Below are 113,569 nucleotides of genomic sequence, written 5' to 3'. Positions count from 1 at the left end.
TTCCGCCATCTGATCGTGCTCGACGACGACGGCCCGGTCGGCGTCGTCTCGGTGCGCGACATCATCCGCTGCTGGTCCCCGGCCCGCCGCCGCCCGGCCGGACTGGTCGGCTGACCGCCCCCGCGCACACGACCGGCCCGGCCCCCGGGTGCGGGGCCGGGCCGGTACGGGGCAGGCCCCCCGAGGGGACTCAGGCGCGCAGCGCCTGCACGGCCGCCTCCAGCCGCTTGCCGAAGTCCTCGTCGGCACGGCGGAAGTTACCGATCGCGCGCTCGGCGATGTCCTCGCGCGCGACCTTGGCGATGAACCCGGAGAGGTTGTCGACCAGCCGGGCCTTCTCGTCCTCGGTCAGGAGCCGGTAGAGGTTCCCGGCCTGCACGAAGTCGTCGTCCTCGGCGTGCAGCGGGGTCTCGTGGCTGCCCGTGGCGCCCGCGACGGGCACGGCGCCCCACAGCGGCCGGCCGGTCTCGGCGGGACCGCCGAAGCTGTTCGGCTCGTAGTTCTTCGCACCCTTGTGGCGGCCGTCGTACAGGTAGCCGTCCCGGCTGTTGGTCCGCGCCTCGGTGGCGTGCGGGCGGTTCACAGGCAGGTGGTCGGCGTTGATGCCGACGCGGTAGCGGTGTGCGTCGCCGTACGCGAAGAGACGGCCCTGGAGCATCTTGTCCGGGGACGGGCCGATGCCGGGCACGAAGTGCGCCGGGCTGAAGATCGACTGCTCGACCTCGGCGAAGATGTTCTCCGGGTTGCGGTTGAGCTCCAGCTTGCCGATCTCGGTCAGCGGGTAGTCCGCGTGCGGCCACACCTTGGTGAGGTCGAACGGGTTGAAGCGGTACGTCGCCGCCTCGGCCGCCGGCATGATCTGCACCTGCACCGTCCAGGACGGGAAGTCGCCGCGCTCGATGGACTCGCGCAGGTCCCGCTGGTGGCTGTCCGGGTCCACACCGGAGAGGCGGACGGCCTCATCGGTGGTGAGGTTCTTGATGCCCTGGTCGGTCTTGAAGTGGTACTTGACCCAGAAGACCTCGCCGGCCTCGTTCTGCCACTGGTAGGTGTGCGAGCCGAAGCCGTCCATGTGACGGTACGAGGCGGGGATGCCGCGGTCGCCGAAGAGCCACGTCACCTGGTGGGTGGACTCGGGCGACAGGCTCCAGAAGTCCCAGACGTTGTCCGCCTCCTGGGAGCCGGTGTACGGGTCGCGCTTCTGGGTGTGGATGAAGTCGGGGAACTTGATGGCGTCCCGGATGAAGAACACGGGGGTGTTGTTGCCGACGAGGTCGTAGTTGCCGTCCTCGGTGTAGAACTTCAGCGCGAAGCCGCGCGGGTCCCGTACGGCGTCGGCCGCGCCGAGGTTGCCCGCGACGGTGGAGAAGCGCAGGAACGTCTCGGTCTGCTTGCCGACCTCGGAGAGGAACCTCGCCCGCGTCCACTGCGACACGTCGCGGGTCAGCGTGAACGTCCCGTACGCGCCGGCGCCACGGGCGTGCACCACGCGCTCCGGAATGCGCTCGCGGTTGAAGTGCGCCAGCTTCTCCATCAGCAGCTGGTCCTGCACCAGGACCGGGCCGCCGACGCCGGCGGTCTCGCTGTTCTGGTTGTCGGCGACCGGTGCGCCGGCCTCCGTGGTGAGGGGTCCCTGCGTCACGTGCGCCTCCTTCGTCGTTTCCGCACGTCATGCCTTCATGCCGTGCACGGCGCCCGTCCTTCCTGTCCTCCGGCCGGTCGCCGTAAGCGATCCTACATTGGACAAAGTCCAAGTCAAATAGACATCCAAAGTCGCACCTATTCAAGACCTGGCTCGTGCGCTGCTAGAATGGGGCCCATGAGTGACCTGCTGGAACGACTTCGAGGACGCGGCTGGCGCATGACCGCGCAGCGGCGCGTCGTGGCCGAGGTCCTCGACGGGGACCATGTGCACCTGACCGCCGACGAGGTCCACGCCCGGGCGGTGGCCAAGCTGCCCGAGATCTCCCGCGCCACGGTCTACAACACGCTGGGCGAGATGGTGAGCCTCGGCGAGGTCATCGAGGTCTCCACCGACCGCCGCGCCAAGCGCTACGATCCCAACGCGCACCGCGCCCACCACCACCTGGTGTGCGCCCGGTGCGGCGCCATCCGCGACGTGCACCCGTCGGGCGACCCACTGGCGGACCTGCCGGCCGGCGAGCGCTTCGGCTTCACGATCTCCGGCGTCGACCTGACCTACCGGGGCATCTGCCCGGACTGCGCCGCGACGGCCTGACCGCCGAACCCGGAACCGCCCCCTCGGGGCGGTTTTCGCGTGCGCATACGACTGAGGGCCGGATCTTTGAAAAGATCCGGCCCTCAGTCTTCAGTAGCGGGGACAGGATTTGAACCTGCGACCTCTGGGTTATGAGCCCAGCGAGCTACCGAGCTGCTCCACCCCGCGTCGTTGTGTTCACAACCTTACGGGACGGCTTGGACCAGCGCAAATTCGTTTGGGGTGGGGTGGGGAGGGGGCGGCGTGGGGGGGCGCCGCGAGGCGGCTGCCGGGTGGCCCGGCGTGGGGCGTGGGCGTGCGGGGCGGCCGGCGAGGGCCCCCGGCGTACGCCGCAAGGCGCGGCCCCCGGGCGCGGCCCGGCCGGCGCGGGGCGCCGGGGCGCGCGGGGCTCCTGGCGCGGATCCGTGCGGCGCGCGCCACGAGACGCGTTCCCGGGGCGCGGCCCGGCCGGCCCGGCCGGCGCGAGGCCCCGGACGCGCGGGGCGGCCGGCGAGGGCCCCCGGCGTACGCCGCAAGGCGCGGCTCGGCCGACGCGGGGCGGCCGGCGCGGGGCGGCCGGCGCGGGGCGCGGGGCGGCCGGCGCGGGGCGCGGGGGCGCGCGGGGCTCCTGGCGCGGATCCGTGCGGCGCGCGCCACGAGACGCGTTCCCGGGGCGCGGCCCGGCCGGCGCGGCCCGGCGCGAGGCCCCGGACGCGCGGGGCGGCCGGCGAGGGCCCCCGGCGTACGCCGCAAGGCGCGGCTCGGCCGACGCGGGGCGGCCGGCGCGGGGCGGCCGGCGCGGGGCGGCCGGCGCGGGGCGGCCGGCGCGGGGCGCGGGGCGGCCGGCGCGGGGCGCGGTGGGATGGGTGGCGGCCCCGGCCGCCCACCGCGTTCTACGCCGTCAGCTCCTGGTGCAGCGCCTCGCGCAGCCGCGCCGCGCGCTCCGCGACCTCCGCGGGCCCCAGCTCGACCGCTCGCGCGCACCAGCGCTGCCCCTCGGTCAGCTCACCTCGGCGCGCGGCGAGCAGGGCGAGCCGCAGCGCCGCCCGCCCGTGCCCGTCGGCCGCGGCGCGGGTCCACCACAGGGCGGCCTCGCGCTCACTGCCCTCGCGGGCGAGGAGCAGGCCGAGGTTGAACGCCCCGTTGCGGCTGCCGGACTCGGCCGCCTCCCGGTACCAGCGGCCGGCGCTCTCCACGTCCCCGCGCGAGGCGGCGAGCATGCCGACGCGGACCTGCGCGCGGCGGTGTCCCTGCTCGGCGGCCCGCTCGTACCACTCCTCGCACTCGGTCTTCTCCGGCAGGGGCTCGCCCAGGGCGGGCGGTCCGGGCGGCGGCTGCCGGGCGTCGAGCAGCCCGGCCAGCCGGAAGGCCGCCTCCGCGCTGCCGCCGCCCGCCGCGCAGCGCAGATGCCGCTCGGCCTCCTGCTCCTCGCCGTGGTGGAGGAGCGCCATGCCGACCTGGAGCGCTGCCTCGGTGTGCCCGGCCGCCGCGGCACGCTCGTACCAGAGCAGGGCGGTGCGGTCCTCGTCGCGCCCGGCGTAGAGGATGCCGAGGTTGAAGGCGGCGTCGACGCTGCCCGCCTCGGCCGCCTTGGAGAACCAGGGCTCGGCGCCGGCCGGATCACCGGCCTGGAGGAGCAGGACGGCGAGCGCGTTGGCGGCCTCACGGTGGCCCGCGTAGGCGGCGCGGCGGTACCACTGCTCGGCCTGGGCGGTGCGGTCCTGGGCGGCGCAGAGCAGCCCGAGGTTGTACGCGCCGTTGACGTCGCCCGCGTCCATCGCCGCCCGGTACCAGCGCTCGGCGGTCTGCTGCTCGCCCCGGGCCGCGTGCAGCGCGCCGAGGGCGTTCGCGGCGTTCCCGTCGCCGTCCTGGGCGGCGCGCAGCCACCACACCGCGGCGCTTTCCCGGTCGCCCGCGTCGCGCAGCAGGAAGCCGAGCGCGCAGGCGGCCCGGGCCTCGCCGGCCTTGGCGGAGATGAGGTACCAGCGACCGGCCTCCTTGAGCTCGCCGCGCTGTTCGAGGATGGCGCCGAGGTGCAGGGCGGCGCGCCGGTGTCCGCGCGCGGCGGCCTGCCGGTACCACTGCTCGGCCTCGCCCACGCGGGAGGGCTCGGGGCCGGCGACCGGCCCATCGCCCTCGGCGGTGCGGCGGGGCGCGGCCGGCTCCGCGCCGGTGCGGGGGCCCAGGCCGGGGCGGCCGAACACCTCGTGCGCGGCGTCGGCGGCGTTGCGCTCCAGGAGGCGCGCCAGCCGGTAGGCCGCCTCGCGGTGGCCCTGCTCAGCGGCGGCGCGCAGCCAGCGCTCGGCGCCGACGTCGCTGCGGTGCTCCAGGAGGTCGGCGAGGGCGTACGCGCCCAGCGCGTGGCCCTGCTCCGCGGACTGGCGCAGCCAGTACTCCGCGGCGGGCTCGTCCCCCCGCTCGCGGAAGTGGCGGCCCAGGGCGTGCGCGGCGGCGGCGGAGCCGGCCACGGCGGCGGTGCGCCACCAGCCGGCCGCCTCGTCGGGGTAGCCGCGCTGGTGAAGCAGGACACCCAGGTTGTTGGCAGCGGCCCGGTCGCCGTCGGCGGTGGCGCCCCGCAGATAGGGCTCGGCGCCGGCGAGGTCACCCCGGCGCAGGAGCAGCGCGCCGAGCACGCTCATCGACGCCGTGTCCCCGGCGTCGGCGGCACGGCGGTGGCGCGCCTCGCTCTCGGCGCCGTCCGCGCTCGCCTCGGTCTCCGCCCCCTCGGCGTTCTCCACACCGTCGGCGGTCTCGAAGGTCTGCGCGGTCTCGGCGGTCGCGGCACTCTCCGCGGTCTCAAAGGGCTCGGCGGTCTGGGAAGTCTCGGCGGTCTGGGAAGCCTCGGCGCTCTCAATGGTGCCGTTGTACTGCGCGGCGGCAGCGCCAAACACCACATCCGCCATCTTTTCCGCCGGATGGACGTGGCCCCGTGCAAACCGCCCTGTCTTCAACAGAGTTGCCCTGTCCCCCATAAATACCATCGTCGCACCACCTGTAACCCGCGTACACCTGGTATATCGCGGTCAGTGAGGTCACTTCAGCGTTTTGTCGACATGCCCACAGGGAGACAAGTCAAACACGTCCCCGGCCAACTCGTGCCCCTCGAACCGCACTTCACGCCCACCACATGGAAAAGTCACCACGGCACGACGAAGGCCCGGATCCCCTGGAGGATCCGGGCCTTCGTCTTTCAGTAGCGGGGACAGGATTTGAACCTGCGACCTCTGGGTTATGAGCCCAGCGAGCTACCGAGCTGCTCCACCCCGCGTCGTTGTGTTCAAACCGTACCACGACGCGAGGGTGGAGCTTTACCGGGTTACTCAGCCCCCGCCCTCATCGCTCGCTTTGTCCGTAGAGCTGGATTTGTCGGCCTTGTCGGCCTTGTCGGCGCTGTCGGTCTTCTTGTCGCCAGCGTCGGACTTGCCGTCGTCGGCGGCCTTGGACTGGGCCGCGGCCGCCCGCTCCAGGGCGTCCTGGAGATCGGTCTGGGCCTTGCCGTAGGCCGCCCAGTCCTGCTTCTTCAGGGCCGCCTCGCCTTCCGTGTACGCCTTCTGCGCATCGGCGATCGCCTTCTTGAGCGCGGCGTCGCCGGTGGCCGGCGGCTGGCTGGTGTCCGGCGGCTCGGTGGTGTCGCCCGGTGGCTCGCTCGTATCGGAACCCTCGGCGCCGAAGACGGCATTGAGCGCCTCACCGAGGCTGTTCTCGAAGACGATCTTCGAGCCGTACGAGGCGGCGACCTTGCGCAGCAGCGGGTAGTTCTGCGTGCCACCGCGCGTGTAGACCGGCTCGATGTAGAGGAAGCCTCCTTCGAGCGGCACGGTCAGCAGGTTGCCGTATTCGATGTCGGAGTCGGTGCCCTTGAGGTTTCTCACGAACTCGGCGACGTCGTCGTTGCCGTTGAGCTCACTCTGTACCTGGCCGGGGCCCTTCACCGCACCGGTGACTCTCAGGAGCCTTATCGTGCCGTAGTCCTTGCTGGCCGCGTCGGCGTCCACCGCCATGAACGCCCCCAGGTCGGGCCGCCCCTTCGGGGTGAACGTCGTGGTCAGCGAGAACTTCTGAGCCGTCTGGCCCGGCATCTTTATGCTCAGGTAGTACGGCGGGACGGAGCCGGACTCCTTGTTGGTCGGGTCGTCCGGGACCTGCCAGGCGTCACTGCCGCTGTAGAACTGGGCGGGGCTCGTGACGTGGTAGCGGGTCAGCAGCTCGCGCTGGACCTTGAACAGGTCCTGCGGGTAGCGCAGGTGGTCCATCAGGTCCTGCGGGATCTCCGCCTTGGGCTTCACGGTCCCGGGGAACGCCTTGCGCCAGGTCTTGAGGACCGGGTCCTTGGTGTCCCACTCGTACAGCGTGACCGTGCCGTCGTACGCGTCGACGGTGGCCTTCACCGAGTTGCGGATGTAGTTGACCTGGTTCTGCTGGGCGACGACCGCGCGCTGGTTGGTGGTCAGGGAGTCGGCCGTGGTGTCACCGAGCGTGGTGCGCGAGGCGTACGGGTAGCCGTTGGTCGTGGTGTAGGCGTCGACGACCCACTGGATCCGCTTGTTCACCACGGCCGGGTAGGCGTCGCCGTCGATGGTGAGCCAGGGGGCCACCGCCTCGACGCGCTCCTTGGGCGTGCGGTTGTAGAGGATGCGCGAACCGTCGCCGATGGCTCCCGAGTACAGGATCTGCGGCTCGTTGAACGCCACCGCGTACGCGGCGCGGTTGAACGTGTTGGAGAGACTGATCCCGCTGTCGCCCTTGTAGCTGGTGGTCTTCTCGCCGTCCTCCTCGTAGTCGAGCTCCTTCTGGGGCCCGCCGACGATGGAGTACTGCTCGGTCTTCTCGCCGTAGTAGATCTCCTGCTTGTACGTGCCCAGGTCACCGGTGGTCGGCAGCCCGGACTCGGTGAAGTCGGGAGAGCCCTTCGGGTTCTTGCCGGTCGTGGTCCCCCGGGCGGCGATGGCGCCGTAGCCGTGGGTGTAGGTGAAGTGGTCGTTGATCCAGTTGCGCTTGGGGATGCCCTCGATGTTGAGCTCGCGCAGACCGATGACCGTGTCCTGCTCCTTGCCGGAGGCGTCCTTGTAGCGGTCGACGTCCAGCGTCTTGGGGAACTGGTAGTAGTTCCTCTTCTGCTGGAGCTGCTGGAAGGCCGGCGAGACGACGTTGGGGTCCATCACGCGGTAGCTCGCCGCGTCGTTCGCCGCCGCCCGGAGCTTGACGCCGTCGTCCTCCGTGGACTTGCCCGTGTAGTCCGAGACCTGCGCGTCGTCGATGTCGTACGCGTCGCGCGTGGCCTCGATGTTCTTCCGGATGAACGGGGCTTCCTTGGCCTGCTCGTTCGGCTGGACCTGGAACTTCTGCACGATCGCCGGGTAGAGGCCGCCGATCAGGATGGCCGAGAGGACCATGAGACCGAAGCCGATCACCGGCAGCTGCCAGGTGCGCCGCCAGAGCGTCGCGAAGAACAGCACGGCGCAGATCGCGGCGATGCAGAACAGGATCGTCTTCGCCGGGAGGTAGGCGTTGGCGTCGACGTACCGCAGCCCCGTCCAGTTGTCCGTGGCCTTGAAGTCACTGGACTTCACCGCCAGGCCGTAGCGGTCGAGCCAGTACGCCACGGCCTTCAGCGCGACGAAGACGCCGAGCAGCACCGAGAGGTGGCCGGTGGCAGCGCCCGTCGCCCGCGCGCCGGGGCTGGTGACGCGCAGCCCGCCGTACAGGTAGTGGGTCAGGGCGGCGGCGATCAGCGAGAGCACCGTGGCCGCGAAGCCGAAGCCCAGCAGGAATCGGTACCAGGGCAGGTCGAAGGCGTAGAAGGACACGTCCAGATGGAACTGGGGGTCCTTCTGGCCGAACGACACGCCGTTCACATACATCAGCCAGGTGCGCCACTGGCCCGAGGCGGAGGCGCCGGCGATCAGACCGACGAGCGCGGTGACCGCGAGCAGCACCCACTTCTTGTACGGGGCGAGGCTCATCCGGTAGCGGTCCAGGCTCTGCTGCTCCAGCGACATCGCGCTCAGCGGCGGCCGGAGCCGGTGCGCGAGCCAGATGTTCAGACCGACGGCCACGGCCATCAGCAGTCCGAAGACGAGGAACAATCCGATCTTGGTCCACAGGGTGGTGGTGAAGACGGACGAATACGCGACCGACCTGTACCAGAGCCAGTCCGTCCAGAACCCGGCGAACATGACGAACGCCATGGCGAGAATCGCCAGGACGCCGAGTGTCATGAGCAGGGTTCGGGCGCGCCGGGACGGGCGGCCGACTCTGATCCGTGGCCCGGTCGGGCCTCCGCCGCGGTCCGGCATCTGGAAAGCCAACGTGCGCACCTCGAAGTTCGCGGGTCGTGTGGAGCGGGCCCAGCGATCGTAGAGCCCATCCCTTCAACTTACTGATGCTTTACCTAGTTCCCGTTCCGGGGGCGGAAGGAGGCAGGATGTTGTCCATGTCCAATGTTTCCCCCTCAGGCCCCCCGATGGCCGCGAGCCCGCTCACCGTCGCGGTGCTCGAAATCGACGAGTACGTCTCCACCCTCGGCTGGGACCAGCCGGCCCGGCTCTTCGCCCTGGTCGACACCGCGCGGCTGCGGGTCCAGGAGCCCGGTCTCGCCGCCCAGCTCGGCCTCGACGACGACGGTGCGAAGGCCGCAGCGCTGACCCCCATCGAGCAGGAGGAGCTGCCGGCCGGTACGGCGCTGGACGAGTTCCTCGCCACGATCGCCTGGCCCGACGCGGTCGTCGGGTGCGCGATGACGGTGGAGCGGCTGATGCTGCCGCCGTCCGCCGAGGCGTCCGTGCCGGACGGGCTCGACGACAAGCGGCTGACCAAGTGGGTCGCCCAGCACCCCGACCGGCAGGAGGTGCGGATGACGGTGGCCGTCCTGCGGGACGGGGCGCGCGAGTCGGCCGTACGCCTGCGGGAGAAGGACTCGGCGAGCGAGGTGCTGACCGGGGCCGGTCTGGTGCCGGGGCTGGCCGAGGCGCTGGCCGCCACCTTCGAGTCCTGACCGTCCGCTCCGCCCTGCGGGGGCGCGGTCAGCCTGCCGAGCAGCTCGGCAGTCCGGCCGTGTCCCCCGCGCGGAGCTTGTCCAGCGACTTCTTCGCGTCGTCGATGGTCTTGACGCGGATCAGGGTGAGCCCGTCGGGGGTGTCGGACGCGGCAGCCGCGCAGTTCTCGTCGGGGGTGAGGAAGTAGCGGGCGCCGGCGTTGCGCGCGCCGACCAGCTTCATGGTGATCCCGCCGATCGGGCCGACCTTGCCGGCGTCGTCGATGGTGCCGGTGCCGGCGATGAACTTGCCGCCCGTCAGCTGACCCGGGGTCAGCTTGTCGACGATGCCCAGGGAGAACATCAGCCCCGCGCTCGGGCCGCCCACGTCGGCGAGCTTGATGTCGATGTCGAAGGGGAAGGTGTGGTCCGTCCCCGCCTGGATGCCGACGATCGCGCGGTTCTCCCCGGGGGCCTTCACAGTGGTGAGGGTGATCTTCTCGGTGCCCTCGGGCTCCTTGCCGGCCTTCTCCGCCGCCGCGGCGGTCTTGGCCGGGACGACCGTGAAGGTGACCTTCTGGCCGGGCTTGTGCCGGGTGACGAGCTTCGCGACGTCCTCGGGCTTCCCGACCGCGGTGCCGTCGACGTCCTTGATGATGTCGCCCGCGTGCAGCTTGCCCTGGGAGGGGCTGTCCTTGACGACGGTGGAGACCACGACGTGCGAGGTGACGGGGATGTCCAGCTCCTTGAGGGCCGCGACCTTGGCGCTCTCCTGCGACTGGCTGAACTCCTCGGCGTTCTCCTGCGTCGACTCCTCCTCCGTCTTGCCGTCCGGGTAGAGGGTGTCGTGCGGTACGACGACGCTGTCGTGGCCCAGCCATCCGGCGACGGCCTCGACGAGGTTCATGCTGTAGTCCGCGCCGGTGACCCGGACCGTCGTCATGTTGAGGTTGCCCGACGTCTTGTACGTCTTGTGGCCGGTGATCCGCAGGACCGCGTCGCCCTCGACGTCGCCGAGCGTGTTCACGGTCGGGCCGGGAGACATCTCCGCGTACGGCACTTTGATCAGCACGCCTGCGCAGAGCAGCGCGATGAGGATCAGCGTGGAGGCGAGCATCGTCGCGGTGCGGCGTGGCATGGAACGACAGTACGGGAAGGGTCTGTCAGTGCACCGCCGGGGCCGGTCCGTACGGGGCCCGGGACGGGGGCGCGGAGGGAGGCGGAAGCGGCCTCAGACGTTCGATATCTGCTCGACCGGCTCGGAACCGGAGTGGGACTTCTCCATGGCTTCGCGGAACCGCGCGTACCCGGCGAGTTCGGTGACGTCCCCGGCCGTGCGGTTGCGGGCGGCCCAGCCTCCCCATATCGCAGCGCCGAACGCGGCGAAAACCGGAATCAACAACCAGGCGAGCGCTGCCATGCCGACCTCCCTACCCCCTGAGCGGTCGTGTCCGACCGATCAGCAGATTAACCATCTGGAAAAACAACGCTCGTGGCAGGGGTGCGGTTACGCAAATCGGGGCGGATGACCGCCGTTCCGGTTTGCGGTCAGCAGGCTCCGACCCATTCCTCGGTGCCGTCCGAGAAGCGCTGGTGCTTCCAGATCGGAACCTCGTGCTTGAGGTCGTCGATGAGCTTGCGGCTGGCCGCGAAGGCCTCCGCGCGGTGGGGGCAGGAGACCGCCACGACCACGGCGATGTCGCCCACCCGTAGTTCACCCACCCGGTGGACGGCGGCCAGCGCCCGGACCGGGAAATCGGCGACGACCTTCTCCGCCACCCGGCGCAGCTCGTCGGCGGCCGACGGGTGGCACGAGTAGCCGAGGCCGTCGACGTCCTGCCCGCCGTCGTGGTCGCGCACGGTGCCTACGAAGAGCGTGGTGCCGCCCGCGGCGTCGTCGCCGGCCGCCCGGAGGACCTCGTCCACCGACAGCGGCGTGTCACGGATGTCCAGCAGCCGGATCGGGTCCTGCGCCGTCTGCTCGCCGGGGTGGTCGTACGTGAGTGCCATGACCCCCATCGTGCCGTACCGCGCCGACAGGACGGAATTGCCGATTCGCCCGGCGGGCCGCGCCCCGCCTTGGAGCCTCCTACAGCCCTGACCGCCCGCCGGGGTGCTCAGATGCGGCGGCGGGCCTTGCGGGCGCGGCGCACCAGGGCCGCGGTGCCGAGGAGGGCGACGGTCGCGCCGGCGGCACCGGCCGCGGTGGCGTCCTTGCGGCCGAGGCGGCGGCCGGCGACGGTGTGCCGCCCCTCCACCTCCTCCAGGAGCGCGGCGAGCACCTCCTCGTTGGTCCAGCCCGGGCGCCAGCCCGCGTCGTGCAGCCGGCTCACGCTGACCACCCACGGGTGCATGGTGTACGCGAGGTCGCCCGCGGGCGAGGGGGTCAGGCCGATCCGGTGCAGCCGGGCCGCGGCGCCGAGCGCGACGGCGGAGGGCAGCTCCATCCGGCGCACCCCGCTCAGCTCCTCGACCTCCTCCTGTTCCAGCCAGCCGTCGCAGCCGACCGCGAACTCCCCGTCGATCTTCTCCAGGGCGGCGTACTCCAGCGCCGTGACCAGGTCCTCGACGTGGCAGAACTGCCAGGCGGGCCGGGAACCGGCGACCACGAGCAGCCGGGGCGACTCGAAGTAGCGGGTCAGCGCGGTGTCCGTGCCGCCGACGAGCACGGCGGGGCGCACGACGGTGACCTGCAGCCCGGGGTGGGCGCGTGGTGCGCGGCGGCCGAGCCGTTCGATCTCCAGCAGGTCGCCGACGCCGGTGGCCTCGGCGGTGGCCCGGAGCTCGGCGTCCTCGGCGAGCGGGAGGTCGTTGTCGGGCAGCGCGCCGTAGACCATGGCGGAGGTGCACAGGACGACGCGGTGGACACCGGCGGCCGCGGCGGCGGTCAGCACGGTCTGGGTGCCGCGCACGTTGTAGGCGGTGCGCGCGGCCGGGTCGGTCTCCAGGTCGAGGTCGAGCGCCAGGTGGACCACGACGTCTGCGCCGCGCAGCTTCTCGGCGATGGCGGGGTCACGGACGTCGAGCAGGTGCCAGGTCGCGTCGGAGACCTCACCCCGGCGTTCGTCGATGGCGATGACCTGCTTGATCTCCTCGGAGGCCGCGAGGCGTGCGGTGAGCAGCTCACCGATGCCCTTCGCGGCTCCGGTGACGGCCACGACAGGGCCGCGGCTTCTGGGGCGGCCGGGGACGGACTTCTTCTCGGGTGACGGGTCGGCCAGGTTTCGCGCTGCGCGAACCTGCGGATCCGGGGAACTCACCGGGCGCCTCCAGCGGTTGTCTTCAGTACGTACCCGCGTGACACGTACGTACCAGGTGGCGTCCATCCTGCCGCAGGCCCGGAGCAGGCGGAGCACTGAGGCCCTGAGCGGACTTGGTGTCTACGCTGGATGGTGATGTCGGGCAGTCGCCGTCGGTTCCCACCGGCGGCCCTACGAGCCGAGGAAACCCGTGAGTGACACCCCATTCGGATTCGGCCTTCCGCCGGAGGAGCCGGACGACGGCGACCAGGGCAAGAAGAACGACCCCACCGGAGGTGGGCAGGGTTCGGGCGGTCCGGCGAACCCGTTCGGCTTCGGCCCCGGCGCGGGCGGTGACAACCCCTTCGCCGCCATGTTCGGCTCGATGAACCCGAACGATCTGGGCGCAGCGTTCCAGCAGCTCGGCCAGATGCTGAGCTACGAGGGCGGTCCCGTCAACTGGGACATGGCCAAGCAGATCGCCCGCCAGACCGTGTCGCAGGGCACGCCGGACGGCTCGAAGGACGCGAGCGTGGGCCCGGCCGAGCGCGGCGCGGTCGACGAGGCGCTGCGGCTTGCCGACCTCTGGCTGGACGGGGTGACGTCGATGCCCTCCGGTGCCATCTCCAGCGTGGCGTGGAGCCGTGCGGAGTGGGTGGAGGCGACGCTCCCGGCCTGGCAGCAGCTGGTGGACCCGGTGGCCGAGCGTGTCGGCCTCGCCATGGGCGATGTGCTGCCCGAGGAGATGCAGGCCATGGCCGGCCCGCTGATCGGCATGATGCGGTCGATGGGCGGCGCGATGTTCGGCCAGCAGATCGGGCAGGCCGTCGGCGTGCTGGCGGGCGAGGTGGTCGGCTCGACCGACATCGGGCTGCCGCTGGGCCCGGCGGGCCGCGCGGCGCTCCTCCCGCTGAACGTGGAGCGGTTCGGCAAGGACCTGAGCGTCCCGCAGGACGAGGTGCGGCTGTATCTGGCCCTGCGCGAGGCCGCCCACCAGCGGCTCTTCGCCCATGTGCCGTGGCTCCGCTCGCATCTCTTCGGTGCCGTCGAGGGCTACGCGCGCGGCATCAAGGTCGACACCAGCAAGCTGGAGGACGTGGTCGGCCAGTTCGATCCCTCGCAGCCCGAGCAGCTGCAGGAGGCCCTTCAGCAGGGCATGTTCCAGCCGGAGGAGACCCCGGAGCAGAAGGCGGCCCTGGCCCGCCTGGAGACGGCCCTCGCGCTGGTCGAGGGCTGGGTCGACGCGGTGGTGCACGCGGCCGCGAAGTCCCGGCTGACCTCGGCCGACGCACTGCGCGAGACGATGCGCAGGCGGCGCGCCTCCGGTGGCCCCGCCGAGCAGACCTTCGCCACGCTGATCGGCCTCCAGCTGCGTCCGCGCCGGCTGCGGGACGCCTCGCGGCTGTGGGCCTCGCTCACGGACGCCCGCGGGCTCGAGGGGCGCGACGCGCTCTGGGAGCACCCCGACATGCTCCCGACCGCTCACGACCTGGACGACCCGGACGGCTTCGTCCACCACGAGCAGCTGGACTTCTCCGAGCTGGACAAGATGCTCGGCGAGGCGGCGAACGGCCCCCAGAAGCCCGCCCCCGGGGCGGACGCCGCGGACGACGGCACCGAGGACAGGGGCGACGGCAAGGACGACACCGACAAGTGAGCCTGCACGACGACGCCGCCCTCGTACTGAAGGGTTTCGGGGCCGGGGCCGGCCCCGCCCAGGAGGAGCTGCGCGACACGTATCTGGAGCACCTGGCGCTCCGCCCGGACGGCATGTGGAAGTCCTGCGAGGCCGGGCATCTGACGGCGAGCGCCCTGGTCGTGGACCCGGCGCGCGGCCGGGTGCTGCTCACCCTGCACCGAAAGCTGCGGATGTGGCTGCAGATGGGCGGCCACTGCGAGCCCGGTGACGCCACGCTGGCGGCCGCCGCGCTGCGGGAGGCGACGGAGGAGTCCGGTATCGCCGGGCTGACCCTGCTGGCGGGCGGGCCGGTGGTCCTGGACCGGCACCGGATTCCCGCGCCGTGCCACTGGCACCTGGACGTGCAGTACGCGGCACTGGCCCCGGCGGGCGCGACGGAGAACATCAGCGAGGAGTCCCTCGACCTGCGGTGGTTCGCGTACGACGAAGTTGCCGAGGTCGCCGACGCCTCCGTGATCCGGCTGGTGGAACGCACGCGCGCGGTGCTGGAGGCCGGCCGGTAGCCGCCCGTGCGACCACAGCGGTAAGGGGCGGCCTCCTGGGAGGCCGCCCCTTACCGTCTGCCGTCGTGTCGCGGCTCAGTTCCAGGCGTTGTTCTGGTTCTGGGCGTGCGCGCCGTGCTGGCCCATGCCGTACTGGGCGGCGAGGCCCTGTCCGATCTGGGCGTTCTGCGGCGGCATCAGCTCGCTCGGCTGCACCAGGGCGAAGCCCTGTCCGAGGAAGCTGAGCTCCCAGCCCTCGCCGGTGTTGCCGCGTCGGCGGAAGACACCCGAGGAGTGCGTCTGGGCCTGCATCTGCACCCGCAGCGAGCTGGACCAGGCGACGATGGCGTCGGCGTCCGCGCTGACGTACTTGTCAGGCGTGACCTGCATCATCAGCGGCTGGCCGGAGGTCATCAGGGCGACCTTGCCGGTGCCGGAGATGTTGAGCTGGTACTTGCCGCTGCCCGAGATGCCGTACTGGCTGTCCACGGCGATGACCTCGGTGTTCAGCGTGGAGTCGAGCGCCAGGACGTAGGAGCTGTCCACCGTCAGGCCGTCGCGGTCGACGTCCACGACGTGGATGTACTGCGCCAGGTTGGCGAGGTAGACGGTGCCCTGCCCGGAGCAGCGCATCAGGTCCAGGCCCTCACCGGTGTGGGCGCGGGAGCGGCGCTGGGCGTTCGACTGGTACTCGCCGTCGAACTCCATCAGCCCCTGGTACGCGACCATGGCGCCCTTGCGGGCGAGGACGTCGTCGTGGCCGGTCAGCGCGACCCGCAGGAGCTGCGGGTTCTGGATCGCGTAGCGCTCCTGGGACTGCTGTTCCGTGAGGCCGAAAAGCGAACTCTGCATGATGTGTTCTCCCTCCCCGTCAGTGCCGGACGCGCAGCCGGTCGGTGCTGTCCTCGCTGGGCTGGACGACGACGATCCCCTGGCCGGAGAAGGCCATCTGGAACGCCTCGCCGCTGCCCCGCCCGATGAGCGAGGACGCCTTGAAGCTGCGCTTGCCCTTCACCTTGAGGTTCGGGGACCAGGCGACCAGCGCGTCCGGGTCGACGTACGTCTCGTCCTCGCCGCGTCCGCAGTCGACGACGATCGGCGTGCCGCGCGAGGTGATCGCGACCCAGCCGGTGCCGGAGATGCAGACGTTCCACAGGCCCTGGCCGGCGAACTTGGCCAGGCCCTTGACCCGCTCGACGCCCCAGGTGAGGTGGCCGTCGAAGGCGAGGACGTTGGTGCCGTTGACCGAGAGGGAGTCGTTGTTGAGGTTGACGACGACGACGTCGGCACCGTAGTCGGCGAGGTAGAGCAGCCCGTCGCCGGTGCACTTCATCAGCGGCGCGCCCTCGCCGGTGATCCACTGCGAGGCGATCTGGCGGACGGCCGGCGGGTTGGGTTCGTACTGGATGAAGCCCTCGTACGCGACCATCGATCCGGTGCGCGCGTAGAGGTCCTGGCCGGTCGCCATGGCGACCTTCAGCATGGAGTGGCCGTGGTTCTCCATCCGTGCCGTGACGGGGGTCGGGGCGTAGCCCGCGAGTTGCTGGTTCATGACGGGCTCCCTCAGACCTCGTAGGGCTGGACGACGATGAAGTTGCCGGGTGCGCCCCGGAACTGGAGGTTCACGGTCTCGCCGCTGTGTCCGGGGTAGGCGTTGCGGCGCAGCCGGACCTGGCTGGAGATGATCACCTGGGACGCGGACGACCACGCCACCACGGCGTTGCAGTCTGCGAAGGTGGTCGGGGTGACCGGCAGGACGACCGGGACGCCGTGCGTCTTGACGACGATGGTGCCGGTGCCCTGGAACTGCATGGTGAACAGGGCGCCGCCGGGGATGCCGTGGCCCTCGATCCGGCGGACCTCGTACTGGAGGCTCTCGTCGAAGGCGAGCACGTTCTCCGCGGAGACGCAGATGCCGTCGCCCTGGAGTTCGATGGCGTGCAGATGCGAGCCTTCCTCGGCGAGGAAGACCTGCCCGCGGCCGGTACAGCGCATCAGCTGCATCTCCTGGCCGGTGGCGTTGCCCACCATGCGGCCGGCGAAACCCGCGCCCTTGTAACCGAAGTCGACCTTGCCCTGGTACATCACCATGCTGCCCTGCCGGGCCAGCACGCCCGTGCCGCCCATGGTGAGGTCGACGCGCATGAGCTGCTGGTTCTGCGGGGTCCAGCGCTGGCCGGTCGCGGTCTCCTTGTACGGCTGGAGTGCGGCCTGCAGCCCTGCGCCGGCGGCCTGGGGTGCGCCGCCCGGCATGCCCTGTCCGCCCGGTGGCATGCCCGGAGGCTGCTGGCCGTACGGGGACGGCGGCTGCTGTCCGTAGGGTGCGGGCGCCTGCCCGGGGACCTGCCCGAACTGCGGCTGCTGGGGCTGGTGCGGCTGCTGCCCGAACTGCGGCTGCGGCTGCTGCTGGCCGGGCTGCCCGTACGGGGCCGGAGCGGGCGGCGGGGGCACGGTGCCGCCGGGCGGGGCCATCGGCGCGATGATCGTCGGCGCGGCGTGCATCTGCTGCTGCGGGGCCGGGGCGGGGGCCGGCGGCGGGGTCCCGAAGGACGGCGCGGGCCGCGGGGCCTGGGGCGCCTGCGGTGCCTGAGGCGCGGCCGGGGCGCCGAACGACGGGGCCGGGGCGGGCTGGGCGGGCGGGGCGAACGACGGGGCGGCGCCCTGCGGCGGCGCGGCGGCCGGCGTCTCCTCGGCGACCTCGCCGCCGAAGTTCTTCAGCAGCGCGTCCAGGCCGCCGTCGAAGCCCTGGCCCACCGCGGCGAAGCGCCAGACGTCCTTGAGGTAGAAGTCACCCAGCATGACCGCGCGCTCGGTGCTGAACTCCGAACCGTTGAACGCGTACCTGACGACTTCCTCGCCGCCCGCCACGATGCGGATGTACCCGGGCCCGACCTGCGACATCTGTCCGGCACCGTCGACCGTCGCGGTGAACGAGAGCTTGTGGATGTTCGCCGGAATGCGGTCCAGGGTGACGCGGAACGACTCGGTGTCGCCGCTCTGGGCGCCGAGGAGCTGAATGGACTCCTCGGGGGATTTCGGCTGATTGAAGAAGATGAAATACCGGTCGTCGGAGAGCTGCTCATTGGCATCGAGCCCGAAGCAGCTGATGTCAAAGCTCAGCCCCGGGCCGGCGATCTGCACACCTACGTACAGGTCCGTCCCCGGCGTGAGATCGCTGATCTTGGCCTTGTGGCCGCGTTGGAATTCCCTGGCCATGCGTAACGACCGTCCCCCATCCGGAAGGTGAATGCGTCGCGTCAGGCTATCCGCAAACTCCGGCCTCGGGCGAAGCCGGTACAGACCCGGTACAGAAACACCGGACCCCGCTCACTCGGCGCCACCACGTGTCACTCGCCGCGCGCGGCCGGCAGGTGCGGCAGCCGGTCGGCCGCCACCACCCCCTCCAGGTATCCGCGGGCCCGCTCGGTACGGGGGTAGGCGTCCAGCAGCCGCCAGAACCGCGGCCCGTGCCCGGGCACCAGGAGATGCGCCAGCTCGTGGACGAGCACGTAGTCCACGACGTATTCCGGCATGCCCTGCAGCCGGTGCGACAGCCGGATGCTGCCCTCGGCCGGGGTGCAGGAGCCCCACCGGGTGTTCTGGTTGGTCACCCACCGCACCGAGGCGGGCCTGGCCCGGCCCTCGAAGTACTGGGCGGACAGACGCTCCGCCCGCTCGGCGAGCTCGGTGTCACCGAGGACGCGCTTGCTCTCCTGGGCGGCGAGCTTGTCGAGCATCACACCCACCCAGCGCTGTTCCTCGGCCTCGGACATCCGGGCGGGGATCAGCACGATGGTGCGGTCGCCCTCGCGGTAGGCGGAGACCGTTCTGCTGCGGCGGGCGCTCCTGCGGACCTCGACGGCGCTCGTCGCCGGGGCGCGGCGGGCAGGGCTCGCATCGCGCCGGCGGGATCCGGCGCCGGGCACGGCAGGCTCCCCGGCGAGGCCGGGCGACTGGTCGGCGGGCACGCCACGACGTTACCCGCTGCGCCTAGGGGAAGTCCCGCCCCCGGGACGGTTCTCCATGATCGGCTCCACGCCTTGCACCATTTGAACGACTAATGCCCACGCCTGTGGATAACTTTCCGCACGCCTCGCCGTCCCGCTGCATTCTGGCAAAGGAACTCGCACAGCAGTCACAGCCACACAGACCGGGGGAAGCCGTGCATCCGATGTTGAAGCCCGCACTGCGCCGCGCATGGCGAGGTGGGGACACCGTGCAATTCGGAGTGACACCCGCGCATGCGGTGAAGGTCGGTCCGATGGATATCGCGACGGGTTGTTTCCTGGAACTGCTCGACGGCACCAGAGGCATGCCCCTGCTGCGTCAAGAGGCCCGGGCGCTGGACCTGAGCGAGCGTCATGTGGACGCGTTGGTGATGCGCTTGATGGACGCCGGGCTGGTCGACGACGTACGGGCGGGCGGCCCGGAGGCCGACGCCTTGCGCGACCGGGCGGACACCCTGGAGCGCCACCGCCCCGACCTGGCGTCGCTCTCCGTGGTGCATCCCGAGCCCGGCGGAGGGATGCGCAGACTCGCGGCCCGGCGCTCGATGCGGGTGCAGGTCCGGGGCGCCGGGCGGGTCGGTGCGGTCGTCGCGGCGGTGCTCTCCGGAGCCGGGGTGGGGCGGGTCGAGGTGCTGGACGGCGGATGCACGGAGCCGGGTGATGTGGCGCCCGGCGGGCTCCCCGCCTCGGCCGTCGGGGAGCGCAGGGACATGGCGGCCCGGCAGCTGGTCCGCCGTTCCGCCCCCGGACCGGGACCGCGCACGCCCGGGGCGGCGGGCGGTGGTCCGGCCGGACGGGAGCCGGGTCTGTCGCTGATCGTGGTCGCCCCGCGCGACGGCTTCTCCGGGTACGTTCCCGATCCGGGCACCGCCGAGCCGTGGATCTCCTCGGGCACCCCCCATCTGTACGCGGGCGTGATGGAGGCCACCGGGTTCGTCGGGCCCCTGGTCCTGCCCGGGGGGACTGCGTGCGCCGGCTGTCTGCACCTGAACCGGCGGGACCGGGATCCGCAGTGGCCGCGGATGCTGGCGCAGTGGCAGTCCGGGCGGCGCGGTGCCGTGCAGGCGTGCGACCTGGGCCTGGCCACGGCGGTGGCGGGTCTCGCGGCGGCGCACGCGCTGGCCTTCCTCGACGGCGAGCTGCCCGCCGGCACCGGTGCCCGGTGGGAGGTGGCACTGCCGCTGTTGGACTGGAGGTCGGAGCGGATCGAGGCTCACCTCGACTGTTCCTGTGGGGCCGCGGGTCACACTGAGGGGGTCCGCGCCTCCGGGGCCGGCGCGGTGCACGACACAATGGCCGGGTAACCGTCGCACGCAGCGCGGCAGTCTGGGAATTGGAGGGGCATATGTCTGATCTTCCCCGGAAGGCGGTCACCCGTACCGCCAAGCTGGCCGCGCTGCCTTTGGGGTTCGCCGGTCGCGCCACCTGGGGCCTGGGAAAGCGCATCGGCGGGAAGTCGGCGGAGCTGGTGGCGCGCGAGGTGCAACAGCGCACGGCCGACCAGCTCTTCAAGGTCCTCGGGGAGCTGAAGGGCGGGGCGATGAAGCTCGGCCAGGCCCTGTCCGTCTTCGAGTCCGCGCTGCCCGAGGAGGTCGCGGGTCCCTACCGTGCCGCCCTCACCAAGCTCCAGGAGGCCGCCCCGCCCATGCCGAGCGGCACGGTGCACGCGGTGCTGGCGGAGCGGCTCGGCGAGGACTGGCGGGAGCTGTTCCTGACGTTCGACGACAAGCCGTCGGCCGCCGCGTCCATCGGCCAGGTGCACCGGGCGGTGTGGCACGACGGCCGGGACGTGGCCGTGAAGGTGCAGTACCCGGGCGCGGGCCAGGCGCTGCTCTCGGACCTGACCCAGCTCAGCCGGTTCGCCCGGCTGCTGGGTCCGCTGGTCCCGGGCATGGACATCAAGCCGCTCATCACGGAACTGCGCGACCGGGTGTCGGAGGAGCTGGACTACGAGCAGGAGGCCTCGTCCCAGCGGACGCACGCCGAGGAGTTCGCGGACGATCCCGATGTCGTCGTCCCCGGGGTGGTCCACCAGTCGGCGCAGGTGCTGGTCACCGAGTGGATCGACGGTGTCCCGCTGGCCGATGTGATCGCCGACGGCACGGACGGGCAGCGCGACCGGGCCGGCCAGCTCCTCGCCCGGTTCCTCTTCTCGGGCCCGGCGCGCACGGGGCTGCTGCACGCCGACCCGCACCCGGGCAACTTCCGCTTGCTGCCCCCGGCCCCGGAGTCGGGTGCGTCCGGCGAGGAGGGCGACGATGGTGCGGAGGCGGCCCAATGGCGTCTCGGCGTCCTGGACTTCGGGACGGTGGACCGGCTGCCGGGCGGGCTGCCGCAGACCATCGGGGACGCGTTGCGGCTGACGCTGGGGGGCGACGCCGACGCGGTCTACGAGATGCTGCGGGCGGAGGGGTTCGTCAAGGACTCGATCGACCTGGAGCCGGACGCGGTGCTGGACTACCTGCTGCCCATCATCGAGCCGGCCGAGGTGGAGGAGTTCACGTTCAGCCGGAGCTGGATGCGCCATCAGGCCGCCCGGATAGCCGATCCTCGCTCCCCCGCCCACCAGTTGGGCAAACAGTTGAACCTGCCGCCCTCCTATCTGCTGATACACCGGGTGACGCTCAGCACGATCGGGGTGCTGTGCCAGCTGGGCGCCACGGTCCGGCTGCGCGACGAGCTCGAGTCCTGGCTCCCCGGGTTCCTGCCGCCGGAGGAGACGGAGCAACCGGAGGAGACGGAGGCCCTGGAAGAGTCCGGGGCGCGGGAGATCCTGCCGGAGCAGCAGGGGGCCGGTGCGGAGGACTCGGCCGCCGAGACGGTCGACGCCGGCTGACCGACGAATCGGTCGACGCAGGGTAGCCGACCACCAGGCCCGCCCGCCCGCATGCCCCGGCGCCCGTGCCCCGACCCCGAGGCCCGCACGACCCGGGCCCGGGGCCCGCCCCGCAACGACCCCGGGGCCGGTCCGTCGGTCGGACCGGCCCCGGGGTAGGAATTCTGCTGTTCGGTTCGTGCTGCGCGGGTGCTGCTGGAAGCGCGGCCCGCCGGGCGCAGAGAGCGGCTGCGCCCGGGCGGAGGCTTCCGTGGCCGGCCGGTGGCTCAGTGCATGACGGCCATGGCCAGCGCGCGGCGGGCGCGCATCGAGGCGCGCTCGGCCCGGCGCTGCATCCGCCGGGCGGAGATCAGGCGCACGGCCTGACGCTCCGCTTCGGCCTCGCGCAGGCGGTCGTGCATATGCGCACGCGCCAGGGCTTCTGGGATGAGTTGCATTTCGCGGGTCCTGTTCTGACGCGAGTCGTTCGCGCCGATGATGGTGACGTCCGGGGTCGCGGAGCCGGCGGGCTCGGCCGTGGGGATGGTCATTGGAGCCTGGTTTCGGGGGTCGTGGGTCAGGGGACGGTCGATGGTTCCGATGCGCTTCATGGGCTTGGGGGCCGGGACCCCCAGGTCGGCGGTCACGCCGCGACCGGGTTCTTGCGCGGACGGCCACGGGGCCGCTTCCGGGCGACGACGACGCCCTGGATGAAGAGCTCGCCACCCCAGACACCCCACGGCTCGCGGCGCTCCTTGGCGCCGGCGAGACAGGCCTCGACGAGCGGGCAGGTGCGGCAGAGGGACTTGGCGTACTCGACGTCGGCCGGCGACTCGGCGAAGAAGACCTCGGGGTCGTAGGCGCGGCAGGGGACGGGCACACCGAGGTTCTCGATGGCGTCGTCGAGCGCGGTGAGCGCGGTGAGGGGGGTCAAGGTGGAGTCCTCCGTGAGGCCGGGCGGGGAGATCGTGTCGGAAGGCGGTACGGACGGGGCGTGCGCTTCGAGTTGCACGGTGGTGGTGTCCTCGTCTGGTCGTTTCCGGCCTGTTGGCCGGGGGGCGGCTGGTACCAGGTCCTGCTTGTCCCGAGGCTCCTTCGTGCTGTCTCGTCCGTTGGGACAAAACAAAAGGGCCGCGGATCCCGAGTGGGGTTCCGCGGCCCTGAAGGCGCCGGCCTGATGCTGGATCAGGCTGGATCACTCCAGGGTTCAGGCCCACGGAAGGCCCACATCGTGTGGTGGTGCTTCGTCTGCTCGGTGACGCCGGCTTCCGCTCCCGCACCGACGGCCGCAAAGGCATAGGCCTGGGCCTGTCCCTTCGCTACTGCTGCCACCGGTGCCTGGGTCGGTCGCTCATTGCGCTCCCGCACGGGAAGGCCGGCCAGGGACATCGGAATGACGGCGGAGACGCCGGACACACCGGTGGCGCGCAGGGAGGACTTCGAGGAGCGGGCGAGAAGGCCGAGCGAGCAGGCGGAGACGACCGAGAGATCGGTCATTTTGTTGGTCTCGATGATGCTGATCACTTCAATCGCCTCCTCTCGGCGTCTCGGGGGGACCGGCGGGCCGGTCCTGCGTATTCGGATAAGTACAGCACGGAACCAGGGCTTCAGAGAAGCCGCTGTTTCCGTGGTTAAGAACCTATGGTGACGACTGGGGCGGGCGCAAACTATTTTTTCGACGAGTTTTTCTCACACCTCGTCGGTGGCCTCCGTCTCGGCCTCACGCCCGTCCCCACCTGCGCAGATGTCCAGAACGGCGGCGCCGAAGCGGCCCAGCTTCCGCGCGCCGACCCCGGGGATCCCGGCCAGTTCCCCCTCCGTGGCGGGCACCGCCTCCGCGATGGCCGTCAGCGTCCGGTCGGTGAAGACGCAGTAGGCGGGCTGGCCGATCTCCCGGGCGCGGACCGCCCGCCAGTCGTGGAGCCGCTCGTACAGCGCCTCGTCCATGTCGGAGGGGCAGTCGTCGCAGCGCATCAGCTTCATCTCGCCGGCGTCCGTCAGGGTCCTGCCGCAGACCCGGCACCGGGCGGGCCCCCGGGACTTGCGACGGGCCACCACCGGCCGCCCGTCGCCCCCGGCGCCCCTCGCACCGCCGCCACCGCTCCAGACGCCCGCGCCTCCCGGGCCGCCCGCCGCGCTCCGGCCGCCGGGCGCCGTGGAGCCCGGGCGGAGCCCGTTCAGGAAGCGGGTCGGCCGGCGTCCGGGCCGGCTGCCGGGCGACCGGGACAGCGACCACGACAGCGCGAGGTGGAGACGGGCCCGGGTGACGCCGACGTACAGCAGCCGGCGCTCCTCCTCGATCTGCTCGTCCGTCTTGGCGTAGGTGATCGGCATCATGCCCTCGGTCAGCCCGACCAGGAACACCGCGTCCCACTCCAGGCCCTTCGCCGAGTGCAGCGACGCCAGGGTGACGCCCTGGACCGTGGGGGCGTGCTGGGCGGCGGCCCGCTCGTCCAGCTCGGCGACCAGGTCGGAGAGGGTTGCCCCCGGCTTGGCCCGCTCGAAGTCCTCCGCGAGCCGGACCAGGGCGGCCAGGGATTCCCAGCGGTCGCGCACCGCGCCGGAGCCGGCCGGCGGCTCGCCGCGCCAGCCCTTCGTCGAGAGCACCGCCCGCACCTCGGCGGGCAGCCCGTCCGTGTGGTCCAGGAGCGGGTCGTTGCCCCCCGCCCGGGCCGCGCCGCGCAGGGCGACGCCCGCCTCCCGTACCTCCGGGCGCTCGAAGAACCGCTCGGCGCCCCGGAGCTGGTAGGGCACGCCCGCGTCCGCGAGGGCCTGTTCGTAGACCTCGGACTGGGCGTTGATCCGGTAGAGCACCGCGATCTCGCCGGCCGGGACGCCTGCGGCGATCAGGTCGCGGATGCGGCGGGCGGTGCCCTCGGCCTCGGCGGGCTCGTCCGCGTACTCCACGTAGGCGGGCTCGGGGCCGCTCTCCCGCTGCGAGACCAGGTCGAGGCGGTGCTCGGCGGCCCGGCCGGTGGCCTGGGCGAGCAGTCCGTTGGCCAGGTGGACCACCTGCGGGGTGGAGCGGTAGTCGCGGACGAGCTTGACGACGGTGGCGCCCGGGTGGCGGGTGCGGAAGTTGAGCAGGTGGTCGGGGGTGGCGCCGGTGAAGGAGTAGATCGTCTGGCCCACGTCACCGACGACGCAGAGGCTGTCCCGGTCGCCCAGCCAGAGGTCGAGGAGCCGCTGCTGGAGCGGGCTCACGTCCTGGTACTCGTCGACCACGAAGTGCTGGTACTGGCGGCGGACGTGGTCGGCGATGTCGTGCCGGTCCTGGAGGATGCCGACGGTCAGGAGCAGCACGTCCTCGAAGTCGATCACCGTGCGCTCGCGCTTCAGCTCCTCGTAGGTCTCGTAGACCTTGGCGACCTCCGCCGGGTCGCGCGGGGCGTCCCGCTGGGCCTTGGCGACCACGGCCGGGTAGTCGGCGGGGACGGTCTGGGTGACCTTGGCCCACTCGATCTCGCTCGTGACGTCGCGCAGCTCGTTGCGGTCGAGGCGCAGGCCGCAGCGGGCCGCCGCCTCGGCCACCAGCTGGACCTTGCGCTCCAGGAGCCGGGGCAGGTCGCCACCGACTGCTTTCGGCCAGAAGTACTGGAGCTGTCGCAGCGCCGCGGAGTGGAACGTCCGCGCCTGCACGCCTCCGGCGCCCAGCTGGCGCAGCCGCCCGCGCATCTCACCCGCGGCCCGGTTGGTGAACGTGACGGCCAGGACGCTCGACGGCTGGAGTATGCCCGCGCGCACCCCGTAGGCGATGCGGTGCGTGATGGCGCGCGTCTTGCCCGTACCGGCTCCGGCCAGCACGCACACCGGTCCCCGCAGGGCCGTCGCGACCTCGCGCTGCTCGGGGTCGAGCCCGTCGAGGACGGCGTCCGCGGTGTCCGGGACCCGGGGGAAGAGGGTGGAGTGCGTTGCTGAGGTCACCCCGCCATGCTGCCAGGTCGCGCGGGGCGGGTGCGGCGGTTGTCCACAGGGGTGACGTATCCGTCGTACTAATGCCGGGGCCCCGTCCTGAGCGCACGGGAGCGGCCCCCGGCGCCGGGAATGGCGGCCGGACCCCGTACGTTCACCTGACGTGCGGCACCGCGCGCCCCGCCCCCGTGTGACACACGAGACGTGACACAGGGAGCGGCCGGGCGTGACGGAACTGCCGGGACCGATGAGACAGAGGAGCGCGAAGACATGCCGGGCACTGTGACGATGTACAGCACCACGTGGTGCGGCTACTGCCGTCGGCTGAAGGGTCAGATGGACCGCGAGGGCATCGCCTACAGCGAGATCAACATCGAGCAGGACCCCGAGTCGGCGGCCTTCGTCGAGAAGGCCAATGGCGGAAACCAGACGGTCCCGACCGTGCTGGTGGCCCCCGCCGGCGGCGGCGAGGACGTCGTCATGACGAACCCGAGCCTCGCCCAGGTGAAGCAGGCCCTCGGGGTCTGATCCGCAGGCTTCCCGCACCCCCCGCCCCCTCCGGTCAGCGCACCGGTGGGGGCGGTGCCGTGTCCGGGGCCGGTCAGATCCCCGCGCGGACCGGCTTCGGGAGGGGCTTGCCGTACCAGAGCTCGATCAGGCGGGAGGCGATCGAGATGCCGAACGGGGGCAGGATCTCCCCCGACTCGAAGGCGGCGGTCAGCTCCTCGCGGGAGAACCAGCGCGCCTCCTCGATCTCCTCGCCGTCCACGTTGATGTCGAACGTCGTGGCACGGGCCATGAAGCCCAGCATCAGGCTGGACGGGAACGGCCAGGGCTGGCTGGCGACGTACTCCACCTCGCCGACCGTGATGCCCGCCTCCTCGAGGACCTCGCGGGCCACGGACTGCTCGATCGACTCGCCTGGCTCGACGAATCCGGCGAGCGTGGAGAAGCGGCCCTCGGGCCAGTGGACCTGGCGGCCGAGCAGGGCCCGGTCCTGGTCGTCGGTGACGAGCATGATGACCGCCGGGTCGGTGCGCGGGTAGTGCTCGGCGCCGCAGGCCTGGCAGCGGCGGATGTGGCCGGCCGCCGCGATGACCGTGCGTTCGCCGCAGCGCGAGCAGAAGCGGTGCAGCCGCTGCCAGTTCTCCAAGGCCACCGCGTGCACCATCAGGCCGGCGTCGCGGGGGCCGAGCAGCAGCCCCGCCTCGCGCAGCCCCGCCGGGCGGGCCGACTGGTCCATGCGGCCCGGCAGCGAGTCCTTCTGGAGCGCGAAGTAGCTGACGCCGTCCGCGTCCGTGCCGAGGAAGTAGCGGTGGGTCTCGGTGACGGGGGCCTCGAATGCGGGCGTCATCACGAGTTCGGTGCCGTCGTCGGTGTCGTCGATCAGCACCTGGCCCCCGGAGACCACGAAGACCCGGGTCGTCGGGTGGCTCCACGCGGCGGACAGCCATGCCTCGTCGAGGCGGTGGTGCGCCGCGCGGTCGATGCCGCTCGGCGCGGTCAGACCGATGGGCCGGTCTGTGGTGGCGTTGTCGAAGGTGCTCACAGGTGCTTCCTACTCCCCCGGGATGGTTCGGGCGTTCAGAGAGTTCAGCGGAGGGCGGCCGCCAGGTCGCTCCAGAGATGGGCGGCGGTCTCGACGCCCTTGAACAGCAGGTCCAGCTCGACCTTCTCGTCGGGGGCGTGCCAGCCGTCGGACGGTACGGAGATGCCGAGGAAGAGGACGGGGGCGCCGAGCACGTCCTGGAGGTCGGCGGCGGGTCCCGAGCCTCCTTCCCGGGTGAAGAGGACCTTCTTGCCGAACGCCCGGCCCATGGCCCGGACCACGGCCTGGAGCGCCGGATGGTCCAGGGGCGTCAGACAGGGCCGGGTGGCAGGGAGGAAGGTGATCCGGTGGCTGATTCCGGCCGGGACCCGGGCCTCGGCCCAGGCCCGTACGACCCGCTGGACGTGGTCGGGGTCCTGGCCGGCCACCAGCCGGAAGCTGATCTTGGCGCGGGCGGACGACGGGATGATCGTCTTGCTGCCGGCGCCCTGGTAGCCGCCGCCGATGCCGTTGACCTCGGCGGTCGGGCGGGCCCAGATCCGCTCCAGCGTGGAGTACCCCGCCTCGCCGGAGGCGGCCCCGGACTTGGCGGTGCGCAGCCACTCGGCCTCGTCGAACGGCAGCTCGGCGAAGAGGGCGCGTTCGGTGTCGGTGAGTTCGGCCACGCCGTCGTAGAAGCCGGGGACCGCGACCCGCCCGTCCGCGTCGTGGAGCGCGGCGACGAGTCGGGCGATCTCGGTGGCGGGGTTGCGGACGGCGCCGCCGAACGAGCCCGAGTGGATGTCCTGGCCCGGTCCGCGCAGCTCGATCTCGCACTCGGCGAGGCCGCGCATCCCGGTGCAGACGGTCGGTGTGGTCTCGTTCCACATGCCGGTGTCGGAGACGATCACCGCGTCGGCGGCGAGCCGGTCGGCGCGCCGCTCGACCAGGTCGCGGAAGTGCGGGGAGCCCGACTCCTCCTCGCCCTCCACGATCAGCTTCAGGTGGACGGCGGGGGCGGTGCGGCCGGTGGCGGCGAGGTGGGCCCGGACGCCGAGGGTGTGGAAGAACACCTGCCCCTTGTCGTCGGCCGCGCCGCGTCCGTACATCCGGCCCTCGCGGATCACCGGCTCGAACGGCTCGGTGCTCCAGCCGTCCTCACGGGCGGCGGGCTGCACGTCGTGGTGTCCGTACACGAGGACCGTGGGGGCCGCCGGGTCGTCGGAGGGCCACTCGGCGAAGACGGCGGGCGCGCCGTCCGTCTCCCAGATCTCGGTGACCGGGAAACCGGTCTCCTTCAGTTTGGCCGACAGCCACTCGGCGCTGCGCCGTACGTCGCCCTCGTGCTCCGGCTGAGCGGATACGGAGGGGATCCGCAGCCACTCGGCGAGGTCGTCGAGGAAGGCCGTGCGGTGCTGCTCGGTATACGTACGGACGGCGCTGTCCGGGGTGTCGCTCATGACCTTCAGCTTATCCGTCCGACGGAAGTGGCTCGTCCAGGAGGATGCGCTCCAGCTCCGGACGGCCGGGGAGGGAGGCCGGGCGCACGGCCTCGCCGCTGCGGACGAAGAGGAAGGTGGCGGTGACGTCGCCGAGCGGCAGCCCGTGCAGTTCGGCCCAGGCCAGCCGGTAGACGGCGAGCTGGAGCGGGTCCGCGGTGTGGGTGCGGCTGGTCTTCCAGTCGACGATCTCGTACGTGTCCCCCGTGCGGTAGACCGCGTCGATTCGGCCCCGGATCAGCCGGCCGGCCAGGGTGATCTGGAACGGCGTCTCGACGCGGTACGGGGTGCGGCGGGCGTACGGGGTCCGTTCGAAGGCCTCCTTCAGCTCGGCGAGGTCGCGCTCGTCGGCGATGTCGGCGTCGCTCTCGTCGCCGCCGGGCAGCTCGTCGGGGCCGAGCATGGGCAGCGGCAGTTCCTCGAAGCGGGACTCCACCCAGGCGTGGAAGCGGGTGCCCCGGCGGGCGGCCGGCTGCGGCGGGCGGGGCATGGGCCGGGCCAGCTCCCGGGCGAAGGCGTCGGGGTCGTCGGCGAGGCGCAGCAGCTGGGTCGCGGAGAGCGAGGCGGGGACGAGCACGTCGCGCACGGTGGCGCGGGCCCGGCGCAGCTCCCCGGCGAGGGCGTCCAGGTCCCGGTCCCAGGAGGCGAGGGTGCGCGTCTCCTCGGGGGTGAGGCGGGCGGGGGTGCGGGGGGCCGGAACCTCCGGTGCGTCCGCCGGGTCCTCCGGGGGCTCCGGCCGGGCCAGCAGACCCATGACGGTGTCCGCGGCGGCCCTGCGGCGGGCCAGCGCGTCGGGGTCCAGCGGGAGCGGCCAGGCGTGGTCGGCGGAGGCATCGGCCAGGGCCGGGTTCTCGTCGGTCTCGGCGGGCTCGTCCGCCCAGGCCTCGATCTCGCCGTACCCGGCGGCGCAGTGCTCGTACAGCGCGTGCAGGAAGGCGGACGGGCCGCGCGGCTTCTTCTGGGTGGGGCCCCACCAGTGGCCGGAGCCGAGGAGCAGCGTGCGGGGGCGCGTGAAGGTGACGTAGCCGAGGCGCAGCTCCTCCGTGTGCTGGTGCTCCTTCATCTCCTCCTTGAAGCCCTTGAGGCCCTTGGCGTCGTAGCTGTGGAGGGCGGGCAGCGTGGCCTTGTCACCGCGCAGGGCGTGCGGGAGGACCTTGGCCTGGGAGGTCCAGGCGTCCCGGGACTGGCCGCTCGGGAACTGGCCGCCGACCAGGCCGGGCACGGCGACGACGTCCCATTCCAGGCCCTTGGACTTGTGGGCGGTGAGGACCTTGACGGTGTTCTCGCCGCCGGGCAGCGCGTTGTCCAGGCCCTTCTCGTACTGGACGGCGGTGTGCAGGAAGCCGAGGAAGGCGAGCAGTGTGGCCTCGCCGTCGACGGCGGCGAAGCGGGCGGCGACGTCGAGGAAGTTGCCCAGGGTCTCGCGGCGGCGGGCGGCGAGCGCCTGCGGGGACGCGGAGAGCTCGACCTCCAGGCCGGTGGTGGCCAGGACCCGGTGCAGGACGTCCATCAGGGGGTCGGCGAGCGAGCGGCGCAGCTCGCGCAGTTCGGCGGCGAGGCGGGCGAAGCGGATCCGGGCCTCGGCGGAGAACGGGAGCCGGTCGTCCTCCTCGCCGCCCGCGTCCAGGAAGGTGTCCAGGGCGTCGGCGAGGGAGATGACCTCGGCCGGGTCGACGCCTTCGACGGCCTCGGCGAGCCTGCGGTCGGGGTCGGAGTCCTCGTCGTCGCCGTGGTCGGCGCGGTGGACGAGGAGGCGGGCCCGGCGGCCGAGGAGGGCCAGGTCGCGGGGGCCGATCCGCCAGCGGGGGCCGGTGAGCAGGCGGACCAGGGCGGCGTTGGCCCCGGGGTCCTGGAGGACCTCGCAGACGGCGACCAGATCGGCGACCTCGGGGAGGTGGAGCAGCCCGGCGAGGCCGACGACCTCGACCGGGATGTCGCGGGCGACCAGGGCGGCCTGGATCTCCGGGAAGTCGCCGGCGGTGCGGCACAGGACGGCGATCTCGCCGGGGGCCTTGCCGGTGCGCACGAGGTGGGCGATCGAGTCCGCGAGCCAGGCGATCTCCTCGGTGTGGGTGGGCAGCAGGGCGCAGCGGACGAGGCCGTCGCGTTCGGCGCCGGGGGCGGGGCGCAGCGCCTCGACGCCCTCGTGCATGGCGCGCAGGGGCGCGGCGAGCCCGTTGGCGAGGTGGAGGAGGCGGCCGCCGCTGCGGCGGTTCTCGCTCAGCGCGTAGCGGGTGGCGGGGGTGCCGTCGGCGTGCGGGAAGTGGCTCGGGAAGTCGTCGAGGTTGGCGACGGAGGCGCCGCGCCAGCCGTAGATGGCCTGGCAGGGGTCGCCGACGGCGGTGACGGCGTGCCCGGTCGGTTCGGCGCCGGGGCCGCCGCCGAAGAGGGCGGAGAGCAGGAGGCGCTGGGCGACGGAGGTGTCCTGGTATTCGTCGAGCAGGACGACCCGGTATTCGTCGCGCAGGATCGCGCCGACCTCGGGGCGGGTGAGGGCGAGCTCGGCGGAGAGGGCGATCTGGTCGCCGAAGTCGAGGAGGTCGCGGCTCCGCTTCGCCTCGCGGTAGCGCCGGGTCAGCGCGAGCAGTTCGCGGCGGGCCTCGGCGGTCTCGGGGATCTTGCGCAGTTCGGCGTTGCTGAGCCGGGCCGTCTCCAGCGTGCGGAGCAGTTCGGTGTCGTACGCGTCGAGCTGTTCGGGGCGTACGAGGTGTTCGGCCAGCTCGGCGTCGAGGGCGAGCAGGTCGCTGACGAGGGTGGGGAAGGACCTGGTCAGGGCGGGGTAGGGGCCGGGGGCCTCGCGCAGCACGCGGGCCGCGAGCTGGTAGCGGGTGGCGTCGGCGAGGAGGCGGGTGCCCGGTTCGAGCCCGATGCGCAGCCCGTGCTCGGTCAGCAGCCGCCCGGCGAAGGCGTGGTACGTGGAGATGCCGGGCTCGCCCGGGGGGTTGTCCGGGTCGATCACGTCCGGGTCGGTGACTCCGGCGGCGACGAGTGCCTTGCGTACGCGCTCCGCGAGCTCGCCGGCCGCCTTGTTGGTGAAGGTGAGCCCGAGGACCTGTTCGGGGGCGACCCGGCCGGTGCCGACCAGCCACACCACGCGGGCGGCCATCACCGTGGTCTTCCCCGACCCGGCTCCGGCCACGATCACCTGCGGGGCGGGCGGCGCGGTGATGCAGGCCGTCTGCTCCGGGGTGAAGGGGATGCCGAGGAGCTTCTTGAGCTGCTCGGGATCGGTGAGGCGCGGGGACACTCCACAGAGGCTAACCGGCGCCACCGACAACCCACGAAGCCGTGCGAAGCCGGGTGCCCTCGACAACCCACGAAGCCGTGCGAAGCCGTGCACCCGCCGGCAGCGCGGAGTCCCCGCCGGCTCCCCGCCCAGCTCCCCCGCCCGGCCCCGGCCACAGGGCCGCCCGGAGAGTCCGAGAAGTGCCTCCCGCCGCCGGGACGAGCGGTCTAGGTTGTCAATGATCGTTCCGGACCACCGCCGATCACATCCGACGCCTTTCTGCACGCATCGCCCCGGCACGCCGTCTCACACAGCGCCGAAGCACGCCGACCGCGCGCATCGCCCATCCCGACGAGGACGCCCCTATGAACGCCGACGCCCCCGGTCCCGCGGACCTGGACACCACCGCCGAGCTCCGTAAGCGCATCGACACGACGAAGGCGCACCCCGCACGGGTCTACGACGTCTTCCTCGGCGGCAAGGACAACTACCCGGCCGACCGCGAGGCCGCCGCGCTGGCGGCGAAGGCCAACCCCCGCGGGCACCTCGACGTCCGGCACAACCGGGACTTCATCCGGCGCGCGGTGACCGCGCTGACGGGCGAGACGGGCATCCGGCAGTTCCTCGACATCGGAACCGGGCTGCCGACCCGGCAGAACGTGCACCAGATCGCGCAGGGCATCACCCCGGACGCGCGGATCGTCTACGTCGACAACGACCCGATCGTCCTCGTCCACGCGCAGGCCCTGCTCACCAGCAGCCCCGAGGGCCGCACCGACTACATCGAGGCGGACCTCCGCGATCCGGCCAAGATCCTCGAAGCGGCCCGCCGCACCCTCGACTTCGACCGCCCGGTCGGCCTCGTCCTCGCCGCCATCCTCCACTTCATCGAGGACGACGAGGCCCGTCCCGTCGTTGCTCAGCTCCTGGACGCGCTGCCGTCCGGCAGTCACCTCGTCCTGAGCCACCTCAGCGCCGACATGAACCCGGTACCGATCAACAAGGTGGCCGAGACGTTCCGCAAGCGGGGGTTCTCCTTCGTGCTGCGCCGGCGCGAGGAGATCGAGCGCTTCGTGACCGACAACGGCCTGGAACTGCTCGACCCCGGCATCGTCGCGTCGCGGCACTGGCGGCCGGACCACGCGGCCGACGCGACCGAGGCGCCGGGTCCGGCGCCGGAACAACTCGACCACCTGGACCAGGGGCGGTACGTCAGCATCTCCGAGGCGACCGACGAGGACGTCAACATCTACGTCCTGGTGGCACGCAAGCCGTGAAAGACCGTCTAAATTAACTGCTTGTCGCATCAACAGCCTTACGAGGACGGTCATATGAGCGCCGACGCACCCGCCCCTGACGCCACCGAGCTCAGGAAGCGCATCGACACGACAAAGGCGCACCCCGCACGGGTCTACGACGTCTTCCTCGGCGGCAAGGACAACTACCCGGCCGACCGCGAGGCCGCGGCCATGGCCCTGGCCGCCAATCCGCGCGGCTACCTCACCGTGCGGCACAACCGGGACTTCATGCGGCGCGCGGTGACCCTCGCGGCGAACGACGGCATCCGGCAGTTCCTGGACGTCGGCACCGGGCTGCCGACGCAAGCGAACGTGCACCAGATCGCACAGGGCATCGCGCCCGAGTCGCGCGTGGTCTACGTCGACAACGACCCGGTGGTCCTCGTGCACGCGCAGGCCCTGCTCACCAGCGGTCCCGAGGGCCGCACCGACTACATCGAGGCGGACCTGCGGGACCCGGACCGCATCCTGGAGGCCGCCCGCCGCACCCTCGACCTCGACCGCCCGGTCACCCTGGTCCTGGCGGCCGTGACCCACTTCATCGAGGACGAGACGGCCTATCCGGTCGTGAAGAAGCTCGTGGACGCGCTCGCCCCCGGCAGCGTCCTCGTCCTGAGCAACGTCAGCTCGGACCTCAACCCGGAGCAGGTCGGCAACATCACGAAGGGCTTCAAGGAGCGCGGCTTCGCCATGGTGCGCCGGTCGTACGCCCAGATGGAGCACTTCGTCACCGACAACGGCCTGGAACTGCTCGAACCCGGCATCGTCCCCGTGCACCGCTGGCGCCCCGAGCGGGTCGTCGACCTGCCGGAGGCCACGGACCCCGACGCCGAGTTCGTGGCGGGCCTGGACGAGCTGGACCGTACGCGCTACCAGGACATCAACGACGTCACCGACGCCGATGTCAGTGTCTACGGCCTGGTGGCCCGCAAGCGCTGACCCGCCGTCCTACTCCAGGACGTGCCGCCCCTCCGGCTGCGCGCTGCACGACGCCTTGAAAGCACAGTGCCCGCAGTGCTGGCCGGTCGTGGGGGTGAACCGCTCGTCCAGGACGCGGCCCGCGGCGGTCGCCAGCAGGTCGGAGACCCACTCGGAGTCCGGCGGCGCCTGCGCCTGCACCTTGGGCGCGGCGTCGCCGCCCTCCTTCTTGGGCGCGGCCTGGCGCAGCTGTACGAGTTCGGCGCCGCCCGGCTCGGGCCGCGTACCGCCGAAGGCGTCGTCGACCGCGCCTTCCCGGACCGCCAGCTGGTAAACGGCGAGCTGGGGGTGGTGCTGGACCTCGTCCTTCGTGGGGGCCTGTTTGCCTGTCTTGAAGTCGACGACATAGGCCCGGTCCTCGGCGTCCCGCTCGACGCGGTCCATGGAGCCCCGGATGCGCACCTCGTACTCCCCCGCCTCCAGCGTCACGTCGAAGTCGTGCTCACTGGCGACGGGCGTGCGGCCGGCCCGGTCCATGACGTGCCAGCGCAGGAAGCGTTCGAGGGCGGCGCGCGCCTGCTCCTTCTCCTGGTGCGATTTCCAGGGAGCGTCGAAGACGAGCCCGTCCCAGACCGAGTCGAGGCGCTCCATGAGGACGGCCAGATCGGCGGGCGTACGGCCGGAGGCGACCTCGTCGGCCAGGACGTGGACGACGTTGCCGAAGCCCTGGGCGGCGGTCGCGGGCTCGTCGGCCTTCACCTCGCGCCCCAGGAACCACTGGAGCGCGCAGGTGTTGGCGAGCTGGTCGAGCGCGCTGCCGGAGAGGGTGACGGGCTGGTCCCGGTCGCGCAGCGGTACGGCCGAACGGGTCGGCTCGTACAGGCCCCACCAGCGGTACGGGTGGGCGGAGGGCACGAGTGGCCGGTCGTCCTCGTCGCTGAGCGCCGCCAGCCGGGCCAGGCGGCGGGCGGCCTCCTCGCGCAACGCGTCCGACGCGGCGGGGTCCACGGTGGTCGCCCGCAGCTCGGCGACGAGCGCGGCGACGGACAACGGGCGGCGCGGGCGGCCGGTGACGTCCCGGGGCTCGACGCCCAGCTCGGCGAGGAAGCGGGAGGGCTGGTCGCCGTCGTCGGCGGGGGCCTTGACCGCGGTGACGACCAGGCGCTCGCGGGCGCGGGTCGCCGCCACGTAGAACAGCCGCCGCTCCTCCGCGAGGAGTGCGCCGGGCGTCAGGGGTTCGGCGAGGCCGTCGCGGCCGATCCGGTCCGCTTCGAGCAGGGAGCCGCGGCGGCGCAGGTCCGGCCAGAGCCCTTCCTGCACGCCCGCGACGACGACCATCCGCCACTCCAGGCCCTTGGAGCGGTGGGCGGTCATCAGCCGGACGGCGTCGGGGCGGACCGCGCGGCGGGAGAGGGTGTCGGCCGCGATGTCCTGGGCGTCGACCTCCTCCAGGAAGTTCAGCGCGCCCCGGCCGCCGGTGCGTTCCTCGGCGCGGGCGGCGGTGTCGAACAGGGCGCAGACCGCGTCGAGGTCGCGGTCCGCGTTGCGCCCGGCGGCGCCCCCGCGCAGCGCCGCGCGCTCCAGCCGGTCCGGCCACGGGGTGCCGGACCACAGCGCCCACAGGGCCTCCTCGGCGGTGCCGCCGGCCTCCAGCAGTTCGCGCGCGGTACGCAGCAGCGCGCCCAGGCGCTGGGCGCCCCGGGCGTACGACGGGTCGTGCGTCACCAGCCGCTCCGGTTCGGCGAGCGCCCGGGCCAGCAGCTCGCCGGAGGGCGCGGGCACGCGGTTGCCGGCGGCGCGCTCCTCGTCCCGCAGGGCGCGGCCGAGGCGGCGCAGATCGGCGGCGTCCATGGCCCCGAGGGGCGAGGAGAGCAGGGTGAGCGCGGTCTCGGTACCGAGCCAGGACGCTTCCTCCTCGTCGGCCGCACCGCCGCGCAGCGCCGCCGTCGCCACCGCGCGCAGCGCCGTCAGGAGCGGGCCGACCGCCGGTTCGTGGCGCAGGGCGAGGTCGTCGCCGTCCACCTCCAGCGGGACGCCCGCCGAGGTCAGGGCCCGGCGCAGGGAGGGCAGCGTGCGGCCGCCGGCCCGGACGAGCACCGCCATCTCGGACCACGGCACCCCGTCCTCCAGGTGCGCCCGGCGCAGCAGGTCCGCGATGTTGTCCAGCTCCGTGGAGGCGGTCGGGTAGGTGTACGCCTCCACGCTGCCGCCCTCGCGGACCGCGGCCAGTTCGCGGTGGGCGCGGACCTTCGCCGACGGCAGCCGGGTGAGCGGCATCCGCCGGGTCAGCAGCCGGGTGGCGGCGAGCAGCCGGTCGCCGGAACGGCGCGAGGTGGTGAGGACGCCGACCGGGGCCGGGTCCCCGTCCGCGCGCCGGAACGTCTCGGGGAAGTCGAGGATGCCGTTCACATCGGCGCCGCGGAACGCGTAGATCGACTGGTCCGGGTCGCCGAAGGCGATCAGATCGCGTCCGCCGCCGCCTCCCGGTGCGCTCCCCCGGTTGCCGGCCAGCGCGTGCAGCAGCCGCACCTGGGCCGGGTCGGTGTCCTGGTACTCGTCGACGAGGACCGCGTCGTACTTCTCCGCCAGCAGCGCCGACACCTCGGGGCGCTCCGCGAGCAGCACCGCGCGGTGGACCAGCTCCGCGTAGTCGAGCACGCCCTGGGCGTCCAGTACGTCGAGGTACTCGGCGAGGAAGCGGGCGGCGGCGCCCCAGTCGGGCCGGCCGGTGCGCCGCGCGAAGTCGGCGAGGGCGGCCGGGCCGAGGCCCAGCTCACGGCTGCGGGCGAGCACCGCGCGTACCTCGTCGGCGAAGCCGCGCGTGGTCAGGCAGGCGCGCAGCTCGTCGGGCCAGCGGATGTGCGGGCGCCCCTCCTTCTCCAGGTCGAGCTGGCCGGCCAGCAGGTCGCGGACGGTCACGTCCTGCTCCGGGCCGGAGAGCAGCCGCAACGGGTCCGCGAAGAGGTCGGCGTCCTGGTGGGCGCGGACGAGTGCGTAACAGAAGGAGTGGAAGGTGGTGGCCTGCGGTCCCCGGGCGGCGCCGAGCCGGGCCGCCATCCGGTCCCGCAGTTCGACGGCGGCCTTGCGGCTGAAGGTGAGGACCAGCACACGGGCCGGGTCGGTGCCCTTGGCGATGCGCGCGGCGACGGCCTCGACGAGCGTGGTCGTCTTGCCCGTACCGGGACCGGCGAGGACCAGGAGCGGGCCGCCGGGGTGGTCAACCACCGCGCGCTGCGCCGCGTCCAGGAGAGGGGGCTCCACCGAACCCGGCAGGGTGCGCACCAGCCGGTACGGGCCCGTGGTCCCCGGCCGTACGTGACGGTGGGGGCTGTGCCGGGTGGTGGAGGAGGTGCTCACGTGGGATCGCCGGTCCTGAGGGGGGTACGGGTGGTGAGGGCGCGCTGTCGCCCGCGAACTGAAGACGCTACTCCGGCACGCCCCCGGAATGCGCCGGGACGGCTGCGGAGCGCGTCACGTTCTGCGGGGCCCGGGGCTCCGGCCGCCCCGGCGACGCCCCCGGACCTGCCGCCCCCCGCAGCCCGTCGGCGCCCGCGCCGACCCGGCTCCGCCCGATCCGTCGTCCGATGGCCGAAGCTGTCAGGTGTGAGCTCCCCCACCGCCGCCGGACGCCTCCGCCGGGCCGCCCGTCACGCCGTCCCACCGCGCGCGCCGCATGTCCAGGCGCGGGAGGTGGCCCTCCGCGCTCGCGGGTGCCTCGCGCAGCGGGGTGCTCTCCGCGCGGTAGTGGTCCAGGGCGCGCAGCTCGTGGCCGGGCAGCAGCCTGCCGTCGGAGCGCACGACGCGCCACCACGGCACCGCGCTCCCGTACAGCGCCATGACCCGGCCGACCTGGCGCGGACCGCCCTCCTCCAGCCACTCCGCGACATCGCCGTACGTCATGACGCGGCCGGGCGGGATCAGTTCGGCGACGTCGAGCACGCGCTCCGCGTACTCCGGCAGCGCGTCGCCCGTCGGGTGTTCGCTCATCCGCCCCATCCTGCCCCACACCACCGACAGTCCCGGCCGGGCCGTATCCGTCCGCATACGCAGCGTGCGCACGGCGGGAAAGTTGCGTATCTTGCGCTTCGCACGCCCCCGCATCGCACCCTGATGCCCCCTTGCGCCCGTCGGCCGTGCCACCATCATGCGGGCGGTGACCGGTGATACGAGAACACGAAGACCAATCAGAGGCGACGAAGGAGCAGGGCGTGCAGCCACCGAAGGCGGCCGACGACGCCTCCGATGCCGAGCCGCGTCCGGACAGCGACCGGCGGCAGCCGGAGACGGACGCGGAGTACCCGGCAGGTTCGACGCTCGCCACCTCCGACGAGGTCCTGACCGAGCGGGTCTCGGGGGACGAACCCCTGCTGCCCGCCCGTGTGCACCGCCCCTCCGACCTGATGCGCCTCCTCATCGGGGTGCTGGCGGTCGTCGTGCTGTTCTCCGTCGCCGCCTTCGCCCACGGCACGACCACCGGCCTCGAACAGGACATCAACAAGGGCACCGGCCAAGCCCCCGACCTGCTGATCAAGCTGGCCGGGCTGGTCTCCAGCATCGCCGTGCTGCTCGTCCCCGTCGCCTTCGCCATCGAGCGGCTGATCAAACGCGACGGGCTGCGCATCGCGGACGGGGTGCTGGCCGCGGTCCTGGCGCACGGCGTGACGCTCGCCACGGACCTGTGGGTCGCCAAGTCCGCGTCCGGCACGTTGCAGGACGCGCTGACCCAGCCGCAGCCCGGTGACGTGGTCACCGATCCCGTACACGGCTACCTCGCCCCCGTGATCGCGTACATGACGGCCGTCGGCATGGCGAGACGGCCGCGCTGGCGGGTCGTGCTGTGGGTGGTGCTGCTGCTCGACGCCTTCGCGATGCTGGTCGGCGGCTACACGACCCCGTTCTCCATCGTGCTGACGGTGCTCATCGGCTGGACGGTGGCGTACGGCACGCTGTACGCGGTCGGCTCGCCGAACGTCCGCCCGACCGGCCAGCACCTGATGGCGGGCCTGCGGCACGTCGGCTTCCGGCCGGTCACCGCGATGCGGGCCGAGGAGACGCCCGAGGCCGGCGACCAGAGCGACCGGGGGCGCCGCTATCTGGTCTCCCTGGAGGACGGGCCACCGCTCGACGTGACCGTCGTCGACCGCGAGCAGCAGGCCCAGGGCTTCTTCTACCGGGTGTGGCGACGGCTCACCCTGCGCAGCATCACCCAGCGGCGGTCCATCCAGTCGCTGCGCCAGGCTCTGGAGCAGGAGGCGCTGCTCGCGTACGCGGCCATCGCGGCCGGCGCCAACGCGCCCAAGCTGATCGCCACCTCCGAGCTGGGCCCGGACGCCGTGATGCTGGTCTACGAGCACATCGGCGGCCGGTCCCTGGACGCCCTGGAGGACTCCGAGATCACCGACGACGTGGTGCGCGGTGCCTGGCAGCAGGTGAAGGCCCTCCAGTCGCGTCGGATCGCGCACCGCAGGCTCACGGGCGACGCCATCCTGGTGGATCGTTTCGGCAAGGTGTTCGTCACCGATCTGCGCGGCGGCGAGATCGCGGCCGGTGACCTGGTGCTGCGGATGGACGTCGCGCAGCTGCTCACCACGACCGGTCTGCGGGTGGGCCCCGAGCGGGCCGTGGCCGCCGCGCTCGCCGTGCTCGGCCCCGACGCGGTCGCCGACTGCCTGCCGCTGCTCCAGCCGATCGCGCTCAGCCGCTCCACCCGGGCGCACCTGCGCCGGCTCGCCCGGGAACGGTCGCAGCGCGAGCGCGAGGCCGTCCTGGAGGCCTCCGACGCGGCCAAGCGCGCCAGGGCCGAGGACGCCGAGCTGTCCAGGGACGACCGCAAGACCGCCCGCAAGTCGCTGCGCACCGAGAAGCAGGCCGAGAAGCGGGCCATGGACGACGCGCTCGAAGAGGCGCGCGAGGAGGACCTGCTCTCCCAGATCCGCCGGGAGGTCCTGCTGATCCGGCCGCAGGCCCCGGTCGAGCCGGTCCGCCTGGAACGCATCAAGCCGCGCACCCTGTTCAGCTTCATCGCCGGTGCCATCGCCGCGTACTTCCTGATCTCACAGGTCACCGAGGCCGACTTCGGGGCGGTCGTGGAGCAGGCGGAGTGGGGCTGGGTGGCCGCCGCGCTCGGCTTCTCGGCGCTCAGTTATGTGGCCGCCGCGATGAGCCTGCTGGGCTTCGTGCCCGAGCGGGTGCCGTTCGGCAAGACGGTCCTCGCCCAGGTCGCCGGGTCGTTCGTGAAGATCGTGGCGCCTGCGGCGGTCGGCGGGGTCGCGCTGAACACCCGGTTCCTCCAGCGTTCCGGCGTCCGGCCCGGCCTCGCGGTGGCCAGTGTGGGCGCCTCGCAGCTGTTCGGTCTGGGCTGCCACATCCTGCTGCTGGGCGCCTTCGGCTATCTGACCGGCACCGAGAAGACCCCGTCGTCGCTCACCCCGTCCAGGACCGTGATCGCCGGGCTGCTGACGGTCGCCGTGCTGGTGCTCGTGGTCACCGCGATCCCGTTCCTGCGGAAGTTCGTGGTGACCCGGGTGCGGTCGCTGTTCGCCGGGGTCGTCCCCCGCATGCTCGACGTGGTGCAGCGGCCGCAGAAGCTGCTCACCGGCATCGGCGGGATGCTGCTCCTGACGGGCCTGTTCGTGATGTGCCTGGACGCCTCTGTGCGGGCGTTCAGCGGACCGGACACCCCGCACCTCAGCTACGCGAGCATCGCTGTGGTCTTCCTCGCCGGCAACGCCCTCGGCTCGGCCGCGCCGACACCGGGCGGGATGGGCGCCGTCGAGGGCGCGCTGACGCTGGGTCTGATCGCGGTCGGGCTGCCGAAGGAGGTCGCCGCCCCGGCGGTGCTGCTTTTCCGTCTGATGACCCTGTGGCTGCCGGTCCTTCCCGGCTGGCTGTGCTTCAACCACCTCACGCGCAAGGGCGAGCTCTGAAGGGTGCGGCTGCCCGCGGGCGGCACTGGCTGCACCGGCCACCCACTTGGACCGGCACCCCGTGCACCCGGCCCGGCGCCACCGCAGCATGGAGCGATGAGGACCTCCCCTGCCCTGCGCGCCGCGGCCCTCGCCGCCACCGTGACCGTGCTGTTCCCGCTCGCCGGCTGTGCGGACGGCGGTGACAAGGAAGCGGCCGACCGCCCGACGAACGCGCCGCGCGCGGCGAACGCCGCCACCGGCACCCCGTCCGGCCTCGCCTCCCAGAAGCTGACGTGGAAGAAGTGCCCCGCCCCTTCCCAGGCGCAGGGGGGAGGCAAACCGCCGTCGCCGCTGCCGGGCGGGGCGAACTGGGAGTGCGCCTCCATGAAGGCCCCCCTCGACTACGCGAAGCCCGACGGCGACACCATCGAGCTGGCGCTGATCCGCGCCAAGGCCATCAACGCGAAGAAGCGGATCGGATCGCTGATCTTCAACTTCGGCGGCCCCGGCGGCTCCGGCGTCGCCACCCTGCCCGCGTTCGGCAGCGAGTACGACAAGCTGCGCACCCGTTACGACCTGGTGAGCTTCGACCCGCGCGGAGTGGGGAACAGCGACGGCGTCGAGTGCGAGACCGACAAGCAGCTGGACGCGCGCTACCAGGAGGACGGCACCCCGGACGACGCGGCGGAGCAGAAGGCGTTCGTCCAGGACACCAAGGAGTTCGCCGCCGCCTGCGAGAAGCGGTCCGGCGAACAGCTGCCCTTCGTCGGCACCACCAACGCCGCCCGCGACATGGACCTGATGCGCCAGGTGCTCGGTGACGAGAAGCTGTACTACTTCGGCATCTCGTACGGCACCGAGCTGGGCGGTGTCTACGCGCACCTGTTTCCCGAGAACGTGGGCCGGTCGGTCCTGGACGCGGTCGTCGACCCGACCCAGAACGCAGAGGAGTCCTCGCTCGGCCAGGCCAAGGGCTTCCAGCTCGCCCTGGACAACTTCGCGAAGGCCTGCGCGGACCGGGGCGACGCCTGCAAGCTGCCCGGGTCCGACGCGAAGGAGATCGAGCAGGGCATCTCCGGACTGCTGGACCGGCTGGAGAAGAAGCCCATCCAGGGCATCGGCGCCCGCAAGCTGACGGAGACCCAGGCCACCACCGGTATCGCGGCGGCCCTCTACTCCAAGGAGACCTGGCCCCTCCTGGAACAGGGTGTGGACGAGGCCGACGGCGGGAACGGCGCCCTGCTCCTGGCGCTCGCCGACTCCCTCAACGGCCGCTCCGAGGACGGCCGCTACGACAACTCGGCCGCCGCCTACACCGCGATCAGCTGCGCCGACTCGCGCGAGCGGTTCACCGTGGAGCAGACCGAGGCGAAGCTCCCCGAATTCCGCGACGCCTCGCCCGTCTTCGGGAACTACCTGGGCTGGGGCCTGATGGGCTGCACCGACTGGCCGGTCAAGGGCACCTGGAAGACCCCCGACGTCAGCGCCCCCGGCTCCGCCCCCATCCTCGTCATCGGCAACACCGGTGACCCGGCGACCCCGTACGAGGGCGCCAAGGCGATGGCCGATGAGCTGGGTGAGGGCGTCGGCGTGCAGATGACGTACAAGGGCCAGGGGCACGGCGCGTACAACAGCGGCGACGCCTGCGTGCAGAAGGCGGTCGGCGGCTACCTGCTCGACGGCAAGGTCCCGGAGGCCGGTACGGTCTGCGGCTGAGCTCCTGCGGCGCTCCCCCTACGATGGGCGAACTGCCGGACGGGCAGGGCTCGACGGGGAGGGAACGCACGTGGTGGCACACGCACGGGCCGGGGCGCTGGCCGCCGCCGCACTGCTGCTGACAGGAGTGCTCGCGGGCTGCGAGGACGGTACGGACGACAAGCCGGCCAAGCGGGCGGACGGCGGCACGGCCTCGTCGCCCGCCGCCGCCTCCTCGTCGCCGGAAGCGGACGGGCTGCCCGCCTCACTCACCTCCCAGCGCCTGGACTGGACCCGCTGCAAGGCGCCCGAGGGCGGTGAGGCGCCGGGCTCCGAGTGGCGCTGCGCCACGGTGAAGGTGCCGCTGGACTACGCGAAACCCGAGGGCGGCACGATCGGCATCGCCCTGATCCGCAAGGAGGCGACGGACCGGGGCAAGCGCCTGGGCTCGATGCTGTTCAACTTCGGCGGGCCCGGCGGCTCGGGCGTCTCGATACTGCCGCGCGCCGGGGCCGCGTACACAAGCCTCAACGCCCGTTACGACCTGGTGGGCTTCGACCCGCGCGGGGTGGAGCGGAGCGCCGGGGTGCGGTGCCGCGGCGACGAGGCGCAGGAGAAGGCGTACCAGGACGTCGACATGACCCCGGACACGGCGGCCGAGGAGGCGGCGTTCATGAAGGACGGCGCCGACTTCGGGGCCGGCTGCGCACGCCTCTCCGGCAAGGTCCTCCCGTATGTCGGTACGACGAACGCCGCCCGCGACATGGACCTCATCCGTGGGGTGCTCGGAGACAGGAAGCTGACGTACTTCGGGATGTCCTACGGCACCGAGCTGGGCGGCACGTACGCCCACCTCTTCCCGGAGAACGTGGGGCGTACGGTCTTCGACGCGGTCGTCGACCCGACCGCGGACTCCACCGGGCACGCGCGCAACCAGGCGACCGGCTTCCAGCGGGCCCTGGACAACTACCTCAAGGACCGCGGCCAGGACCCGAAGGCGGGGACCCGGCGCATCACCGCCCTGCTGAAGCGGATCGACGCGAAGCCGCTGCCGACCGGCACGGACCGCGAGCTCAACGAGTCGCTGGCGATCACCGGCATCGTGCTGCCCCTCTACTCCCAGGACAACTGGCCGGCCCTCACCCGGGCCCTGGACGAGGCGGAGAACGGCAGCGGCGCCATGCTGCTCCAGCTCGCCGACTCGTACAACGGCCGGGACGCGGGCGGCCACTACGACACCCAGAACCACTCGCAGCGGGCCATCTCCTGCGCGGACGGCAAGGCCAGGCCCACGGCCGCCGAGGCGAAGGCGCTGCTGCCCGAGTTCGAGAAGCTGTCCCCGGTCTTCGGCCCGTTCCTGGCGTGGGACACGGCGGGCTGGTGCTCCGGCTGGCCGGTGGAGGGCGAGCACGACAATCCGGAGGCGAGCGCTCCGGGCGCCGGTCCGATCCTGGTCGTCGGGACGACGGGCGACCCGGCGACGCCGTACGAGGGTGCCCGCAGGATGGCGGACGAGCTGGGCAAGGGCGTCGGTGTGCTGCTCTCCAACAAGGGCGAGGGACACGGCGCGTACGGCGTGAGCAGCTGTGTGACGTCGACCGTGGACGCGTACTTCCTGGACGGGAAGGTGCCGGCGGACGGCAAGACCTGCTCGTGACGGCGCGGCACATGCCGAAGGGGCCGGCCCGCGCGACGCGGACCGGCCCCTTCGAGACGTTCTAGTACACCGGCTTCTCGGGCTCGATCTGGTTGACCCAGCCGATCACGCCGCCGCCCAGGTGGACCGCGTCGGCGAAGCCCGCCGACTTGAGGACCGCGAGGACTTCCGCACTGCGGACACCCGTCTTGCAGTTCAGGACGATGCGACGGTCCTGCGGGAGGTCCTGGAGGGCGTTGCCCATCAGGAACTCGTTCTTCGGGACCAGCCGGGAGCCCGGGATCGACACGATCTCGTACTCGTTCGGCTCGCGGACGTCGATGATCTCGATCTTCTCGTCGGCGTCGATCCACTCCTTGAGCTGCTTCGGAGTGATCGTCGAACCGGCCGCCGCCTCCTGGGCCTCCTCGGACACGACGCCGCAGAAGGCCTCGTAGTCGATGAGCTCGGTGACGGTGGGGTTCTCGCCGCAGACCGCGCAGTCGGGGTCCTTGCGGACCTTGACCTGGCGGTACTGCATCTCCAGGGCGTCGTAGATCATCAGCCGGCCGACCAGCGGGTCGCCGATGCCGGCGAGCAGCTTGATGGCCTCGTTGACCTGGATGGAGCCGATGGAGGCGCAGAGCACGCCGAGAACGCCGCCCTCGGCGCAGGACGGAACCATGCCCGGCGGGGGCGGCTCCGGGTAGAGGCAGCGGTAGCAGGGGCCGTGCTCGGACCAGAACACGGACGCCTGGCCGTCGAAGCGGTAGATCGAACCCCAGACGTAGGGCTTGTTCAGCAGGACCGCGGCGTCGTTGACGAGATAGCGGGTGGCGAAGTTGTCCGTGCCGTCCACGATCAGGTCGTACTGGGAGAAGATGTCCATCACGTTGTCGGCTTCGAGCCGCTCCTCGTGAAGGACCACGTTGACCAGGGGGTTGATGCCCTGGACGGTCTCCTTGGCCGACAGGGCCTTGGACTTGCCGATGTCGCCCTGGCTGTGGATGACCTGGCGCTGCAGGTTCGACTCGTCGACCTCGTCGAACTCCACGATGCCGAGCGTGCCGACACCGGCGGCGGCCATGTACATCAGGGCCGGCGAGCCGAGGCCGCCGGCGCCGACACAGAGCACCTTCGCGTTCTTCAGCCGCTTCTGCCCGTCCATCCCGACATCCGGGATGATCAGGTGGCGGGAGTACCTGCGGACCTCGTCGACGGTGAGCTCAGCAGCTGGCTCGACCAGGGGTGGCAGCGACACAGGAACCTCAACAATGCAGGTGGTCGGTTTCTACGTACTTCGACTACGTACGGTTGTTCTTGCCGTAACACTGCCACGCCCCCTCTCATTCCGAGATACCAGGTCCGATCCGCGAGACGATTTCGTCCCAGTACCTGGGCAGTGCCGCGAATGGGTCACTTTGTCCGGGGCCGTTCCCCGGACCCGACCGCCCGCCGCGATCGGTGAAGAAGATCGTCCCCGCGCCCTGCCAACGGGCGATGCGCATCGCCTCCTCCAGATGCGTGCGCGGGACGCCGTGCACGAAGTGCGCGAACCGGCCGGGCGGGTAGTCGGCGGTCCACTCCGCCACCTGCGACCAGCGGTAGTCGCTCCACGCGCCCCGGTACGTGACGAGCTGGTCCCCCGTCTCGGCGTAGCCGGGGTACGGGTGGGTGTCGTGGCCCAGCACGAGGTGACCGCCGTCCCCCCCGAGGAACGCGCGCAGGGTGCCGGTGAGCCGCCGGACGCCGGGCAGTCCGGCGCGGTCGGCCGGACAGCGGTCCAGGTAGAAGCCGTCCACCCGGTACCAGTCCAGGAAGGACCGGGCGTCGGCGAGCAGTTCCCCGAAGGGCCGGACGCCGTGGGCGAGGTCGAGCTGCCCGAGGAGCCTGCCGCCCGCCGCCCGCACGGTGTCGATGGGCTCCCCGTCGCGCAGCGCGCGGGCGCGGGCGTTCCGCAGCCGGCCCGCCGCCTCCAGGCAGTGCGGGTCGGGCCTGCTGCCGGGGCCGTTGTCGATGTTGAGGACCGCCCAGTGCAGCGGGGTGCCGGGCCGGGTCAGCTCGGCCCACTCGGCGGGCGCGAGCAGGGGGTGGGCGTAGCCGGGGACGCCGAAGCCGAGCCGGTCGGCGCCGCTGGTGCGGCGGGCGGTGCCGGTACTGGTCAGATACGGCACGCCGCCTCCATCCAGATGTCGGCGAGGGACTCCTCCAGGTTGATCCGGGGCCGCCAGCCGAGCCGGTCGCGGGCGGTGCGGACGTCGGCCTGCTGCCAGGCGCCGCAGCCGTCGGGATACGGGGACGGGGTGGCCGAGAGGTGCTCGATGACCGACTCCGAGGAGGCGCGGGGGGCGCCGATGGGGAGGCGCGCGGGGGGCGTGTCCAGCTCGTGGAGCGCACCCGCGTATCCGGCGACCTTGGCGAGGACGGCCGCCGCGTCGCGCAGCCGGACGGCCCGGCCGGTGCCGATGTTGACGACGCCCTGCGCGGCGGAGAGCGAGGCGGCGTGCACGGCCCGCGCCACATCGCGTACGTCGACGAAGTCCCGCTGCACGCCGAGGCCGCTGAGCTTCAGTTCGCCGTCGCCGGACTGCATCGTGCGGCGCATGGCCTCGGCGAGCCGGCCGAGCGGGGAGCCGGCCGGGGTGCCGGGGCCGACCGGCGAGAAGACCCGCAGCACGACCGCGTCGAGGCCGGAGCCGAGGACGAGCTCGGTGGCGGCGAGCTTGCTGACGCCGTACGGGCCGCCGGGGCGCGGGATGGCGTCCTCGGCGGTGGAGGACCCGGGCTGGGACGGCCCGTACTCCGAGGCGCAGCCGACCTGGACGAGGCGGGCGGTGCAGCGGCTGCGCCGCATGGCCTCGCAGACGGTGGCGACGGCGACGGTGTTGTGCCGGGTGAGGTCGCGGGCGCCGCCCCGGGTCGCGCCGGCGCAGTTGACGACGACGCCCGGGTGGACGGCGTCCAGGAAGCGGGTGAGCGCTCCGGGGCTGCCGTTCGCGAGGTCGAACCGTACGTCGGCGTCGTCGCCGCGGCCGAGTGCGGTGAGGTGGACGGCGGGGTCGGCGAGCAGCCGGTCGGCCACGAACCGGCCGATGAATCCGTTGGCTCCGAGCAGCAGCACCCTCATCGCGCACCGCCTTGGGGCCGACGGCGGGCTGCCGGTGCGGGGGGTTGCGGGGTCATGTCGGTGTCTCCTTGGGGAAGTTTCGTACGGTTCGGGTGGTGACGGCCCGCGGCGTCGGCTCCGCGGGTTGGCTCTGGGTCCGCCTCAGGAGGCGGCGTGGGCGGACGCCCTGGAGAGGGCGAGGGTGGCGGTGATCAGCAGGCCGAGGGCGGCCGCGCCGCAGGCGAGCGCGGGAACGGCCCCGGTGCCCGCCGCTTCGATGAGGGCGTCGACCGGGCGGGCGACGGGATGGAGTCCGGGCAGCCGGCCGGCCAGGAGCAGGGCGGGGGCGGCGGCCTCGACCGCGCAGGCGGCGGCGAGTCCGGTGGCGGCGGGTTCGGGAAAGCCGTGGACGGCCAGGAGCCTGGCCAGCAGGAGCAGCAGCCCGAGGGCGGCGGCCCCGGCCGGCGCGCCGCCGCTGTCGAGCCCGAGGCGGGCCAGATACAGCAGTACGGCGAGGACGCAGAGGAAGAGCGCGACGACGCCGAAGAGCAGGGGGCGGGCGCCGGCCGCGAACTCCTCCAGCGCGTGGCTGCCGTGCAGCCTGCGGTGCGCGGACAGGGCGAAGAGGTGGGCGCACCACGCGGCGGGCGCCACCGCGACGGCGAGCCCCAGCAAGGGTGCCGGGCTCAGCGTCCAGGGGCCTTCAGGGCCGCCGCTGAGGACCTGGCGCAGCAGGGCGTCGCCGTACAGCACATAGCCGAGCAGCCAGCAGACACAGAGGGCGGCGGTGCCGGAGAAGCGGGGCTCGGCGCGCAGCGGGCCGGTGCGCACGGCGAGGACCAGCGCGATGAGTGTGAGCAGGGCCCCGCCGCAGCCGATGGCGAGCCGTGCGTCGCCGCCGAGCAGCCCGTCGGTGAGCCGGAGCGCGCCGAACGTCGTCAGGCAGGCGGCGCCCGGCAGCAGCGCCCGCAGCGTCCAGGCGGCGCGCGTGGCGACGTCGCGCGCCGGGGCGGGCCCGGTCGCGGCGGGCTCCCCCACGACCGCGGGCACCCGGGCGAAGAGCTCCTCGGCGAGCGAGAACACGTCCCGGTGCCGGTAGCGGGCGGCGGTCCGGTCGGTGACCCCGTGCGCCTCAAGGCCGGCGGCGATCTCCAACGGGTCGACGGCCCGCTCGCACAGTTCCCGGTGCCGGTGCATGAGCGCCCGCACCGGATCGGCGGTCCCCCGGCGCCCGGCGGCGGCCTTGCGCCCAGCGACGTCACGGGCGGCGTGCGGGTGAGCGGCGTGCGCGACCTCTGCGGGGCGAACGGGGGCGTGCGCGGGCGCGTCCCCCGGCGTGAGCACCGGTCCTCCCGGCGCGCCCCCCACCGCCGCCTCGGCGCCCTCAAGGGCGTCCTCGTGGCCCTCGCGGCTCATCGTCGTTCCTCCGTGCTGCTGTTCGGCCGGGCCCGTCGGCCCGTGGTCACGCATCGCTGCCCCCGGCGCCCGCCCAGCTCGGGGTGCGGTCGGCACGTTCGCCCTCGGCCGGGACCGGCCAGTGGTCCCGGACGTGGGCCTCCGGCGGGGTGGCGAAGGGGCGCGGGGTGTCGTCGGTGGCCGGCAGGGGCCTCTCGCGTGCCGGGGCCCGTGCGATCAGGTCCAGGTAGATACCGCGGAAGGCGGCGAGATTCTGCTCGACCGTGAAGAGTTCGAGCGCCCGGGCGCGCGCCGCCGCACCCAGGCGTGCACGGCGCTCCGGATCACGCAGGAGCGCGACGCACGCGTCCGCGAGCGCCTGGGGGTTGCGCGGCGGGACCACGAGCCCCGTGCCGCCGATGACCTCGACGACCGCGCCGACGTCCGCCGACACCGTGGCCCGGCCGCAGAACATCGCCTCGACCAGGCTGATCGGGAAGCCCTCGACGACGCTGGAGAGCACCACGACACCGCCGGCCCCGTACGCCCGGGCCAGGTCGGGGACCTCGGCTCCGCCGATCTCCTCGAAGGTGACCGGGCCCTCCCCGTCGCCCGCGGTCCCGTCGGAGGGGAGGAGCTGGGCGGCCAGGGCGCGGCAGCGCGCCAGGTAGGCGGCGCCCGCCGGACCCGGGGCCGGGGCACCGATGATCCGCAGCCGGGCGTCCGGCTCGGCGAGGCGCACCTCGGCGAAGGCGTGCAGGAGGGTGATCAGGTCCTTGGCGGGCTCGATGCGGCCGACCCAGACGAGGGTGTCGGGGCCGCCGGCGTCCTCGCTCTCGCCGAGCGCCGCGAACCGGGCGGACTCCATGCCGGGGTAGACGGTCCGCACCTTCGCGGGGTCGGCTCCGCACCGCTCCTGCCAGCGGCGGGCGTGGGTGTTGCCGGGGGTGATGAGCGCGGCCTGCCGGTAGACCTCGGTGGCGAGCAGTCCGTGGAAGTTGGCGAGGAGCGCGCGCACCGGCGCACCGGCCGGCGCGCCGCCGGACGCGAGGTAGTGCGCCCGGACCCGCACGGCGTGCTCGGTGACCAGCAGCGGGACACCGAAGAAGCGTTTGGCCAGCAGACCCGGGAGGGCGGCGACACCGCCCGCCGTCGCGTGGCAGAGGTCGACGGCACCGAGGCCGTCCTCGTCGTACCAGTCGAGGGAGAGGGGGCGCAGCGCCCGGTCCAGTTCGGCGGTGAAGGCGAGGAGGTCGGCGACGGAGGCGGTCTGGACGGTGCGTCCGGTGCCGGGCGCCCGGCAGCCGGCCTCCAGGATGCGCACGGCCGTCTCGGAGCGCAGGGCGGCGGGCAGTCCGCCGTGCTCGAAGGCGAGTTCGGCGAGGCCGTAGAGGCCGCGCGTGAACCGCTCGTCCGCGAGCCGGCGCCCGGTCCCGGACGCGTCGGCCCCGGCTTCCGTCTCCGCCCGTTCGCGGTCCGCCGCACCGCAGACCGCGGCCGCCAGGTCCGTGAGGTGGGTGGTGAAGAGGCGTCGTTCGCGCCGGGCGTAGGTCCGCGCGCCCCCTCCGGTGAACAGCCGGGCGAGCGGTCCGCGGGGGGCGCGCAGGCCGAGGGCCTCCTCGCCGGTGGTCCACAGGGGCGCCGTCCGCACTCCGGCGACCTGGGCCGGGAGCCGGACCCAGCCCTGCGCCTCCTGTTCGGCGGAGCGGCTGAGCGCGAAGAGGTCGAACTCGTGCTGGGCGAGCCCGCGTACCAGACGGTCGCACCAGAGTCTGGACTCACCGGTCGCGTACGGGTAGCCACCGTCGGTGAGCAGTCCGATCCGCACGAGCGCACCCCCGATCTCCCTTGTGAGCGGCCACCGTTGAATCGGCGACTCGCGGCGGGACGACCGTAAGCGGATACGCCGGTGGCGCGACGGACGGTTGTCCATCGCGCCACCGAAAGGGGTGAACCGGCGTAACTTTCCCACTCCCGTAGCGTTCTGTCGCGCTATAGAGGCGGAGGGTCACCGGAAGGGCGGCTCACAAAGGCCGCTTGATACCCGCTCAGTCCTCGGGATACACCCAGGGGTTGGGGCGGCATTTGACGTTGTTGAGGTTCAGCGTCTTGGTCTGCTGCTGCATGACCGGCGCGAGGGCGCCCTTCGTCCGGCAGCTCGCATGGTTGTGGCCGAGCCGGTGGCCGACCTCGTGATTGATCAGCATCTGCCGGTACGAGAACAGCTTGTCCGGACCGAAGGTCGCCGAACCCTGGGCCCAGCGATAGGCGTTGATCATCACGCGCTCGGTGGCGGCCGAGTCGCAGGAGACGTTGTCCTCCATGGTGTCCAGGCCCGACTTCTCGCACCACTTCCCGGTCGTGCCGGGGCTGGCCAGGGTGATGACGAAGTCAGGATCGCCCTCGGAGATCCGTTCGAAGGTCATGTCGCCGTCGTGTGCCCAGCTCCGGTCGTCGTTGAGCGTCTTCTGGACGGCCTGGGCGAAGAGTTGCGCGTCGAGCCCGAGCCCCTTCTCGACGTCGATCCGGTAGCGGTGCTTCGCCCCCTTGCCCGGCGCCTTCGCGGTGCCGGGCACGGTCTCGAACTTCCCCGAGCCGGTCAGCGCCGGAGACAGCGGATAGGGCTTGGCCATTTTCTGTTCGTACGTAAGGGGCTTGACGGCCGCCGCCTCGGGCGAGGGGGTCGTACGGCTGTCGGAACGGGAGGCGTCGTCCTGCTCGTCCCGGTCGACGCCCGCGGCCTGTGCGGCGCCGCTCCCGGAGGTGCGGTCGTGGGCGACCTGACCGGCCACGACGACCGCGAGCACGGTGGTCACCGCGGCGGCGGCGATGCCGGTGAACGTACGCCCCTTGCCGCCCCTGGGGTCCTTAACCGGGGCCGGGTGCGGTTCCTCGACGCGCGGGGACTCCGCCTCGCGCGCGTCCCAGTCGGTGACGGAGCGGTACGGGTCCTCGGGCGCCGCGCTCCGCCGGCGCGGGGCGGGCGGTGCGGACTGCGCGGGCTGTTCGGGCGACGGGGCGTCGAACGCCTCGACGAAATCGCGCCGCGGGCCCGGTATGAACGGCCGGGCGCCGGTGGACTGCTGCTGGTCCGCGGGGTGCGGGACGCCGGGCCGGGCGCCGGGTGCGCGCATCGGGCCCGTGCCCCAGCCGCCGCCGGGTTCACGCTGTTCGGGGTGGCCGCCGCGCACCTCGGGCGCCCCCGGGAAGGGGCCGGGGGCGGCCGGTCCCGCCTGCCGTCTGCGCCGGCCGGTGCCGGCGGCGGGCCGGGCGGCCTCGCGCCCCGCCTCGTTCGCCTCGGTCTGCCCGGTCCCGGGCGCGCTGGGCCCAGGGCCCTTCCGGCTGTGTCGTCCCACGCCCTGGATCAGCTCCCGCCGCATTCGTCGAGCAATTCCCGGAACGCCTGGGCGACCGCCTCCGGGTACTCCATCATCGCCACGTGCCCGGCGTCGGGCAGTGTCAGCAGGCGCGCGTCGCGGAAGGCCGCGGACGCCCTGCGGGCCATCCGGAACGAGACGAGCTGGTCTCGTCCGCCGTACACCAGCTGGGTCGGCGCGAGCACCCGCTCGGCCTGGCGCCACAGCCCGTGCTGTCCGCCCAGCGTGTACGCGTCGACGATGCCACGGGCGGAACGCGCCATGGCGTCCCAGAAGTACGGCAGTTCCAGCCGGCGCTCCATTTCGGCCACCGCGTCGCGGAGGCCCGAATCGGAGACCCGTGCCGGATCGCCGTAACAGAGTGCCATGACTCCGCGGGTGCGGTCCTCCGCGGTCCAGTCCCGGGTCAGCCGGGCGAACAGGGAGGCGACGCCCGGGAGTGCGAGCAGGGCGGTCGGGGCGGCCGAGCGCTGGACCCGGATCTCGGGGAGCGCGGGCGAGACGAGGGTGAGCGTACGCACCAGGTCGGGGCGGACCGCGGCGACCCGGGTGGCCACCGCGCCGCCCAGCGAGTTGCCGAACAGGTGGACGGGGCCGCGTTGCTGGGCGTCCAGGAGACGGATGACCGCGCGGGCGTGCCCGGTGACCGAGTAGTTGCCGTCGTCCGGGGGCGGCGAGTCGCCGAAACCGGGCAGGTCGACGGCCTCGCAGTCGGCCAGTTCCTCCAGCAGCGGCATCAGGGCCGTCCAGTTCTGCGAGGAGCCGCCGAGGCCGTGCACGAAGAGGGCGGGCGGCAGTCCGGGCCCCCGGGACGGCCGCGAACGGAGGGTGAGCGTCAGGCCGGGCAGCTCGACGGAGCGCAGCCGCTCCCCCTCCGCGACCCTGACGGTGCTCACCGTGGGGGACACCGCCGCGGCGACGGCGCGGACTCCCGGCAGCTCGGTCGAAGACATGCGGCAATGTTACGAGATGATCACACCGGGGTTTATGTGTTCGCCGTCACACGATCGCATAGCGGCTTTACGGGGTACCTCATAGGCTCGAACCGACGAAGGGAGTCACCATGACGGTCGACCCGAGGGACCCTGAGACCTTCGAGGACGTCCAGCCGGACGAGCCCGACCAGGAGACGCCCGAGGCGGACGCCGCCGAACAGCACGCGGACCTGCGTCCGGAGAGCGACGAACCGCTCACCGGTCTCGACCGCGGCGGTGCCAGCGAGGCGGATGCGGCGGACCAGGCCCGCACCGTTCCCCAGGATGAGGACGATTACCGCTGATACGTCCCGCTCTGCGCCCCGGGCCGGACAACCTGCGGCTACCGCAGCCGTCCGGTCCGTGAAATTCTGCGTCCGCGCCGCGCATACCGGGGTTACCCAAAAGTACGATGTCGGTATGGCGCGGCACGTACGGAACCGCTGTGTCGGACCACGAATTTGGGAGGCGGCGTGACAGCCATCGAGCAGACCGAGGCGGCGCGCCCGCGGGGCACTCGCCTGCCCCGCCGCGCCCGACGCAACCAATTGCTGGGAGCCGCGCAGGAGGTCTTCGTCGCGCAGGGCTATCACTCCGCGGCGATGGACGACATCGCGGAGCGCGCCGGAGTGAGCAAGCCGGTGCTCTACCAGCACTTCCCGGGCAAGCTGGAGCTCTATCTGGCCCTTCTCGACCAGCACTGCGAGTCGCTGCTCCAGGCGGTGCGCACGGCGCTGGCGTCGACCACCGACAACAAACTGCGCGTGGCCGCGACGATGGACGCGTACTTCGCGTACGTGGAGGACGAGGGCGGCGCCTTCCGGCTGGTCTTCGAGTCCGACCTGACCAACGAGCCCGCCGTGCGCGAACGCGTGGACCGGGTCTCGCTCCAGTGCGCCGAGGCGATCTCCGACGTGATCGCGGGCGACACGGGCCTGTCCAAGGACGAGTCCATGCTCCTCGCGGTGGGCCTCGGCGGGGTGTCCCAGGTGGTCGCCCGGTACTGGCTGTCCAGCCAGTCGGCCATTCCGCGCGACACGGCGGTCCAGCTGCTCACCTCGCTGGCCTGGCGGGGCATCGCCGGCTTCCCGCTGCACGGCATCGACCAGCACTGACCGCCCGGCGGCCGCCCGTGTTCGCTGCGGGCGTGCCCCGGGGAGCCCTGACGAGTCCCCTCAGCGGGCTAATGTGTGCTGCGTACGGCGCGGTTCACCGCGCAGGGACTGACCGTCGGAGGGACATAGCCGTGGAGGTCAAGATCGGGGTGCAGCACTCGCCCCGGGAGATCGTTCTGGAGAGCGGGCTTTCCGCCGAAGAGGTCGAGAGCGCGGTGTCCGAGGCTCTCGCCGGCAAGGCGCAGCTGCTCAGCCTCACGGACGAGAAGGGCCGCAAGGTCCTCGTGCCGGCCGACCGGATCGCCTACGTGGAGATCGGCGAGCCCAGCACTCGACGGGTCGGGTTCGGCACGCTCTGAGGCGTACGGACGCGGAGACCGCGGAAGCGGCCCGGCGGGGATTCCCCCGCCGGGCCGCTTCTCGTCGTTTCGCCGCCGGTGCCGTGCCCCAGCTGTGCGTCGGCTGGGCGAAGCCTGTGCGCCGAAGGGTTGTGACCGGCCGCTCACGGGTAGTACGAGCAGGACAGAAGCGCCCGTTCCGTATACCTGCGAGGTGATCGTCCGTGATCGTTGAAGCGTTGAGCGCCGTCGTGCTCGGAGCAGTCCTCTCCTGGGTGGCACTGCGCTCATTGCCGGGCCGTCTCCCCGCCCGGCGGACCGTGTTCGGTACGGGGGCGCTGGGGGCCGTCTTCGGCGCGTCCCTGATGCACTCGGTGCTGGGGAAGGACCACGCGGCGGCCACCGTGGTCGGCGCCGTGCTGATCGCCGCCGTCACGGTGTCCCTGCTGATCCGGCCGCGCAGCCGCCGGCTGAGCCGGTCGGCCGCCGCCTGACACCGGCTCTCCTACGCGGCCAGCCCCAGGGCGGCCATGCGCTTGGTGTGCGCCTCGGTGATCCGCGAGAACATCCGGCCGACCTCCGCCAGGTCGAAGCCGTCCGCGACCCCGCCGACCAGCATCGTCGACAGCGCGTCCCGGTCCGCGACCACGCGCTGCGCCTGCGAGAGCGCCTCGCCCATCAGCCGCCGCGCCCACAGCGCCAGCCGGCCGCCGAGCCGCGGGTCCGCCTCGATCGCCGCGCGCACCTTCTCGACGGCGAAGTTGCCGTGACCCGTGTCGTCGAGCACGGCGAGGACCAGGGAGCGGGTGTCGGAATCGAGCCGGACCGCGACCTCCCGGTAGAAGTCGCTGGCGATCGAGTCGCCGACGTACGCCTTGACCAGGCCCTCCAGCCAGTCGGAGGGAGCGGTCTGGCGGTGGAAGTCGTCGAGCGCCCGGGCGAACGGCTCCATGGCGGCGGTCGGCTCCACCTCGACGGCCGTGAGCCGCTGGGTGAGCTGCTCGAAGTGGTGGAACTCGGCGGACGCCATCTTCGCCAGCTCTGCCTTGTCGCCCAGGGTCGGCGCGAGCTTGGCGTCCTCGGCGAGCCGCTCGAAGGCCGCGAGCTCCCCGTAGGCGAGTGCGCCCAGCAGATCGACGACGGCGGCCCGGTACTGCGGCTGCGTGGACGCGGTGGCCCAGTCCTGGTCGGCGATTCTGGTCGTCGCGGGGGTTTCAGTGGCGTTGTCAGGCGTCTCCATGCAGCGCAGAATAGCCCGCCCGAGCGGGAGCCGAAGGGCCCGGCCGTCGACCCACATCACACCGATCCGACGAATTCACCCGACACAGATGCGCGGATCCGGGGTACAGTGGTAATGCGCTTACTGAGCACTTTGCATCTGCTCGTGGCGCGAAACTGAATGAGGATGCCCGGTCGGTGGCCCGATCGGCTCCGACCCGACAGCCCTCCACGCGGTGCGTGCACACGTACGACCGCAGATGAGGGGCCCCCTCAGCGGCACGAGCGCTCGAGCGACGGCAGTGGTCCCGCGCCACCCGGCACATCCGCCGGATGACCAACCCCGGCACGGTACGACCCCCTTCGTTCGCCTCGGACCGCGTCTCACAGAAGAGGCAGCACCCTGACTACGTTCCGAGACCTCGGGATTCTTTCCGAGACGGCCGAGGCCCTTGAGGCCGTCGGCATCACGTCCCCCTTCCCCATCCAGGAGCTCACGCTCCCCGTCGCCCTCTCCGGCTCCGACGTCATCGGCCAGGCCAAGACCGGCACCGGCAAGACGCTCGGCTTCGGGCTTCCGCTGCTGGAGCGCGTCACCGTCCTCGCCGACGTCGAGGCGGGCCGCGCGAAGCCGGAGGAGCTCACCGACTCCCCGCAGGCCCTGATCGTCGTCCCCACCCGCGAGCTGTGCCAGCAGGTCACGAACGACCTGCTCACCGCCGGCAAGGTGCGCAACGTCCGGGTCCTCGCGATCTACGGCGGCCGCGCCTACGAGCCCCAGGTCGAGGCCCTCAAGAAGGGCGTCGACGTGATCGTCGGCACCCCCGGCCGGCTGCTCGACCTCGCGGGCCAGCGCAAGGTGGACCTCTCCAAGGTCCGCGCGCTCGTCCTCGACGAGGCCGACGAGATGCTGGACCTGGGCTTCCTGCCCGATGTCGAGCGCATCATCACGATGCTGCCGGCCAAGCGCCAGACCATGCTGTTCTCGGCCACCATGCCGGGCGCGGTCATCTCGCTCGCCCGCCGCTACATGTCGCAGCCGACGCACATCAACGCCACCTCGCCCGACGACGAGGGCACGACCGTCAAGAACACGGCGCAGTACGTCTACCGCGCCCACTCGATGGACAAGCCCGAGATGGTCTCGCGCATCCTCCAGGCCGAGGGCCGCGGGCTCGCGATGATCTTCTGCCGCACCAAGCGCACCGCGGCCGACATCGCGGAGCAGCTGGAGCGGCGCGGCTTCGCCTCCGGCGCGGTCCACGGCGACCTCGGCCAGGGCGCCCGCGAGCAGGCGCTGCGCGCCTTCCGCAACGGCAAGGTCGACGTGCTGGTCTGCACCGACGTCGCCGCCCGCGGTATCGACGTCGAGGGCGTGACCCACGTCATCAACTACCAGTCGCCCGAGGACGAGAAGACCTACCTGCACCGCATCGGCCGGACCGGCCGCGCGGGCGCCAAGGGCATCGCGATCACGCTGGTCGACTGGGACGACATCCCGCGCTGGCAGCTGATCAACAAGGCCCTGGACCTGAAGTTCCCGGACCCGGTCGAGACGTACTCGACCTCCCCGCACCTGTACGAGGACCTCGACATCCCGGCCGGCACCAAGGGTGTCCTGCCGCGTGCCGAGCGCACCCGCGCCGGTCTCGGGGCCGAGGAGATCGAGGACCTCGGCGAGACGGGCGGCCGCGGCCGCAAGTCCGCCGCGCCGGCCCCCGCCGCCCGTGAGGAGCGCGCCCCGCGCACGCCGCGTCAGCGCCGTCGTACCCGTGGGGGTTCCTCGGTCGACGAGGGCGCGGTCACCGTGCCCGCGCCGGCCGCCGAAGCCGACGCCGAGACGGCCGACGCCCCGCGCACCCCGCGCCGCCGCCGGCGCACCCGGGTCGGTGCGGCGGAGGTCGCCGCCGAGGCCGCGGTCGCCGTGGCCGAGGCCCCCGTGGCCGTGGAGTCCGAGCCGGAGGCCGAGCCGAAGAAGCGCACCCGGACCCGGGCCGCCAAGCCCAGGACGGAGGCCGTGGCCGCCGAGGTCGTCGCGGAGACCACGTCCGCCGAGGCCGAGGTCGAGGCCAAGCCGCGTCGCCGCCGCGCCCGCGCCGCCAAGCCGGTGGCCGATGAGGCCGCCTTCCAGGCCGCACCGGTCGCCGAGCCGGAGGCGCCCGCCGTCACCCGGCCGCGCCGTCGCCGGGTGATCAAGCCGGTCGAGGACGAGGTCGACTTCCAGATCGCGCCGATCTCCGAGCCCGAGCCGGTGCGCCGCCGCACGCGTACGGCCGCCAAGCCGAAGACGGAGGCCGTGGCGGAGACCGCGACCGCCGAGGGCGAGGCCAAGCCGCGCCGGCGCCGCGCACCGCGCGCCACCGCGAAGGCCGAGGGCTGAGCGGACCAGGCACCACCTGACGGGCGGCCCCGGGGATCCTTCCCCGGGGCCGCCCGTCGTTCGCGCACCGGACCGGTGCGGTCCTCCAGGCATCCCCGAGCGCCGTCCCGCGCGCCACGAATTAACCTCGTCCCATGAGCAGGCCACCCACCTTCATCCCGCCCTCCTGTGCCCGGGCCCGTGCGCTGCCCACCGCGCGCGGGGAGTTCGCCGTGCTGGACGCGGCCCCCTCCGGCACCCCGCGCGGCACCGCGCTCCTCGTGCCCGGGTACACCGGCAGCAAGGAGGACTTCATCGCCCTGCTGGAACCGCTCGCGGAGGCCGGATACCGCGCCGTCGCCGTGGACGGGCGCGGGCAGTACGAGAGCGCCGGGTCGGACGACCCCCGGGTGTACGCGCAGGACGAGCTGGCCCGTGACGTGCTCGCGCAGGCCGCCGCGCTCGACCGGGGTGCGGTGCACCTGGTGGGGCACTCGCTGGGCGGGCAGATCGGCCGCGCCGCCGTCCTGCTCGACGCCACGCCGTTCCGCTCGCTGACCCTGATGTCCTCGGGGCCCGCCGAGGTCGTGGAGGCGCAGCAGGTCAAGCTGAAGATCCTCGGTGACGCGCTGGCGACCATGACCATGGACGACGTCTGGGCCGCGATGCGCGCGTTCGACCCGCCGGCCGAGGCGGACACGGACGGCGAGGACCTGCGGCGGCGCTGGCTGCGCCACCACCCGGCCCAGCTGATCGCCACGGGCCGTCAGCTGGCCACCGAACCGGACCGGGTGGCCGAGGTGGCCGCGGCGGGGCTGCCGGTGCACGTCGTGTCCGGTGAGGCCGACGACGTCTGGCCGGTGCCGGTGATCGACGAGATGGCCGTACGTATGGGGGCGCACCGGACCCGGATCGAGGGCGCCGAGCACTCCCCCAACACGGACCGGCCGCAGGAGACCGCCGCGGCGCTCGTCGCCTTCTGGGATGGCCTGTAGCGGTTCCTCGTACGCCCTCTTCGGCGCTGCCCTCAGTACTGCGCCTGGAGGTGCTGCCAGAAGCCGTCGCGCAGGGCCCGCCGCAGTGGTGGGTGGCCGCGCAGGGAGCGCTGGAGGAGGCGTTCGGCCTCGTGCAGCAGGTCCTGGTCGACCGAGCCGGGCAGGAAGGGGTGGCCGGGCAGCAGGTCGGCCAGCGATTCCCGGCCGCGCGCGGCGAGCCAGGCCGCCGCGATCTGCGCGCCGACGAACTGGACGTCCTCCCGGGAGGGCGCGGGGGCGTCCTCCTCGTACGTGGTGACGGCGCGTCTGGTCACGTACGGGCGGCAGAAGTCCAGGTCGAAGGTGCGCTGGCTGTCCACCTCCCAGAGCAGCGGCTCCGCCTGGTTGCGCCCCTCGCCCGCTTCGATGCCCCACAGGTGGACCCGGGCGCCGTAGCCCTGCGCGGCCTCGACGGCGGACACCAGGTCCTCGTCGCCGCCGACGAGCGCGGCGTCGCTGATGGCCCGGTGGCGGGCGAGCGACTCCAGGTCGGTGCGGATGAGGGAGTCGACGCCCTTCTGCTGGTTGTTGGCGTTGAGGTTGCCGAGCCTGACCTTGACGTCGGGGAGTTCGGCGATGGTCTGCTGCTCGGTGGTGTGGATGCGGCGCCTGGCCCCGTCGTACCAGTACACGCGCAGCAGTCTGCTGTCCGCGAAGATGGTGCGGGCCTTGTCGATGAACGCCTCGATCAGCCCTTCGGCGTCGAGGTCGAAGGAGCGCCGGTCCTCGGTGCCGGTGACGAGCAGCCCGGCGGCGGCGTACACATAGCCCGCGTCCACGAAGATCGCGTGGGTGGAAGGGGTCTTCGAGACCTCGGCGAGGACGCGTTCGAGCAGGGCGTTGGTGCGGTCGAGGCGCTCGCCGATCTCCGCGACGTTCATGCGGGTCCCGTCGCGCTGCCGGTCGACACCCGTTGGATTACCAGCTGGTAGTTAGACATCCAAAAAATTTCCTTAGCGTAGGGAATGTTTGCAGGGGGCAAGCCGTTGTAACCACCGTGGGGCGCTCGACACGTATGCCTGGCGCTCCTCATCCTTGCGGACGGGACACCGTCCGCCCAGTAGTTCTCCAGCAGGAGGATCAGACGAAGGGAAGCCCTATGCGCTTCGAGATCATGCGACTCGACGACGTCGACGGTACCGCCGTGGACAGCACCGTCGTGGACGCCGCCTCCGTCAACCGGATCGTGCAGCAGGCCGCCGCCACGGGCCAGCGCATCTATATCCGACCGGCCGAAAGTCCGGCTTCATAACACCTTGCCGATGTGAGTTGTCGACGTAACGAAGACGAAGCGCCCCCGTACGGAACGTCCGTGCGGGGGCGCTGCTGCGTCCGGCGTCGTCAGGTGCCCTGGATGACCTGGGTGACGCCGTTGATGATCTGCTGCACGGCGATGGCGGACAGCATCATGCCCGCCAGCCTGGTGACGAGGACGACGCCGCCGTCCTTGATGACGCGGATGATCAGCAGCGAGTAGCGCATGGTCAGCCAGAGCACGATGTGCATGGCGAGGATCGCCGTCCAGACGGAGACCTGGCTCGCCGCGCTGTCGGCGTGCTGCACGGCGAGGATCACGGAGACGATCGCGCCGGGCCCGGCCAGCAGCGGCATGCCGAGCGGTACGAGGGCGACGTTGACGTCCTTGGTCTGCGTCGGCTCGTCGGTCTTGCCGGTCAGCAGGTCGAGTGCGATGAGCAGCAGGAGCAGACCGCCGGCGATCATCAGCGCGGGCACGGAGACGTGGAGATAGTCCAGGATCTGCTGGCCGAGCACGCCGAAGACGGCGATGACGCCGAAGGCGACGGCGACGGCCTGGAGCGCCATCCGGCGCTGCACCTTGGCGGGGCGGCCCGCGGTGAGGGCGAGGAAGATCGGAGTGATTCCGGGCGGATCCATAATCACGAAAAGCGTGAGAAAAAGGGATCCGAAGACAGCGACGTCGAACACGGGTGAGCCTTGCGGGGAGAGAGCGGGCATGCGGTGGGTGGCCGCGGGGAAGGGGCGCACCGAACCGCCGCCCGGACGTGCCGGACGGCGGCGGGGTGTACTGGGAAACGAGCGGGTAAGGACCCGGTGGCCGTTACGCGGCGGCGGGTCCGCCGGTGCCCGGCACCGGGAAGGCTCCCGTGGCGCGCCGGGTGATCTCGCCGTAGATCTCGGGGTCGGTGGTGTACGCGCCGAGCTCCACTGTCTTGCGGCTGCCGTGGTAGTCGCTGGAGCCGGTCGTCAGCAGCCCGAGCTCGCGGGCGAGCGCGCGCAGCCGGGCCCTGGCCGGGTCGTCGTGGTCCATGTGGTCGACCTCGATGCCGTCGAGCCCGGCGGCGGCCAGCTCGGCGATCCGCGCCTCCGGGACCGTGCGGCCGCGTTTGACGGCGGCCGGGTGGGCGAAGACGGTGACGCCGCCCGCGGCCTTGACGAGCCGGATCGCGTCGAAGGGGTCCAGCTCGTGCTTCTCCGCGTACGCGCGTCCGCCGTCGCCGAGCCACTCGGGCGTGAAGGCGTCCGACACGGTCGGGACGAGGCCCAGCTCGACGAGGGCGGTGGCGACGTGCGGCCGGCCGACCGAGCCGTCGCCTGCGATGCGGGCGACCTGCTCCCAGGTGACGGGCACGCCCAGCTCCTGGAGCTTGCGGACCATGGTCCGGGCGCGCGGCACCCGGTCGTCGCGCACCAGTTCGCGCTCGCGGGCGAACTCGGGCTCGTCCGGGTCGAAGAGGTACGCCAGCATGTGCAGGCCCACGCCGTCGAGGCGGCAGGAGAGCTCGGCGCCCGTGACGAGGGTGAGCCCTTCCGGCAGGGCGGCGACGGCCTCGGCGTGCCCGCGCACGGTGTCGTGGTCGGTGAGGGCGACGACGTCGAGGCCCGCGGCAGCGGCATTGCGCACCAGCTCGGCGGGGCTGTCCGTGCCGTCCGACGCGGTGGAGTGGGTGTGCAGGTCGATGCGCACGACTCGGACTCCAGTGCTCGCGGCGGTCGGGGGGACACCCCAGGATAACCGGCGCGCGGGATCGGTCCGGCCGCCGCCGAGGTCCGGTCAGGGGCCAGTCAGCAGGCGGGGTGTCAGCGCGCCGCAGGGCACCAGGTCGACCTCTCCCCCGGCGTCCCGCAGGTCCGTCAGCACCAGCTCGTCGTACATGAGCAGCCCGGACTGCTCGGGCCACACGATGGCCCAGAGCCACAGGCCGCACGCCTCGCCGGCGAAGACGGCCCGGTCCGGGGGCGCGTCCTTGACGTGCCAGAGCGGGGTGGGGTGGCCGGCGGCGAGCACCTTGGAGTCCGGGGGGCCGTCCACCCGCAGCGAGGGCCCGGGGTCGGGGCCGTCGATGCCCGCGTACCGCGCGCCGAGCCCGACGCCCAGCTCCTCCGCGACGAGCAGCAGCTCGCCCATGCCGCCGAGCGGCCCGGGTCCGGAGCAGGCGACGGCGGTGGCGCGGCCGCCGGTGCGGTCGTCGCCTGCGCAGGCCACGCCCGTGAACAGCCAGCCCACCGGGAGCGGCCAGGGCATCCACACGGGCACCTGGGCCCGGTGCACCACCACACCGAGCGCCTCGACGCTCGGCGGGACGACCGGCTGGAGCGGATGGACGCTGCCGTGGACATCGCACTGCCAGGTGTCGGCGAAGAGCCCGGGCGCCCTGACCCGGCCTCCGCACTTCGGGCAACTTGGTTCGCCCCTCATACCGTCCAACGGTCCTCTCCGGCCGTCGCCGCGTCAAGGACGATCACCCTCGCGCGGCGCGTACGAAGGACTCTCTACCCCGGTACCGTCCGGCCACCGGGCCCCCACCGGCCAATCTAGATGTAACTTGCATTCATTAGGTTCTCTAACTTATTCTGTGCATAACACATCGCTCCAGTGGAGAGGGAGAGGTCCCATGCCGTCAGAGGCAGCACCGGGAGAGGATCCGTTCAACCAGGAGCCGGTCAGCATCCTGCGCCAGCCGAAGGCCGTCTGGGCCACGGCGGGCGCTTCCGTCGTCGCGTTCATGGGCATCGGCCTGGTGGACCCGATCCTGCCGTCCATCGCCAAGGGCCTGGACGCGACGCCGAGCCAGGTGTCGCTGCTCTTCACCTCGTACTTCCTGATCACCGCCGTCGCGATGCTGGTGACCGGCTTCGTCTCCAGCCGCATCGGCGGCCGCAAGACGCTGCTGGCCGGGCTGGCGCTCGTGGTGGTCTTCGCGGCGCTCTCCGGGACCTCCTCGTCCGTCGCCGAACTGGTCGGCTTCCGGGCCGGCTGGGGTCTGGGCAACGCGCTGTTCGTCTCGACCGCGCTCGCGGTGATCGTCGGGGCGGCGGCCGGCGGCAGCTCGGCGGCGATCCTGCTGTACGAGTCGGCGCTCGGGCTCGGCATGGCGTGCGGGCCGCTGCTCGGCGCCCTGCTCGGTGACGCCAGCTGGCGCTACCCGTTCTTCGGGACGGCCGCGCTGATGGCGATCGGCTTCGTCTGCATCACGGCGTTCCTGAAGGAGCAGCCGAGGCCCGCCCGCAAGACGTCGCTGCTCGATCCCGTCAAGGCGCTCGGCCACGGCGGGCTCGCCTCCGTCGCGGCCTCCGCGTTCTTCTACAACTACGCGTTCTTCACGATCCTGGCGTTCACCCCGTTCGTGCTGAACATGACGCCGTACAAGTCCGGCGCCGTCTTCTTCGCCTGGGGCCTGCTGCTCGCGGTGTTCTCGGTGCTCGTCGCGCCCCGGCTGCAGCAGCGGTTCGGCTCGCTCAAGGTGCTCGGCGCCTCGCTCGTGCTGCTCGCCGCCGACCTGGTCGTCCTGGGCTACGGCAGCCACACGACGGCCGTCGTCTGCACGATCGTGTCCGGTGCGCTGATCGGCATGAACAACACCGTGTACACGGAGCTGGCCCTCGGCGTCTCGGACGCGCCGCGCCCGGTGGCCAGCGCGGGTTACAACTTCGTCCGCTGGTTCGCCGCCGCCGCGGCGCCCTACCTGGCCCCGAAGATCGAGGAGTGGAGCAACATCCACATCCCGTTCGTGGTCGCCGCCGCCGCCTCGGTCCTGGGCGCGGTCGTCGTCTGGGTACGGCGCTCCGCGCTGACCCACGAGGCGGAGGAACTGGAGCCGAAGCACGCCACGGAAGACGGCGTCACGGTCTTCGCCAACCAGTAACTCAGTCCAGCACCACGGAATGCCGCAGGGGATCGCGCAGGTCGGTCCCCTGCGACAGCCATTTCTCCTGCAGTTCCTGCGCCCCCCGGACCCGCTTCCAGGCGGCCTCGTTGTGCGTCATCGGCAGCAGCGGCAGGAAACGCACCGGTTCCAGCGTCCCGCCCGTCTCCCGACCGCCACCCCCCGCGGAGCCGCTGCGCGGCACAGCTTCATCCAGCTCCAGGTCCTCGACCAGTCCCCCGCTCTCCGCGACCAGCACCGAGGTGAAGGGCGCGCCCGGCCAGAGCGGCTCGCCCACGTCCAGCGACGCGCCCGGCGCCACGATCAGCCCCTCCACCTGCGGCGAGGCCGCGAGCACCGCGAGCTTGCGCAGCACCTGGTCGGTGTCGGCGAGCCCGCCCCGTACCGAGAGCACGAGTTCGGCGCGCGGGCCCTTCACCGGGTCGGCCAGGACGGCGGTCGGGTCGGACATCGGCTGGGCGGACATGCCGAGCGTGGCGTACCGCACGATGTCGCCGTCGATGAACCGGAGCACCTCGATCCGGTCCGTCCCGAGAAACGTCACCGCTGCGCGCGCGTCCGGTTCGCCCAGGGCCGTCCGCAGACGCGCCTCGACCAGAGCAAGAATTTCTGCCATGCCGTGAGCATAGGTCGCGTATCGAACGGGCAAAGTAAGGGATTGGGCCTGTACCGGCTGCTAGCCTGGGGTGTCGGCCGGGACAGCACGCAGAAGCGTTGCTCTCAAGTCCCGGGCGCTACGTCGTCCCCCACGGGGGACCGGCTGGAGGAGGTGGGGCTGCGGTGGATCCGAGTCGATCGTGCAGTACCAACCGCTCTTCCGCCGAGCGCCTCTCCGCGTGATCTGACACCCGGTCGGGGCCATGGCATGTCGCACAGCGGAAGAGCACGCCTTTTTGCCTGTCTGTAGCGAACGCCGTCATCGTGCCGCCGCGGTGCCGCCCGCTTTGCGGATGTGAGTCCACGTCCCCATTCCGGGCTGTTCCAGGCCCCCGACGACGGCCCTCCGTGAAGGAGCCAGCCATGTCGATGATCCGTGACCTGCGCGCCGCCGTGCGCCCCTCCCTGCGCAAGCCCGCCCCCCTGCACAACAGCTACGACACCACCCGCGACCCGTCCGCCTCCAGCGCGGTCGTCGACTGCGCGGTCTACCGCGACGGCCGCCGCATCCCCGAGGCGGACGGCACGTGCCGCACCCCGCACGAGGCGATGCTCCAGGTCCGCGAGGACGGCGGCTTCGCCTGGATCGGCCTGCACGAGCCGACCGAGGAGGAGTTCGCCGGCATCGCCCGGGAGTTCGGGCTGCACCCGCTGGCCGTGGAGGACGCGGTCCACGCCCATCAGCGCCCGAAGCTGGAGCGGTACGACGACACGCTGTTCACCGTCTTCAAGACCATCCACTACATCGAACACGCCGAACTGACCGCGACCAGCGAGGTCGTGGAGACCGGCGAGGTCATGTGCTTCACCGGCCGGGACTTCGTCATCACCGTCCGGCACGGCGGGCACGGCTCGCTGCGCGCCCTGCGCCACCGCCTGGAGGACGACCCCGAGCTGCTCGCCAAGGGCCCGTCCGCGGTGCTGCACTCCATCGCGGACCACGTCGTCGACGGGTACATCGCGGTGGCGGGCGCGGTGCAGGACGACATCGACGAGGTGGAGATCGAGGTCTTCTCCACGCCGGACAAGGGCAGTTCGCGCGGATCGGACGCCGGACGGATCTACCAGCTCAAGCGCGAGGTACTGGAGTTCAAGCGGGCCGTCTCCCCGCTGCTGCGCCCGATGCAGCTGCTGAGCGAGCGCCCGATGCGGCTCATCGACCCGGACATCCAGAAGTACTTCCGGGACGTCGCCGACCACCTGGTGCGCGTCCAGGAAGAGGTCATCGGCTTCGACGAGCTGCTGAACTCCATCCTTCAGGCCAACCTGGCGCAGGCGACCGTCGCGCAGAACGAGGACATGCGCAAGATCACGTCCTGGGCGGCGATCATCGCCGTACCGACGATGATCTGCGGGGTCTACGGCATGAACTTCCACCACATGCCGGAGCTGCGCTGGAAGTACGGCTATCCGATGGTGATGGGCGTCATCGGCGTGGTCTGCTTCTCCATCCACCGCATGCTCAAGCGCAACGGCTGGCTCTAAGCTCTGCCTCATGACTGCTGCTGACACGCTGCTCGGGCCGGCCCTCGTCGAGGAGGCCACGAAGAAGTCGGGCCTCATCTGGGTGCGCTCCACCGGTCCGGCGCGGGCGCTGTGGCACGTATGGCACGAGGGCGCCGCCCACCTCGTCGGCGACGGCCCCGGCGAGCAGCCGCTGCCCGCCGGTCTCACCGAGGGCGCCACCGCCGAGGTGACCGTCCGCAGCAAGGACAAGGGCGGCCGCCTCGTCGCCTGGTCGGCCGCGGTCACCGTGCTCGCCCCGCACTCCGAGGAGTGGGAGGCCGCCGTGGCCGAGCTGAAGGGCAAGCGGCTCAACGCGCCGGACGCGGAACGGATGCCCGAGCGCTGGGCGCGCGAGTGCCGGGTCGTACGGCTCACGCCCCTCGACGCGCGCACCGAGCTGCCGCAGACCTCCGGGGCGGCCGCGCCGCTGCCGACGACTGCGACGACCCGGCTGCCGGTCCCGGCGGGCCTGCCGCGCCTGCTGAAGCGCTCGCTGCGCAAGTAGCGGGTGGCGGGTGGCCGCCTAGGACGACGTCTTGGGGAGCTGCTTGCCGTAGTCGACGGTCTCGTCCTCGGCGGGGGCCTTCAGCGTGAAGTCCTTGCCCCAGTCGGCGAGCGTGACCACGCCTCCGCCCCCGCCCCGGGCGAAGCGCAGCGGATACGGCTTGCCCTCCAGCGACACGTCGAGCGCGCCGCCCGAGCCCTCGCCGCCCGTGATCCGTACCGTGCGCACCCCGCCGGCCTCGCCGCGGTCGCCCTTGGCGAGCTTGCCGTGCAGCGTGAGCATCCCGTCGAGCAGCACCTTCTTGTCGGTGAAGCCGCTGAGCTGCTTGTACGTGGGGTCGTCCTCGGGGACCTTGACGTACTTGTCCTCCAGCTTGTCCGCCGCGGCCGCGCCGCCGGTGCCGGCCCCGCCGGCCTCGTCATGGCTCCAGAAGCCGGCGTCGGCCTTGAGGTAGAGCTCGTCACCGATCCGCAGCAGCGTGAAGGCGCTGTTCTTCGAGGTGACGGAACCCGCGCCGCCCTTGTTCTTGAGCCGCATGTCGATCTTGTACGTACCGCCCTTGCTGACCAGCGTCCCGGCGAGGTGCACCGCGTCGGCGGAGTCCGCCGCGGCCTGCGCCTTCTTCTCGATCTCCGGCGCGGACAGCTTGCCCACGCCGTTGGTCCCCTTGTCCGGGTCCTCGCCCCCGCACGCGGTCAGGGCCGCGGTCAGCCCCGCGCAGAGCACGACGGCGAGGGACGCGGTCCGGCGGCGGGCGCGGACGGCCGGGGCGGAAGAGGTCACAGGGCGCACTGCCTCTCGTCTCCATGGTGGGGGGTGGCAGACGGCAGCGTACCCGGGTGGCCTACGCCAATGGGCCCAGAGCCGTACGGACGGTCCGCCGGGGCGGTCCGCGAGGGTACGGGCTAGCCTGATCACGTCATAACAGTGCAATAACTGTCGGAAGCGGGCGGCCGGGCGCGGTCCGGAACCGGTCCGGAACCAACGAGGAGGCGCAGGGATGACACCGGTCACGCCCCGGGTCTTCGTCTCGCACCTGTCGGGTGTGCCCGTCTTCGACCCCAACGGCGACCAGGTGGGGCGCGTGCGCGACCTGGTCGCGATGCTGCGCGTCGGCGGCCGTCCGCCCCGGCTGCTCGGCATGGTCGTCGAGGTGGTGAGCCGGCGGCGGATCTTCCTGCCGATGACCCGGGTGACGGGGGTGGAGTCGGGGCAGGTGATCACCACCGGCGTGGTCAACATGCGGCGTTTCGAGCAACGGCCCACCGAACGCCTGGTGCTCGGCGAGTTCCTCGACCGCCGGGTGCGCCTGGTGGAGACGGACGAGGAGGTCACCATCCTGGACGTGGCGATCCAGCAGCTGCCGGCCCGCCGGGACTGGGAGATCGACAAGTACTTCGTCCGCAAGGGCCGGGGCGGAGCGCTGCGCCGCAAGGGCGAGACGCTGACCGTCGAGTGGTCGGCCGTGAAGGGCTTCTCGCTGGAGGAGCACGGGCAGGGCGCCGAGTCCCTGGTGGCGACCTTCGAGAAGCTGCGCCCCGCCGACGTCGCCAACGCCCTGCACCACCTGACCCCCAAGCGCCGGGCGGAGGTCGCGGCCGCGCTGGACGACGACCGCCTCGCCGACGTCCTGGAGGAGCTGCCCGAGGACGACCAGGTCGAGATCATCGGCAAGCTCCAGGAGGAGCGCGCGGCGGACGTCCTGGAGGCGATGGACCCGGACGACGCGGCCGACCTGCTCTCCGAGCTGCCCGAGGAGGACAAGGAACGGCTGCTGACGCTGATGCGCCCCGGCGACGCGGCGGACGTGCGGCGGCTGATGTCGTACGAGGAGCGCACCGCGGGCGGCCTGATGACGACGGAGCCGGTCATCCTGCGCCCGGACGCCACGGTCGCCGACGCGCTCGCCCGGGTCCGCCAGTCGGACCTGTCACCGGCGCTCGCCGCGCAGGTGTACGTGTGCCGGTCGCCGGACGAGACGCCGACGGGCAAGTACCTGGGCACGGTGCACTTCCAGCGGCTGCTGCGCGATCCGCCGTTCACCCTGGTCAGCTCGCTCCTCGACAGCGACCTGGTGCCGCTGCCGCCGGACACCCCGCTGTCGGTGGTGACCAGCTATCTGGCCGCGTACAACCTGGTCTCGGTGCCGGTGGTGGACGAGAGCGGCTCGCTGCTCGGCGCGGTGACCGTCGACGACGTGCTGGACCACCTGCTGCCGGACGACTGGCGGGAGACCGACTTCCACGGTGGGGAGGGGGTGCTCCGTGGCAGGTGAGGACCGCTCCAGGGCGTCGAACGGCTCGACTGCGCTGATCCGCACGCCGCGCAACCGGCTCGACCAGCCGAAGGCGCCGCGCCGCAGGCTGCTGCCGGAGTACGACCCCGAGGCGTTCGGCCGGTTCTCGGAGCGCATCGCGCGCTTCCTGGGCACCGGCCGGTTCATCGTCTGGATGACGCTGATCATCATCGTGTGGGTGGCGTGGAACATCTTCGCGCCGCCGGACGTGCGGTTCGACGAGTACCCGTTCATCTTCCTGACCCTGATGCTCTCGCTCCAGGCGTCGTACGCCGCCCCGCTGATCCTGCTCGCGCAGAACCGGCAGGACGACCGGGACCGGGTCACGCACGAGCAGGACCGCAAGCAGAACGAGCGCTCCATCGCCGACACCGAGTACCTGACCAGGGAGATCGCGGCGCTGCGGATGGGGCTCGGCGAGGTCGCCACCCGGGACTGGATCCGCTCCGAGCTGGAGGACCTGGTGAAGGACCTGGACGACCGCCGGGCACTGCTGTCGGCCGAGAGTGACGAAGACCGCTGACGGGGCTACCCACGCGTAGCGCCGAGCGCCGTAACATCGTCGGTATGGCTACGGAAGACGCGGTGCTTGAGGCACTGGCGACAGTGAACGACCCGGAGATCCACCGTCCGATCACCGAGCTGGGCATGGTGAAATCGGTCGACATCGATCCTGACGGTGTGGTCGCTGTCACGGTGTACCTCACCGTCTCCGGCTGTCCGATGCGCGAGACGATCACCCGGAACGTGACCGACGCGGTGGCCCGCGTCGAGGGCGTCTCGCGGGTCGACGTCACCCTCGACGTGATGAGCGACGAGCAGCGCAAGGACCTCGCGACCTCGCTGCGCGGCGGTACGGCGGAGCGCGAGGTGCCCTTCGCGAAGCCCGGCTCGCTGACCCGGGTGTACGCGGTCGCCTCCGGCAAGGGCGGCGTCGGCAAGTCGTCGGTGACGGTGAACCTGGCCGCGGCGATGGCGGCCGACGGGCTCAAGGTCGGCGTCGTGGACGCGGACATCTACGGCCACAGCGTGCCCCGGATGCTCGGTGTGGACGGCAAGCCCACCCAGGTCGAGAACATGATCATGCCGCCGTCCTCGCACGGCGTGAAGGTCATCTCGATCGGCATGTTCACCCCGGGCAACGCCCCGGTGGTGTGGCGCGGCCCGATGCTGCACCGCGCCCTCCAGCAGTTCCTGGCCGACGTGTTCTGGGGCGACCTGGACGTCCTGCTGCTCGACCTGCCGCCGGGCACCGGTGACATCGCGATCTCGGTGGCGCAGCTCGTGCCGAACGCGGAGATCCTGGTCGTCACGACCCCGCAGCAGGCTGCCGCCGAGGTGGCCGAGCGGGCCGGCTCGATCGCCGTCCAGACCCACCAGAAGATCGTCGGCGTCGTCGAGAACATGTCCGGCATGCCGTGCCCGCACTGCGACGAGATGGTCGACGTCTTCGGCTCGGGCGGCGGCGCGAAGGTCGCCGAGGGGCTGACGAAGACGGTCGGCGCCGAGGTGCCTGTGCTGGGCGCCATCCCGATCGACGTCCGGCTGCGCGAGGGCGGCGACGAGGGCAAGCCCGTCGTGCTGTCCGACCCCGACTCCCCCGCCGGCAAGGCACTGCGCACGATCGCGGGCAAGCTGAGCGGCCGTCAGCGCGGCCTGTCGGGCATGTCGCTGGGCATCACCCCGCGCAACAAGTTCTGACCTCCGCACGCGACAACGGGGAAGGCCGGGGCCCGAGCGGCCCCGGCCTTCCCCGTATCCGCATGCGTTACGCGTACGCCTCGATGTCCTTGACCACCGAGAAGCCCAGCCCGTACGCGCTCAGCCCGCGCCCGTAGGCACCGATGTGCACCCCGCCGGGCGCGGAGCCGGCCAGCACCCAGCCGAACTCGGACTCCCGGTAGTGGAAGGGCACCGGCACGCCGTCGACCGGCAGGGACAGCGCCGACCAGGCGGAGCCCTCCAGATCGTCGGCGAGCTCGAACGCCGTCTCCGTCTGCTGGTCAAGCCAGTCGTCGCGCAGGGTGTGGTCGAGCTGCGGCGGCCAGGTGCAGGACAGCAGCCCGGAACCGGCCAGCCAGGCAGCGGAGGAGACCGTCGTCGCCTCCAGCACCCCGGTGCCGTCACCGCTGCGCCGTACGGGGCTGCTGGCGACGGTGACCACGACCGCGAACCGCTGCTTGTCGGCCCCGGAGTCGCCCCGTACCACCGGCTCGTCGCCGTGGCCGATGGAACCGTGCTGCACCTCGCCGTCGGCGGCGGTGCCCAGCGGCATCAGCCGGCGCGGCCCGGTGAACGCCTCGTCCAGCGCGTACCAGGGGAAAGGGGCCCGCAGATAGCCGTCCACCATGAGCCGGGCCGCCGGGACCGCCTCCGTGACCGTGTCCGGCGCGTCCTGTGCGCCCACCCGACTCGTTGTCTCCATCAGCCCGGCCGCCTCCTCGATCCGTAGGGTCCGGAGCGGCCCGCCTCCCGCGGGCGTACTCACAACCGAACAGATGGAGAATAGCCATACTGCCCGGACGACCCGGGATTGGCAGCCCTCAGGTGGCGTCCGCGTCGAACGGCGGCGGGGTCTCCTTCGGCGGCTGCCCGCCCTTCTTGAGCAGGTCGGGAGCGCCCTTCGAGCCGTTCGCGGCGGTGACCGCGGCCGCGCCCGACACGCCGGTCTTCGCCTCCACGGACGCGGTGCCGCGCCCGTTCACCGCGTCGGTGATGTCGGTGACTTCCTTGCGCAGGTCGAAGCTCTCGCGGATCTCCTTCAGCCCCAGGTCGTCGTTGCCGTCCATCAGCTGCTTGCGCACGAACGTCTTCGGGTTGAGGTCCTCGAACTCGAAGTCCTTGAACTCCGGGCCGAGCTCCGTGCGGATGTCCTCCTTGGCGCTCTCCGAGAACTCGCGGATCTTGCGGATGAACCGGGAGACGTCCTGGATGACCTTGGGCAGCTTGTCCGGGCCGAAGACGAGCACGCCGAGAATCGCGAGCGTCAGCAGCTCCAGTGCGCCTATGTCGTTGAACACCTTGCGGCTCCTCGTATTCTCCGCGACCAGCTCGGATGAGGTCCGGACATCGACCACGGTACCCGGCGAATCTGTCCGGACGGTAGCTTCCCGTGGCCGTCACGTGCCGGTTGCCGAGCCCAGCGTCAAAGTTATGGACAGGTCTTTACCACCGCGGGCCACGGTCAGCTCAAGGCGGTCTCCGGGCCGGTGCGAGCGGATCTTGACGATCAGCTCCTCGCCGCTGTGCACCCGCTTCCCGTCCACCTCGGTGATGATGTCGTCCGGTTCGATGCCGGCCTTGTCCGCCGGGCCGTCCGCCGTGACGGGCGAGGCGCCCCGGGCGGTCGCCCCGACCTTTGCACCGTCGCCGGTGTACTTCATGTCGAGGGTGACACCGATCACGGGGTGGGTCGCCTTGCCGGTGTTGATCAGCTCCTCGGCGACGAACTTGCCCTGGTTGATCGGGATGGCGAAGCCGAGCCCGATGGACCCTGCCTGTCCGCCCTCACCGGCCGAGCCGCTGTCGGCGGCGCGGATGGCGCTGTTGATGCCGATGACATGGGCGTCGGTGTCCACCAGCGGACCGCCGGAGTTGCCCGGGTTGATCGGGGCATCGGTCTGCAGCGCGTTGACGTAACTGACGTCGCTGCCGTCGCCCTTCTCGCCGCCCGCGGTGATCGGCCGGTCCTTGGCGCTGATGATGCCGGAGGTGACGGTGTTGGACAGGTCGAACGGAGCGCCGATGGCCACGACCGGGTCGCCGACCTGCACGTTGTCGGAGTTGCCCAGCGGCAGCGGCTTCAGCCCGGAGACACCGCTGACCTTCACCACGGCCAGGTCGTAGCCGCTGTCCTTGCCGACGACCTCGGCGGTCGCGGTCTCGCCCCCGCTGAAGGTGACGGTGATCTCGCCGGACGAACCGGCCGGGGCGACCACGTGGTTGTTGGTGAGGATGTGGCCCCGGTCGTCGAGGACGAAGCCGGTGCCGGTGCCCGACTCGGTGGCGCCGCTGACGTGCAGGGTGACCACGCTGGGCAGGGCGCTGGCCGCGATGCCGGCCACGCTGTCGGGGGCACGGCCGCCGCCGTCCCGCTCGTCCTGGGCCAGTTCGACGCTGGTGAGGCCGCCGTTGCGCTCCATGTACGCGCCTATCCCGCCGCCGATACCGCCCGCGACCAGGGCCAGGAGCAGGGCGCCGACCAGCATCGTCCCGCGCCGGTTCTTGCGCCGGCCGTCCGGGAGCGGGGGGCCGGGCTGCGTGACGAGCGGCTGCCGGGGCGCGCCCCAGGGGTCGTAGCTCTGCCACTGCGGGGCCGGCGGGTGCGCGTCCTGCGGCTGCGGAGCCGGCGGGGGTACGACGGACACCCCCGCGCCGTCCGTCCCCGCGTACGGCGGGGGCACGGGGGTGCCGTGCGCGGGCGTCGGCCGCTGTACGGGCGGAGCGGGCGCCCAGGGACCGGGTCCGCCGTAGGGCGGGGTGCCGTACGGGTCCGGCTCGTGCAGCGGCTTGGTCGCGGGGACGCCGTGGGGCGCGTCGAGCACCGCGGGGGCGCCGTGGGGCGCGTCGAGCACCGCGGGGGCGTCATGGGGTGCGGGGGCGCCGTGAGGTGCGGGGGCGTCATGGCCACTGGGTGTCACGGCTGCGTCGCGGGCACCGGGGCCGTCGGGTGTCACGGCTGCGTCGCGGGCTCCGGGCGTCATGGCTGCGTCATGGGGATCGGGTGCTCCGGGCGTTGCCGGGGGCTCGGTCGGCATGGGCGCCTCAGCCGACACCGGCGCCTGGGCCGGCACAGCCGGCGGCGCGGGCGCGGGCTCTGGGGCCTCGCCGGCCGTGGCCGGCCCCGCTGTGGGCCGGCTCCACCACTTCGCCTTCGGCCCGGTCGGCTTCCCGTCGTCCATGTTCTCCCCGCAACTGCCGCAACCGGCCCTCCGCACGCCCCCGCAGGGGCGTCCCTCCCGAAATCCTGCCGGAATTCAACCAGGTTTGAGCCGGACCTGCGCAGCCCGTGCGGGGTGCTGGATCAGCGACGGGGGGAGAGCGGCAGCCCGTGGTCGGCGGAAGCCGGTTTCGCGGCGGCCGAGGTGGATGGCAGGGAGGGCTTCGGGGCGGGGGCGGGCGGGACCGTGTCGAGCCCGCTGCCCAGGGTGTGGGCGAGCAGGGCCTCGGCCCCACCGGGGCGTATCAGCGAGGACGCGCCGGAACGGAGGGACAGGCCGTACGGATTCCTGGTGAGCCGGCCGGTGCCCAGCAGCGACGGTGCCGGGGCGAAACCCGCCGGCGCCGTGTTCACCGCCAGGGAGACCGGGCTGTTTCCCTGGCCGGACGCGGCGCGGGTGCCTTTTCCCGGACCGTTACGACGGCCGGCCGCGGCACCGCCGCCGGTACGGGAGTCGGAGCCGACCGGGGTCACGTTGTTGCCCGAGCCGGACGCGCGGTTGGGCCCGTCGGAGCCGGCGCTCGTCGGCAGGGCGCCGCCGAGCGCGATGGCGGCCAGCGAGACGGCACTGGCCGCGGCGAAGGCGAACCTGCGGCCCCGCCAGGGCGAGCGGTCGGCCTCGCGCCCCACGTCGTGGATGCGGAAGCCCGAGCGGGCTGGAGCGGCGGGCAGCGCCGTCGCCCCGCCGTGGACGGTGGGAAGGTAGCCGAAGCCGTCGAGGGGGCCGGGGCCGGTGGTGAGGTCCGCCCGGCCGCCCGGGGGGCGCGTCCCGGGGAACAGTCCGTCACCGAACCGTCCGGAGCCGCCCACGGGTCTTCCCTGCCGGTCGTCGTCACCCCCCGGCGGTCCGCCCGGAAGCCCCTGGAGGCGGGCCAGGAAGCCTTCGGAGGGCGAGGGAGGGGCAGCCGTCGCGAACACGTTCTTCAGGCGGCGCTGGGCGGCAGCCTCGGCCGCGCACCTGGTACAGGTCGCGAGATGGGCGAGCACTCGGTCGCGGGCGTCGTGCTTCAGCTCGCCGTCGACGAGCGCGGCGAGGCGGTCCCCCAGGTGTTGTTCCGCGGGGGTCGGATCCGTTCGGCTCACGCCGTGCCGCCCTCCCCTGCCAGGAGGGCGCCCGCCAGCGAGCGCTGCTCGGCACGCGCCTCGGGCGAGCGGTGCCGCAGCGCCTTGCGCAGGTGGGAGCGCCCGCGGTGGATGCGGCTGCGCACCGTACCGAGCTTCACGCCGAGCGTCGCGGCGATTTCCTCGTACGAGAGGCCCTCGATGTCGCAGAGCACGACCGCGGCCCGGAATTCGGGCGCGAGGGTGTCCAGCGCCTGCTGGACGTCCGCGTCGAAGTGGGTGTCGTTGAAGACCTGCTGGGGCGACGGCTCGCGACTGGGCAGCCGCTCGGCGGCGTCGTCCCCGAGGGAGTCGAAGCGGATGCGCTGCTTGCGGCGGACCATGTCCAGGAAGAGGTTGGTCGTGATGCGGTGCAGCCAGCCCTCGAAGGTGCCGGGCGTGTAGGTCGACAGCGAACGGAAGACACGGACGAAGACCTCCTGCGTGAGGTCCTCCGCGTCGTGCTGGTTTCCCGTCAGCCGGTAGGCGAGGCGGTAGACGCGGCCGCTGTGCGTGCTGACGATCTCTTCCCATGTGGGCGGGGTCCACGCCTGGGATTCCGCATCTGAGGCGAAGGTCGCGGTCGGTGCGGAGTCATTGGAAGAACGGTCAGCAATGTCGGTCACGGATTTCGGCTCACCCGATGACCTGAGAAGACGCCGGAGCAGTCCTCCCCGATCCACAGGCTCAGCCGCACCTCCCCTATCGGCTCTGGTGGTGTCCAGTGGAGCCCCTACCATAACCACCTCGCCCGTTAGCTCCGGATAAGCCTTTTTCCTGCTGGGGCCGGGGATCTCCCCGGAAGCTCACCCGTGCCACGGGCCCGATCGGCGGGCCTCGTTACCGGGCTACTCCCCACCTTTGGACAACGCCCGGTCCCATCTGCGGGTTCCCGGGTCCAGCGGATACAGTCACCGTTGCGCCAACTAAGGGGACAGGAGAGGGTCATCACCGCCAACCGGCAGACGAGCTGGGCGTTCGCCGACGCCTTTGTCGCCGAGGACGAAGCACTGCGCTGGGCCCGGGACCGGGCCCGCGAGGCAGGGCTCCGCTCGGTGTCTCCAGGCACCGGCGCAGCGCTGCGCCTGCTCGCTGCCACCACGGACGCCAAGGCCGTGGCGGAAATCGGCACCGGCACCGGCGTGTCCGGCATCTATCTGCTGCACGGCATGCGGCCGGACGGGGTGCTGACCACGGTCGACCCGGAGCCCGAGCGCCAGCAGTTCGCCCGTGAGGCCTTCCGGGCAGCCGGCTTCGCGGCCAACCGGTCCCGCTTCATCCCCGGGCGCGCGCTCGACGTGCTCCCCCGGCTCGCCGACGGCGGCTACGACCTCGTGTTCTGCGACGGCGACCGGATGGAGAGCCTGGACTGTCTCGCTGAATCGTTGCGTCTGCTGCGGCCCGGGGGCCTCGTCTGCTTCGAGGGCGTCTTCGCGGACGGCCGTACGGTCGACTCGGCGGCCCAGCCGGCGGAGGTGCTGCGGCTGCGGGAGCTGCTGCGCGCGGTCCGCGAGAGCCAGGAGCTGATGGCGACGCTGCTGCCGGTGGGCGACGGGCTGCTCTGCGCGGTGCGGCGCGGCTGAGGCGTACGCGTACCGGCCCCTCGCCCGTAACGGCCCCCGGACGCACCGCTGCCCCGGCACGGGAACCATGCCGGGGCAGCGGTGAAGTCGTGAGCGCCTCTGCTCAGCCGACGACCTGCTTGAGGGCGTCGCCGAGTGCATCGGCCTCGTCGGGCGTCAGCTCAACGACAAGCCGACCGCCGCCTTCGAGCGGAACTCGCATGACGATGCCCCGCCCCTCCTTTGTCACCTCGAGCGGGCCGTCGCCCGTCCGCGGCTTCATGGCCGCCATGCTCGTTCCCCTTCCTGAAACCAGCTCATCGCAACCGGCGGCCCCATGACAGGCGCTGCCTCACCGGCATCGAACACAGTGCTTCCACGTCATTATCCCGCATCACCGACCCCGATGACCAACATCGCTCTGCATCGCTTGGGCAACGCGCTCACTCAAAACCACCCAATTCGGGGGCCGCACTGGGATACTCCCGCCCCTTCGGCCCCTCCGCGGCACAGAAATGTTTGACGCAGGTCACATGTCCGCCTGCGGCGAAATCGGCCATGCTTGCGTGGACAGGGCTGGTGAACGACACGCAAAGGGGACCATTCATGGCCGATCACGACGACGCGGTGCTCTACGACATCAGCGACGGGCTCGCGACGATCACGATCAACCGCCCCGACGCGATGAACGCCATGAACACCGCGGCCAAGGTCGGGCTCCGCGACGCCCTGAGTTCGGCCGCCGCCGACAGCGGCGTACGGGCGGTGCTGCTCACCGCGGCCGGCGGGCGCGCGTTCTGTGTCGGCCAGGACCTCAAGGAGCACCTGGGGAAGCTCGCCGAGGCCCAGGGGCAGGAGGGGGGCAACGCGCTGAGCACCGTGCAGGAGCACTACAACCCGATCGTGCGGGCGCTCGCCGAGATGCCGAAGCCGGTCGTGGCCGGGATCAACGGCGCCGCCGCCGGCGCGGGCTTCGGCTTCGCGCTCGCCTGCGACTACCGGGTGGCCGCCGACACCGCTTCCTTCAACACCTCGTTCGCCGGGGTCGCGCTCACCGCCGACTCGGGCGTCTCCTGGACGCTGCCCCGGCTCATCGGCCAGAGCCGCGCAGCCGACCTGCTGCTCTTCCCGCGCTCCGTCTCCGCGCAGGACGCCCATGAGCTGGGCATCGTCAACAAGCTGGTGCCCGCCGCCGGCCTCGCCGCCGAAGCGGCCGCCGTGGCCCGCGCCCTGGCCGACGGGCCCACGGTGGCCTACGCGGCGCTCAAGGCGTCCCTGGCCTTCGGGGCCGGGCACACCCTGGCCGAGGCCCTGGAGAAGGAGGACGAGCTCCAGACCAGGGCCGGCGCGTCCGAGGACCACGGGATCGCGGTGCGGGCCTTCCTCGCCAAGGAGAAGCCGAAGTACCTCGGACGGTAGGGACCTCGCCCTAGACCGGGGTGGGGCGCGAGACGCAGTCGGCGAGGTGGTCGTCGACCAGGCCGCACGCCTGCATCAGGGCGTAGGCCGTGGTCGGTCCGATGAACCGCAGCCCCCGCTTCTTCAGGTCCTTCGACAGGGCCGTGGACTCGGGGGTGACCGCCGGCACGTCCCCGAGGGCCTTCGGGGCCGGGCGGCCCAGCGGATCGGGGGCGTACGACCAGATCAGCTCGTCCAGCTCACCAGCCCCCCAGCCGGCCAGCACCCGGGCGTTGGCCATGGTCGCGTCGACCTTCGCGCGGTTGCGGATGATGCCCTCGTCGGCCAGCAGCCGCTCCCGGTCCGCCTCCGTGAACTCCGCCACCGCCGGGATGCTGAACCCCGCGAAGGCGCTGCGGAAGCCCTCGCGGCGGCGCAGGATCGTCAGCCAGGACAGCCCCGACTGGAACGCCTCCAGGCACAGCCGCTCGAACAGGGCGTCGTCGCCGTGGACCGGACGGCCCCACTCCGTGTCGTGGTACCAGAGGTAGTCCTCGGTGGACAGGCCCCACGGGCAGCGCAGTCCGCCGTCCGCCGCCGCCACGGCGTCGCCGCTCATCGGCCCGTCTCCTCGTCATGAGCCGCCCGCGCCCCATCGGCCGGTCCGCCGCTCTCCCGCGGCGGCTGCCAGGGCCTGGGCGGCTGGTCCTGCCCCTCCTTGAGCAGGTCGGGGCCGCCGGTCCTGGCCGCCTGCGCACCGGCGAGCGCCGCCTCCAGCTCCGCGATCCGCGCGTCCCGCTCGGCGAGCTCGGCGCCGAGCCGGCTCAGCGCGTCGTCCACCTCGGGCATCCGGTAGCCCCGGGGGCCCACGGGCAGCCGCAGCGCGTCGACGTCCGCCCGGCCGACCGGCCGCGAGGCGGGCAGCGGGTCCGCGAGCACTTCTGGCGCCACGTCCTGCAGGACGGCGCTCCTGCCTCCACCGACCACCGCGAGGGTGACCGCGGCAACCACCACCACCATCGCCAGCAGCAAGAACAAGAACACGCGTATCTCCCCTGGAGCGGAATTCGTCCGGGTCCGATCGTGCCATGCGGCGCTGACAGCTAGGGTCGGCTGTTGGCCGCCGGTTGGTGATCCACCGGCGGATTCACAGGAAGGGACACGGATGGCGAGCGGGGTGCTCCGGCTGGGGCGGCGCGAATTCGGGGCGCACGAACAGGTGATCATGGCGATCGTGAACCGCACCCCGGACTCCTTCTACGACCGGGGCGCCACCTTCCAGGACGAGCCGGCGCTCGCCCGGGTCGAGCGGGCCGTGGCCGACGGCGCGGCGATCATCGACATCGGCGGCGTCAAGGCCGGTCCCGGCGAGGAGGTCACCGCCGAGGAGGAGGCCCGCCGCACGGTCGGGTTCGTCGCCGAGGTGCGCCGCCGTCACCCGGACGTGGTGATCAGCGTCGACACCTGGCGCCACGAGGTCGGCGAGGCCGTCTGCGAGGCGGGGGCGGATCTGCTGAACGACGCGTGGGGCGGGGTGGACCCGGAGCTGGCGGAGGTGGCCGCGCGGTACGGGGCGGGGCTGGTCTGCACCCATGCCGGAGGCGCGGAGCCGCGGACCCGGCCGCACCGGGTGGGGTACGAGGACGTGATGGCCGACATCCTGCGGGTGACCGTGGGGCTGGCCGAGCGGGCGGTGTCCCTGGGGGTCCGGCCGGACGGGATCATGATCGACCCCGGTCACGACTTCGGGAAGAACACCCGGCACTCGCTGGAGGCGACGCGCCGGCTCGGCGAGATGGCGGAGACGGGGTGGCCGGTGCTGGTCTCGCTCTCCAACAAGGACTTCGTGGGCGAGACGCTGGACCGGCCGGTGAAGGAGCGGCTGCTCGGGACGCTGGCGACGACGGCGGTGTCGGCGTGGCTGGGCGCGCGGGTGTACCGGGTGCACGAGGTGGCCGAGACGCGGGATGTCCTGGACATGGTGGCGTCCATCGCGGGGTGGCGGTCGCCTGCGGTGGCGCGGCGGGGGCTGGCGTAGGGACGCGGCCCGAAACAGGGGCTCTGCCCCGGACCCCGCGCCTCAAACGCCGGCGAGGCTGAGACCGGCCGCACCAGAATCAAGCCCCTCCGGCGATTGAGGAGCGGGGGCACGGGGGCGGCGCCCCCGCAAAGCTCAGCGCCCCACTTCCTTCGTCACCAGCGCCACCGCCTCGTCCACGTCGTCCGTGACGTGGAACAGCAGGAGGTCCTTCGCCGAGGCCTTGCCCTGGGCGACCACCGTGTCGCGGAGCCAGTCGACCAGGCCGCCCCAGTACTCCGTGCCGAAGAGGACGATCGGGAAGCGGGTGACCTTGCCGGTCTGGACGAGGGTCAGCGCCTCGAAGAGTTCGTCCAGCGTGCCGAGACCGCCGGGCAGGACGACGAAGCCCTGGGCGTACTTCACGAACATCGTCTTGCGGACGAAGAAGTAGCGGAAGTTGACGCCGATGTCGACGTGCGGGTTGAGGCCCGACTCGAAGGGCAGCTCGATGCCGAGGCCGACCGAGACTCCCTTCGCCTCGCGCGCCCCCCGGTTCGCCGCCTCCATCGCACCCGGCCCGCCCCCGGTGATGACCGCGAAGCCCGCGTCGACGAGCGCCCGGCCGATTCGTACACCGGCCTCGTACTCCGGCGCCCCGGCGGGCGTACGGGCCGAGCCGAAGACGCTGATGGCGCTCGGCAGTTCGGCCAGTGCGCCGAAGCCCTCGACGAACTCCGACTGGATGCGCATCACCCGCCAGGGGTCGGTGTGCACCCACTCCGAGTCGTCCTCGGAGTCCAGCAGCCGCTGATCGGTCGTGCCGGGCTGTACCTGGTCCCTGCGGCGCAGCACGGGTCCGAGGCGCTGTTCCTCGGGTCGTACCGCGCCTTCCGGGATCTCCGCACCTTCGGGGATGCGCGCGTCCTCGCGGTTGCCCATGACCTGCTCCCTCCGCCGACGTCGGAGGCGTCCTGCGACGCCCCCGTCTCACGCCAGCGTAGATCGCCACGGGTTAAGGACAGGGGAAGACGGAAGGTCGGACCCGGGTCAGGTGGTGAGCCAGGAGCGCAGCCGCTCCTCGCAGTGGGTGATGCGCTCGACCTTGACGTGCTCGTCGCGCTTGTGGGCGAGGACCGGGTCGCCGGGGCCGTAGTTGACCGCGGGGACGCCGAGCGGGCCGAAGCGGGCCACGTCCGTCCAGCCGAACTTGGGCCGGGCGACGCCGCCGACCGCGTCCATGAACGCCTTCGCCGCCGGGTGCGAGAGACCGGGCATGGCCGCGCCGGAGTGGTCGTCCACCGTGAACTCCGCGACGCCGCAGTCCGCGAAGACCTCGCGGACGTGGGCCAGGGCCTCTTCCTGGCCGAGGTCGGGGGCGTAGCGGTAGTTGACGACGACCGTGCAGGCGTCGGGGATGACGTTGTTGGCGACGCCTCCCTCGATGCGTACGGCGTTGAGGCCCTCGTGGTACTCCAGGCCGTCGATCACGGGCCGCCGCGGCTCGTACGCGGCGAGGCGGGTGAGGACCGGGGCGGCGGCGTGGATGGCGTTGGACCCCATCCAGCTGCGCGCGGAGTGCGCCCGTTCGCCCTCCAGGTGGAGGAAGACGCGCAGGGTGCCCTGACAGCCGCCCTCGACCTCACCGTTGGAGCCCTCCAGCAGGATGGCGAAGTCGCCCTTCAGCCAGTCGGGGTGGGCCTCCGCGATACGGCCGAGGCCGTTGAGGTGGGCGGCGACCTCCTCGTTGTCGTAGAAGACGAACGTGAGGTCGCGGTTGGGCTCGGGCACGGTGGCGGCGATGCGCAGCTGGACGGCGACGCCGGACTTCATGTCGGAGGTGCCGCAGCCCCAGAGCAGGCCGTCCGCGTCGAGCCGGGAGGGCACGTTGTCGGCGATCGGCACGGTGTCGATGTGCCCGGCCAGGATGACGCGTTCGGAACGGCCGAGATCCGTCCTGGCCACGACGTTGTTCCCGTACCGCTCGACGGCCAGGTGCGGCAGCGCGCGCAGCGCCGACTCGATGGCGTCGGCGAGGTCCTTCTCCTCCCCGCTGACCGAGGGGAAGTCGACGAGCGCGGCAGTGAGGGCGGGCCCGTCAAGGGTGAGGTCAAGCGTGCTTTCGGCCATGGCTGGGAGCCTAGTGCCTGTCGTACGGTGGCCCCGTGCCCGAGACCGCTTCCGCTGCCCCCACACGTCCCGGCCGCAGTCGTCGGCTGCGCATCGTGGCGGCCGTCGGCGTGCTCGCCGCGGTGGCCGGTTATCTGACCGTTCAGTACGTTTCGGGCGGGCGCGGATCCGACCAGTGCACGGTGCGGTCGGCGGACGGCTCGTACCGGCTGACGCCCGAGCAGGCCGCGAACGCCGCGACGATCTCCGCGGTCGGCACCACGCGCGGGATGCCGGAGCGCGCGGTGACCATCGCGCTGGCCACGGCGTTGCAGGAGTCCGCGCTGCGCAACCTCGACCACGGCGACCGGGATTCGCTGGGGCTGTTCCAGCAGCGGCCCTCGCAGGGCTGGGGCACCGAGCGGCAGATCATGGACCCCGTCTACTCGGCCGGGAAGTTCTACGAGCACCTGGCGAAGGTGCCCGGCTATTCGCGCCTGCCGCTCACCGAGGCCGCGCAGCGCGTCCAGCGCAGCGGTTTCCCGCAGGCGTACGCGAAGCACGAGCCGGACGCGGCGCTGCTGGCCGCCGCGCTGACCGGGCGCACGCCGGGCGCGCTGGACTGCGAGCCGCCCCGGACCACGGCGGGCACGGGCGACGCCACGAAGGTGCGGGCCGCACTGGTGAGCGCCTTCGGCAAGGACGTACGGCCGGCCGCTGTGGCTCCCTCGGCGGGCGCGGCGGCCTCGGGCTCGCTCGCGGTCCCGGTACGCGCGGACCGCCGCACCGGCCGGGAGGGCGTGCCGCAGCGGGGCTGGGAGCTGGCGCACTGGGCGGTGGCCCAGTCGGAGGCGCTGGGCATCGACGAAGTCGCGTACGGGGGCCGGACCTGGGCGGCCGGCTCGGGCTGGCACACGGAACGCGAGGCGTCGAAGCGCGAGAAGTCCGACACGGACGAGGTACGGCTCCGCCTCGTGCGGTAGGAGCCCGGCAGCCTCGTGCGTACGTGCGAGTCCTCGCCCGTACGGGCGTACCGTCGTGCGCCCCCGGCGCCCCCCGGACGGCTGGTCGGGGGCCACCCGCACGCCTCTCGCAACCCTTGCCGCGCAAGGGGAGTGACGGTTCGGCGGGCGGCCGTGGCGCGCACCGTTTGCCCGGGTTCCTCCGCTGAGGATTATCCGACGCATTGCTCAGTCTTTACGTCACCGCACCGCAACCTCACCCGCCCCCACGACGGTTGTCATGGCGTCCGACCCACGGACAGCCCGAATTCCTCTCCCGTCGAAGGAGCATCATGTCCCTCCCCCTGACCCGTCGGATCGCCCGTACCGCGCTGCTGATCGCGGCGGGTGCGGCCCCCGTGGTCGGTGCGGCCGGTGCCGCCGGTGCCGCGGAGCTCCCGCAGACCCCGGACCTCGGCGGCCTCACCAGCGTCGAGGGTTCCGGTCTCGGCAAGACGGTCGAAGGCACCGCCAAGCCGGCCTCCGACGCCGCGGGCAAGACCGGCGGCAAGGTCGTCGGCACCACGCTGCCGATGGCGGGCAAGACGCTCAGCGACGTCGGCGGCAAGGCCGCCCCCGCGGCGAAGAAGGTCTCCGGCACGGCCAAGGGCGCGACCAAGGGCGGCGACGCCACCGGCGCCCTCACCGGTGCGGCCAAGGGCGGCCTGCCCACCGACGCCCTCACCCAGGGCCTGCCGCTCGGCTGACACGTACACGTGCGAGGGCCCCGGGAGTGCGCACTCCCGGGGCCCTCGCACGTATGCCGGTGCTCAGCCCAGGCGCTTGACCGCCGCCGCCACGCGCTCGTCGGTGGCCGTGAACGCCACGCGGACGAAGCGGTCGCCGGCCGGTCCGTAGAAGTCGCCGGGCGCCACCAGGATGCCCAGCTCCGCCAGGTACGCCACGGTGTCCCAGCACGGCTCGTCGCGGGTGGCCCAGAGGTAGAGGCTCGCCTCGCTGTGCTCGATGCGGAAGCCGTGGGCCTCCAGGGCGGTGCGCAGGGCGGCGCGCCGGCCGGCGTAACGGGTGCGCTGTTCGGCCACGTGCGTGTCGTCGCCGAGCGCGGCGACGGTCGCGGCCTGGACGGGCGCGGCCGTCATCATCCCGCCGTGCTTGCGGATCTGGAGCAGCTCGCCGAGCACGGCCGCGTCGCCCGCGATGAACGCGGCGCGGTAGCCCGCGAGGTTGGACCGCTTGGACAGCGAGTGGACGGCGACGATGCCCTCGTACGTGCCACCGCAAACGTCCGGGTGGAGCACGGAGACCGGATCGGCTTCCCAGCCCAGCTCCAGGTAACACTCGTCGCTGAAGACCAGTACGCCGTGCTCGCGCGCCCAGGCGACGATCCGGACCAGCTCTTCCTTGGCGAGGACCCGGCCGGTCGGGTTGGACGGGGAGTTGAGCCAGAGCAGCTTGAGGCCGGCCGGGTCGAGCTCCGTCGGGTCGTCGTAGACCACCGGCTCGGCGCCGCAGAGCCGCGCGCCGACCTCGTACGTCGGGTAGGCGAGCCGCGGGTAGGCGACCTTGTCGCCGGCCCCGAGGCCGAGCTGGGTCGGCAGCCAGGCCACCAGCTCCTTGGAGCCGACGACGGGCAGCACGTTCTCGTGGGCCACCGAGACCGCGCCGAGGCGCCGTTCCACCCAGCCGGTGAGCGCGTCGCGCAGCGCGGCGGTCCCCCACACCGTCGGATAGCCGGGGCTGTCCGCCGCCGCGACGAGCGCCTGCCGGATCAGCTCGGGCACCGGGTCGACGGGCGTGCCGACGGACAGGTCCACGATCCCGTCCGGGTGGGCCCCGGCCGTCGACTTGTAGGGCGCCAGCTTGTCCCAGGGGAAGACCGGGAGGCGGGAGGAGACTGCGGACACGGCTCTCTGCTTTCTCGTACGGGATTCACGCGGGCGGCCCGGAAGGACCGCCGGAAACACCGCGGTCCCGCACGGCGGCGAGCCGTACGGGACCGGGGCGGCGCACGTGCCGGGGCGCTGTTACTGGTTCTGCGGCGGCAGCGCGGCGATGAACGCGTGGTCGCGCTCGATCAGGCCCAGCTTGGAGGCACCACCCGGCGACCCGAGGTCGTCGAAGAACTCGACGTTCGCCTTGTAGTAGTCCTTCCACTCGTCCGGAGTGTCGTCCTCGTAGAAGATCGCCTCCACCGGGCAGACCGGCTCGCAGGCTCCACAGTCGACGCACTCGTCCGGGTGGATGTACAAGGACCGCTGGCCCTCGTAGATGCAGTCGACGGGGCACTCTTCGATGCAGGCCTTGTCCTTTACGTCGACACAAGGCTGCGCGATGACGTAGGTCACGCTGTCGTTCCTCCTCGGTAGGGCGTTGGCTCTCGCGCGGGAGCGCGGCGTCGTCGATGCCCGCCCCTAGTATCTCCGTTCGCGGGCACGAACCGAACAGGAGGGGCGGACAGAGCTGTGGAATTCACCATCGGCGGACGACTAGAGGTCCGAATTGCCCCGGCTGACGTGGGCAAACGGGTATCAGTCCGGCGTAAGACCGGAGACGGTCCGGGAAGGCCGGAATTCACCGACACGGTCGGCGTTCTCACATCGTGGGACGCCGGTGTGCTGTCCATCACACCCAGGAACGGCGAGTCCGTCCGCATCGCGGAGTCCTCACTGGTCGCGGGCAAGGTCGTGCCCTCCGCCCCGGCCCGGCGGCGCGGCCCCGCCGCCTCGTACGGGGAACTCGCCCGCGCGTACGCGCGCGCCTGGCAGCCCGTGGAGAGCGAGCCGCTGGGCGACTGGCTGCTGCGCGCCGCCGGCGGGTTCACCCGGCGCGCCAACTCGGTGCTGCCGCTCGGCGACCCGGGCCTGCCGCTCGGTGCGGCGCTCGGGCGTGTCCGCGAGTGGTACGCGGAGCGGGGGCTGCCCCCGTACGTGCAGACGGCGACCGGTGCGGAGGACGCGCAGGAGGAGCTGTGCGCGGCGCTGGAGGGGCACGGCTGGCGGCGCGAGGTGACGGCGGAGGTGCGGATCGCCGCGCTCGCCCCCATCGGTGACCTGCCGGCCGAGGTGTCCCGGGTCCGGCTGGAGCGTACGGCCGACGCGGCGTGGCTCGCCCGCTACCAGCGGGTCGGGACGCCGGGCCCGGAGGTGACGTCGGTGCTGCACAGCGGGCCGTCGGTGTGGTTCGCGACCGTGCCGGGCGAGGCCGGGGACGAGGCGCCCGCCGCGATCGGGCGGTGTGTGGTGGACGGGCGGTGGGCCGGGTTCATGACCGTCGAGGTGGCTCCCGAGCACCGCCGCCGGGGCCTCGCGACGACCGTGATGGCCGCGCTGGCCCGGCAGGCGACGGACGAGGGCGCGTCCGCCGCCTGGCTCCAGGTGGAGGCGGACAACGAGGGCGCCCGTGCCCTGTACGACGGGATGGGCTTCGCGACGCACCACCTCTACCACCACTTCCGGCCGGTGTGACCGGTGGCGGCCGAGAGGAACGACCGCGAGGAGCTGCGCCGCCGGTTCGCGGAGGAGGCGAGGGCCGAGCGGCCCGACCTGGCGCTGCTGTGCCTGCTGGTGGCGGCGGAGGCGGACCCGGAGCTGGACGCGCGGGGCATCGACGAAGCCCAGATCGAGCTGGACCGGCTGGCCGGACTGCTCCCGTACGGGTTGCGCGGCGGCCACGCCTGGGCGTCGGCGCTGGCCGAACTCCTGGGTGAGCGGTACGGGTTCGAGGGGTCGACGGCGGACTACCAGCGCCTGGAGTCGTCCCTGCTGCACGAGGTGCTGCGGCGGCGGCGCGGGCTGCCGATCCTGCTTTCGGTGGTGTGGATCGAGGTCGCCCGGCGGGCGGGCGCGCCGGTGTACGGGGTGGCGCTGCCGGGTCATTTCGTCGTCGGCTTCGGCGATCCGGGCGAGCGGGTGCTCGCCGATCCGTTCGCCGGGGGACGGCCGCTGACGGACCAGGACGCGGAGCTGCTGGTGACGAGCGCGACCGGGGAGCGGTGGGAGCCGTCGGCGCTGGAGCCCGCGCAGCCGCTCGAAGTGGTGCTGCGGGTGCTGAACAACATCCGGGCCTGGGCGGCGGCCCGCCCGGAGCAGACGCCCGTGGCGCTGTGGGCGGTGGAGCTGTCCCTGCTGCTGCCCTCGCACCCGGCCCGGCTGCGCTACGAGCGCGCCCAGCTGCTGGTGCGGGCCGGGGAGTTCCTGCGCGGGGCGGCCGAGATGGAGGAGTACGCGCGGGTCGTCGAGGACGTGGAGCCGGCCGTGGCGGACGCGGTGCGGCACAGTGCGCGGGCGGCGCGGGCGCTGCTGAACTGACGAACCGGGAGGCGGGGCCGTCGCCCAAACCTTCCGGGGGTCCGCCATGCCGTCCAACGGGTGATTATCCGTTCTTCGCCACTCGATGGGCCCACGCCGTAGCCCCAATGCGGCGCTCTCCGATGGCGCGCTCCCGGGTTCGGACTGACGGTGGATCACGTAGCCGTTGCGTCACCAGGGGTCGACAGGGCGTCACTCCTCGCAGGGGCGACGAAAGGAAATGTGTACAGATGCGCTCTGCCCGCACGCTGTTCGCTTCGGCCGCCGTCACGGCGGTCCTCACCATCACCGCACCCTCGGCCTACGCGATGACCGTCGCCGCCGACCAGGACCACGGCGGTTCGTCCGCCTCCGAGCACGACGAGCACGGCAAGTCCGACAAGGACTGGAAGAAGGACAAGCCGCACGGCGGCATGCACACCGGCGGCGGCGCGCTGTCGATGACGGTCACCGAGGAGTGGCAGCCGGGCGACGAGGGCGGCAAGTACAAGAAGGACGACGCCGACAAGCCCCACGGCGGCATGCACACCGGCGGCGGCGCCCTCGCCAAGACGGTCGCGAAGGAGTGGCAGCCCGGCGACGAAGGCGGCAAGTACAAGAAGGACGACGCCGACAAGCCCCACGGCGGCATGCACACCGGCGGCGGCGCCCTCGCGAACACGGTCGCGAAGGAGTGGCAGCCCGGCGACGAAGGCGGCAAGTACAAGAAGGACGACGAGGACAAGCCGCACGGCGGTGTCCACACCGGCGGCGGCGCCCTCGCGCAGACCGTCACGGAGTGGGAGCCCGGTGACGAGGGCGGTAAGTACAAGGAGGAGGACAAGCCGCACGGCGGCATGCACACCGGCGGCGGCGCGATGGCGATGACCGGCAGCGGTCTGGCGGCCGGTTCGCTGCTGCTGCTCGGCGGCGCCGGTGTGGCCGCGTACCGGCTGCGTCGCCGCCAGGCGTCCGGCGGTGCGATGGCCTGACCGGCCCCGCGGGCCCTCTGTCGTCGCGGTCGCCGTCCCTTCGGGGCGGCGGCCGCGGCGCCCGCGTTTCCCCGGTCCTCCCCACTCGTACCGCCCCCGTACGGACGAAAGGCACGTTCCCCATGGCCGCCCCGCAGACCACCGACTCCCCCTCCCCCGGGGCCGCGGCCCCCACCCGCTCGCTGGGCCGGGCCCTGCTCTGGCCCCTCGCGACGGCCGGGCTCGGCATGACCCTGATCTACCACTCCATCGGCTCGCCGGCCGACGACAAGGCGCCCGCACCGCCCGCGGCCGCCGTGTCCGCCGCCGCATCGCCGTCGGCCGCGGCCTCCGCGAAGGCCACCCCGAGCGCGTCGCCCTCGCTGCCGCGCTCGGTGCCGACGCGGCTGCGGATCCCGGCGATCGCGGTGGACGCGCCGTTCACCCCGCTGTCGATCGGCGCCTCCGGGCGGCTGGACGCGCCGCCGCCGAACGACAAGAACCTGGTCGGCTGGTTCAAGGACGGTGCGACGCCCGGCGAACGGGGGGCGTCGATCGTGGCGGGCCACGTGGACACCACGACCGGCCCGGCCGTCTTCCTCCAGCTGAGCTTCCTGAAACCCGGGGCGACCGTCGACATCACCCGCGCCGACGGCACGGTGGCCACGTTCGCCGTGGACACCGTGGAGACGTTCAGCAAGGCGGACTTCCCGGACGACAAGGTGTACGCCGACACGCCGGACGCGCAGCTGCGGCTGATCACCTGCGGCGGCAACTACGACCGGAAGGCCAAGGACTACGAGGACAACGTCGTGGTCTTCGCGCACCTGGACTCGGTGAAGAAGGGGTGAGCGGCGGCCTTCCCCCGCGCACGGGCGGGAAAACCGGATGCGGGCCGGCGAGGGGCGCTGTTAGCGTCGGAACCATGCAGCGTGCCGCCATGAACACGACGACGCCGGAGAGTGTCCCGGCGCGCTGACTGATGACCAGTCCGAAAGCCCCGGGGCGAGTGCCCCGGGGCTTTCGCGTGGGGTCGCTCGCCCTTCCCACGCGAGGAGACCGCCATGCACGACCACCGCAGACTCGGCCGCGAGCTGGAGCTGTTCGACACCGACCCGCTGATCGGCGCGGGCCTGCCCTACTGGCTGCCGGACGGGGCGGAGCTGCGGCACACCCTGGAGGAGTACATCCGGGGCGCCGAACGGCGGGCGGGCTACCGCCATGTGTACTCGCCGGTGCTCGGCAAACGGGAGCTGTACGAACGCTCGGGGCACTGGGCGCACTACAGCGACGACATGTTCCCGCCGATGGAGCTGGGCGAGGGACAGCAACTGGTGCTGCGGCCCAGCCTGTGCCCGCACCACGCGGTGATCTACCGCTCCCGGGCGCACAGCTACCGCGAACTGCCGCTGCGGATGGCGGAGCTGGGCGGGATGTACCGCGCGGAGCTGTCCGGGGTGCTCGGCGGGCTGACCCGGGTGCGCTCCATCCAGCTGAACGACGCGCACATCTTCTGCACCGTGGAGCAGGTCGCCGACGAGGCGCGCGGCGCGCTCGACATGATCCTCGGGGCGTACGAGGCACTGGGCGTCCGCGCGGCCCGGTTCCGGCTCTCGCTGCCGGGGCCGGGCGGCAAGTACGTCGCCGCCCCGGAGCTGTGGCGGCGCTCCACCGCGCTGCTGACCGAGGTGCTGGAGGCGTCGGGGCTGCCGTACGAGGCGGCGGAGGGCGAGGCCGCGTTCTACGGGCCGAAGATCGACGTCCAGGTCGAGGACGCGGCGGGCCGCGAGTTCACCCTGTCCACCGTGCAGGTCGACTTCCACCAGCCGGAACGCTTCGACCTCCACTACATCGGGGCCGACGGGGCGAAGCACCGCCCGGTCATGGTGCACCGCAGCATCATCGGCAGCGTCGAGCGGGCCGTCGCCCACCTCATCGAGCAGCACGGCGGCGCCTTCCCGGCCTGGCTCGCCCCGAAACAGCTGGCGGTCCTGCCGGTGTCCGACGCCGAACTCCCGGACGCCGAGGCGCTGGCCGGGCGGTGCGCCGAGCTGGGGCTGCGCGCGGAGATCAGCGGCCGTGAGCGCGGCAGCCTGGGCGCCCGGATCCGCGAAGCCAGGCTGGTGCCGTACCAGGTGGTGATCGGCCCGGCGGAGGCGGCCGACGGGCTCGTCGCACTCCGCCTGCGCGACGGCCGCCGGCTCGACCCCGTGCCGGCCGGGGACGCGCTGTCCCGGATCGCCGCGCTGACCGCCGCGCACAGCACCGCGCTGTGGGACGAGGAGGCGGACGCGTAAAGGGTCTGGCGCTCAAGGCGCGACCGGCGCCGCCTGCGTCCCGGTCGCGTCGCTCTCGCGGCCGGGGCCCAGCGCCCCGGCCAGCAGCGCCGCCACGGCCACCAGCGCCAGGACCACGGTCATCGTGAGCCGCAGGCCGATGTGGTCGGCGAGGAAGCCGAGCGCGGGCGGGCCGACCAGGAAGGCGCCGTACCCCGCCGTGGAGACCGCGGCCACCCGCGCGGCGGCGTCCGTCGGGTGGTCGCCGGCGGCGGACACCGTGACCGGGAAGCCGAGCGAGGCGCCGAGCCCCCACAGCACCGTGGCGGCGCCCGCCATCACGGGGCTCGGCGCGACGATCACCACGGCCACGCCCAGCGCGGCCGTCAGGCCGCTGATCCGGACGACCTTCGTCCGGCCGAACCGCTCCAGGAAGGGGCCGCCGGCCAGCCGGCCCAGCGTCATCGAGGCGGCGAAGACCAGGAAGGTCAGCGAGCCCGCCGTGGGGCTCACGTCGTACCCGTCGACCATGAGCAGCGGCAGCCAGTCGTTGGCGGCACCCTCCGCGAAGGCCATCGCCAGCACGATCACGCCGATGAGGACGAGCTGCCGGTCGCGCCACACGTGCAGCTGGCCGCGCAGGCCGCCCTGCCCGGACCCGGCGGCGGGGGCGTCGTCCTTGCCCGTGCCGTGCGGGATGGCGAGGACCGCCCGCGTACCGGCGGCGGCTATCAGCCCCGCGACGAGTGTCAGGTGCCAGCCGACGGGGAACGCGGCCGCCGTCAACGCCATGCCGAGGAGGGCCCCGACGACCGTCCCCAGGCTGAAGCAGCCGTGCAGCACGGGCAGGACGGGCCGTCCGATGGCGCTCTCGACGGCGGCGCCCTCGATGTTGAACGCCACCTCGCTCATCCCCATCCCGCCGCCGAACAGGGCCAGCCCGCCGAAGACCACGACCGCGAGCGACAGAGCGGTGCCGGCGGCGACGACGAGCAGCCCGGCGACGATCAGGACGACGCCGCCGAGGATCGTCGTCCGGCCGCCGTTGCGCCGTACCAGCGGCCCGGACGCCATGACGCCGGCCATCGAACCGGTGGACAGCCCGAACAGCACCAGGCCCATCGCGCCGGTGGACACGTCGAGCCCGTCCCGGACGGCCGGGGTGCGCGCGACCCAGGAGGCCATGCCCGTACCTGCGGCGAGCATGAAGAGGAACAGGGCGGCACGCCAGCGGCGTGTGACGGCATCCATGCAGCGGGGCCTCGTCTGACGGTCGGAAAGATGGCGGACGCAAGGGGGGCGGACGGAAAGACGGCGCCACGAGCGTACGATCGTACGCCTGGAGTGTACGCTCGTACCCATGACGGACCACTTCGCGGGCGACCCGCGTACGAACCACGAGCGGATGCTCGCCGGAGACCTGTACATCGCGGACGACCCGCAGATCGTCGAGGCCCAGAAGCGGGCCGTGCGGCTGGCCGCCCGCTATCTCGCCGCCTACACCGAGGATCCGGACGCGGCGCAGCCGGTCGTCGCCGAACTCCTCGGCGGGCTGGGCGCGGGGGCGCACATCCGACCGCCGCTGTACGTCGACTACGGCTCGTACATCACGGTCGGCGAGGGCACGTTCATCAACTACAACCTCACCGCGCTGGACGTCGCCCCGATCACCATCGGCCGCGACTGCCAGATCGGGCCGAACGTCCAGCTGCTCACGCCCACCCACCCGGTGGAGCCGGAACCGCGCCGGGACAAGCTGGAGGCGGCACGGCCCATCACGATCGGCGACAATGTCTGGCTCGGCGGCGGGGCGATCGTGCTGGCCGGGGTGACCATCGGGGACAACAGCGTCATCGGCGCGGGAGCCGTCGTCACGAAGGACATCCCCGCCAACGTGGTCGCCGTGGGCAATCCGGCCCGGGTGATCCGCTCGATCTAGGGACGGCGAGGGACAGAGCGTGGCGACCGGACAGAACGACCCCGAGCGGCGGGAGCGCATCATCACCGCCGCGCTCGACCTGATCGCGGCCGAGGGGGTCGCCGGGACCTCGCACCGCAAGGTCGCCGCCCGCGCCGGGGTGCCGCTCGGCTCGATGACGTACCACTTCGCCGGCATGGACGAACTGCTGCGGGAGGCGTTCACGCGCTTCTCCAGCGGCATCGTCGCCGTCTTCGAGGAGCGTCTGGGCGCCGCCACCACGCAGGACGAGGCCCGGGAGGCGGTCGCCGACCTGGTCCACCACCTGTCCGGCGGCAACCAGCGCGAACTGGTCCTCACACACGAGCTGTACACCCTCGCCGCCCGCAAGCCCGCCTACCGCGAGCTGACCCGGGAGTGGATGCGCCGCAGCAGGGTCGCCCTGGAGTGGCACTTCGACCCGGCGACGGCCCGTCAGCTGGACGCGCTGATCGAGGGCCTTTCCATCCACCGCGCCCTCGAAACCGAGCCGCACGACCGCGCCCTGACCGTCGAGGCCATCGCCCGCATCACGCGCGCCTGACGCGCGCCCCCAGCTCCTGGCCGGCACCCCACCTGACCAAGGTGCCGGCCAGGTTCAGACCGGAGTGGAGGCGGCCCGGGCCAGCAGGCACACCTGGGGCCACCTCGCGCCGGGCGTGGTCAGCCGGGCGGTGACGGCGAAGCCCGCCCCCTCCAGCTGCCGGCCGACCTCGTCGGGCGCGAGCAGATGGATGGCGTACGCGAACCCCCCGGCGCGCTTCCGCGAGGTGTAGGGCTCCCCGTTCCCGGCATGGAAGCCGAGCAGCAGCCGGCCGCCGGGGGCCAGCACACGGCGGAACTCCGCGAAGAGGCCCGGGAGCCGGTCGGGCGGGGTGTGCAGGATCGACCACCAGGCGACGATCCCGCCGAGCCCGCCGTCCGGCAGGGCGAGCGCGTCCATCTCCCCGGTCTCGAAGCGGACTTCCGGGTGGCGGCGCCGGGCGGTCTCCACCATCCGCGACGAGGCGTCCACGCCGTGGGCGTCGAGTCCGAGGCCGGCCAGATGGGCCGTCACATGCCCTGGTCCGCAGCCGAGATCGGCGACGGGCAGCCCGCCGTCCGTGCGCACCTCCTCCGCGAACGCGCCGATCAGCGCACGTCCCGGCACGTCCTCGGCGAAGAGCGGGGGGACGCGGGCGGCGTAGTCCTCGGCGACGGTGTCGTAATAGGCGCGGGTGGCGGCGATTTCGGTCACCCGTACGAGCCTACGGCCGTGCCCGCCGGACGCGGCCCGGCACTCCGATACGCGGCGCCCGGCACCGTCAGATCCTGAACTCAGGAGTGCCGCCAACTGACAGCAGAACGGACAATTGCCGCCCTGCCGACATTATTTGTTGCGCTCAGCCGGGTTCCCGCGAGGCTCCTGTCGCACACCTCTTGACGTGTACAGGGTGACGACGGAACCATCAACACCCACCGGAGAGCGCTCTCTGAGCGTGCGCCGGACAGCTCGTCGTGTCACCCGTACCACGACCCAGGAGACGTACGTCCATGCATCTTCCCCCCACGGAAGCCCCCACAACACCCCCCACAGCAACCCCCACCGCACCATCCCGCCGCAGGCGCCGGGGCAGGGCCCTCGGGTTCGCCGCGTTCGCCGTTTCGCTCCTCATGGCCGTCCCCACGGCGCAGACCGCCTTCGGGCAGGACGCGCAGGCCGTCGAGGGCGGCGGCGACCTCGGCCCCAACGTCATGGTGTTCGACCCGTCGACGCCCGACATCCAGGCCAAGGTCGACGAGGTGTTCAAGAAGCAGGAGTCGGCGCAGTTCGGCGACGGCCGCTACGCGCTGCTGTTCAAGCCGGGCACGTACGACAACATCAACGCGCAGATCGGCTTCTACACCTCGATCGCCGGCCTCGGGCTGAACCCGGACGACACCACGTTCAACGGCGATGTCACCGTCGACGCGGGCTGGTTCAACGGCAACGCGACGCAGAACTTCTGGCGTTCGGCCGAGAACCTGGCCCTCAACCCGGTCAGCGGCACCGACCGCTGGGCCGTGTCCCAGGCCGCGCCGTTCCGCCGGATGCACGTCAAGGGCGGCCTCAACCTCGCCCCGAACGGCTACGGCTGGGCGAGCGGCGGGTACATCGCCGACAGCAAGATCGACGGCCAGGTCGGCCCGTACTCGCAGCAGCAGTGGTACACCCGCGACAGCTCCATCGGCAGCTGGGGCAACGGCGTCTGGAACATGACGTTCTCGGGCGTCGAGGGCGCGCCGGCGCAGAGCTTCCCCGAACCGCCGTACACCACACTCGAGAACACCCCGGTCTCGCGTGAGAAGCCGTTCCTCTACCTGGACGGTGACGCCTACAAGGTGTTCGTCCCGGCCAAGCGCACCAACGCGCGCGGTGTCTCCTGGGGCAACGGCACACCGCAGGGCGAGTCGATCCCCCTGGACCAGTTCTACGTGGTGAAGCCGGGCGCGAGCGCGGAGACGATCAACGCGGCCGTCCAGCAGGGTCTGCACCTGCTGTTCACGCCCGGGATCTACCACGTGGACCAGACGATCAACATCGACCGGGCGGACACGGTCGTGCTGGGTCTCGGCCTGGCGACGATCATCCCCGACAACGGGGTCACCGCCCTCAAGGTCGGTGACGTGGACGGCGTGAAGCTCGCCGGGCTGCTGGTCGACGCGGGCACCACCAACTCCGAGTCGCTGATCGAGGTCGGCCCCGAGGGGGCCTCCGCGAGCCACGCCGACAACCCCACCTCGCTCCAGGACGTGTTCGTCCGGGTCGGCGGCGCCGGTGCCGGCAAGGCCACCACGGGCATGGTGATCAACAGCAACGACACGATCATCGACCACACCTGGCTGTGGCGCGCCGACCACGGCGAGGGCATCGGCTGGGACACCAACCGCTCCGACTACGGCCTCCAGGTCAACGGAGACAACGTCCTGGCCACCGGCCTGTTCGTCGAACACTTCAACAAGTACGACGTCCGCTGGTCCGGCGAGAACGGCAAGACGATCTTCTTCCAGAACGAGAAGGCCTACGACGCCCCCAACCAGGACGCCGTCCAGAACGGTGACATCAAGGGCTACGCCGCCTACAAGGTCGACGACTCGGTCACCACCCACGAGGGCTGGGGACTCGGCAGCTACTGCTACTACAACGTCGCCCCGGGCATCCGCCAGGACCACGGCTTCGAGGCCCCGGTGAAGCCGGGCGTGAAGTTCCACGACCTGCTCGTCGTCTCACTCGGCGGCCAGGGCCAGTACAACCACGTCATCAACGACACGGGTTCGCCGACCTCGGGGACGGACACCGTGCCGTCGCAGGTGGTGTCGTTCCCGTAGACGGTTAGCAGGTACGGGATTCCGGACGCCCGGAGTCCTTCACCGAGACCGCCCGTCCCGTCATTGCCGACGGGGCGGGCGTCGCCGTGTCAGGGCCGGCCGCCCGCCATCAGGGACTCGAGTCCGGCGAGCCCCTCCAGGACGAACGCGCCCAAGCCGCGCTCCCCGACGGCGTCGATCCAGCGCTCGAAGGCGACCTTGAAGACGGCGATCCCCGCCTCGGCCGCCAGGCTCGCCGCCGGTTCACCGACACCGCGCGCCCGCAGGGCCTCCCGCATCGCCGCGGCGAGCGAGGCGAGCTTCACCAGCTCACGCTCCTGGAGTTCCGCGTTGGCCGTGATGACCCGCTGCCGCTGCCGGGCCTGCTCGCGCCGCTCGTCGAACACGGCCGCGGCCGCCCGGAGCGCCTCCGCCACCGCGTCGATCGGGGGCGCGGACGGGGGAGCCCCGTCCAGGCCGCTCACCAGGCGCTCCCGGAGCAGGGCGGAGCCCGCGAACAGCACCTCGCGCTTGTCGGCGTAGTGCCGGAAGAACGTGCGTTCCGTGAGCCCGGCCCGCTTGGCGATCTCGGTCACGGTCGTCTGCTCGTACCCCCGCTCGCCGTACAGCTCCATGGCGGCCTGCTCCAGCCTGCCGCGCGCGTTCGGCTCCCATCGACCCATACGGCGATTCTATGGGATGACAGTCACTGTCATCGAGAGTACGCTGATGACAGTTGCTGACATCAGGAGTGGCTTGATGTCAGTCGCCGACATCGTGGACCGGCCGCGTTCCCCGCAGGCCGGATCGTCGGCCTGTTCCAGGAGGTTTCCTCATGCGTGTATTCATCACCGGCGCGTCCGGGTGGATCGGTTCCGCCGTCGTTCCCGAGCTCATCGGGGCGGGTCACCAGGTCGTCGGGCTCGCCCGCTCGGAGGCGTCGGCCGAGGCGCTGGCCGCCGCGGGGGCCGAGGTGCGGCGCGGGTCGTTGGACGACCTGGACGTACTGCGCGAGGCGGCCGCCGAGGCGGACGGGGTGCTCCACCTCGCGTTCAAGCACGACATCGCGTTCTCCGGGGACTTCCAGGGCGCCACCGACGCGGACCGTCGGGCCATCGACGCCTTCGGGGACGCGCTCGCCGGCTCCGGCAAGCCGTTCGTCATCGCGTCCGGGCTGCTCGGGCTCGCCCCCGGCCGGGTCGCGACCGAGGAGGACGGGCAGAGCGCCGGCCCGGACGCGCCCGCCGAGGGCCCGGGCGGCCGCCAGGACAACGCGCTGGCGACGATCGCCCTCGCCTCGCGCAACGTCCGCTCGTCCGTCGTACGGCTCCCCCCGACGGTCCACGGCGACGGGGACCAGGGCTTCGTCGCCTCCCTGATCGCCAACGCCCGCGAGAAGGGCGTCTCCGGCTACGTCGGAGACGGCTCCCGGCGCTGGCCGGCCGTGCACCGCTCGGACGCCGCCCACCTGTTCCGGCTGGCCCTGGAGAACGCCCCGGCCGGCACCACGCTGCACGCGGCGGCCGAGGAGGGCGTCGCGCTGCGGTCCGTGGCCGAGACCATCGGCCGCCACCTCGGCGTCCCCGTGGTCTCCGTCGCGCCCGAGGACGCGGCCGGGCACTTCGGCTGGCTGAGCGCCATGGTGAGCCTCGACTCGCCGGCCTCCAGCACGCAGACCCGCGAACGGTTCGACTGGAAGCCGGCCGGGCCGGGGCTGGTCGAGGACCTCGACCAGGGGCACTACTTCGGCGCGCCGGAGGCGTAACCGCGCCGCCCTCACTGGTCGCGGCGGTGCACCGCGCACACCGCCACGGCCCCCGCGACCAGTGCCCACAGGGCGTAGACGGTCCAGGCCCCCGCCTCCGACCACGGGTAGAGCTCGGGCGGGGGCTGCGGCAGGGCGCCGGCCGTGAGGCGGTCCCAGGCGCTGAACGGCAGGGTGTGCCGGAGCACCGCCGTCAGGTGGCGGCGGTCGCTCGGGACCATCGGCAGCAGGAGCAGCACCACCACGCACGCCACGATCGACGCCCCCGTGTGCCGGATCACCGTGCCGAGAGCCAGCCCGGCGAGCGCGGCGACCGGGGCGAGCAGCGCGGAGGCTGCGAGGACCTGAAGCACTCCGGGGTCACCGAGGGAGACCGAGGCGCCGCGCCCGGACAGGATCGCCCGGGTCGAGGCGAAGGAGGCTGCGGCGACGAGCACACCGAAGACCGTGGTGACGGCGGCGAGGACGACGGCCCTGGCGGCCATCACCGAGCGCCGCGCGGGGACGGCGGTGAACGTCGTGTGAACGGGAGCGGGAGGTGCTGGTGCTGGTGCTGGTCGGCAGCGGGCTGTCCAACGCGGAGATCGCGGAGCGCCTGGTGATCAGTGTGGCCACGGCGAAGACCTATCTGACCCGGCTGCTCGCCAAGCTGGGGGCGCGGGACCGGGTGCAGCTGGTCATCATCGCGTACGAGGCGGGGTTGGTGTCCGCGGGGCGGTGATGCCGGAGGCGGCTGCGCCCGGACCGCGATGACCCGGCCGGGGCGCCTCCTACAGCCAGCCCTTCTCCCGGGCCATGCGGACGGCCTCGGCGCGGTTGCGGGCCGCCATCTTCTGGATGGCCATGGAGAGGTAGTTGCGGACGGTGCCCTGGGAGAGGTGCAGCGCGGCGGCGATCTCCGCGTTGGTCGAGCCGTCGGCCGCGGTGCGCAGCACCTCGCGCTCGCGTTCGGTCAGCGGGCTCGCCCCGTCGGCGAGGGCGGCGGCCGCGAGGCCGGGGTCGATGACGCGTTCCCCGGCGAGCACCTTGCGTACCGCTTCGGCGAGCTGGGACGCCGGTGCGTCCTTGACCAGGAAGGCGTCCGCGCCCGACTCCATGGCGCGGCGCAGGTAGCCGGGCCGGCCGAAGGTGGTGACGACGACGACCTTGACGTCCGGCAGGGCTTCGCGCAACTGGGCCGTCGCGTCGATGCCCGTCATGCCGGGCATCTCGATGTCCAGGAGGGCGACGTCGATGCCGTGTTCCTCGGCCGCCGCCAGGACCTCGTCGCCGCGGGCGACCTGGGCGACCACCTCGATGTCGGGTTCCAGGCCGAGGAGCGCCGCGAGTGCCTCGCGCACCATGGACTGGTCCTCCGCGAGGAGAAGTCTGATCATGCTCATTCCGCGGATCCTAGGCCGGATTCGAACGGAACGCTGAGGACCATGGTGAAGCCTTTGCCCGAGCGGGCGTGGGTGGCCCGGGTGCTGAGGGTGCCGCCCACGGTGGCGAGGCGCTCGGTGAGGCCGGTGAGGCCGTTGCCCGGCGGGGTGCCGGCGGCGCCGCGGCCGTCGTCGGCGACGGTGAGTTCGAGGACCCGTCCGTCGAGCGTCTGGCGCGGGGCGAGCGTGACCGTGCAGCGGTGCGCGCCACTGTGGCGTACGACGTTGGTGACGGCTTCCCGCAGCCCCCAGGCGAGCACCTCCTCCGCCTTCTCGGGCAGGCCGTCCGGGACGTCGGCGGGCACATCGGCGGTGACCCCGGCGGCGGCCAGCGCGGTGCGGGCCCCGGCCAGTTCGCCGGGGAGGGTCGGCCGGCGGTACCCGGTGACGGCGCTGCGTACGTCCACCAGGGCCTGGCGGCTGACCTGTTCGATGTCGGCGACCTGGGCGGCGGCGCGCTCGGGCTGGTCGGGGAGCATCCGCCCGGCCAGCTCGCTCTTGAGGGTGATCAGGGAGAGGGAGTGGCCGAGCAGGTCGTGCAGGTCGCGGGCGAGGCGCAGGCGCTCCTCGTTGGCGGCGAGCTGGGCGACCGTGGCCCGGGCCTCGCGCAGTTCGATCGTGGTGCGGATCATCTGCCGTACGCCGGTCATCGCGAAGCCCCCGAGCAGGGCGGGGAAGACCAGGGCGGTGATGGTCTCGCGCGGGTCCTCCAGGGTCGCGCCGACGCCCACCAGGACGGCGGTGACGACGGGAATCAGCCAGCGCGCGGTCCGTAGCGGCAGCGTGGCCCCGACCGAGACGGACACGTACACGAAGAGGACCAGCCAGGGCGTGCCGAACGTCAGCGACAGCAGGACGGCGAGGGCTCCGAGGAAGGCGAGGGAGGCGCGGACCCGGAGGGGGTCCAGCGCCTTCGACGTGTGCCGGAAGACGAGCACCAGATAGGCGCCGACGAAGACCAGCAGCCCCAGGACGCCGAGCGCGGTCGCCCACCGGGTGTGGTTGCCGTCGGCCAGGTCCTTGACCGGCGCGCTCATGAAGGCGAGCCAGATGCCGATCCACAGCAGCTTGACCCCCGCCTGGCGGGCACTCGCGGGCGGCCGCCCAAGACCCACCGACATCTCGTCCTCGTTCACGCCTTCAGAGTGTCCTTCCGGTAGAGCCAGGCCGCGCCGCCCGCGAAGAGCAGGAAGTACACGCAGAGGACGGCGACGTCCCTGGCGTGCGGCGCGCCGCCCATCTCGACGGCCTGGCCGAGTGCAGCGTACGCGTGCGTGGGAAGCCACTCGGACACGTTCTGCAGCCACTGCGGGAAGGTGGCGCTGGGCATCCACAGGCCGCCGAGGATGGAGAGCCCGAAGTAGATGATCATCGTGACGGGGCGGACCGCGTCGCCGCTGGTCAGGTAGCCGATGGCGACGCCGAGCGCGGCGAAGACCAGCGAGCCGGCCCAGATGACGCCGGTCAGCGCGAACCACTGCCACAGGTCGAAGCGGACGTGTTTGACCGAGGCGGCGACGAGGAAGACCACGACGATGCAGGGCAGGGTCACCATGGCGGCGCTGGCGATCTTAGCGAGGACGTAACCGCGTCCGGGCAGCGCGGTCAGCCGCAGCTGACGCACCCAGCCCTTCTCGCGCTCCTTGGCGATGCGCTCGCTGTTGCCCATGAGGACGGCGGTCAGCGCGCCGAACGAGGCCATGGAGACCATGAAGAAGGACTGGAGTGTCAGATCGGTGTGCGGGATCTTGTCGGTGTCGTTCTGGGTGCCGGAGATCAGCAGGTAGATCACCGACGGGTAGATGACCGAGAAGAACATGAACTTCTTGTTCCGCAGGGTGCGGGTCACTTCGAGCCTGATCAACATGTTCATGCGGTCCTGGCCTCCTCGGCCTCGGTGATGGCGACGAAGGCCTGCTCCAGGCCGAGTCCGGCGACTTCCAGCTCGCGCGGGTAGAGGCCGAGGCCGTAGACGGCGTGGACGGTCGCGTCGGCGTTGTGCGACTGGATGCGCACCCGGCGGCCGCTGACGTCGAGCGCGGAGAGGAACGGCAGTGCGCTCAGGGCCGTTTCGTCGATCGCGCCCTCCAGCTCGAAGGAGATCCGGCGGGCCCCGGCCTTCGCCTTGATCTCGGCGGCGGTGCCGTCGGCGAGGAGACGGCCCTTGTGCAGGACCAGGACGCGGTCGGCGATCGCGTCGGCCTCTTCGAGGTAGTGGGTGGCGAACAGGACGGTACGGCCCTGCTCGGCCTGCTCGCGCATGGTGGCCCAGAACGCCTGGCGGGCGGTGACGTCCATGCCGGTGGTCGGCTCGTCGAGCACGATGAGGTCGTTGGCTCCGGCGGTGGCCAGCGCGAACCGTACGCGCTGCTCCTGGCCGCCCGAGAGCTTGTTGACCATCCGGCCGGCGATCGACGCGATGCCCGCCCGGGCCAGCACCTCGCTCACCGGGTAGGGGCGCGGGTGCAGGTCGCACACCAGCCGGACCAGTTCCTCGACGGTGACGTCCTCCATCAGCCCGCCGCTCTGCAGCATGGCGCCGACCCGGCCGGCCGCGATGGCCTCCCGCGGGGAGGTCCCGAAGAGGCGGACGGTGCCGGAGTCGGCGGGGCGCAGGCCGAGGAGGAGGTCGAGGGTGGAGGACTTGCCGGCGCCGTTCGGGCCGAGCAGCGCCACGGTCTCGCCGGGGTGCAGGTCCAGGGTGAGCCCGTCGACGGCGCGTACGTCCCCGTAGGCCTTGGTCACCTGGTCGAAGGCGACCACGGCGGTCCTCGCCGCGGTCGTTTCGGTGGCTGTCGTTGTCATGCGTCCAGCGTGGCCGACCGGGGGGTGCGCGCGGCAGGGTCAGCGGTCGTGGATCCGGGATGACAGATGTCATGCGCCGGGGGTGACGGGTGTGCGGTGCCGGGGTCCTGAAACGCCGCCGCCCCCGGCCGGGGGTCCGGTCGGGGGCGGGTGACGCGTGGTGCGGGCGGGTCAGCCGTTGCCGTCGAGGTCGATCGTGACCGTGCGCTCGTCGGGGGTCTTCCCCAGCAGGGCGCCCTTCATGGCATAGGCCACGTCGTCCGCGCTGAGCTGGTGCTTCTTGCCGTCGCCCTTGGTGATCATGATGCCGTCGAAGACACCCGCGCAGAGCCGGTCGATGGCCTCCTTGTCGTAGACGTCGACCAGCTTCCCGTCGACCGCCTTCATCGACAGGATCTGCGGCAGCGACTTGGTCGGGCCGAACGGGATCTCCTTGCCGCCCGCCCTGATGCGCACGAGCCCGGACATCGCCGGCTCCGCGAACTCCTTCATCGCCCGGTCCAGTTCGGCCTGGGTGATGGTGGGTTGCTTGGTGGCGACGGGCAGTTCGACGCGCTTCGTGAGCCCGGTCTCGACCTGGGCGCGGTAGGCGTCCCGGACGGAGACCATCGACTTGTTCACGTCGAGCGACTTGCCGGCCTTGCCCGGTACGACGACGGCCTTGCCGGGCTCGAACTTGATCGTGCCGTCCTGCGCGGTGCCCGAGGCGCCGGCCAGGTCCTGGAGCGCGACGCCGAGCTTCTCCTCGTCGACCGGGAGCACCGGGTCGACGGTCCGCTCGCCGCCGAAGAGCGAGCCGATGACGGAGACCGGGTTGTAGTCACTGCCGGCCGCGGAGCGCACGGTGGCCTGGCTGTCCAGGGAGAGCCCGGCCTTGTCCGGGGCGAGCTGCGTCTCCTTGCCGTCCACGGTCAGCTTGAGCGGGGTCGCGGCGCGCTTGGCGAGCGCGGCGTCCAGCTTCTCGACGCCGTCCTCCTTCGTGCCGCCGCCGATGTCCACACCGAGGACGGTGGTGCCCTTGGGCACGTCGGAGTGGTTCATCAGCAGGCCTGCGCCGTACGCGACACCGAGCAGGCAGACGGCCGCGACGCCGAGCAGGACCAGCTTCGAGCGGCCCTTCTTGGCGGGCGCCGGCTTGGGCGCGGGACGGGCCGCCGGAGCGGGCGCGGGCGGCGTCGGCGTGACGCCACCGGGGCCCCCCGGGCCGCCGGGTCCCCCCGGTCCGGTACCCATCGGGTCGCGCGGGGCGTTCCGGTCGCCGGGCACGACGGGGATGCCGCTGTTCAGCGTGTCACCCGAGACGTTGCCACCCGGGCCGCCCGGGGGCGGCGCGAACTGCGGGGTGAGGACGGCGGTGTCGTCGGACATGCGCGGCACTCCGCCGGGCCCGGGGCCGACCGGGTTCTGCGGGCCCATGCCGGGCGGGTAGGGGCCGGGGCCGTCGAGGTTCGGGGTGAGGGGCGAGGTGCCGGCGGCCGGGCCCGTGGTGGGGCCGGCCGGGCCCGGGGTGCGGACGCCGAGGTCGGGCGTGGAGCGCGGGCCGCCGGGGCCCTCCGGGAAGTCGCGCTGCGGTCCGTCCGAGAAGTACGGCAGGTCGGTACGGGGCCCCGAGGGCGGGGAGACCCGGCCGGCGTCGGGGCCACCGGGCACGGGACCGCCGGGCCGGAAGCCGGGACCGCCGGGCGCACCCGCACCGCCGGGCGCACGCACACCGCCGGGCGCACCCGCACCACCGGCACCACCCGCACCGCCCGGCGCACCCGCACCACCCGCACCACCAGCACCACCCGCACCGCCAGGCCCACCCGCACCGCCCGGCGTCGGGAAGCCCGCGCCGTCCGTGTCGCCGGGACGGCCCTCCGTCGAGGGCTTCGCGGCAGCCGGGGGCTTGCGCGGGGCGAACCAGTCGCTGCCGCCGCTCTTCTCCTTGGCCGGGGTCTCGCCGGGTTCCGCCACCGGGGCCGCGTCCTCACCGGACTCGGCGGCCGAGGACTCGGGCGTCTGCGGGGCGCCGCCCTGCGCCGGGGCTCCCGGACGCGGGGTCGAGCCGGTGCGCTCGCCGCCGCCGTCCGCGTCACTCATCGGCGTACGCATGACAACCGGCGGGATGGGGCGCGAGCCGGGGATGTTGATCCGGATACGCGTCGTCAGGGTCGTCTCGGTCTTCGGCTCTTCGGGCCGGTCCGGACCGGCAGGTTCCGGGGACCCCTCCGGGGCGTCCTGCGACGGGTGCAGCGACGGATACTGGCGGGATCCGTACGGCGGCGTACCCGAGGGGTACGCGGCTCCTCCGCGACCCTGGGGCCCGGAGGACGAACTGTCAGTTTCACGACTCAAAGCAGGTTCTCCCGATTGGCTCCGCCGCCCGTACCTTCCCCCGTGCCGCAGCCCGGGCGCGCGAACCACCATACTGGCCGCCGCCGGCACACACCCCGCGACCGGGGGAAACGACTGCGCACCCCCCGGACGGGCAGGGGGCATTACGGGACCGGACAGAGCACATTACTTGGCGGGTCGGCCGCTGTCGGCCCGCTGCCGGGGCGATCGCGACATGGTGGCACAGATCACAGCGATGGCCATTCCGCCCAGCATGAAGAGCCCGAGGCCGAGCGCGTCACCGAAGACATAGTCACCTTCGGGCCGTCCACTGAGCAGAACAACGATGGAAATCAGCCACCCCGCCGCGGGTGCGGCCGCCCCCGGCTGGGTACCCGTCAGCGTGCGGCCGCCGTGGAAGAGGCCGGCCGCCGCCGCCAGGGCGAGCAGCAGCCCGCCGGGGAACCAGGCGGCCTGCACGAGCGTCCCGGCGATGCCCACGACGGCACCGAGGACCGCGAGACCGAACAGGGCCGCGATCCGGGCGGGGTTGACGGGCGCGGCCAGGCCGATGGCCGGAATGTCCTTCTTCTGGGCATCGGTCCGGCTGCCGCCGGCACGCGCCCGGCTGCTGCCGCTCATCGGCCGGCTCCCGGCACACCCGCGAAGAGGTCGTGTTCGCGTTCCCCCGCAGGGGCCCCCGGCGTACCGGCGGTCAACTCGTAGCACTCGGTGGTGAACACGGGCTGCCCCAGGTCGTTCGACAGGGCGAAGTACCGCCCCTGAAGGGCGATCTGGGTGACGTGTGCCCGCATCGCCGCGGTCTTGGCGTCCTCGTACCCGGTGCCGTCGATCACGGTGGTGACCTTCGCCTCGTCCACCACACCCGGTACGTCGCCGATCTCGGCGATCCCCGGGAAGGCGTCGGGGGCCTCGGCCCGCAGCGCGGCGAACCCCTCCTCGGCGACCGAGCGCGGGACGCGGTTCCAGTAGACCTTGGCGATGGTGTGCGGAGCGCCGGCGCCGGGGCGGTACGCGGCGTCGGCGGCCAGCTCCGCGGCGCGCGTGGCGACGCGGTGGGCCTGGATGTGGTCGGGGTGGCCGTAGCCCCCGTCGGGGTCGTACGTGACCAGGACCTGGGGGCGCACCTCGCGGATGACGTCGACGAGGTGGCCGGCCGCCTCGTCCGGGTCGGCCGACCAGAAGGCGCCGGGGCGGTGGTTCTGCTCGGCGCCCATCATCCCGGAGTCCCGGTAGCGGCCGGCGCCGCCGAGGAAGCGGTGGTCGGTGACGCCCAGCTCCCGCATGGCCGCCGCGAGTTCGCCGCGGCGGTGGGGGCCCAGGGTGTCGTCCCGGTCCGCGGCGAGATGGGCGAGCGCGGGCGGGATGACCTCGCCCTCCTCGCCGAGCGTGCAGGTCACCAGCGTGACCAGGGCGCCCTCGGCCGCGTACCTGGCCATGGTGGCGCCGTTGTTGATCGACTCGTCGTCCGGGTGCGCGTGCACCAGGAGCAGCCGCCGGGCGGGAAGGTCCGTCATGGGGACCAGCCTAGGGCCTGTCGTTTGGACCAGGCCGGATCAGGGAGCGGGGTCCGGTGCCGTGCATCGCAAGGCGGAGGATTGAATCAGATGGGGTCTCCCCCTGTTCGAGCGGAGCCGGGAACCTGGGGAAGGAGCGTTGGTGATTGACGACAACGCCGCGAGGTGCGGTGCCGGAGCCCGCGAGCCCGGCCTGGTCCGAACGACAGGCCCAAGCCGACGGCCTCCCCGGCCGACGGCGGCCCGGCGACGGGCACCCGATGGAGCGACGGGTGACAGGGTCAGAACTTCATGTCTCCGATCATGCCGGCCACGTTCGTGGTCAGCTCGGAGATGGTGGGTGCGATGGTCGAGTCGGCGAGATAGAAGCCGAGCAGCGCGCAGACGACCGCATGTCCTCCCTTCAGTCCGGACTTCCGGATCAGCAGGAAGACGATGATCGCCAGCAGCACCACCGCCGAAATCGAGAGCGCCACAGCGGTTCACCTCCATCGGTACGGTCGGGGACGGGCAGCACGCGTGGAGCCAGCAGGTTCATACCCACCGAGCGCTACGGATCATAACTATCCGTGGCACCGCATTGTTCGGGGCACAGCAGCACGAGGGGCGCACGGACGGGCGCGGCCGATAGGTTCGGCGCATGACTTCGTCAGAGATCACGTTTCCGCTCCAGTTGGCCCGGACCATGAGATTCACCCTCGGGGCGCCGCGCGCGTTCACGGTGTCACCCGACGGTGGACGCGTGGTCTACCTGCGCTCGGGTTCCGGCACCGACCGTACGGGCCGGCTCTGGGTGCTGGACCTGGACGGGGACGGCGCCCCGCAGGAGCGCCTGGTGGCCGATCCGGGGGCGCTGCTGGGCGGTTCGCAGGAGCGTCTGTCGGCGCAGGAGCGCGCCCGGCGGGAGCGCAGCCGCGAGGGCTCGGCGGGCATCGTGGGCTACGCGGTGGACGCGGCGGCCGAGCTGGCCGCGTTCGCGCTGTCGGGGAAGGCGTACGTCGCCGGCCTGCGCGGGGGAACGGCGCGTGCGCTGCCCGTGCCGGGACCGGTGATCGACCCGCGCCCCTCCCCGGACGGGCGACACGTCGCTTATGTGTCCAAGGGTGCACTGCGCGTCGTCTCCACCGACGGCGAGGCGGACCGGGCGCTCGCCGAGCCGGAGGGCGACCATGTCACGTACGGGCTCGCGGAGTTCATCGCGGCCGAGGAGATGCACCGCTTCCAGGGCTTCTGGTGGTCGCCGGACTCGGACCGGCTGCTCGTGACCCGGGTCGACGACAGCCCCGTCCAGCGGTGGTGGATCGCGGACCCCGCGCACCCCGGCCGCAAGCCGGCGGAAGTCGCCTACCCGGCCGCCGGGACGCCCAACGCCGTGGTGGGGCTGCACGTCGTGGGCCTGGACGGCAAGCGCACCGAAGTGGAGTGGGATTGGGCCCGGTTCCCCTATCTGGCGCGGGTGCACTGGTCCTCGTACGGGGCTCCGCTGCTCCTCGTCCAGGCCCGGGACCAGCAGAGCCAGCTGTGCCTGGCGGTGGACCCGGAGACCGGGGCGACCCGGACCGTGCACGCGGACGAGGACCCGGAGTGGCTGGAGCTGTTCCCCGGGGTGCCCGCCTGGGCGCCGGACGGGCGGCTGGTGCGGATCGCGGACGAGGGCGGGGCGCGGGTCCTCGCGGTCGGTGACCGGCCGCTGACCGGGGCGCAGTTGCACCTCCGAACGGTGCTTGACATCGGGGACTCGGACGTCCTGGTGGCGGCGTCGGCGGGCGAGGAGGCGGTCGCGCCGGAGATCGGCGAGACCCATGTGTACCGGGTCAACGAGCTGGGCGTGGAGCGGGTCTCGGAGGGCGCCGGTGTGCACACGGCGGTCCGGTCCGGCCGGGTGACGGTGCTGGTCTCGGCGACGCCGGAGCGGCCCGGGGCGACGGCGCGGGTGCTGCGGGACGGCAAGGAGATCGCCGTCGTCGCGAGCCACTCCGAGCCGCCGGTGCTGTCGGCGCGGCCGGTGCTCACCGAAGGGGGCGCACGACGGATTCCGTGCGCCGTGCTGCTCCCCACCGGGTACTCGGAGTCGGACGGTCCGCTTCCGGTCCTCATGGACCCGTACGGCGGGCCGCACGGAGGACGCGTCATCGCCGCCCACAATCCGCACCTCACCTCGCAGTGGTTCGCGGACCAGGGCTTCGCCGTGGTCGTCGCGGACGGGCGCGGCACACCCGGCCGCTCACCGGCCTGGGAGAAGGCGGTGAAGAACAATCTGGCGCTCAGCCTCGACGACCAGGTGGAGGCCCTGCACGCGCTCGCGGAGCGCTTCCCGCTGGACCTGGGCCGGGTGGCCATCCGGGGCTGGTCGTTCGGCGGCTTCCTGGCGGGCCTGGCCGCGCTCCGGCGGCCCGACGTCTTCCACGCGGCGGTCGTCGGCGCCCCGGTGACCGACCAGCGGCTCTACGACACCCACTACACCGAGCGCTACCTGGGCGACCCGGCGGAGCAGCCCGAGGTGTACGCGTACAACTCGCTGCTCACCGACGAGGGACTGTCGCACGCGGCCGAGCAGGTCCGGCCGATGATGATCATCCACGGTCTGGCGGACGACAACGTGGTCGTCGCGCACAGCCTGCGGTTCTCCTCGGCGCTGCTGGCCGCCGGCCGCCCGCACGAGGTGCTTCCGCTGAGCGGGGTGACCCACATGACCCCGCAGGAGAAGGTGGCCGAGAACCTGCTGCTGCTCCAGGTGAACTTCCTGAAGCGGTCGTTGGGGCTCTGACTCACCAGCCCGGCGGCGGCTGGGAGGGCGGCGGGGGCGGGCCGAAGCCGCCGCCGCCCTGCGGGTAGCCGTAACCGGGCGGCTGCTGCGCGGGGTACGGGGGCGTCGCCGGTGCGGGGCCCCGGCCGGGGCCGCCGCCCCACGGGTCCGGGCCGGGGGCGCGGACCGGGGCGGGTACGGAGAGGGCGATCAGCGCGGTGAGGGCGGCGAGGAGCTGGAAGATCCAGCTGAGCAGGTTGAGCTGCAGCTCGCCCCCCAGTTCGCCGAAGTGGTCCAGCAGGTCGTAGTGCGCGATCCGGACCATCCCGAACACCCCGCCGGGCAGCAGCAGCGCGGCGGCCACCAGGCCGAACGGGCGCGCGTGCGGGGCCCGGACCACGGCGCTGAAACCGGCGAACACGCAGAGCAGGAACAGCGTTGCGGTGGCCCAGCCCGGCGGCGGACCGGTCAGGTACTGCGCGACCCGGTCGGAGCCCACGTACCAGTCGGGGAAGATCTCCGGGTACCGCACGGCCTGGCGGATGTCCCAGGCCATCAGCACGGACCCCGCCGCGCACAGCGTCAGGAACGACAGCACGCCCGCGCCCCGCCCGGGCCCGGCCGGCGTCCGCTCGTAGGAGTCGGCGGGCGGCCGGCGGCCCGCCCCGGCGGTGATGATCATCGCGGCAGCCGCGGCGAGGGCGACGAAGGAGCAGATCAGGGCCCGGGAGCGCAGGTCGTCGGAGTACGCGGACTCCATCCGGTGGTTGTCGATGGTCCAGAGTCCGGGGAGCCGCACGGCGATGGTGACCACCCCGGTGACGACGAGCGCGGACGCGGCGGCCGTGGTGCGCAGCACGGCCACGGCGACGGCCACGTACACCACGAACAGGACGAAGTCGGTGGCCGAGGTCGCGGGCGTGGCCGTCGGCCGGGCGTCCAGGAGCGTCGCCCAGACCCGCCACACTTGGCCGAAATTCGCCGCCTGCACGTCCCGTATCAGCCAGCCCGCGACGATCACCGCGAGCACGGCGGACAGGACGGCTCCGGTGACTCTTGCTCCGCGGGTGAGTATCACCCCGTCGATACTTCCCTGCCCCCACCCTCCGGACAAGAGGGCCTACGGCGGGCGGTCGTACGGCGACCGGCCGGGGGGCGTCACACCACCACCGGCCGGTCCACGGCACCCGCACGGCCGTACGCTGTTCATGATGCCGCGTCCGTATATCGGGGAAGTTGCCCGCGTGTTAACGCCGCGTCAGCTCACCCGGCTGCTCCCGGAGGGCGGGTCCTCCTCGCCCCCTGCCCGGGTCCCGGAAGGCGCTTCGGGAGACGCGTCGGAAGCAGCCTCGGGAGCCGTCCCGGGAGGCGCCTCGGCCGCCCTCTCCGCCGCCCGGTCCGCCGCCTCGTCCTGGCCGCCCTCCCCCGGCACCGACTCCAGCGTGCCCTCCGGCGGGACCACCCGCTTCTCCTCCGCGAAGTGGCAGGCGGAGGCGTGCCGGGCCGGGCTGTCCGTGTCCCGGAAGGCGGCCGGGACGGCCAGCAGCGGCACCTCCAGCTCGCACCGCTCCTGCGCCTTCCAGCAGCGGGTTCGGAATCGGCAGCCTGAGGGCGGGTTGGCGGGCGAGGGCACGTCGCCGTGCAGGATGATCCGCTCGCGGTACTCCCGCGCCATCGGGTCCGGCACCGGCACCGCGGAGAGCAGGGCCTGCGTGTAGGGGTGCGTGGGGTGGTCGTAGATCTCCGCGTCCGTGCCGATCTCGACGAACCGGCCCAGGTACATGACGCCGACCCGGTCCGAGATGTGCCGGACGATCGACAGGTCGTGCGCGATGAAGACGTAGCTCAGGTTGAACTCCGCCTGGAGCCGGTCCAGCAGGTTGACGACCTGCGCCTGGACGGAGACGTCGAGCGCGGAGACCGGTTCGTCGGCGACGATGATCTCCGGGTTGAGCGCGAGGCCGCGGGCGATGCCGATGCGCTGGCGCTGCCCGCCGGAGAACTGGTGCGGGTAGCGGTTGATGTACTCCGGGTTGAGGCCCACCACGTCCAGCAGGTCCTGCACCTTGCGCCGCCGGTCGCCCTTAGGGGCCACCTCCGGGTGGATCTCGTACGGCTCCCCGATGATGTCGCCGACCGTCATGCGCGGGTTCAGCGAGGTGTACGGGTCCTGGAACACCATCTGGATGTTGCGGCGCACGGCCTTCAGCGCGCGGCCGGACAGCTTGGTGATGTCCTCGCCCTTGTACCGGATGGTGCCGGCCGTCGGCCGCTCCAGGTGGACGAGGAGCCGGGCGACCGTCGACTTGCCGCAGCCGGACTCCCCCACCACGCCGAGCGTCTCGCCGGCCCCGAGGTCGAAGGTGACCCCGTCGACCGCCTTGACCGCGCCGACCTGCTTCTTGATGAGGATGCCCTGGGTCAGCGGGTAGTGCTTGACGAGGTCGCGCACCTCCAGGATCGGTTCGCCGCCCGCGTACGCGCTCTCCTGGCGCGACTTGGACAGCAGGGTGCGGGCCGTCTCGCCCTCCTCACGCGCTTCCCTGCGCCCCGAGTGGTCAGCGTGCATCGAGCGTCTCCTTCCAGAAGTGGCAGGCGCTCTGTCGGTGCTCGGCCACGTCGTACAGCGGCGGCACGTCGGTGCGGCAGACGTCCTGGGCCATCGGGCAGCGCGGGTTGAAGGCGCAGCCGGGCGGGATGTGCAGCAGGTTGGGCGGCAGGCCCTTGATCGCGTACAGCTCCTGGCCCTTCTGGTCCAGGCGCGGAATCGAGGCCAGCAGCCCCTTGGTGTACGGGTGAGCGGGTGCCTTGTAGATGTCGTGCACGGGCGAGGTCTCGACGATCCGGCCCGCGTACATCACGGCGATCTTGTCGGCGACGTCCGCCACCACCCCGAGGTCGTGGGTGATGAGGATCAGGCCCATGTTCAGCTCGCGCTGGAGCTCCGCGAGGAGGTCCATGACCTGGGCCTGGACGGTCACGTCGAGGGCGGTGGTCGGCTCGTCCGCGATGATCAGGGAGGGTTCGAGGGCCAGCGCCATCGCGATCATGATGCGCTGGCGCATGCCGCCGGAGAACTGGTGCGGGTAGTTGCCGACCCGTTCCCTGGCGGCCGGGATGCGGACCCGGTCCATCAGCTCGATGGCCTTGGCCTTCGCGTCCTTGCGGGACATGCCGCGGTGCACGACGTACATCTCGCCGAGCTGCTCGCCCACGGTCAGGACGGGGTTGAGGGAGGAGAGCGCGTCCTGGAAGATCATGGCCATCTCCTGGCCGCGGATCTTCCGGCGCTCCTCCTTCTTCATCGTCAGCAGGTCGCGGTCCTTGAACAGGATCTCGCCCTGCGGGATCTTCCCCGGGGGCATGTCGAGGATGCCCATGACCGCCTGCGCGGTGACCGACTTGCCGGAGCCCGATTCGCCGAGCACCGCCAGCGTCTCGCCCTCGGCCACCGAGTAGTTGACCCCGTTGACGGCCTTCACGACCCCGTCCCGGGTGTGGAACTCCACGTGCAGATCGCGCACTTCGAGCAACATGGCAGCGGACTCCTCAGCGCAGCTTGGGGTCGAGGGCGTCGCGCACCGCGTCGCCGAGCATGATGAAGGCGAGCACCGTGACGGCCAGCGCGCCGGCGGGCCAGAGGAGCATGTGCGGGGCGTTGCGGATGTACTGGGACGCGGCGGAGATGTCGATGCCCCAGGAGACGGCGGGCGGCTTGAGGCCCACGCCGAGGAACGACAGGGTCGCCTCCAGGGAGATGTACGTGCCCAGCGCGATGGTCGCGACGACGATGACCGGGGCGACGGCGTTCGGCGCGATGTGCCGCAGCATCATCCGCCCGTTGGAGGCACCGAGGGCCCGGGCGGCCTGGACGTAGTCGTTGTGCTTGGCGGTGATGACGGAGCCGCGGGCGATACGGGCGATCTGCGGCCAGCCGAGCAGCACGATGAAGCCGATCACCGGCCAGACCGTGGAGCTGGTCACCACGGAGAGGAAGACCAGGCCGCCGAGGACGACGGGGATGCCGAAGAAGATATCGGTGAGGCGGGAGAGGATCGCGTCCCACCAGCCCCCGAAGAACCCCGCGAGGGCGCCGAGGACGCTGCCGATCAGGGCGACGCCGAGGGTGGAACAGATGCCGACGGTGACGGAGTTGCGGGCGCCGTAGACGACGCGGGTGTAGACGTCGCAGCCCTGTCCGTCGTAGCCGAAGGGGTGGCCTGACTGGGAGCCCTGCTGGGCCTTGCCGAGGTCGCAGTCGAGGGGGTCGCCGGACGCGATGAGCTGCGGCCAGATCGAGATGACCACCAGGAACAGGATGATCAGGGCCGAGATGATGAAGACCGGGTTGCGGCGCAGGTCGCGCCAGGCGTCGGACCACAGGCTCTGCGGCTTGGTGTCGGGGCCGGTGCCGTCGGGGCCGCCGGGCGTCTTCTCCAGGCTGTCGCCCTCCGCGAGCGCGAGGTCCGTCGGTCCGCCGGCCCCGGCGGCCGAGATCGCCTCGTCCGGTGTCTGCTCAGGCATAGCGGATCCTCGGGTCGAGTACGGCGTAGAGGAGGTCGACGATCAGGTTGGCCGCCAGGAAGACCAGCACCAGGACGGTGACGAACCCGACCACGGTCTGCGAGTTCTGGCGCAGGATGCCCTGGTAGAGCTGGTATCCGACGCCGTGGATGTTGAAGATCCGCTCGGTGACGATCGCCCCGCCCATCAGGGCGCCCACGTCCGTACCGATGAAGGTGACGACGGGGATCAGCGAGTTGCGCAGCAGGTGCCGGATGACCACGCGGCGCCGGGGCAGGCCCTTGGCGGTCGCGGTGCGGACGTAGTCGGCGCGGGAGTTCTCGGCGATCGAGGTCCGGGTGAGCCGGGTGACGTACGCCAGCGAGACGGAGGCGACCACCAGGCCCGGGATGATCAGCTCGTTGAGCGGGGCCTCGGGCGAGACGGACGGCTTGATGACGCCCCACTCGACGCCCAGCAGCAGCTGGAG

Annotated in this window: 103 protein-coding genes, 2 tRNA genes and 2 pseudogenes (2 of these 107 running past the window's edge); 42 read left to right on the top strand and 65 right to left on the bottom strand. The window is 72.5% G+C overall.

What is annotated here, in order from left to right; all coding sequences use genetic code 11:
- Positions 1-114, top strand: the 3' portion of a protein-coding gene (locus tag OG242_RS22080) for a cyclic nucleotide-binding/CBS domain-containing protein (RefSeq protein ID WP_405899798.1). It extends 288 nt beyond the left edge of the window; only the last 114 of its 402 coding nucleotides appear in the window; the start codon falls outside the window, past its left edge; its stop codon occupies positions 112-114.
- 76 nt (positions 115-190) lie between these two features.
- On the opposite strand, the gene OG242_RS22075 is transcribed toward OG242_RS22080, so the two are convergent.
- The gene (locus tag OG242_RS22075; protein WP_405899797.1) at positions 191-1,642 is read right to left on the bottom strand and encodes a catalase; all 1,452 of its coding nucleotides are present in this window, start codon (positions 1,640-1,642) and stop codon (positions 191-193) included.
- Positions 1,643-1,819: 177 nt separating this feature from the next.
- On the opposite strand from OG242_RS22075, the gene OG242_RS22070 reads away from it, so the two are divergent.
- On the top strand, positions 1,820-2,239 hold the full coding sequence (locus OG242_RS22070) for a Fur family transcriptional regulator (RefSeq protein WP_405899796.1): 420 nt from the start codon (positions 1,820-1,822) through the stop codon (positions 2,237-2,239).
- 94 nt (positions 2,240-2,333) lie between these two features.
- Here the strand turns inward: OG242_RS22070 and OG242_RS22065 are convergent.
- The 4 genes from OG242_RS22065 to OG242_RS22050 form a co-directional block, all read right to left on the bottom strand.
- Positions 2,334-2,407, bottom strand: a tRNA-Met gene (locus OG242_RS22065).
- Between the two features lie 704 nt (positions 2,408-3,111).
- Positions 3,112-5,121, bottom strand: a complete 2,010-nt coding sequence (locus OG242_RS22060; protein WP_405899795.1) for a sel1 repeat family protein — start codon at positions 5,119-5,121, stop codon at positions 3,112-3,114.
- Positions 5,122-5,412: 291 nt separating this feature from the next.
- Positions 5,413-5,486, bottom strand: a tRNA-Met gene (locus OG242_RS22055).
- A 52-nt stretch (positions 5,487-5,538) separates the two neighbouring features.
- Entirely contained in the window at positions 5,539-8,514 is a 2,976-nt protein-coding gene (locus OG242_RS22050) for a UPF0182 family protein (RefSeq protein WP_405901693.1), read from the bottom strand.
- Positions 8,515-8,642: 128 nt separating this feature from the next.
- On the opposite strand from OG242_RS22050, the gene OG242_RS22045 reads away from it, so the two are divergent.
- Complete coding sequence (locus OG242_RS22045; RefSeq protein ID WP_405899794.1) at positions 8,643-9,212, top strand: PPA1309 family protein; 570 nt, start codon at positions 8,643-8,645, stop codon at positions 9,210-9,212.
- Positions 9,213-9,240: 28 nt separating this feature from the next.
- On the opposite strand, the gene OG242_RS22040 is transcribed toward OG242_RS22045, so the two are convergent.
- The 4 genes from OG242_RS22040 to OG242_RS22025 all read right to left on the bottom strand — a co-directional run bounded on the left by OG242_RS22040 (position 9,241) and on the right by OG242_RS22025 (position 12,451).
- Positions 9,241-10,329, bottom strand: a complete 1,089-nt coding sequence (locus OG242_RS22040; RefSeq protein ID WP_405899793.1) for a PDZ domain-containing protein — start codon at positions 10,327-10,329, stop codon at positions 9,241-9,243.
- A gap of 93 nt (positions 10,330-10,422) precedes the next feature.
- Entirely contained in the window at positions 10,423-10,611 is a 189-nt protein-coding gene (locus tag OG242_RS22035; RefSeq protein ID WP_093706419.1) for a hypothetical protein, read from the bottom strand.
- 128 nt (positions 10,612-10,739) lie between these two features.
- On the bottom strand, positions 10,740-11,201 hold the full coding sequence (locus tag OG242_RS22030; RefSeq protein WP_405899792.1) for a molybdenum cofactor biosynthesis protein MoaE: 462 nt from the start codon (positions 11,199-11,201) through the stop codon (positions 10,740-10,742).
- 107 nt (positions 11,202-11,308) lie between these two features.
- Complete coding sequence (locus tag OG242_RS22025) at positions 11,309-12,451, bottom strand: SDR family oxidoreductase (RefSeq protein ID WP_405899791.1); 1,143 nt, start codon at positions 12,449-12,451, stop codon at positions 11,309-11,311.
- A 190-nt stretch (positions 12,452-12,641) separates the two neighbouring features.
- On the opposite strand from OG242_RS22025, the gene OG242_RS22020 reads away from it, so the two are divergent.
- Both OG242_RS22020 and OG242_RS22015 read left to right on the top strand, forming a co-directional pair.
- Entirely contained in the window at positions 12,642-14,087 is a 1,446-nt protein-coding gene (locus OG242_RS22020; protein ID WP_405899790.1) for a zinc-dependent metalloprotease, read from the top strand.
- Positions 14,084-14,632, top strand: coding sequence for an NUDIX hydrolase (locus tag OG242_RS22015; protein WP_405899789.1), 549 nt, complete (start codon positions 14,084-14,086; stop codon positions 14,630-14,632). The genes OG242_RS22020 and OG242_RS22015 overlap by 4 nt, the downstream gene beginning before the upstream one ends.
- A gap of 75 nt (positions 14,633-14,707) precedes the next feature.
- On the opposite strand, the gene OG242_RS22010 is transcribed toward OG242_RS22015, so the two are convergent.
- The 4 genes from OG242_RS22010 to OG242_RS21995 all read right to left on the bottom strand — a co-directional run bounded on the left by OG242_RS22010 (position 14,708) and on the right by OG242_RS21995 (position 18,579).
- Positions 14,708-15,463: an AIM24 family protein gene (locus OG242_RS22010; protein ID WP_405899788.1), complete on the bottom strand. Its 756-nt coding sequence runs from the start codon at positions 15,461-15,463 to the stop codon at positions 14,708-14,710.
- A 19-nt stretch (positions 15,464-15,482) separates the two neighbouring features.
- Complete coding sequence (locus OG242_RS22005; protein ID WP_093706427.1) at positions 15,483-16,163, bottom strand: AIM24 family protein; 681 nt, start codon at positions 16,161-16,163, stop codon at positions 15,483-15,485.
- Between the two features lie 11 nt (positions 16,164-16,174).
- Positions 16,175-17,827, bottom strand: coding sequence for a TerD family protein (locus OG242_RS22000; protein WP_405899787.1), 1,653 nt, complete (start codon positions 17,825-17,827; stop codon positions 16,175-16,177).
- Between the two features lie 131 nt (positions 17,828-17,958).
- On the bottom strand, positions 17,959-18,579 hold the full coding sequence (locus OG242_RS21995; RefSeq protein WP_405899786.1) for a M48 family metallopeptidase: 621 nt from the start codon (positions 18,577-18,579) through the stop codon (positions 17,959-17,961).
- A 194-nt stretch (positions 18,580-18,773) separates the two neighbouring features.
- On the opposite strand from OG242_RS21995, the gene OG242_RS21990 reads away from it, so the two are divergent.
- Both OG242_RS21990 and OG242_RS21985 read left to right on the top strand, forming a co-directional pair.
- Entirely contained in the window at positions 18,774-19,922 is a 1,149-nt protein-coding gene (locus OG242_RS21990; protein ID WP_405899785.1) for a ThiF family adenylyltransferase, read from the top strand.
- A gap of 41 nt (positions 19,923-19,963) precedes the next feature.
- Positions 19,964-21,454: an ABC1 kinase family protein gene (locus OG242_RS21985; RefSeq protein ID WP_405899784.1), complete on the top strand. Its 1,491-nt coding sequence runs from the start codon at positions 19,964-19,966 to the stop codon at positions 21,452-21,454.
- Positions 21,455-21,720: 266 nt separating this feature from the next.
- Here OG242_RS21985 and OG242_RS21980 read toward each other — a convergent pair whose 3' ends face one another.
- The 4 genes from OG242_RS21980 to OG242_RS21965 form a co-directional block, all read right to left on the bottom strand.
- Positions 21,721-22,044 carry a hypothetical protein gene (locus OG242_RS21980; RefSeq protein WP_405901692.1) on the bottom strand — a complete coding sequence of 108 codons (324 nt, stop codon included), beginning with the start codon at positions 22,042-22,044 and terminating at the stop codon, positions 21,721-21,723.
- A gap of 32 nt (positions 22,045-22,076) precedes the next feature.
- On the bottom strand, positions 22,077-22,445 hold the full coding sequence (locus OG242_RS21975; RefSeq protein ID WP_018105532.1) for a WhiB family transcriptional regulator: 369 nt from the start codon (positions 22,443-22,445) through the stop codon (positions 22,077-22,079).
- 173 nt (positions 22,446-22,618) lie between these two features.
- Complete coding sequence (locus OG242_RS21970) at positions 22,619-22,957, bottom strand: hypothetical protein (RefSeq protein ID WP_383749669.1); 339 nt, start codon at positions 22,955-22,957, stop codon at positions 22,619-22,621.
- A 165-nt stretch (positions 22,958-23,122) separates the two neighbouring features.
- Positions 23,123-25,357, bottom strand: a complete 2,235-nt coding sequence (locus OG242_RS21965) for an ATP-dependent DNA helicase UvrD2 (RefSeq protein WP_405899783.1) — start codon at positions 25,355-25,357, stop codon at positions 23,123-23,125.
- Between the two features lie 258 nt (positions 25,358-25,615).
- Between OG242_RS21965 and OG242_RS21960 the strand changes: the two genes are divergently transcribed.
- Positions 25,616-25,873, top strand: coding sequence for a glutaredoxin domain-containing protein (locus OG242_RS21960; RefSeq protein ID WP_405899782.1), 258 nt, complete (start codon positions 25,616-25,618; stop codon positions 25,871-25,873).
- 73 nt (positions 25,874-25,946) lie between these two features.
- On the opposite strand, the gene nudC is transcribed toward OG242_RS21960, so the two are convergent.
- The 3 genes from nudC to OG242_RS21945 are packed head-to-tail and all read right to left on the bottom strand — an operon-like array spanning position 25,947 to position 31,619.
- A complete protein-coding gene (nudC, locus tag OG242_RS21955) occupies positions 25,947-26,894 on the bottom strand; it encodes an NAD(+) diphosphatase (RefSeq protein WP_405899781.1) in 948 nt (315 codons plus the stop codon).
- Positions 26,895-26,938: 44 nt separating this feature from the next.
- Positions 26,939-28,333, bottom strand: a complete 1,395-nt coding sequence (locus tag OG242_RS21950) for a dipeptidase (RefSeq protein ID WP_405899780.1) — start codon at positions 28,331-28,333, stop codon at positions 26,939-26,941.
- 10 nt (positions 28,334-28,343) lie between these two features.
- Complete coding sequence (locus tag OG242_RS21945; RefSeq protein WP_405899779.1) at positions 28,344-31,619, bottom strand: UvrD-helicase domain-containing protein; 3,276 nt, start codon at positions 31,617-31,619, stop codon at positions 28,344-28,346.
- A gap of 344 nt (positions 31,620-31,963) precedes the next feature.
- Between OG242_RS21945 and OG242_RS21940 the strand changes: the two genes are divergently transcribed.
- Complete coding sequence (locus tag OG242_RS21940) at positions 31,964-32,875, top strand: SAM-dependent methyltransferase (protein WP_405899778.1); 912 nt, start codon at positions 31,964-31,966, stop codon at positions 32,873-32,875.
- Positions 32,876-32,929: 54 nt separating this feature from the next.
- Positions 32,930-33,835 carry an SAM-dependent methyltransferase gene (locus tag OG242_RS21935; RefSeq protein ID WP_405899777.1) on the top strand — a complete coding sequence of 302 codons (906 nt, stop codon included), beginning with the start codon at positions 32,930-32,932 and terminating at the stop codon, positions 33,833-33,835.
- A 9-nt stretch (positions 33,836-33,844) separates the two neighbouring features.
- On the opposite strand, the gene OG242_RS21930 is transcribed toward OG242_RS21935, so the two are convergent.
- A complete protein-coding gene (locus tag OG242_RS21930) occupies positions 33,845-37,171 on the bottom strand; it encodes an ATP-dependent helicase (protein WP_405899776.1) in 3,327 nt (1,108 codons plus the stop codon).
- 240 nt (positions 37,172-37,411) lie between these two features.
- Positions 37,412-37,801 (bottom strand): MGMT family protein, encoded by a 390-nt coding sequence (locus OG242_RS21925; protein ID WP_405899775.1) that lies wholly within the window; start codon positions 37,799-37,801, stop codon positions 37,412-37,414.
- A gap of 221 nt (positions 37,802-38,022) precedes the next feature.
- Here OG242_RS21925 and OG242_RS21920 point away from each other — a divergent pair, with 221 nt between their 5' ends.
- From OG242_RS21920 to OG242_RS21910, 3 genes are all read left to right on the top strand, one after another.
- The gene (locus tag OG242_RS21920; RefSeq protein ID WP_405899774.1) at positions 38,023-40,740 is read left to right on the top strand and encodes a lysylphosphatidylglycerol synthase domain-containing protein; all 2,718 of its coding nucleotides are present in this window, start codon (positions 38,023-38,025) and stop codon (positions 40,738-40,740) included.
- Between the two features lie 96 nt (positions 40,741-40,836).
- Positions 40,837-42,438 carry an alpha/beta hydrolase gene (locus OG242_RS21915; RefSeq protein ID WP_405899773.1) on the top strand — a complete coding sequence of 534 codons (1,602 nt, stop codon included), beginning with the start codon at positions 40,837-40,839 and terminating at the stop codon, positions 42,436-42,438.
- 70 nt (positions 42,439-42,508) lie between these two features.
- Complete coding sequence (locus OG242_RS21910) at positions 42,509-44,074, top strand: alpha/beta hydrolase (RefSeq protein ID WP_405899772.1); 1,566 nt, start codon at positions 42,509-42,511, stop codon at positions 44,072-44,074.
- A gap of 61 nt (positions 44,075-44,135) precedes the next feature.
- Here the strand turns inward: OG242_RS21910 and moeZ are convergent, their stop codons facing one another.
- From moeZ to OG242_RS21875, 7 genes are all read right to left on the bottom strand, one after another.
- A complete protein-coding gene (moeZ, locus tag OG242_RS21905; RefSeq protein WP_093706458.1) occupies positions 44,136-45,314 on the bottom strand; it encodes an adenylyltransferase/sulfurtransferase MoeZ in 1,179 nt (392 codons plus the stop codon).
- Between the two features lie 85 nt (positions 45,315-45,399).
- Positions 45,400-46,227, bottom strand: a complete 828-nt coding sequence (locus OG242_RS21900) for a spherulation-specific family 4 protein (RefSeq protein ID WP_405899771.1) — start codon at positions 46,225-46,227, stop codon at positions 45,400-45,402.
- Complete coding sequence (locus OG242_RS21895; RefSeq protein ID WP_405899770.1) at positions 46,215-47,180, bottom strand: NAD-dependent epimerase/dehydratase family protein; 966 nt, start codon at positions 47,178-47,180, stop codon at positions 46,215-46,217. The genes OG242_RS21900 and OG242_RS21895 overlap by 13 nt, the downstream gene beginning before the upstream one ends.
- Positions 47,181-47,321: 141 nt before the next feature.
- Complete coding sequence (locus OG242_RS21890) at positions 47,322-48,575, bottom strand: hypothetical protein (RefSeq protein ID WP_405899769.1); 1,254 nt, start codon at positions 48,573-48,575, stop codon at positions 47,322-47,324.
- Positions 48,576-48,621: 46 nt separating this feature from the next.
- On the bottom strand, positions 48,622-50,382 hold the full coding sequence (locus tag OG242_RS21885) for a DUF3492 domain-containing protein (RefSeq protein ID WP_405899768.1): 1,761 nt from the start codon (positions 50,380-50,382) through the stop codon (positions 48,622-48,624).
- Positions 50,383-50,602: 220 nt separating this feature from the next.
- A complete protein-coding gene (locus OG242_RS21880; protein WP_405899767.1) occupies positions 50,603-51,934 on the bottom strand; it encodes a DUF3152 domain-containing protein in 1,332 nt (443 codons plus the stop codon).
- Positions 51,919-52,884: an alpha/beta fold hydrolase gene (locus tag OG242_RS21875; protein WP_405899766.1), complete on the bottom strand. Its 966-nt coding sequence runs from the start codon at positions 52,882-52,884 to the stop codon at positions 51,919-51,921. Before OG242_RS21875 ends, OG242_RS21880 begins: the two co-directional genes overlap by 16 nt.
- A 110-nt stretch (positions 52,885-52,994) precedes the next feature.
- On the opposite strand from OG242_RS21875, the gene OG242_RS21870 reads away from it, so the two are divergent.
- The 4 genes from OG242_RS21870 to OG242_RS21855 all read left to right on the top strand — a co-directional run bounded on the left by OG242_RS21870 (position 52,995) and on the right by OG242_RS21855 (position 54,852).
- Positions 52,995-53,210 (top strand): hypothetical protein, encoded by a 216-nt coding sequence (locus OG242_RS21870; RefSeq protein ID WP_405899765.1) that lies wholly within the window; start codon positions 52,995-52,997, stop codon positions 53,208-53,210.
- A 168-nt stretch (positions 53,211-53,378) separates the two neighbouring features.
- Positions 53,379-54,020: a TetR/AcrR family transcriptional regulator gene (locus OG242_RS21865; protein WP_030915445.1), complete on the top strand. Its 642-nt coding sequence runs from the start codon at positions 53,379-53,381 to the stop codon at positions 54,018-54,020.
- Positions 54,021-54,151: 131 nt separating this feature from the next.
- Complete coding sequence (locus OG242_RS21860; RefSeq protein ID WP_405899764.1) at positions 54,152-54,379, top strand: DUF3107 domain-containing protein; 228 nt, start codon at positions 54,152-54,154, stop codon at positions 54,377-54,379.
- Positions 54,380-54,582: 203 nt separating this feature from the next.
- Positions 54,583-54,852, top strand: a complete 270-nt coding sequence (locus OG242_RS21855; protein ID WP_405899763.1) for a hypothetical protein — start codon at positions 54,583-54,585, stop codon at positions 54,850-54,852.
- Between the two features lie 11 nt (positions 54,853-54,863).
- Here the strand turns inward: OG242_RS21855 and OG242_RS21850 are convergent, their stop codons facing one another.
- Positions 54,864-55,598: a ferritin-like fold-containing protein gene (locus OG242_RS21850; RefSeq protein WP_405899762.1), complete on the bottom strand. Its 735-nt coding sequence runs from the start codon at positions 55,596-55,598 to the stop codon at positions 54,864-54,866.
- 444 nt (positions 55,599-56,042) lie between these two features.
- On the opposite strand from OG242_RS21850, the gene OG242_RS21845 reads away from it, so the two are divergent.
- Together OG242_RS21845 and OG242_RS21840 are read left to right on the top strand one after the other, a co-directional pair.
- Positions 56,043-57,956: a DEAD/DEAH box helicase gene (locus OG242_RS21845; RefSeq protein ID WP_405901691.1), complete on the top strand. Its 1,914-nt coding sequence runs from the start codon at positions 56,043-56,045 to the stop codon at positions 57,954-57,956.
- A gap of 134 nt (positions 57,957-58,090) precedes the next feature.
- Positions 58,091-58,930: an alpha/beta fold hydrolase gene (locus OG242_RS21840; protein ID WP_405899761.1), complete on the top strand. Its 840-nt coding sequence runs from the start codon at positions 58,091-58,093 to the stop codon at positions 58,928-58,930.
- 32 nt (positions 58,931-58,962) lie between these two features.
- On the opposite strand, the gene OG242_RS21835 is transcribed toward OG242_RS21840, so the two are convergent.
- On the bottom strand, positions 58,963-59,850 hold the full coding sequence (locus OG242_RS21835; protein WP_018520872.1) for an NYN domain-containing protein: 888 nt from the start codon (positions 59,848-59,850) through the stop codon (positions 58,963-58,965).
- 218 nt (positions 59,851-60,068) lie between these two features.
- On the opposite strand from OG242_RS21835, the gene OG242_RS21830 reads away from it, so the two are divergent.
- The gene (locus OG242_RS21830; protein ID WP_018520873.1) at positions 60,069-60,221 is read left to right on the top strand and encodes a hypothetical protein; all 153 of its coding nucleotides are present in this window, start codon (positions 60,069-60,071) and stop codon (positions 60,219-60,221) included.
- An 89-nt stretch (positions 60,222-60,310) separates the two neighbouring features.
- On the opposite strand, the gene OG242_RS21825 is transcribed toward OG242_RS21830, so the two are convergent.
- From OG242_RS21825 to OG242_RS21815, 3 genes are all read right to left on the bottom strand, one after another.
- The gene (locus tag OG242_RS21825) at positions 60,311-60,916 is read right to left on the bottom strand and encodes a MarC family protein (RefSeq protein ID WP_026242543.1); all 606 of its coding nucleotides are present in this window, start codon (positions 60,914-60,916) and stop codon (positions 60,311-60,313) included.
- A gap of 133 nt (positions 60,917-61,049) precedes the next feature.
- Entirely contained in the window at positions 61,050-61,916 is an 867-nt protein-coding gene (locus OG242_RS21820) for a PHP domain-containing protein (RefSeq protein ID WP_405899760.1), read from the bottom strand.
- 87 nt (positions 61,917-62,003) lie between these two features.
- Positions 62,004-62,648, bottom strand: a complete 645-nt coding sequence (locus OG242_RS21815; RefSeq protein WP_405899759.1) for a DUF6758 family protein — start codon at positions 62,646-62,648, stop codon at positions 62,004-62,006.
- A gap of 196 nt (positions 62,649-62,844) precedes the next feature.
- Between OG242_RS21815 and OG242_RS21810 the strand changes: the two genes are divergently transcribed.
- Positions 62,845-64,095: an MFS transporter gene (locus OG242_RS21810; RefSeq protein WP_405899758.1), complete on the top strand. Its 1,251-nt coding sequence runs from the start codon at positions 62,845-62,847 to the stop codon at positions 64,093-64,095.
- Between the two features lies 1 nt (position 64,096).
- Here OG242_RS21810 and OG242_RS21805 read toward each other — a convergent pair whose 3' ends face one another.
- Positions 64,097-64,732, bottom strand: coding sequence for a suppressor of fused domain protein (locus OG242_RS21805; RefSeq protein WP_405899757.1), 636 nt, complete (start codon positions 64,730-64,732; stop codon positions 64,097-64,099).
- 404 nt (positions 64,733-65,136) lie between these two features.
- Here OG242_RS21805 and OG242_RS21800 point away from each other — a divergent pair, with 404 nt between their 5' ends.
- Positions 65,137-66,258 (top strand): magnesium and cobalt transport protein CorA, encoded by a 1,122-nt coding sequence (locus tag OG242_RS21800; protein WP_405899756.1) that lies wholly within the window; start codon positions 65,137-65,139, stop codon positions 66,256-66,258.
- Between the two features lie 10 nt (positions 66,259-66,268).
- Complete coding sequence (locus OG242_RS21795) at positions 66,269-66,784, top strand: hypothetical protein (protein WP_405899755.1); 516 nt, start codon at positions 66,269-66,271, stop codon at positions 66,782-66,784.
- Positions 66,785-66,802: 18 nt separating this feature from the next.
- Here OG242_RS21795 and OG242_RS21790 read toward each other — a convergent pair whose 3' ends face one another.
- Positions 66,803-67,567 carry a hypothetical protein gene (locus OG242_RS21790; RefSeq protein WP_405899754.1) on the bottom strand — a complete coding sequence of 255 codons (765 nt, stop codon included), beginning with the start codon at positions 67,565-67,567 and terminating at the stop codon, positions 66,803-66,805.
- Between the two features lie 217 nt (positions 67,568-67,784).
- Between OG242_RS21790 and OG242_RS21785 the strand changes: the two genes are divergently transcribed.
- From OG242_RS21785 to OG242_RS21775, 3 genes are read left to right on the top strand one after another with little or no spacing between them, the layout of a single operon-like run.
- The gene (locus OG242_RS21785; RefSeq protein ID WP_365680208.1) at positions 67,785-69,059 is read left to right on the top strand and encodes a magnesium transporter MgtE N-terminal domain-containing protein; all 1,275 of its coding nucleotides are present in this window, start codon (positions 67,785-67,787) and stop codon (positions 69,057-69,059) included.
- Positions 69,049-69,603 carry a DUF1003 domain-containing protein gene (locus tag OG242_RS21780; protein WP_405899753.1) on the top strand — a complete coding sequence of 185 codons (555 nt, stop codon included), beginning with the start codon at positions 69,049-69,051 and terminating at the stop codon, positions 69,601-69,603. The genes OG242_RS21785 and OG242_RS21780 overlap by 11 nt, the downstream gene beginning before the upstream one ends.
- 44 nt (positions 69,604-69,647) lie before the next feature.
- Positions 69,648-70,781 carry an Mrp/NBP35 family ATP-binding protein gene (locus OG242_RS21775; RefSeq protein WP_405899752.1) on the top strand — a complete coding sequence of 378 codons (1,134 nt, stop codon included), beginning with the start codon at positions 69,648-69,650 and terminating at the stop codon, positions 70,779-70,781.
- Between the two features lie 67 nt (positions 70,782-70,848).
- On the opposite strand, the gene OG242_RS21770 is transcribed toward OG242_RS21775, so the two are convergent.
- The 5 genes from OG242_RS21770 to sigE all read right to left on the bottom strand — a co-directional run bounded on the left by OG242_RS21770 (position 70,849) and on the right by sigE (position 75,746).
- A complete protein-coding gene (locus OG242_RS21770; RefSeq protein WP_405899751.1) occupies positions 70,849-71,505 on the bottom strand; it encodes a hypothetical protein in 657 nt (218 codons plus the stop codon).
- Between the two features lie 118 nt (positions 71,506-71,623).
- Positions 71,624-72,100, bottom strand: a complete 477-nt coding sequence (locus OG242_RS21765) for a sec-independent translocase (protein ID WP_405899750.1) — start codon at positions 72,098-72,100, stop codon at positions 71,624-71,626.
- Between the two features lie 99 nt (positions 72,101-72,199).
- On the bottom strand, positions 72,200-73,981 hold the full coding sequence (locus OG242_RS21760) for a trypsin-like peptidase domain-containing protein (protein WP_405899749.1): 1,782 nt from the start codon (positions 73,979-73,981) through the stop codon (positions 72,200-72,202).
- Positions 73,982-74,103: 122 nt separating this feature from the next.
- Positions 74,104-75,102: a zf-HC2 domain-containing protein gene (locus OG242_RS21755; RefSeq protein ID WP_405899748.1), complete on the bottom strand. Its 999-nt coding sequence runs from the start codon at positions 75,100-75,102 to the stop codon at positions 74,104-74,106.
- On the bottom strand, positions 75,099-75,746 hold the full coding sequence (gene sigE / locus OG242_RS21750; protein ID WP_018549837.1) for an RNA polymerase sigma factor SigE: 648 nt from the start codon (positions 75,744-75,746) through the stop codon (positions 75,099-75,101). Before sigE ends, OG242_RS21755 begins: the two co-directional genes overlap by 4 nt.
- 291 nt (positions 75,747-76,037) lie before the next feature.
- Between sigE and OG242_RS21745 the strand changes: the two genes are divergently transcribed.
- Positions 76,038-76,703, top strand: coding sequence for an O-methyltransferase (locus OG242_RS21745; protein WP_136206802.1), 666 nt, complete (start codon positions 76,038-76,040; stop codon positions 76,701-76,703).
- 103 nt (positions 76,704-76,806) lie between these two features.
- On the opposite strand, the gene OG242_RS21740 is transcribed toward OG242_RS21745, so the two are convergent.
- A complete protein-coding gene (locus OG242_RS21740) occupies positions 76,807-76,974 on the bottom strand; it encodes a DUF3117 domain-containing protein (RefSeq protein ID WP_018105485.1) in 168 nt (55 codons plus the stop codon).
- A gap of 314 nt (positions 76,975-77,288) precedes the next feature.
- Here OG242_RS21740 and OG242_RS21735 point away from each other — a divergent pair, with 314 nt between their 5' ends.
- Complete coding sequence (locus tag OG242_RS21735) at positions 77,289-78,101, top strand: enoyl-CoA hydratase/isomerase family protein (RefSeq protein ID WP_405899747.1); 813 nt, start codon at positions 77,289-77,291, stop codon at positions 78,099-78,101.
- A 10-nt stretch (positions 78,102-78,111) separates the two neighbouring features.
- On the opposite strand, the gene OG242_RS21730 is transcribed toward OG242_RS21735, so the two are convergent.
- Positions 78,112-78,699, bottom strand: coding sequence for a DNA-3-methyladenine glycosylase I (locus tag OG242_RS21730; protein ID WP_405899746.1), 588 nt, complete (start codon positions 78,697-78,699; stop codon positions 78,112-78,114).
- Positions 78,696-79,124: a hypothetical protein gene (locus tag OG242_RS21725; RefSeq protein ID WP_405899745.1), complete on the bottom strand. Its 429-nt coding sequence runs from the start codon at positions 79,122-79,124 to the stop codon at positions 78,696-78,698. Before OG242_RS21725 ends, OG242_RS21730 begins: the two co-directional genes overlap by 4 nt.
- A gap of 133 nt (positions 79,125-79,257) precedes the next feature.
- Here OG242_RS21725 and folP point away from each other — a divergent pair, with 133 nt between their 5' ends.
- The gene (gene folP / locus OG242_RS21720; RefSeq protein ID WP_405901690.1) at positions 79,258-80,118 is read left to right on the top strand and encodes a dihydropteroate synthase; all 861 of its coding nucleotides are present in this window, start codon (positions 79,258-79,260) and stop codon (positions 80,116-80,118) included.
- A 135-nt stretch (positions 80,119-80,253) separates the two neighbouring features.
- Here folP and OG242_RS21715 read toward each other — a convergent pair whose 3' ends face one another.
- Together OG242_RS21715 and dapE are read right to left on the bottom strand one after the other, a co-directional pair.
- Positions 80,254-81,039 carry a TIGR00730 family Rossman fold protein gene (locus OG242_RS21715; RefSeq protein WP_405899744.1) on the bottom strand — a complete coding sequence of 262 codons (786 nt, stop codon included), beginning with the start codon at positions 81,037-81,039 and terminating at the stop codon, positions 80,254-80,256.
- Between the two features lie 108 nt (positions 81,040-81,147).
- Complete coding sequence (gene dapE, locus OG242_RS21710; RefSeq protein WP_405899743.1) at positions 81,148-82,227, bottom strand: succinyl-diaminopimelate desuccinylase; 1,080 nt, start codon at positions 82,225-82,227, stop codon at positions 81,148-81,150.
- A gap of 35 nt (positions 82,228-82,262) precedes the next feature.
- Between dapE and OG242_RS21705 the strand changes: the two genes are divergently transcribed.
- Positions 82,263-83,189 carry a hypothetical protein gene (locus OG242_RS21705; RefSeq protein ID WP_405899742.1) on the top strand — a complete coding sequence of 309 codons (927 nt, stop codon included), beginning with the start codon at positions 82,263-82,265 and terminating at the stop codon, positions 83,187-83,189.
- Positions 83,190-83,500: 311 nt separating this feature from the next.
- On the top strand, positions 83,501-83,914 hold the full coding sequence (locus OG242_RS21700) for an ATP-binding protein (RefSeq protein ID WP_405899741.1): 414 nt from the start codon (positions 83,501-83,503) through the stop codon (positions 83,912-83,914).
- Positions 83,915-83,977: 63 nt separating this feature from the next.
- On the opposite strand, the gene OG242_RS21695 is transcribed toward OG242_RS21700, so the two are convergent.
- Complete coding sequence (locus OG242_RS21695; RefSeq protein ID WP_405899740.1) at positions 83,978-85,072, bottom strand: bifunctional succinyldiaminopimelate transaminase/glutamate-prephenate aminotransferase; 1,095 nt, start codon at positions 85,070-85,072, stop codon at positions 83,978-83,980.
- Between the two features lie 120 nt (positions 85,073-85,192).
- Positions 85,193-85,513, bottom strand: a complete 321-nt coding sequence (gene fdxA / locus OG242_RS21690; protein ID WP_018105475.1) for a ferredoxin — start codon at positions 85,511-85,513, stop codon at positions 85,193-85,195.
- 117 nt (positions 85,514-85,630) lie between these two features.
- On the opposite strand from fdxA, the gene OG242_RS21685 reads away from it, so the two are divergent.
- From OG242_RS21685 to thrS, 5 genes and pseudogenes are all read left to right on the top strand, one after another.
- On the top strand, positions 85,631-86,632 hold the full coding sequence (locus tag OG242_RS21685) for a GNAT family N-acetyltransferase (RefSeq protein ID WP_405899739.1): 1,002 nt from the start codon (positions 85,631-85,633) through the stop codon (positions 86,630-86,632).
- Positions 86,633-86,635: 3 nt separating this feature from the next.
- On the top strand, positions 86,636-87,475 hold the full coding sequence (locus tag OG242_RS21680; RefSeq protein WP_405899738.1) for a tetratricopeptide repeat protein: 840 nt from the start codon (positions 86,636-86,638) through the stop codon (positions 87,473-87,475).
- Positions 87,476-87,705: 230 nt separating this feature from the next.
- The gene (locus tag OG242_RS21675; protein ID WP_405899737.1) at positions 87,706-88,446 is read left to right on the top strand and encodes a hypothetical protein; all 741 of its coding nucleotides are present in this window, start codon (positions 87,706-87,708) and stop codon (positions 88,444-88,446) included.
- Between the two features lie 122 nt (positions 88,447-88,568).
- Positions 88,569-89,276: a class F sortase gene (locus OG242_RS21670; RefSeq protein ID WP_405899736.1), complete on the top strand. Its 708-nt coding sequence runs from the start codon at positions 88,569-88,571 to the stop codon at positions 89,274-89,276.
- 207 nt (positions 89,277-89,483) lie between these two features.
- A pseudogene (gene thrS / locus OG242_RS21665) lies at positions 89,484-90,722 on the top strand (threonine--tRNA ligase); the annotation flags it as partial.
- Positions 90,723-90,734: 12 nt separating this feature from the next.
- On the opposite strand, the gene OG242_RS21660 reads toward thrS, so the two are convergent.
- Complete coding sequence (locus tag OG242_RS21660) at positions 90,735-91,952, bottom strand: MFS transporter (RefSeq protein ID WP_405899735.1); 1,218 nt, start codon at positions 91,950-91,952, stop codon at positions 90,735-90,737.
- A gap of 109 nt (positions 91,953-92,061) precedes the next feature.
- Here OG242_RS21660 and OG242_RS21655 point away from each other — a divergent pair, with 109 nt between their 5' ends.
- Positions 92,062-92,640 (top strand): sugar O-acetyltransferase, encoded by a 579-nt coding sequence (locus OG242_RS21655; RefSeq protein ID WP_405899734.1) that lies wholly within the window; start codon positions 92,062-92,064, stop codon positions 92,638-92,640.
- A 19-nt stretch (positions 92,641-92,659) separates the two neighbouring features.
- Positions 92,660-93,202, top strand: a complete 543-nt coding sequence (locus OG242_RS21650) for a TetR/AcrR family transcriptional regulator (RefSeq protein ID WP_018520906.1) — start codon at positions 92,660-92,662, stop codon at positions 93,200-93,202.
- Between the two features lie 54 nt (positions 93,203-93,256).
- Here the strand turns inward: OG242_RS21650 and OG242_RS21645 are convergent, their stop codons facing one another.
- Positions 93,257-93,895: a class I SAM-dependent DNA methyltransferase gene (locus tag OG242_RS21645; RefSeq protein WP_405899733.1), complete on the bottom strand. Its 639-nt coding sequence runs from the start codon at positions 93,893-93,895 to the stop codon at positions 93,257-93,259.
- A gap of 296 nt (positions 93,896-94,191) precedes the next feature.
- Between OG242_RS21645 and OG242_RS21640 the strand changes: the two genes are divergently transcribed.
- On the top strand, positions 94,192-96,006 hold the full coding sequence (locus tag OG242_RS21640; protein ID WP_405899732.1) for a coagulation factor 5/8 type domain-containing protein: 1,815 nt from the start codon (positions 94,192-94,194) through the stop codon (positions 96,004-96,006).
- A gap of 89 nt (positions 96,007-96,095) precedes the next feature.
- Here the strand turns inward: OG242_RS21640 and OG242_RS21635 are convergent, their stop codons facing one another.
- Entirely contained in the window at positions 96,096-96,620 is a 525-nt protein-coding gene (locus OG242_RS21635) for a TetR/AcrR family transcriptional regulator (RefSeq protein ID WP_405901689.1), read from the bottom strand.
- A gap of 200 nt (positions 96,621-96,820) precedes the next feature.
- Here OG242_RS21635 and OG242_RS21630 point away from each other — a divergent pair, with 200 nt between their 5' ends.
- Entirely contained in the window at positions 96,821-97,750 is a 930-nt protein-coding gene (locus OG242_RS21630) for an SDR family oxidoreductase (protein WP_405899731.1), read from the top strand.
- 11 nt (positions 97,751-97,761) lie between these two features.
- Here the strand turns inward: OG242_RS21630 and OG242_RS21625 are convergent, their stop codons facing one another.
- On the bottom strand, positions 97,762-98,235 hold the full coding sequence (locus OG242_RS21625) for a hypothetical protein (protein WP_405899730.1): 474 nt from the start codon (positions 98,233-98,235) through the stop codon (positions 97,762-97,764).
- A 38-nt stretch (positions 98,236-98,273) separates the two neighbouring features.
- Here OG242_RS21625 and OG242_RS21620 point away from each other — a divergent pair.
- A pseudogene (locus OG242_RS21620) lies at positions 98,274-98,471 on the top strand (response regulator transcription factor); the annotation flags it as partial.
- Positions 98,472-98,520: 49 nt separating this feature from the next.
- Here the strand turns inward: OG242_RS21620 and OG242_RS21615 are convergent.
- The 8 genes from OG242_RS21615 to OG242_RS21580 all read right to left on the bottom strand — a co-directional run bounded on the left by OG242_RS21615 (position 98,521) and on the right by OG242_RS21580 (position 106,306).
- Positions 98,521-99,132, bottom strand: coding sequence for a response regulator (locus OG242_RS21615; RefSeq protein ID WP_405899729.1), 612 nt, complete (start codon positions 99,130-99,132; stop codon positions 98,521-98,523).
- The gene (locus OG242_RS21610) at positions 99,129-100,307 is read right to left on the bottom strand and encodes a sensor histidine kinase (protein ID WP_405899728.1); all 1,179 of its coding nucleotides are present in this window, start codon (positions 100,305-100,307) and stop codon (positions 99,129-99,131) included. Before OG242_RS21610 ends, OG242_RS21615 begins: the two co-directional genes overlap by 4 nt.
- On the bottom strand, positions 100,304-101,044 hold the full coding sequence (locus OG242_RS21605) for an ABC transporter permease (RefSeq protein ID WP_405899727.1): 741 nt from the start codon (positions 101,042-101,044) through the stop codon (positions 100,304-100,306). Before OG242_RS21605 ends, OG242_RS21610 begins: the two co-directional genes overlap by 4 nt.
- Entirely contained in the window at positions 101,041-101,976 is a 936-nt protein-coding gene (locus OG242_RS21600) for an ABC transporter ATP-binding protein (RefSeq protein ID WP_405899726.1), read from the bottom strand. Before OG242_RS21600 ends, OG242_RS21605 begins: the two co-directional genes overlap by 4 nt.
- A gap of 171 nt (positions 101,977-102,147) precedes the next feature.
- The gene (locus tag OG242_RS21595; RefSeq protein ID WP_405899725.1) at positions 102,148-104,058 is read right to left on the bottom strand and encodes a peptidoglycan binding domain-containing protein; all 1,911 of its coding nucleotides are present in this window, start codon (positions 104,056-104,058) and stop codon (positions 102,148-102,150) included.
- A 420-nt stretch (positions 104,059-104,478) separates the two neighbouring features.
- Entirely contained in the window at positions 104,479-104,934 is a 456-nt protein-coding gene (locus OG242_RS21590) for a DUF6113 family protein (protein ID WP_405899724.1), read from the bottom strand.
- Positions 104,931-105,830 carry an N-acetyl-1-D-myo-inositol-2-amino-2-deoxy-alpha-D-glucopyranoside deacetylase gene (mshB, locus tag OG242_RS21585; protein ID WP_405899723.1) on the bottom strand — a complete coding sequence of 300 codons (900 nt, stop codon included), beginning with the start codon at positions 105,828-105,830 and terminating at the stop codon, positions 104,931-104,933. Before mshB ends, OG242_RS21590 begins: the two co-directional genes overlap by 4 nt.
- A gap of 281 nt (positions 105,831-106,111) precedes the next feature.
- A complete protein-coding gene (locus OG242_RS21580) occupies positions 106,112-106,306 on the bottom strand; it encodes a hypothetical protein (RefSeq protein ID WP_018518964.1) in 195 nt (64 codons plus the stop codon).
- A 209-nt stretch (positions 106,307-106,515) separates the two neighbouring features.
- Here OG242_RS21580 and OG242_RS21575 point away from each other — a divergent pair, with 209 nt between their 5' ends.
- A complete protein-coding gene (locus tag OG242_RS21575) occupies positions 106,516-108,597 on the top strand; it encodes an alpha/beta fold hydrolase (RefSeq protein ID WP_405901688.1) in 2,082 nt (693 codons plus the stop codon).
- A gap of 1 nt (position 108,598) precedes the next feature.
- Here the strand turns inward: OG242_RS21575 and OG242_RS21570 are convergent, their stop codons facing one another.
- From OG242_RS21570 to OG242_RS21550, 5 genes are all read right to left on the bottom strand, one after another.
- On the bottom strand, positions 108,599-109,654 hold the full coding sequence (locus OG242_RS21570; RefSeq protein WP_405899722.1) for a hypothetical protein: 1,056 nt from the start codon (positions 109,652-109,654) through the stop codon (positions 108,599-108,601).
- A gap of 180 nt (positions 109,655-109,834) precedes the next feature.
- Positions 109,835-111,145, bottom strand: coding sequence for an ABC transporter ATP-binding protein (locus tag OG242_RS21565; protein WP_405899721.1), 1,311 nt, complete (start codon positions 111,143-111,145; stop codon positions 109,835-109,837).
- Positions 111,135-112,112, bottom strand: a complete 978-nt coding sequence (locus OG242_RS21560) for an ABC transporter ATP-binding protein (RefSeq protein WP_405899720.1) — start codon at positions 112,110-112,112, stop codon at positions 111,135-111,137. Before OG242_RS21560 ends, OG242_RS21565 begins: the two co-directional genes overlap by 11 nt.
- A gap of 13 nt (positions 112,113-112,125) precedes the next feature.
- Positions 112,126-113,100, bottom strand: a complete 975-nt coding sequence (locus OG242_RS21555) for an ABC transporter permease (RefSeq protein ID WP_405899719.1) — start codon at positions 113,098-113,100, stop codon at positions 112,126-112,128.
- Positions 113,093-113,569: the 3' portion of an ABC transporter permease gene (locus tag OG242_RS21550; protein ID WP_405899718.1), read on the bottom strand. It continues 447 nt past the right edge of the window; 477 of the gene's 924 nt are visible here — the last part of the coding sequence; the start codon falls outside the window, past its right edge — the gene reads right to left on this strand; it ends in the stop codon at positions 113,093-113,095. The genes OG242_RS21555 and OG242_RS21550 overlap by 8 nt, the downstream gene beginning before the upstream one ends.

This window comes from Streptomyces sp. NBC_00727, assembly GCF_045161745.1.
Taxonomy (GTDB): domain Bacteria; phylum Actinomycetota; class Actinomycetes; order Streptomycetales; family Streptomycetaceae; genus Streptomyces.
This window is presented reverse-complemented; position numbering and strand designations above follow the sequence as displayed.

What these genes read in the sequence shown, in the direction of transcription:
- OG242_RS21985 (WP_405899784.1), top strand. Translation starts at nt 19,964, where the DNA reads ATGTCTGATCTTCCCCGGAAGGCGGTCACCCGTACCGCCAAGCTGGCC.
- OG242_RS22005 (WP_093706427.1), bottom strand. Translation starts at nt 16,163, where the DNA reads ATGAACCAGCAACTCGCGGGCTACGCCCCGACCCCCGTCACGGCACGG.
- OG242_RS21800 (WP_405899756.1), top strand. Translation starts at nt 65,137, where the DNA reads ATGTCGATGATCCGTGACCTGCGCGCCGCCGTGCGCCCCTCCCTGCGC.
- OG242_RS21810 (WP_405899758.1), top strand. Translation starts at nt 62,845, where the DNA reads ATGCCGTCAGAGGCAGCACCGGGAGAGGATCCGTTCAACCAGGAGCCG.
- OG242_RS21760 (WP_405899749.1), bottom strand. Translation starts at nt 73,981, where the DNA reads ATGGACGACGGGAAGCCGACCGGGCCGAAGGCGAAGTGGTGGAGCCGG.
- OG242_RS21935 (WP_405899777.1), top strand. Translation starts at nt 32,930, where the DNA reads ATGAGCGCCGACGCACCCGCCCCTGACGCCACCGAGCTCAGGAAGCGC.
- OG242_RS21635 (WP_405901689.1), bottom strand. Translation starts at nt 96,620, where the DNA reads ATGGAGCTGTACGGCGAGCGGGGGTACGAGCAGACGACCGTGACCGAG.
- OG242_RS21915 (WP_405899773.1), top strand. Translation starts at nt 40,837, where the DNA reads ATGAGGACCTCCCCTGCCCTGCGCGCCGCGGCCCTCGCCGCCACCGTG.
- OG242_RS21560 (WP_405899720.1), bottom strand. Translation starts at nt 112,112, where the DNA reads ATGTTGCTCGAAGTGCGCGATCTGCACGTGGAGTTCCACACCCGGGAC.
- OG242_RS21770 (WP_405899751.1), bottom strand. Translation starts at nt 71,505, where the DNA reads ATGGAGACAACGAGTCGGGTGGGCGCACAGGACGCGCCGGACACGGTC.
- OG242_RS21795 (WP_405899755.1), top strand. Translation starts at nt 66,269, where the DNA reads ATGACTGCTGCTGACACGCTGCTCGGGCCGGCCCTCGTCGAGGAGGCC.
- OG242_RS21660 (WP_405899735.1), bottom strand. Translation starts at nt 91,952, where the DNA reads ATGGATGCCGTCACACGCCGCTGGCGTGCCGCCCTGTTCCTCTTCATG.
- OG242_RS21670 (WP_405899736.1), top strand. Translation starts at nt 88,569, where the DNA reads ATGGCCGCCCCGCAGACCACCGACTCCCCCTCCCCCGGGGCCGCGGCC.
- OG242_RS21555 (WP_405899719.1), bottom strand. Translation starts at nt 113,100, where the DNA reads ATGCCTGAGCAGACACCGGACGAGGCGATCTCGGCCGCCGGGGCCGGC.
- OG242_RS21700 (WP_405899741.1), top strand. Translation starts at nt 83,501, where the DNA reads ATGTCCCTCCCCCTGACCCGTCGGATCGCCCGTACCGCGCTGCTGATC.
- OG242_RS22050 (WP_405901693.1), bottom strand. Translation starts at nt 8,514, where the DNA reads ATGCCGGACCGCGGCGGAGGCCCGACCGGGCCACGGATCAGAGTCGGC.
- OG242_RS21675 (WP_405899737.1), top strand. Translation starts at nt 87,706, where the DNA reads ATGCGCTCTGCCCGCACGCTGTTCGCTTCGGCCGCCGTCACGGCGGTC.
- OG242_RS21835 (WP_018520872.1), bottom strand. Translation starts at nt 59,850, where the DNA reads ATGAACGTCGCGGAGATCGGCGAGCGCCTCGACCGCACCAACGCCCTG.
- OG242_RS21630 (WP_405899731.1), top strand. Translation starts at nt 96,821, where the DNA reads ATGCGTGTATTCATCACCGGCGCGTCCGGGTGGATCGGTTCCGCCGTC.
- OG242_RS21850 (WP_405899762.1), bottom strand. Translation starts at nt 55,598, where the DNA reads ATGGAGACGCCTGACAACGCCACTGAAACCCCCGCGACGACCAGAATC.
- dapE (WP_405899743.1), bottom strand. Translation starts at nt 82,227, where the DNA reads ATGGCCGAAAGCACGCTTGACCTCACCCTTGACGGGCCCGCCCTCACT.
- OG242_RS21785 (WP_365680208.1), top strand. Translation starts at nt 67,785, where the DNA reads ATGACACCGGTCACGCCCCGGGTCTTCGTCTCGCACCTGTCGGGTGTG.
- OG242_RS21775 (WP_405899752.1), top strand. Translation starts at nt 69,648, where the DNA reads ATGGCTACGGAAGACGCGGTGCTTGAGGCACTGGCGACAGTGAACGAC.
- OG242_RS21870 (WP_405899765.1), top strand. Translation starts at nt 52,995, where the DNA reads ATGACGGTCGACCCGAGGGACCCTGAGACCTTCGAGGACGTCCAGCCG.
- OG242_RS22010 (WP_405899788.1), bottom strand. Translation starts at nt 15,463, where the DNA reads ATGCAGAGTTCGCTTTTCGGCCTCACGGAACAGCAGTCCCAGGAGCGC.
- OG242_RS22060 (WP_405899795.1), bottom strand. Translation starts at nt 5,121, where the DNA reads ATGGCGGATGTGGTGTTTGGCGCTGCCGCCGCGCAGTACAACGGCACC.
- OG242_RS21740 (WP_018105485.1), bottom strand. Translation starts at nt 76,974, where the DNA reads ATGGCGGCCATGAAGCCGCGGACGGGCGACGGCCCGCTCGAGGTGACA.
- OG242_RS22040 (WP_405899793.1), bottom strand. Translation starts at nt 10,329, where the DNA reads ATGCCACGCCGCACCGCGACGATGCTCGCCTCCACGCTGATCCTCATC.
- OG242_RS21655 (WP_405899734.1), top strand. Translation starts at nt 92,062, where the DNA reads ATGACGGACCACTTCGCGGGCGACCCGCGTACGAACCACGAGCGGATG.
- mshB (WP_405899723.1), bottom strand. Translation starts at nt 105,830, where the DNA reads ATGACGGACCTTCCCGCCCGGCGGCTGCTCCTGGTGCACGCGCACCCG.
- OG242_RS21875 (WP_405899766.1), bottom strand. Translation starts at nt 52,884, where the DNA reads ATGTCTTCGACCGAGCTGCCGGGAGTCCGCGCCGTCGCCGCGGCGGTG.
- OG242_RS21890 (WP_405899769.1), bottom strand. Translation starts at nt 48,575, where the DNA reads ATGAGCCGCGAGGGCCACGAGGACGCCCTTGAGGGCGCCGAGGCGGCG.
- OG242_RS21730 (WP_405899746.1), bottom strand. Translation starts at nt 78,699, where the DNA reads ATGAGCGGCGACGCCGTGGCGGCGGCGGACGGCGGACTGCGCTGCCCG.
- OG242_RS21595 (WP_405899725.1), bottom strand. Translation starts at nt 104,058, where the DNA reads ATGAGTGACGCGGACGGCGGCGGCGAGCGCACCGGCTCGACCCCGCGT.
- OG242_RS21815 (WP_405899759.1), bottom strand. Translation starts at nt 62,648, where the DNA reads ATGAGGGGCGAACCAAGTTGCCCGAAGTGCGGAGGCCGGGTCAGGGCG.
- OG242_RS21615 (WP_405899729.1), bottom strand. Translation starts at nt 99,132, where the DNA reads ATGAGCATGATCAGACTTCTCCTCGCGGAGGACCAGTCCATGGTGCGC.
- OG242_RS21840 (WP_405899761.1), top strand. Translation starts at nt 58,091, where the DNA reads ATGAGCAGGCCACCCACCTTCATCCCGCCCTCCTGTGCCCGGGCCCGT.
- OG242_RS22070 (WP_405899796.1), top strand. Translation starts at nt 1,820, where the DNA reads ATGAGTGACCTGCTGGAACGACTTCGAGGACGCGGCTGGCGCATGACC.
- OG242_RS22035 (WP_093706419.1), bottom strand. Translation starts at nt 10,611, where the DNA reads ATGGCAGCGCTCGCCTGGTTGTTGATTCCGGTTTTCGCCGCGTTCGGC.
- OG242_RS22030 (WP_405899792.1), bottom strand. Translation starts at nt 11,201, where the DNA reads ATGGCACTCACGTACGACCACCCCGGCGAGCAGACGGCGCAGGACCCG.
- OG242_RS21625 (WP_405899730.1), bottom strand. Translation starts at nt 98,235, where the DNA reads ATGGCCGCCAGGGCCGTCGTCCTCGCCGCCGTCACCACGGTCTTCGGT.
- OG242_RS21880 (WP_405899767.1), bottom strand. Translation starts at nt 51,934, where the DNA reads ATGCGGCGGGAGCTGATCCAGGGCGTGGGACGACACAGCCGGAAGGGC.
- OG242_RS21925 (WP_405899775.1), bottom strand. Translation starts at nt 37,801, where the DNA reads ATGAGCGAACACCCGACGGGCGACGCGCTGCCGGAGTACGCGGAGCGC.
- OG242_RS21640 (WP_405899732.1), top strand. Translation starts at nt 94,192, where the DNA reads ATGCATCTTCCCCCCACGGAAGCCCCCACAACACCCCCCACAGCAACC.
- OG242_RS21590 (WP_405899724.1), bottom strand. Translation starts at nt 104,934, where the DNA reads ATGAGCGGCAGCAGCCGGGCGCGTGCCGGCGGCAGCCGGACCGATGCC.
- OG242_RS22045 (WP_405899794.1), top strand. Translation starts at nt 8,643, where the DNA reads ATGTTGTCCATGTCCAATGTTTCCCCCTCAGGCCCCCCGATGGCCGCG.
- OG242_RS21830 (WP_018520873.1), top strand. Translation starts at nt 60,069, where the DNA reads ATGCGCTTCGAGATCATGCGACTCGACGACGTCGACGGTACCGCCGTG.
- OG242_RS21805 (WP_405899757.1), bottom strand. Translation starts at nt 64,732, where the DNA reads ATGGCAGAAATTCTTGCTCTGGTCGAGGCGCGTCTGCGGACGGCCCTG.
- OG242_RS21940 (WP_405899778.1), top strand. Translation starts at nt 31,964, where the DNA reads ATGAACGCCGACGCCCCCGGTCCCGCGGACCTGGACACCACCGCCGAG.
- OG242_RS21575 (WP_405901688.1), top strand. Translation starts at nt 106,516, where the DNA reads ATGAGATTCACCCTCGGGGCGCCGCGCGCGTTCACGGTGTCACCCGAC.
- OG242_RS21715 (WP_405899744.1), bottom strand. Translation starts at nt 81,039, where the DNA reads ATGGGCAACCGCGAGGACGCGCGCATCCCCGAAGGTGCGGAGATCCCG.
- OG242_RS21600 (WP_405899726.1), bottom strand. Translation starts at nt 101,976, where the DNA reads ATGACAACGACAGCCACCGAAACGACCGCGGCGAGGACCGCCGTGGTC.
- OG242_RS21980 (WP_405901692.1), bottom strand. Translation starts at nt 22,044, where the DNA reads ATGAAGCGCATCGGAACCATCGACCGTCCCCTGACCCACGACCCCCGA.
- OG242_RS21735 (WP_405899747.1), top strand. Translation starts at nt 77,289, where the DNA reads ATGGCCGATCACGACGACGCGGTGCTCTACGACATCAGCGACGGGCTC.
- OG242_RS22000 (WP_405899787.1), bottom strand. Translation starts at nt 17,827, where the DNA reads ATGGCCAGGGAATTCCAACGCGGCCACAAGGCCAAGATCAGCGATCTC.
- OG242_RS21950 (WP_405899780.1), bottom strand. Translation starts at nt 28,333, where the DNA reads ATGAGCGACACCCCGGACAGCGCCGTCCGTACGTATACCGAGCAGCAC.
- OG242_RS21605 (WP_405899727.1), bottom strand. Translation starts at nt 101,044, where the DNA reads ATGAACATGTTGATCAGGCTCGAAGTGACCCGCACCCTGCGGAACAAG.
- OG242_RS21895 (WP_405899770.1), bottom strand. Translation starts at nt 47,180, where the DNA reads ATGAGGGTGCTGCTGCTCGGAGCCAACGGATTCATCGGCCGGTTCGTG.
- OG242_RS21565 (WP_405899721.1), bottom strand. Translation starts at nt 111,145, where the DNA reads ATGCACGCTGACCACTCGGGGCGCAGGGAAGCGCGTGAGGAGGGCGAG.
- OG242_RS21960 (WP_405899782.1), top strand. Translation starts at nt 25,616, where the DNA reads ATGCCGGGCACTGTGACGATGTACAGCACCACGTGGTGCGGCTACTGC.